Annotated in this window: 92 protein-coding genes, 1 tRNA gene, 1 pseudogene and 1 riboswitch (2 of these 95 only partly in view); of the genes and pseudogenes, 36 read left to right on the top strand and 58 right to left on the bottom strand. The window is 41.5% G+C overall.

All coding sequences use genetic code 11. The features are described from left to right. From ilvA to MURRU_RS16115, 10 genes are all read right to left on the bottom strand, one after another. A protein-coding gene (gene ilvA, locus MURRU_RS16070; RefSeq protein ID WP_014034545.1) for a threonine ammonia-lyase IlvA crosses the window boundary here: on the bottom strand, positions 1-1214 show its 5' portion. It extends 52 nt beyond the left edge of the window; only the first 1214 of its 1266 coding nucleotides appear in the window; the start codon lies at positions 1212-1214; the stop codon falls past the left edge of the window. 18 nt (positions 1215-1232) lie between these two features. After that, the gene (gene ilvC / locus MURRU_RS16075) at positions 1233-2708 is read right to left on the bottom strand and encodes a ketol-acid reductoisomerase (RefSeq protein ID WP_014034546.1); all 1476 of its coding nucleotides are present in this window, start codon (positions 2706-2708) and stop codon (positions 1233-1235) included. 24 nt (positions 2709-2732) lie between these two features. Next, complete coding sequence (gene ilvN / locus MURRU_RS16080; RefSeq protein ID WP_014034547.1) at positions 2733-3260, bottom strand: acetolactate synthase small subunit; 528 nt, start codon at positions 3258-3260, stop codon at positions 2733-2735. 78 nt (positions 3261-3338) lie between these two features. Next, positions 3339-5072: a biosynthetic-type acetolactate synthase large subunit gene (ilvB, locus tag MURRU_RS16085; RefSeq protein WP_014034548.1), complete on the bottom strand. Its 1734-nt coding sequence runs from the start codon at positions 5070-5072 to the stop codon at positions 3339-3341. A gap of 36 nt (positions 5073-5108) precedes the next feature. After that, entirely contained in the window at positions 5109-6785 is a 1677-nt protein-coding gene (ilvD, locus tag MURRU_RS16090) for a dihydroxy-acid dehydratase (protein WP_014034549.1), read from the bottom strand. Positions 6786-7270: 485 nt separating this feature from the next. Then, positions 7271-8224 (bottom strand): hypothetical protein, encoded by a 954-nt coding sequence (locus tag MURRU_RS16095; RefSeq protein ID WP_148261529.1) that lies wholly within the window; start codon positions 8222-8224, stop codon positions 7271-7273. A gap of 190 nt (positions 8225-8414) precedes the next feature. Next, positions 8415-9254: a 5-oxoprolinase subunit C family protein gene (locus MURRU_RS16100; RefSeq protein WP_014034551.1), complete on the bottom strand. Its 840-nt coding sequence runs from the start codon at positions 9252-9254 to the stop codon at positions 8415-8417. Further along, positions 9247-9981: a 5-oxoprolinase subunit PxpB gene (gene pxpB / locus MURRU_RS16105; RefSeq protein ID WP_014034552.1), complete on the bottom strand. Its 735-nt coding sequence runs from the start codon at positions 9979-9981 to the stop codon at positions 9247-9249. The genes MURRU_RS16100 and pxpB overlap by 8 nt, the downstream gene beginning before the upstream one ends. Then, positions 9978-10721, bottom strand: a complete 744-nt coding sequence (pxpA, locus tag MURRU_RS16110; protein ID WP_014034553.1) for a 5-oxoprolinase subunit PxpA — start codon at positions 10719-10721, stop codon at positions 9978-9980. Before pxpA ends, pxpB begins: the two co-directional genes overlap by 4 nt. Positions 10722-10934: 213 nt before the next feature. Next, on the bottom strand, positions 10935-12131 hold the full coding sequence (locus MURRU_RS16115; protein WP_014034554.1) for an Nramp family divalent metal transporter: 1197 nt from the start codon (positions 12129-12131) through the stop codon (positions 10935-10937). A gap of 181 nt (positions 12132-12312) precedes the next feature. Between MURRU_RS16115 and MURRU_RS16120 the strand changes: the two genes are divergently transcribed. Continuing rightward, the gene (locus MURRU_RS16120) at positions 12313-12756 is read left to right on the top strand and encodes a hypothetical protein (RefSeq protein WP_014034555.1); all 444 of its coding nucleotides are present in this window, start codon (positions 12313-12315) and stop codon (positions 12754-12756) included. On the opposite strand, the gene MURRU_RS16125 is transcribed toward MURRU_RS16120, so the two are convergent. The 5 genes from MURRU_RS16125 to tilS form a co-directional block, all read right to left on the bottom strand. Further along, positions 12753-13163: a hypothetical protein gene (locus tag MURRU_RS16125; RefSeq protein WP_014034556.1), complete on the bottom strand. Its 411-nt coding sequence runs from the start codon at positions 13161-13163 to the stop codon at positions 12753-12755. The genes MURRU_RS16120 and MURRU_RS16125 overlap by 4 nt on opposite strands. Before the next feature lie 181 nt (positions 13164-13344). Beyond that, the gene (locus MURRU_RS16130) at positions 13345-14880 is read right to left on the bottom strand and encodes a YifB family Mg chelatase-like AAA ATPase (protein WP_014034557.1); all 1536 of its coding nucleotides are present in this window, start codon (positions 14878-14880) and stop codon (positions 13345-13347) included. 107 nt (positions 14881-14987) lie between these two features. Then, a complete protein-coding gene (locus MURRU_RS16135; RefSeq protein WP_014034558.1) occupies positions 14988-17375 on the bottom strand; it encodes a penicillin acylase family protein in 2388 nt (795 codons plus the stop codon). 82 nt (positions 17376-17457) lie between these two features. Next, complete coding sequence (locus tag MURRU_RS16140) at positions 17458-19437, bottom strand: protein-disulfide reductase DsbD family protein (RefSeq protein ID WP_014034559.1); 1980 nt, start codon at positions 19435-19437, stop codon at positions 17458-17460. Then, a complete protein-coding gene (gene tilS / locus MURRU_RS16145) occupies positions 19434-20708 on the bottom strand; it encodes a tRNA lysidine(34) synthetase TilS (RefSeq protein WP_245545044.1) in 1275 nt (424 codons plus the stop codon). The genes MURRU_RS16140 and tilS overlap by 4 nt, the downstream gene beginning before the upstream one ends. A gap of 616 nt (positions 20709-21324) precedes the next feature. Between tilS and MURRU_RS17490 the strand changes: the two genes are divergently transcribed. After that, the gene (locus tag MURRU_RS17490) at positions 21325-23211 is read left to right on the top strand and encodes a BspA family leucine-rich repeat surface protein (protein WP_014034562.1); all 1887 of its coding nucleotides are present in this window, start codon (positions 21325-21327) and stop codon (positions 23209-23211) included. 449 nt (positions 23212-23660) lie between these two features. On the opposite strand, the gene MURRU_RS16160 is transcribed toward MURRU_RS17490, so the two are convergent. Beyond that, positions 23661-24947: an anthranilate synthase component I family protein gene (locus MURRU_RS16160; RefSeq protein ID WP_014034563.1), complete on the bottom strand. Its 1287-nt coding sequence runs from the start codon at positions 24945-24947 to the stop codon at positions 23661-23663. A gap of 3 nt (positions 24948-24950) precedes the next feature. Then, entirely contained in the window at positions 24951-25487 is a 537-nt protein-coding gene (locus MURRU_RS16165) for an NADPH-dependent FMN reductase (RefSeq protein ID WP_014034564.1), read from the bottom strand. 49 nt (positions 25488-25536) lie between these two features. On the opposite strand from MURRU_RS16165, the gene MURRU_RS16170 reads away from it, so the two are divergent. Continuing rightward, positions 25537-26814: a heparan-alpha-glucosaminide N-acetyltransferase domain-containing protein gene (locus MURRU_RS16170; RefSeq protein ID WP_313777676.1), complete on the top strand. Its 1278-nt coding sequence runs from the start codon at positions 25537-25539 to the stop codon at positions 26812-26814. A 134-nt stretch (positions 26815-26948) separates the two neighbouring features. Here the strand turns inward: MURRU_RS16170 and lpdA are convergent, their stop codons facing one another. The 3 genes from lpdA to MURRU_RS16190 all read right to left on the bottom strand — a co-directional run bounded on the left by lpdA (position 26949) and on the right by MURRU_RS16190 (position 31962). Beyond that, the gene (gene lpdA, locus MURRU_RS16175) at positions 26949-28352 is read right to left on the bottom strand and encodes a dihydrolipoyl dehydrogenase (protein ID WP_014034566.1); all 1404 of its coding nucleotides are present in this window, start codon (positions 28350-28352) and stop codon (positions 26949-26951) included. A gap of 1088 nt (positions 28353-29440) precedes the next feature. Next, positions 29441-31099, bottom strand: a complete 1659-nt coding sequence (locus MURRU_RS16185; protein ID WP_014034568.1) for a BspA family leucine-rich repeat surface protein — start codon at positions 31097-31099, stop codon at positions 29441-29443. A gap of 398 nt (positions 31100-31497) precedes the next feature. Next, positions 31498-31962: an Lrp/AsnC family transcriptional regulator gene (locus MURRU_RS16190; RefSeq protein WP_014034569.1), complete on the bottom strand. Its 465-nt coding sequence runs from the start codon at positions 31960-31962 to the stop codon at positions 31498-31500. Between the two features lie 150 nt (positions 31963-32112). On the opposite strand from MURRU_RS16190, the gene MURRU_RS16195 reads away from it, so the two are divergent. The 10 genes from MURRU_RS16195 (at position 32113) to ribB (ending at position 42556) form a co-directional block, all read left to right on the top strand. Further along, on the top strand, positions 32113-33333 hold the full coding sequence (locus MURRU_RS16195) for an aminotransferase class I/II-fold pyridoxal phosphate-dependent enzyme (RefSeq protein WP_041802134.1): 1221 nt from the start codon (positions 32113-32115) through the stop codon (positions 33331-33333). Between the two features lie 71 nt (positions 33334-33404). After that, positions 33405-34895 carry a Na+/H+ antiporter NhaC gene (gene nhaC / locus MURRU_RS16200; protein WP_014034571.1) on the top strand — a complete coding sequence of 497 codons (1491 nt, stop codon included), beginning with the start codon at positions 33405-33407 and terminating at the stop codon, positions 34893-34895. A 210-nt stretch (positions 34896-35105) separates the two neighbouring features. Next, positions 35106-35750: a peroxiredoxin gene (locus tag MURRU_RS16205; protein WP_014034572.1), complete on the top strand. Its 645-nt coding sequence runs from the start codon at positions 35106-35108 to the stop codon at positions 35748-35750. Positions 35751-35755: 5 nt separating this feature from the next. After that, entirely contained in the window at positions 35756-36070 is a 315-nt protein-coding gene (locus MURRU_RS16210) for a thioredoxin family protein (RefSeq protein WP_014034573.1), read from the top strand. Continuing rightward, positions 36051-36308 carry a DUF6952 family protein gene (locus MURRU_RS16215; protein ID WP_014034574.1) on the top strand — a complete coding sequence of 86 codons (258 nt, stop codon included), beginning with the start codon at positions 36051-36053 and terminating at the stop codon, positions 36306-36308. Before MURRU_RS16210 ends, MURRU_RS16215 begins: the two co-directional genes overlap by 20 nt. A gap of 138 nt (positions 36309-36446) precedes the next feature. Continuing rightward, positions 36447-36812, top strand: a complete 366-nt coding sequence (locus MURRU_RS16220) for a diacylglycerol kinase family protein (RefSeq protein WP_014034575.1) — start codon at positions 36447-36449, stop codon at positions 36810-36812. 62 nt (positions 36813-36874) lie between these two features. Next, positions 36875-39262 carry a DNA translocase FtsK gene (locus tag MURRU_RS16225; RefSeq protein WP_014034576.1) on the top strand — a complete coding sequence of 796 codons (2388 nt, stop codon included), beginning with the start codon at positions 36875-36877 and terminating at the stop codon, positions 39260-39262. Beyond that, positions 39249-39914, top strand: coding sequence for an outer membrane lipoprotein periplasmic chaperone LolA1 (gene lolA1 / locus MURRU_RS16230; protein WP_245545045.1), 666 nt, complete (start codon positions 39249-39251; stop codon positions 39912-39914). The genes MURRU_RS16225 and lolA1 overlap by 14 nt, the downstream gene beginning before the upstream one ends. A 3-nt stretch (positions 39915-39917) precedes the next feature. Then, positions 39918-41420 carry an LptF/LptG family permease gene (locus tag MURRU_RS16235; RefSeq protein WP_014034578.1) on the top strand — a complete coding sequence of 501 codons (1503 nt, stop codon included), beginning with the start codon at positions 39918-39920 and terminating at the stop codon, positions 41418-41420. Beyond that, complete coding sequence (gene ribB / locus MURRU_RS16240; RefSeq protein WP_014034579.1) at positions 41417-42556, top strand: 3,4-dihydroxy-2-butanone-4-phosphate synthase; 1140 nt, start codon at positions 41417-41419, stop codon at positions 42554-42556. Before MURRU_RS16235 ends, ribB begins: the two co-directional genes overlap by 4 nt. A 238-nt stretch (positions 42557-42794) precedes the next feature. On the opposite strand, the gene MURRU_RS16245 is transcribed toward ribB, so the two are convergent. Then, complete coding sequence (locus tag MURRU_RS16245; protein ID WP_014034581.1) at positions 42795-44657, bottom strand: TonB-dependent receptor plug domain-containing protein; 1863 nt, start codon at positions 44655-44657, stop codon at positions 42795-42797. 69 nt (positions 44658-44726) lie between these two features. Continuing rightward, a riboswitch (cobalamin riboswitch) is annotated at positions 44727-44959 on the bottom strand. 379 nt (positions 44960-45338) lie between these two features. Between MURRU_RS16245 and MURRU_RS16260 the strand changes: the two genes are divergently transcribed. The 5 genes from MURRU_RS16260 (at position 45339) to MURRU_RS16280 (ending at position 50341) form a co-directional block, all read left to right on the top strand. Next, on the top strand, positions 45339-46490 hold the full coding sequence (locus MURRU_RS16260; RefSeq protein ID WP_014034582.1) for an ABC transporter substrate-binding protein: 1152 nt from the start codon (positions 45339-45341) through the stop codon (positions 46488-46490). Next, complete coding sequence (locus MURRU_RS16265; protein ID WP_014034583.1) at positions 46491-47522, top strand: FecCD family ABC transporter permease; 1032 nt, start codon at positions 46491-46493, stop codon at positions 47520-47522. Next, positions 47522-48301 carry an ABC transporter ATP-binding protein gene (locus MURRU_RS16270; RefSeq protein WP_014034584.1) on the top strand — a complete coding sequence of 260 codons (780 nt, stop codon included), beginning with the start codon at positions 47522-47524 and terminating at the stop codon, positions 48299-48301. Before MURRU_RS16265 ends, MURRU_RS16270 begins: the two co-directional genes overlap by 1 nt. Positions 48302-48628: 327 nt before the next feature. Beyond that, complete coding sequence (locus MURRU_RS16275) at positions 48629-49963, top strand: DNA recombination protein RmuC (protein ID WP_014034585.1); 1335 nt, start codon at positions 48629-48631, stop codon at positions 49961-49963. A 12-nt stretch (positions 49964-49975) separates the two neighbouring features. Further along, on the top strand, positions 49976-50341 hold the full coding sequence (locus MURRU_RS16280; protein WP_014034586.1) for a hypothetical protein: 366 nt from the start codon (positions 49976-49978) through the stop codon (positions 50339-50341). A 283-nt stretch (positions 50342-50624) separates the two neighbouring features. Here MURRU_RS16280 and MURRU_RS16285 read toward each other — a convergent pair whose 3' ends face one another. After that, complete coding sequence (locus tag MURRU_RS16285; RefSeq protein WP_014034587.1) at positions 50625-51023, bottom strand: endonuclease domain-containing protein; 399 nt, start codon at positions 51021-51023, stop codon at positions 50625-50627. A 60-nt stretch (positions 51024-51083) separates the two neighbouring features. On the opposite strand from MURRU_RS16285, the gene MURRU_RS16290 reads away from it, so the two are divergent. Then, positions 51084-51629, top strand: coding sequence for an acyl-CoA thioesterase (locus MURRU_RS16290; RefSeq protein WP_014034588.1), 546 nt, complete (start codon positions 51084-51086; stop codon positions 51627-51629). On the opposite strand, the gene pgl is transcribed toward MURRU_RS16290, so the two are convergent. After that, positions 51610-52335, bottom strand: coding sequence for a 6-phosphogluconolactonase (gene pgl, locus MURRU_RS16295; protein ID WP_014034589.1), 726 nt, complete (start codon positions 52333-52335; stop codon positions 51610-51612). The two genes, MURRU_RS16290 and pgl, sit on opposite strands and share 20 nt — an antisense overlap. A 105-nt stretch (positions 52336-52440) precedes the next feature. After that, positions 52441-53973, bottom strand: coding sequence for a glucose-6-phosphate dehydrogenase (zwf, locus tag MURRU_RS16300; RefSeq protein ID WP_041801637.1), 1533 nt, complete (start codon positions 53971-53973; stop codon positions 52441-52443). Positions 53974-54138: 165 nt separating this feature from the next. On the opposite strand from zwf, the gene gndA reads away from it, so the two are divergent. The 4 genes from gndA (at position 54139) to MURRU_RS16320 (ending at position 60503) form a co-directional block, all read left to right on the top strand. Beyond that, positions 54139-55548, top strand: a complete 1410-nt coding sequence (gene gndA / locus MURRU_RS16305; protein ID WP_014034591.1) for an NADP-dependent phosphogluconate dehydrogenase — start codon at positions 54139-54141, stop codon at positions 55546-55548. A 10-nt stretch (positions 55549-55558) separates the two neighbouring features. Continuing rightward, complete coding sequence (locus tag MURRU_RS16310) at positions 55559-56410, top strand: ChaN family lipoprotein (RefSeq protein WP_014034592.1); 852 nt, start codon at positions 55559-55561, stop codon at positions 56408-56410. 91 nt (positions 56411-56501) lie between these two features. Then, a complete protein-coding gene (locus MURRU_RS16315; protein ID WP_014034593.1) occupies positions 56502-58529 on the top strand; it encodes a S9 family peptidase in 2028 nt (675 codons plus the stop codon). 297 nt (positions 58530-58826) lie between these two features. Beyond that, a complete protein-coding gene (locus tag MURRU_RS16320) occupies positions 58827-60503 on the top strand; it encodes a DUF885 domain-containing protein (protein WP_014034594.1) in 1677 nt (558 codons plus the stop codon). Between the two features lie 80 nt (positions 60504-60583). Here the strand turns inward: MURRU_RS16320 and MURRU_RS16325 are convergent, their stop codons facing one another. The 3 genes from MURRU_RS16325 to MURRU_RS16335 form a co-directional block, all read right to left on the bottom strand. Next, on the bottom strand, positions 60584-61339 hold the full coding sequence (locus MURRU_RS16325; RefSeq protein ID WP_014034595.1) for a DUF1828 domain-containing protein: 756 nt from the start codon (positions 61337-61339) through the stop codon (positions 60584-60586). Next, positions 61339-61836, bottom strand: coding sequence for a hypothetical protein (locus MURRU_RS16330; protein WP_014034596.1), 498 nt, complete (start codon positions 61834-61836; stop codon positions 61339-61341). The genes MURRU_RS16325 and MURRU_RS16330 overlap by 1 nt, the downstream gene beginning before the upstream one ends. 385 nt (positions 61837-62221) lie before the next feature. Further along, positions 62222-62545, bottom strand: coding sequence for a hypothetical protein (locus tag MURRU_RS16335; RefSeq protein ID WP_014034597.1), 324 nt, complete (start codon positions 62543-62545; stop codon positions 62222-62224). 147 nt (positions 62546-62692) lie between these two features. On the opposite strand from MURRU_RS16335, the gene MURRU_RS16340 reads away from it, so the two are divergent. The 4 genes from MURRU_RS16340 (at position 62693) to MURRU_RS16360 (ending at position 68699) form a co-directional block, all read left to right on the top strand. Further along, positions 62693-63316, top strand: coding sequence for a class I SAM-dependent methyltransferase (locus tag MURRU_RS16340; protein ID WP_014034598.1), 624 nt, complete (start codon positions 62693-62695; stop codon positions 63314-63316). 185 nt (positions 63317-63501) lie between these two features. Continuing rightward, on the top strand, positions 63502-65253 hold the full coding sequence (locus MURRU_RS17495; protein WP_148261530.1) for a serine hydrolase: 1752 nt from the start codon (positions 63502-63504) through the stop codon (positions 65251-65253). 136 nt (positions 65254-65389) lie between these two features. Then, positions 65390-67072 carry an N-acyl-D-amino-acid deacylase family protein gene (locus tag MURRU_RS16355; protein WP_014034600.1) on the top strand — a complete coding sequence of 561 codons (1683 nt, stop codon included), beginning with the start codon at positions 65390-65392 and terminating at the stop codon, positions 67070-67072. A 181-nt stretch (positions 67073-67253) separates the two neighbouring features. Next, complete coding sequence (locus MURRU_RS16360) at positions 67254-68699, top strand: serine hydrolase domain-containing protein (RefSeq protein WP_014034601.1); 1446 nt, start codon at positions 67254-67256, stop codon at positions 68697-68699. Between the two features lie 19 nt (positions 68700-68718). Here the strand turns inward: MURRU_RS16360 and MURRU_RS16365 are convergent, their stop codons facing one another. Then, a complete protein-coding gene (locus MURRU_RS16365; RefSeq protein WP_014034602.1) occupies positions 68719-68964 on the bottom strand; it encodes a MoaD/ThiS family protein in 246 nt (81 codons plus the stop codon). A 214-nt stretch (positions 68965-69178) separates the two neighbouring features. On the opposite strand from MURRU_RS16365, the gene MURRU_RS16370 reads away from it, so the two are divergent. Together MURRU_RS16370 and MURRU_RS16375 are read left to right on the top strand one after the other, a co-directional pair. After that, a complete protein-coding gene (locus tag MURRU_RS16370) occupies positions 69179-70261 on the top strand; it encodes a vWA domain-containing protein (RefSeq protein WP_014034603.1) in 1083 nt (360 codons plus the stop codon). A 73-nt stretch (positions 70262-70334) separates the two neighbouring features. Next, on the top strand, positions 70335-71282 hold the full coding sequence (locus MURRU_RS16375) for a 3-keto-disaccharide hydrolase (RefSeq protein ID WP_014034604.1): 948 nt from the start codon (positions 70335-70337) through the stop codon (positions 71280-71282). 308 nt (positions 71283-71590) lie between these two features. Here MURRU_RS16375 and MURRU_RS16380 read toward each other — a convergent pair whose 3' ends face one another. From MURRU_RS16380 to MURRU_RS16410, 7 genes are all read right to left on the bottom strand, one after another. Continuing rightward, on the bottom strand, positions 71591-72190 hold the full coding sequence (locus tag MURRU_RS16380) for a 3-keto-disaccharide hydrolase (RefSeq protein WP_014034605.1): 600 nt from the start codon (positions 72188-72190) through the stop codon (positions 71591-71593). Positions 72191-72228: 38 nt separating this feature from the next. Further along, positions 72229-73680 carry a M14 family zinc carboxypeptidase gene (locus MURRU_RS16385; RefSeq protein WP_041801639.1) on the bottom strand — a complete coding sequence of 484 codons (1452 nt, stop codon included), beginning with the start codon at positions 73678-73680 and terminating at the stop codon, positions 72229-72231. A gap of 2 nt (positions 73681-73682) precedes the next feature. Then, entirely contained in the window at positions 73683-74339 is a 657-nt protein-coding gene (locus MURRU_RS16390) for a peptidoglycan recognition protein family protein (protein WP_014034607.1), read from the bottom strand. Between the two features lie 65 nt (positions 74340-74404). Beyond that, positions 74405-75391, bottom strand: coding sequence for an IS110 family RNA-guided transposase (locus tag MURRU_RS16395; protein ID WP_014032626.1), 987 nt, complete (start codon positions 75389-75391; stop codon positions 74405-74407). Between the two features lie 323 nt (positions 75392-75714). Further along, positions 75715-76101 carry a 3D domain-containing protein gene (locus MURRU_RS16400; protein ID WP_014034608.1) on the bottom strand — a complete coding sequence of 129 codons (387 nt, stop codon included), beginning with the start codon at positions 76099-76101 and terminating at the stop codon, positions 75715-75717. Between the two features lie 32 nt (positions 76102-76133). Next, positions 76134-77621, bottom strand: coding sequence for an FG-GAP repeat domain-containing protein (locus MURRU_RS17500; RefSeq protein ID WP_014034609.1), 1488 nt, complete (start codon positions 77619-77621; stop codon positions 76134-76136). Between the two features lie 35 nt (positions 77622-77656). Next, positions 77657-78529, bottom strand: coding sequence for a pirin family protein (locus MURRU_RS16410; protein WP_014034610.1), 873 nt, complete (start codon positions 78527-78529; stop codon positions 77657-77659). A gap of 50 nt (positions 78530-78579) precedes the next feature. On the opposite strand from MURRU_RS16410, the gene MURRU_RS16415 reads away from it, so the two are divergent. Further along, on the top strand, positions 78580-79914 hold the full coding sequence (locus MURRU_RS16415) for a serine hydrolase domain-containing protein (RefSeq protein ID WP_041802141.1): 1335 nt from the start codon (positions 78580-78582) through the stop codon (positions 79912-79914). A gap of 708 nt (positions 79915-80622) precedes the next feature. On the opposite strand, the gene MURRU_RS16420 is transcribed toward MURRU_RS16415, so the two are convergent. Both MURRU_RS16420 and MURRU_RS16425 read right to left on the bottom strand, forming a co-directional pair. Beyond that, positions 80623-81816 carry a DegT/DnrJ/EryC1/StrS family aminotransferase gene (locus MURRU_RS16420; protein ID WP_014034612.1) on the bottom strand — a complete coding sequence of 398 codons (1194 nt, stop codon included), beginning with the start codon at positions 81814-81816 and terminating at the stop codon, positions 80623-80625. Between the two features lie 14 nt (positions 81817-81830). After that, positions 81831-82583: a sulfite exporter TauE/SafE family protein gene (locus MURRU_RS16425; RefSeq protein WP_014034613.1), complete on the bottom strand. Its 753-nt coding sequence runs from the start codon at positions 82581-82583 to the stop codon at positions 81831-81833. A 153-nt stretch (positions 82584-82736) separates the two neighbouring features. On the opposite strand from MURRU_RS16425, the gene MURRU_RS16430 reads away from it, so the two are divergent. The 4 genes from MURRU_RS16430 to MURRU_RS18250 all read left to right on the top strand — a co-directional run bounded on the left by MURRU_RS16430 (position 82737) and on the right by MURRU_RS18250 (position 85028). Beyond that, positions 82737-82821: transfer RNA gene (locus tag MURRU_RS16430), tRNA-Ser, on the top strand. 252 nt (positions 82822-83073) lie between these two features. Then, on the top strand, positions 83074-84303 hold the full coding sequence (locus MURRU_RS16435; protein WP_014034614.1) for a site-specific integrase: 1230 nt from the start codon (positions 83074-83076) through the stop codon (positions 84301-84303). Then, positions 84300-84851, top strand: coding sequence for a site-specific integrase (locus tag MURRU_RS16440; protein ID WP_187289864.1), 552 nt, complete (start codon positions 84300-84302; stop codon positions 84849-84851). Before MURRU_RS16435 ends, MURRU_RS16440 begins: the two co-directional genes overlap by 4 nt. 3 nt (positions 84852-84854) lie before the next feature. Further along, positions 84855-85028 (top strand): winged helix-turn-helix transcriptional regulator, encoded by a 174-nt coding sequence (locus MURRU_RS18250; protein WP_148261533.1) that lies wholly within the window; start codon positions 84855-84857, stop codon positions 85026-85028. A gap of 193 nt (positions 85029-85221) precedes the next feature. Here the strand turns inward: MURRU_RS18250 and MURRU_RS16445 are convergent, their stop codons facing one another. The 14 genes and pseudogenes from MURRU_RS16445 to MURRU_RS16515 form a co-directional block, all read right to left on the bottom strand. Next, positions 85222-86079 (bottom strand): HipA domain-containing protein, encoded by an 858-nt coding sequence (locus tag MURRU_RS16445; RefSeq protein WP_245545040.1) that lies wholly within the window; start codon positions 86077-86079, stop codon positions 85222-85224. Between the two features lie 58 nt (positions 86080-86137). Then, positions 86138-86455, bottom strand: a complete 318-nt coding sequence (locus MURRU_RS16450; RefSeq protein ID WP_014034004.1) for a HipA N-terminal domain-containing protein — start codon at positions 86453-86455, stop codon at positions 86138-86140. After that, positions 86452-86667, bottom strand: a complete 216-nt coding sequence (locus MURRU_RS16455) for a type II toxin-antitoxin system Y4mF family antitoxin (protein WP_014034003.1) — start codon at positions 86665-86667, stop codon at positions 86452-86454. The genes MURRU_RS16450 and MURRU_RS16455 overlap by 4 nt, the downstream gene beginning before the upstream one ends. A gap of 410 nt (positions 86668-87077) precedes the next feature. Then, complete coding sequence (locus tag MURRU_RS16460; protein ID WP_014034615.1) at positions 87078-87260, bottom strand: Arm DNA-binding domain-containing protein; 183 nt, start codon at positions 87258-87260, stop codon at positions 87078-87080. Positions 87261-87630: 370 nt separating this feature from the next. Next, positions 87631-89067 (bottom strand): SLC13 family permease, encoded by a 1437-nt coding sequence (locus tag MURRU_RS16465; protein ID WP_014034616.1) that lies wholly within the window; start codon positions 89065-89067, stop codon positions 87631-87633. Between the two features lie 79 nt (positions 89068-89146). Then, positions 89147-91801 (bottom strand): exo-rhamnogalacturonan lyase family protein, encoded by a 2655-nt coding sequence (locus tag MURRU_RS16470; protein WP_014034617.1) that lies wholly within the window; start codon positions 91799-91801, stop codon positions 89147-89149. A 22-nt stretch (positions 91802-91823) separates the two neighbouring features. Continuing rightward, positions 91824-92669 carry an ROK family protein gene (locus MURRU_RS16475; protein ID WP_014034618.1) on the bottom strand — a complete coding sequence of 282 codons (846 nt, stop codon included), beginning with the start codon at positions 92667-92669 and terminating at the stop codon, positions 91824-91826. Next, positions 92669-93925, bottom strand: coding sequence for an MFS transporter (locus MURRU_RS16480; RefSeq protein WP_014034619.1), 1257 nt, complete (start codon positions 93923-93925; stop codon positions 92669-92671). Before MURRU_RS16480 ends, MURRU_RS16475 begins: the two co-directional genes overlap by 1 nt. A gap of 51 nt (positions 93926-93976) precedes the next feature. Continuing rightward, complete coding sequence (locus MURRU_RS16485; RefSeq protein ID WP_014034620.1) at positions 93977-94864, bottom strand: PIG-L deacetylase family protein; 888 nt, start codon at positions 94862-94864, stop codon at positions 93977-93979. Between the two features lie 194 nt (positions 94865-95058). After that, positions 95059-96438, bottom strand: a complete 1380-nt coding sequence (locus tag MURRU_RS16490; RefSeq protein WP_014034621.1) for a RagB/SusD family nutrient uptake outer membrane protein — start codon at positions 96436-96438, stop codon at positions 95059-95061. Positions 96439-96455: 17 nt separating this feature from the next. Beyond that, the gene (locus MURRU_RS16495) at positions 96456-99980 is read right to left on the bottom strand and encodes a TonB-dependent receptor (RefSeq protein ID WP_014034622.1); all 3525 of its coding nucleotides are present in this window, start codon (positions 99978-99980) and stop codon (positions 96456-96458) included. 61 nt (positions 99981-100041) lie between these two features. After that, the gene (locus MURRU_RS17505) at positions 100042-101220 is read right to left on the bottom strand and encodes a FecR family protein (RefSeq protein WP_014034623.1); all 1179 of its coding nucleotides are present in this window, start codon (positions 101218-101220) and stop codon (positions 100042-100044) included. A gap of 149 nt (positions 101221-101369) precedes the next feature. After that, positions 101370-101924, bottom strand: coding sequence for an RNA polymerase sigma factor (locus MURRU_RS16505; RefSeq protein ID WP_014034624.1), 555 nt, complete (start codon positions 101922-101924; stop codon positions 101370-101372). A 585-nt stretch (positions 101925-102509) separates the two neighbouring features. Further along, positions 102510-103351, bottom strand: a pseudogene (locus MURRU_RS16515) (IS1595 family transposase). A 244-nt stretch (positions 103352-103595) separates the two neighbouring features. Between MURRU_RS16515 and MURRU_RS16520 the strand changes: the two are divergent. After that, entirely contained in the window at positions 103596-105980 is a 2385-nt protein-coding gene (locus MURRU_RS16520; RefSeq protein WP_014034625.1) for a TonB-dependent receptor, read from the top strand. A gap of 19 nt (positions 105981-105999) precedes the next feature. Next, a complete protein-coding gene (locus MURRU_RS16525; protein ID WP_014034626.1) occupies positions 106000-107139 on the top strand; it encodes a PepSY-associated TM helix domain-containing protein in 1140 nt (379 codons plus the stop codon). 97 nt (positions 107140-107236) lie between these two features. On the opposite strand, the gene MURRU_RS18120 is transcribed toward MURRU_RS16525, so the two are convergent. From MURRU_RS18120 to MURRU_RS16560, 7 genes are all read right to left on the bottom strand, one after another. Next, positions 107237-107443, bottom strand: coding sequence for a GDCCVxC domain-containing (seleno)protein (locus MURRU_RS18120; RefSeq protein WP_014034627.1), 207 nt, complete (start codon positions 107441-107443; stop codon positions 107237-107239). Between the two features lie 84 nt (positions 107444-107527). Continuing rightward, on the bottom strand, positions 107528-107950 hold the full coding sequence (locus MURRU_RS16535) for a cation transporter (RefSeq protein ID WP_049789131.1): 423 nt from the start codon (positions 107948-107950) through the stop codon (positions 107528-107530). A gap of 410 nt (positions 107951-108360) precedes the next feature. Next, entirely contained in the window at positions 108361-109179 is an 819-nt protein-coding gene (locus tag MURRU_RS16540) for a hypothetical protein (protein WP_014034628.1), read from the bottom strand. Between the two features lie 9 nt (positions 109180-109188). Beyond that, on the bottom strand, positions 109189-109476 hold the full coding sequence (locus tag MURRU_RS16545; protein ID WP_148261534.1) for a hypothetical protein: 288 nt from the start codon (positions 109474-109476) through the stop codon (positions 109189-109191). A gap of 29 nt (positions 109477-109505) precedes the next feature. Then, positions 109506-111317: a sodium:solute symporter family protein gene (locus tag MURRU_RS16550; RefSeq protein ID WP_014034629.1), complete on the bottom strand. Its 1812-nt coding sequence runs from the start codon at positions 111315-111317 to the stop codon at positions 109506-109508. 143 nt (positions 111318-111460) lie between these two features. Next, positions 111461-112243 (bottom strand): endonuclease/exonuclease/phosphatase family protein, encoded by a 783-nt coding sequence (locus MURRU_RS16555; protein WP_041802151.1) that lies wholly within the window; start codon positions 112241-112243, stop codon positions 111461-111463. A gap of 27 nt (positions 112244-112270) precedes the next feature. Beyond that, positions 112271-115343: the 3' portion of a 3-keto-alpha-glucoside-1,2-lyase-like domain-containing protein gene (locus MURRU_RS16560; RefSeq protein WP_014034631.1), read on the bottom strand. Its footprint extends 320 nt past the window's final position; the window shows 3073 of its 3393 coding nt (coding positions 321-3393); its start codon lies off the right edge, out of view; it ends in the stop codon at positions 112271-112273.

The raw sequence follows: 115343 nt of genomic DNA on the forward strand, positions 1-115343 counted from the left end.
AAGTTGTTTTCCTTCATTCGTTGAATCAAGGGTTGTAAATCGTCAGGGGATTTAAGTTCCACGCCAACAATGGCCGGTGCGTTCTCCCTACTTGATTTCTTCGAGTATTCAAAATGTGTGATATCGTCAGTAGGCCCAAGGATATCCACCACAAATTCCTTTAATGCGCCGGGACGCTGGGGAAACCTCACGATAAAATAATGCTTCAACTGGGCATAGAGCAAGGCCCTTTCCTTGATTTCGGCAGTACGGGTAATGTCGTTATTACTTCCACTGACCACACATACCACATTTTTGCCCTTTATTTCTTCCTTAAAATAGTCCAAGGCAGCAATAGTCAAAGCGCCTGCGGGTTCCACCACAATCGCATCCCTATTGTATAAATCCAAGATGGTTTGGCAGACCTTCCCTTCGGGAACGGTAATCATTTTAAACAAGTACTCCCTGCAAATGGGATAAGTTAATCCTCCTACTTTTTGAACAGCAGCTCCATCAATAAACTTATCAATGTTTTCCAACTCCACCAGTTCACCCCGCTCAATGGATTTCAACATAGACGGAGCGCCTTCGGGCTCCACACCAATGATTTTGGTGTTGGGCGACAGCGCTTGAAACGTACCGCAAAGTCCTGATGCCAATCCTCCTCCGCCAACAGCAACAAAAACATAGTCGATTGGTTCGCTGGATTGTTGTAAAATCTCCAACCCAACGGTGGCTTGGCCTTCTATGGTTTTTTCATCATCAAATGGATGCACAAAGGTTTTGCCTTCTTGCTCACAGAACAATTGGGCCGCTTTTTTGGAATCGTCAAAGGTGTCTCCCTCCAAAACTACATCAACCCAATCGCCACCAAACATTTTGGTCTGGTCTATTTTCTGCTTTGGAGTCACCACGGGCATGTAAATGGTTCCATTTACCTGTAAATGACTACAAGCAAAGGCAACACCTTGGGCATGATTTCCAGCGCTGGCACAAACCACGCCACTATCCAATTGCTTTTGGCTGAGTGAACTTATTTTGTTGTACGCACCACGGATTTTGTAACTACGTACTCTATGAAGATCTTCTCTTTTTAGAAGAATATTGGCCCCATGAGTTTTGGAATAGCGGATACTTTGCTGCAACGGTGTTACCTCCGCCACTTGGGCAATGGTTTTTGCTGCTTGATAAATATCCGCTATTTGCGGAAAATAAGTTTCCACAGTTTCACTCATAGGGCCAATGGTTTTGTATTATCCGATTGGCTTCATTGCCGTCATGGATGCACGTAATCTGGCACCAACAACTTCTACATCGTGCTCACGGATAGCTTTGTTTACGGCAATCAACCTTACGTTGTCCACTCCGGTATCTTTACCTTTACCAAAGTGCTTGCCAATAATATCGGTATCCACTTTCTTCATAAAATCGGTCAAAAGTGGTTTACACGCATGGTCGAACAAGTAACATCCGTACTCTGCAGTATCTGAAATGACGCGGTTCATCTCAAACAATTTCTTTCTCGCGATGGTATTTGCGATCAATGGAGTCTCATGCAATGATTCGTAGTAAGCCGAATCCCCAATAATTCCGGACTCGGTCATGGTTTCATAGGCCAATTCCACTCCTGATTTAACAAAAGCGACCATCAATACACCATTATCGTAGTATTCTTGCTCCGAGATTTCCATATCTCCTGCGGGCGTTTTTTCAAAAGCGGTTTCTCCTGTAGCAGCTCTCCAGTCCAATAGGTTTTTATCCCCATTGTCCCAATCCTCCATCATGGTTTTGGAGAAATGTCCGCTCATAATGTCGTCCATGTGTTTTTGGAACAAAGGACGCATGATTACTTTCAACTCTTCGGCCAAATCAAATGCCTTGATTTTGGCTGGGTTGGACAAACGGTCCATCATATTGGTAATACCTCCCTGCTTTAACCCTTCAGTGATGGTTTCCCATCCGTATTGAATCAATTTGGAAGCGTAAGCGGCATCAACACCTTTTTCAATCATTTTATTGAAAGAAAGAATGGAACCTGTCTGCAACAATCCACAAAGAATGGTCTGCTCTCCCATCAAATCTGACTTTACTTCCGCCACAAATGATGATTCCAGAACGCCTGCTTTATCACCACCTGTTCCCGCAGCATAAGCCTTGGCTTGCTCCAATCCTTTTCCTTCCGGGTCGTTCTCCGGGTGTACGGCAATCAAAGTAGGCACACCGAAACCTCTTTTGTACTCTTCGCGTACCTCGGAACCTGGGCTTTTGGGCGCCACCATGATCACGGTAAGGTCCTCTCGCACCTGCATCCCCTCTTCCACAATGTTGAAACCGTGGGAGTAAGACAAGGTTGCCCCTTTTTTCATCAAAGGCATTACGGTACTTACCACATTGGTGTGCTGCTTGTCCGGTGTAAGGTTAATGACCAAATCGGCCGTTGGAATCAATTCTTCGTAGGTTCCAACAACAAAGTTATTCTCCTTGGCGTTTTTAAAGGATTGTCTCTCCTCTTTTATAGCCGCTGGACGAAGTGCATAAGAGATATCCAATCCAGAGTCACGCATGTTCAACCCTTGGTTCAATCCTTGGGCACCACACCCAACTATTACTATTTTCTTTCCTTTTAGTGCGGTAACACCATCAGCAAACTCGCTGGAATCCATAAATCTACATTTTCCCAATTGGGTCAGTTGTTCGCGAAGTGATAGTGTGTTAAAGTAATTTGCCATTTTTAATATTTGATTTTACGCTATTTAGTTTTCTTGAAATTCCTGTAATATTTCGCTTATCGGCATTGCTGCCTTGGTTACCGTAATTCTCCCAGAACGCACAAACTGCATAATACCATAAGGTAAAAGTGCGTCGTGCATTTCGTCTATTTCATGTCTACGCCCTGTTTTTGCCAGGGCAAAGAACTCACGGTTAACGGTAACGATCTGTGCATTGCTTTCTTTGATGATGTTTTGAATCTGACGTTCATCAAACAACAAGTGCGAAGCAATTTTAAACAAAGCCGATTCCTGATAGATGGTTTCATCATCAGTGTGATAGTATGCTTTGATGACCTCTATTTGTTTTTCTATCTGACCAACAATCTTGCGCGTCCAGTCTTCGGTGGTAAAAACTACAATCGTGAATTTAGAAACACCTTCTATCTCTGATTTTGAAACATTTAAACTCTCTATATTAATGTGTCGCTTCAAGAATATCCCAGATATTCTGTTGAGCAGTCCTACATGATTTTCGGAATACACCGATATGGTATACCATTGTTTTTCCATAGTGTTTTATATGCTTGTACCTTGATAAAGATGAAGGAGAAAACAACCTTGCATTTCATTAAGGTTTCGATCTATATTTTATTTTAATCTGATGTCTGAAACGGAAGCACCTGATGGAATCATTGGGAAAACGTTGTCCTCTTTCTCCACTTTCACTTCCAAAAAGTAGGGGTCGTTGGATGCCATCATTTCCTGTACTGCCTCTTGAAGGTCTTTACGTTCTGACACTCTTCTTGATTTAATATGATAACCCTCAGCGATTTTTACAAAATCTGGATTTGTCATTACGGTGGATGCATATCGCCTATCAAAGAACAGTTCTTGCCATTGGCGCACCATGCCCAAGTGGTCATTGTTCAACACCACAATCTTGACGGGTACATTGTGCTGGAAAATAACGCCCAACTCCTGAATGGTCATTTGATAACCGCCATCTCCTATGATTGCCACCACCTCGCGGTCCATAGCGCCCATTTTGGCTCCAATAGCGGCTGGAAGCCCAAACCCCATGGTTCCCAAACCTCCAGAGGTTATATTACTCTTGGATTGTTTGAACTTAGCATAACGGCAAGCTATCATTTGGTGTTGACCCACATCCGAAACAATTACTGCTTCATGACCAGAAGCCATATTGATTTGCTCGATTACCTCGCCCATAGTCAATCCTTCCTTGGTAGGATGAATATCATTATTGATCAAGGTATCGTATTCGATTTGATACATCTTATCGAACTCGGCCTTCCATTCTTTGTGCTCATTTTTATTTACCAAAGGTAAAATCCCACTCAAAGTTTCCTTGGCATTGCCCAAAACAGCAACATCCACTTTTACATTTTTGTTGACTTCCGCAGGATCTATCTCAAAATGAATGACCTTGGCCTGCTTGGCATAGGTGTCCAAGTTTCCGGTTACACGATCATCAAAACGCATCCCGATAGCGATAAGCACATCGCACTCGTTGGTCAACATGTTTGGACCATAGTTCCCGTGCATGCCCACCATACCAACGTTCAAAGGATGGTCGGTATCCATCGCGGATAGTCCTAAAATGGTCCAAGCGGCAGGAATTCCCGTTTTTTCAACAAAGGCTTTAAGCTCAGCTTCAGCTTCACCCAAAATTACTCCTTGACCAAATACAATAAAAGGTTTTTTAGCATTGTTGATGAGTTCCGCTGCCTTTTCAAGGCTACTAGGTTCTGGTGTTGGAACGGGCTTATAACTACGAACCGCCGTACATTTTTCATACACAAAATCAAGCTCATCAAACTGTGCGTTTTTCGTAATGTCCACCAACACAGGCCCCGGTCTTCCTGATCTAGCAATATAAAATGCCTTCGCCATAATCTCTGGAATCTCTTCCACCTTGGTAATCTGATAATTCCATTTGGTCACTGGCGTAGAAATACCTACGATATCCGTTTCTTGGAACGCATCCGACCCCAAAAGACTTCTGGTTACCTGGCCCGTGATACACACCATAGGTGTAGAATCTATCTGTGCATCTGCAATTCCAGTCACCAAATTGGTCGCACCTGGCCCTGAAGTTGCCATGGCAACCCCTACCCTACCTGTAACCCTGGCGTAGCCTTGGGCAGCGTGTGTAGCGCCTTGCTCGTGACGCGTCAGAATATGGGTTAATTTATCTTGAAACTTGTATAGTTCATCGTAGACGGGCATAATGGCACCTCCGGGGTAACCATAAATCAAATCAACCCCTTCTGCAAGCAAACAATGGATAATGGCTTCTGCACCAGAAATCCTAATTGCTTTTTGCTTTTTACTATCTTTTTTTTGTGCTTTTAATGTCTCCATAAGCCTATATTTAGGGAGATACCCCTACAATTATTGTTAGAACAAGTCGGTAACACAGCCTTTTGATGCAGATGATACCGTTTTGGCATATTTATATAAGCTTCCTGATTTTATTTTGAGTTCAGGTTGCTTCCATTCTTTCATTCTTTCTTCAAACTCTTCGTCCGATATATTGATGTTGATGGTATTATTTACGGCATCAATGGTGATTTCATCTCCATCTTTCACCAAGGCAATCCCGCCACCTACCTGGGCTTCTGGAGAGACGTGACCGACCACGAACCCGTGGGAACCACCGGAAAATCTTCCATCGGTTATCAGTGCAACATCTTTTCCGAGTCCAGCACCCATAATGGCAGATGTAGGCTTTAACATTTCGGGCATTCCCGGAGCTCCTTTTGGACCTTCGTAACGAATGACCACCACATCGCCTTTTTGCACTTTTCCGGTATGGATTCCATGATTCACCGCAGTTTCGCTATCAAAAACACGAGCTGTTCCGGTAAATTCAAGTCCTTCTTTACCTGTGATTTTGGCTACGGCACCTTCAGAAGCGAGGTTTCCATATAATATACGAATATGGCCGGTTTCTTTAATGGGTTGTTCCTTCTTTCTGATGATATCCTGACCTTCGGCCAAATCAGGGGCATCCAATAGGTTTTCTGCCAATGTTTTTCCTGTGACCGTCATACAATCGCCATGAAGCATCCCTTCCTTCAGCATATATTTTAATACCGCTGGAACGCCACCTACTTTATGGAGGTCTTCCATCAAGTATTTTCCACTTGGCTTTAAATCGGCCAATAAGGGCGTGGATTCACTGATTCTTGTGATATCCTCCAAGGTAAAATCAACCTCAGCAGCGTGTGCAATGGCCATAAAGTGAAGCACGGCATTGGTAGAGCCACCAAGTACGGTGACTAACCTAAATGCGTTTTCCAATGATTTTTTAGTGACAATATCCCTTGGTTTGATGTCTTCCTTCAACAAATGCAACAAAGCGGCACCTGATGCTTCACAGTCCGCCTGTTTTTTATCGTTTACTGCCGGAATGGATGAGTTGAACGGTATGGACATTCCCATGGCCTCAATGGCAGAAGCCATGGTGTTGGCGGTGTACATCCCTCCACAAGCTCCAGCTCCCGGGCATGCTTTATGGATGACTTCCTTGTATTCCGTTTCATCTATAGCGCCAGCGACTTTTTGTCCGTAAGCCTCAAAAGCTGAGATGATATCCAATTTTTTATTGTTGTGACACCCCGGAGCAATGGTTCCGCCATATACCAAGATGGATGGGCGGTTGAGTCGCAATTGCGCCATTAGGGCACCAGGCATGTTTTTATCGCATCCAACCACGGTGACCAATCCGTCGTAGCTCATGGCATGGATTACGGTTTCAATGGAATCGGCTATTATGTCCCTAGATGGCAAGGAGTATCGCATTCCTGGGGTTCCGTTGGATATTCCATCACTCACCCCTATAGTGTTAAAGATAAGTCCGACCAAATTGGAGGACTCCACTCCCTTTTTTACATCGAGGGCCAGATCATTCAAGTGCATATTACAGGGGTTACCCTCGTAGCCTGTACTTGCAATCCCTATTAAAGGTTTTTGTAAATCTTCATCTGTTAATCCAATCGCGTGCAACATTGCTTGTGCAGCTGGCAGCGTTGGGTCTTGTGTAACTTTTTTACTAAACTTGTTCAATTCCATTATCAAATTTCATTCAAATACAGTATTCTTCTGAATTTATACCGCAATTCAAAGATAAATGTTTAAAAAGCCCTAGATTTTTAACAGTTACTTGCTGTTTAAATCCACTGGAAACATAATAAACATAAATATCTGTATTTCAGTTTTTTATATTGATTAAAATTCCAATATTCAATTAATTTTATTGCAATAAAAAAGGCCTGTATCGTATGGGATACAGGCCTTTTTTAGTCAATAGCAAGTCTGTATCATTCCTTTTCTGGAATAATGATGACTTCGATAATGACTAGATTATTTCTTTTCATACATCAATGGTACGAAAAAATGGGTTGGATTCTATAATCTCAACAGAAAAATTTTGGTTTGATTTTATATCAGCTTAAAACTTAGCTTATCCCAAAGACCGTAAATCCTTAGACCAAGTCCGGTTCACTTGCTTAAGATTCACACTAAATATTTTTTAAAAATTTAGATAATTTCCTACTCTATTCTGGCTTTTCGGAATCCGCCATGAAATCAGTTTTTTTCTTTAATATCCAGTTATAAAATTCTTTCTCATCTAAAATGGACCAAGAATGTGGGTGTCTAGTTCCATCAGCTTTGAAACCTTTTCCCAATGCATTGACTAGACGCACATTTTTGTTTATTTCAGATAAAGCGTGTACCATGCTTTTGATTTGTTGGGAGTTAGTGGAGTTTAATTCTAATCCCATGTTTTCCATATACCAAGACTCATCTGGGTCTACGTAAAAACTTATTTTATAATCTCGTAGATACTCTAGTTGATTATTTTCCTTAGCATCAATCAAATAAGGAGAATAATTTTTAAAGTCATTCAATGTTAATTCATGTTTACCTAGCTCGTATTCTAAATAATCAATAATGAAAACTGCTTCTTCAAAAGTTTGAGGATTATGATTTGCACGTTTAGCAATAAGCTGATTCCTATACAAAACAAATAAGTCTACCGGTGAATCTATCACGAATAGATGAGTAGGTATAGGTTCAATGTTATTTTTTTTCGCAAAAATACCATAGTTTAAAGCTATGTTTCCACCTACAGATAGTCCACCCATAGTAATATTATGAGGAATTGAGTTATTCTCCAAAACCCTGGAAATTAAGCCAGAAAGTTCTTTAAATTTAGATTCATTAAGAGAGAAACTTTGGTTGAATCCAATAATCAAAATTGCAAAACCAGTTTCATCGCCAAACTCATCCAACTCGGTTTCAATTAAAGTAGATTGATTGGAATTACCGAAGGAGGGGAATAGAACGACTAATCCCTTAACGGAATTTTTTGGCATGCACAACAAGTATTCAAACTTAGAATCAGTTTTTATACTATCTGTTTTCATATCTGGTATGCTCTCCATGCATCCAAATAGGGAGAATGTTGCTAAAAGAAAGAGATACATTGAAAAGTCCTTTCTTCTCACTTTAACTAGCTTTGTCAGTGGCTTATTTATGATTAGTGTTTTTTATATATCCCGAGACAAGATAGAAAACACAAAAAAAATCTAGGGCACAATCTGACGGATGCTCTGTTTGAGTTGATGAATACCACAAACAAATTGACGGATGCAATAAAGAAAAACTAAAAAGATATAAAACAAGCCCGTAATCGAGTTAGAAAAGCTTAAAACTAAGCTCATCCCCATACTTTTTCTGGGCCAAAATGGAGATGGATTCTTCCGAAAGTTGCAAGATTCGAGGATAGCCTCCTGTGGTCTGTCCGTCCTTCATTAAAATGATCATGCGACCTGCCGGGGTAAGCTGAATGGTGCCCGGTAAAGTCCCAGAGGTCAACATGGAATGTGAATGTCCCGCTATCAATTCCGAAAGCTGGTATGCCATTCGGTTATTCTCCTTGGATATGGTAAATGGTTTGGCAAAAATCTCGGTGAGTTGGGCATCGGATAACAATGAAAACTCTGGGCCTTTGTAGACCTTTAGTTTATTTATTTCGAAATGTTCCTCAATCTTTACTTCCGATATTTTGGGCTCATAGTCCACGGTTTCCCGGTATGGTATCTCTTGGCCATCTTTTACCCTGGCCGTTTTGGTAACGGGGAAAAACTGTGAACGGCTATTGAGCAGTTTTTCTGATTGAAGACCGCCTTTTACGGCCAAATACCCCCTGAATCCTTTCTCCAGCCTGCCATAAGATAAAATATCGCCCTTTTTCACCTTGATCACCGTGTAATTATCAATAGGTTCATTGTTCAGGGTGGCAACAATATGTGCTCCGGACAAACTTATATACGTATCGGTATCAAACTGTAGCGTGGGGCCCGTCATGGTAATTTCCAAAACGGCATCATTCTCATCATTCTCCAGTAAAAGATTGGCCTTTTTTACAGATTCCACATCCATCGCTCCAGAAATTGGAACACCAATATCCCTGTACCCATACCTACCAAGGTCTTGGATAGTTAAATAAAGGCCTGGTTTCAATACTTTAAGCATCCAAAACAACTTTTTCGGGTTCGTAAATGCCTACTTCGCCTTCAATTTTATGAAGTTCATACTCTGCTTTGGATATGCTCTCGAACTGTATCTTATCCCCTACTTTTACAAAACACGGTTCCTTTTTACTTGGGTCGAACAAGTTTACGGGACAATTCCCTATAATGTTCCAGCCCCCTGGTGAATCTTGCGGATAAATACCAGTTTGCTTGCTAGCCAATCCCACTGAACCCTTTTGGACCTTTAATCTAGGTTCTGCTCTACGCGGAATCTCCAAAGATGTTGGAAGTCCGCCCAAGTACATAAAACCTGGTAAAAAACCGATTCCATACACCACATATTGGTGCGAGGTATGTTGCTTTATAAGTTCTTCTATTGAAAGATTGAGAGTTTTGGCCGTTTCTTCCATATCCACTCCAAACTCAAGGTCGTAGCACACAGGAAGGGTCCATAAATGCTGCACCCGTTCTGTTTTTGATTTGGCTTGTTCTTCATGACATTCCAAAATCATGTTTTTGGTCTCCTCAAAATCTATATGGTCTTGGTTATAGACCATGGTCAAAGAATTATAGGCAACGGACATTTCCCAGCCAGAAATTTTCAGCTCTTTAAAAGCGTCCATAAAATCGAGGATATCTGCCAAAATGGATTCACTTACCTCTCCGGGCCATTCCACTAAAACAGCTCGTTCTCCGAAGGGCTTGATGCTAATGGGGTAACTTTTCATTTTTGTATCTGCACCTGGTTCTTGGCTAATTCTTTTGAAAGATACATTAATATTTTTAAGGCAGAAACCGTATCGCCATGAATACAAAGGGTGTTGGCTTTGATTTCCATGGATTCACCATCAACCGACAAAACTTTACTTTTTTTAATAATGGGTAAAATATGTTGCAACACCGCTTCGGGCTCTTCAATTAGTGCATTTTCTTGTTTTCTGGAGACGAGCGACATATTGGAATTGTAGTTTCTGTCCGCAAACGCTTCAAACCAAACCTTAAAACCCTTTTCCATTGCCATTTTTGCTATTACCGAACCGAAAGGGACATAAAGGATGGCCTTATCCTTATAATCAATAATGGCCTCCAAATACACCTTTGCCAAATTCTTATCGTTTGCTGTTTGATTGTATAATGCGCCATGTGCCTTAATATGGTGCAATGTGATTTGTTTCTGTTCCAACACCTCATCAAAGTCTGCCAATTGCTTTCTAATACTTTGTATTAGGTCTTGGTTTGAAATATCCATCACTTCCCTGCCAAAATTGGCTTTGTCCGGATATGATGGGTGCGAACCCACTTTAAGATGATGTTCTTTGGCCTGTGAAGCAACCTTCAACATGGTTTCTTGATTCCCTGCGTGACCTCCGCAAGCAATGTTGCAGGAACTTATGTAAGGAAATATATCGGCTTCGTTCCCAACTCCTTCGCCTACATCACAATTAATATCTATTTTCCATTTTTTCATTGGGTTATTTTGTTAATGCGTTAAAAGTCTGAAACCTGATGTCCAAAGCGGGTGTTCTGTTTTGGAATTTGATGCTTGCCACTCGGTGTCCGAAGTATCACGTTGAACGCCCTCCCACCTGTAGATACGAATTTCACGAACCATCACGAATACTTTTGCACTTGAACTTGACACTTGAGTTTTTTGACTGCACACTGCACACTGCTTACTGAATTAAAAAAGCCCTATTACTTTAAATATACTTTTTGCTCCAAGGAATATAGCAAATATCACAATGGTAATTCCCAGTACATTTTGCAGCAGTGAGTTCTTGTTTTCTCCCATTACGGATTTCTTGTTCACCACCCACAACAGCAACAATGCCATCACGGGAAGCAATATTCCGTTGGCGACCTGGGCAAATTGAATCACTTCGATTGGTTTTATATCAAAAGAAAGGAAAACCACACCACATAAAAGCACAATGCCCCACACTATTTTGAATTTTCTGTTCTGCATCCCGCCTTGCCAACCAAAACAACTACTTGCCACATAGGCCGCAGCCAAAGGCGCTGTAATGGCAGAGGTAATGCCCGCTGCCAATAGCCCTGTTGCCATAAAGTAAACCGCCATTTTTCCGAATAGGGGTTCCAAGGACTTGGCCATGTCCAATGCATGGTTGATATCCGAAATTGGCGCTGCAGAAGCTGTAATAAGAATGGCCATGGATACCAATCCTCCCAAGCCTATGGAAATGATGGTGTCCCAATTCACAGTCTTTAAATCGTTTATGGAATTCCATTTTTCCTTTACCAACGATGCATGCAAAAAGAGATTGTAAGGAACCACTGTAGTGCCCACCAAAGCTATAACCGTTAGCAAACCTCCTTCGGGCAATTGTGGCACAAACATTCCTTTTAATATTCCTGCAATTGATGGTTGGGTGATGATGGCAGAAATCACAAAACTCAATCCCATAATACCGACCAACCCAACAAATATCTTTTCCAAAATCTTATAACTGCTAAACCAGAGCAACAGAAATATAACAGTACCGATGATCGCTGGCAAAAAGGGTTTTATTTGTTGTTGTGGCAAAAGCTGTTCAAGTCCAAGAGTGGCACCGCCAATATTACCTGCTTCGTAAGCTGCATTTCCCACTAAAATAGCTCCCAAAACTATCGCGATTACAACGTTTCGGATCCATGGTGTTTTAAGTTCGGTTCTAACTACATCCACGAGACCGTTTTGGGTCACCAAGCCGATTCTACCGGCCATGCCCTGCAATACAATGGTTGCGATAATGGACACCAATAATGCCCAAATTAAAGCGTAGCCAAAGTGAGCTCCGGCCAAGGTGCACATAGTTATGGTTCCCGGGCCCACAAATGCGGCTGCGACTAGCACACCCGGCCCTATTTTTTTAAACATCGGTTCTTTGGTTTAGGAGCGATTAAATTAACAGGATATCTGGACAAAATATGCATTTCATCCAAAAAAGTGTATTTCATCTAAAAGTGGGTTGTCGTACATCGATTTTTTATACTATTTCAAAAATCTCAAAGTTATAATAACACCAAATCATACTTAGACTAAAACTTGACAAAAACTTATGACATGTAAGGATTGCGGCAAAGATGTTAACCCCCAACAGTTTAAAGCTTCAAAAGAAGCTTTAGGCGTAGCGCTTTGCGAACGACATACAAAACTGATCAAAAAAGTAATACTCGACAATGACACCCCAATTGACGCCATACATTTGTTTTACGCCTTAAAAGATGCTGGAGTCCACCCTATGCTGGAGTGGTGGGATGGTAAAAGATCGGTTGATATTGCGATTTCCCGTGTTAAACTCAACATTGAGATTGACAAGAATTACAATATGATTACCCACGAACAGGCAATAAACGATCTGGAAGATGCCATGCATTCTTTTAAGAATGGGTTTACCACCATAAGAATTCCACATTTGGCCATTAAATACTACTTGGATGAAACCGTGGAAAACATTTTGGGCATTATTGCAGGCTTAAAGGCTAATATTAAGGCGGTTTAATTGCAGAACTGCATACTGTCCTCCCTTTTGGTTTGCTTGTATTCCAAAATATTGATGACTATGGTATGCTCTCCAATATTCTCCAAGTCGTTGATGTAGTCTTTGCCCCTATTTTCAAAGAAATCGGTATCACCAGAGTTTAATTTGATCATATCTATTTTTCCGTTGCCATAACGGGTGATCACCAAACCTCCGGTGGTACAGACCCAACCATAATTGGTATTGTGTCTTCTAAAAGAAAGCCGATCCCCAGAAGCCAAGTGCAAATCCCATAGTTTTATGCTCTCGTCTTCAAAAACCAACCTATTGCTCAACGACTCTTTAATTTCTTGATGTAGTAATTCATCAATCTTTTCCTGCTCCCAAGGGTCAAAGTTCCCTACTGGGTTCAATTCCACACATTGCATATTCTCTGAATTTTCTAAAATCGCGCAAAACTACGAGTTAAAACATTTATAAGCAGACGTTTAATCAACATTTAACTATTTCCTTGAATATCTTTCCAATTAAGGTTATGCTATTGCGAATATGTTGAAGAACAGCCCTTTAAGCTAAATTTTATCCAATACAATTTTCCTTGGGTTCAATTTAACCCAACCAACCTTCTCTATCTAAACTTCTGTACTGTATGGCCTCAGAAATGTGATTTTCCACTACATCTTCGGATTGTTCCAAATCGGCTATGGTTCGGGATACCTTCAAAATTCGGTCATAGGCCCTAGCAGAAAGGTTTAAACGCTGCATGGCATCTTTTAAAAGGTTTTTGGAAGACTCATTCAACTTACAGAACTTTCTAATATGCTTTGTGCCCATTTGGGCGTTGTAATGTATGCCTTCAACATCTTTAAATCTTTGGGTTTGGATCTCTCGTGCGGCTTCCACCCTTTTTCTTATTACAACACTACTCTCCCCTTTTCGCTCTTCGGACAATTTGTCAAAAGGAACAGGGGTTACTTCAATATGGATGTCTATTCTATCCAACAACGGACCTGATATTTTCCCCAAATAACGTTGCATTTCTGCGGGAGAGGAAGTGACGGGTGCATCAGGATCGTTAAAATATCCTCCGGGACTCGGGTTCATACTTGCAACCAACATAAAACTACTGGGGTAGGTTACCGTAAACTGTGCACGGGCAATGGTCACTTCCCTATCTTCCATGGGCTGTCGCATCACTTCCAGAACACGGCGCTCAAATTCCGGTAGTTCATCCAAAAACAGCACTCCATTGTGCGATAAAGAGATTTCCCCGGGTTGCGGGTAACTACCGCCTCCCACCAACGCAGCAGAACTAATGGTATGGTGTGGGTTTCTGAACGGCCTTTGACTCATCAACCCCTTATTTTTAACTTTCCCCACAACGCTATGTATTTTGGTGGTTTCCAAAGCTTCGTGAAGTGTCATCGGGGGCAAAATGGAAGGTAATCGCTTCGCCAACATGGTCTTCCCTGCCCCGGGCGGACCGATCAAAATAATATTGTGTCCACCTGCAGCGGCAATTTCCATACATCGCTTTATGCTTTCTTGCCCTTTTACATCAGCAAAATCAAACTCTGGAAGGTGCAAGTGCTCGTAAAACTCCTGCCGGGTATCCACATGGGTCTGTTCCAAAGGAACATTGGCATCAAAAAAATCAATGACCTCTCTAATATTTTCAACGCCATATACTTTTAGTCCATCTACAACAGCAGCTTCGTTCGCATTTTCTTTGGGTAAAATAAATCCTTCAAACCCCTCCTCCTTGGCTTTTATGGCAATGGGCAGAGCACCTTTTATGGGCTGTAGACTTCCATCCAAAGAAAGTTCTCCCATAATCAAGTACTTATCAATGTTTTCTGAACGGATTTGGTCCGATGCCGCCAAAATACCAATGGCCAAAGTAAGATCGTAAGCCGATCCTTCTTTTCTTAAATCGGCAGGGGCCATGTTGATGGTGATTTTTTTGCCGGGAATTCGGTAACCATTATTTTGTAGAGCAGCCGCAATCCGGTAGTTACTTTCCTTTATGGCATTATCGGGCAATCCTACCAAGTGGTAGCCGATGCCTTTATCTATGTTGACTTCCACGACAATGGTAGTTGCCTCAATGCCAAATACGGCACTCCCGTAAACTTTTATGAGCATGATGGAATTTCTAATTGAAAAAAGACTGAAAAATAACCAATCTCTTTACAAAAAGACTTTCCTTTTGACGAATACCCCAATTTGAATTGATGAATGCCCCTTCTGAATTAACGGAAGATTAAAATAGACTCAGCAGTTTCTTGAATTTCATGCTTGTTCATCATCATTTTACGGAACTTCCCGTCGACATACATTTCGGCTTGATCCTCATAATGTTTGCTGAACGGGTTTCCAGATTGTCCCGTTGGCAATATGCTGATACTGTTCTCCACATCCGAAAAATCAATGACACGTCTTGTGGACGGACCAGAACTTACTTTGTAAAATCCTGTACTGTCATAAGGGAAAGATAGGTTATTGATAACCTCACGAGTTCCTGTAACCGGAAACGGCCCCACATTAAAATATTTACGGAGCGAAGCTACTTGCCCAAACGGATGTTGGTGCTCCAGAGTGTGTACTTTATCCCAAGTCCATTGGCTGGGATCGGGCCCAAAATCCTTAACAAGGGAACTCCAAGCATCGACAAATGATTTCATGATTATATCCTGTCTTGTTTCAGTAACCTCCTTAGTGTTTATGTTGTCCCACCATTTCCCATTTTCCATTTTGGCTCCCCAAGCAATCTGTCTTTTGAACAAATGGGTTTTTAAAAACTGTTTGAACATTTCTGGCCCAAGCTCGTCCTCCATGGTATTCTTTATCATAAAATAGAGTGATCTATGGTAAAGTGTTGGACTAGTGCTCGTTAAAGAGTATTTTCCGTTCCAATTCTTTAAAGAATCTACCATTACCAACTGTTCGTTGGTTAAATGAGTTACATCGAATAGTTTGATCAATTCTGTAATCAATTCCGTGTTTACTGGCGAAGTAACATCCAGCATCATTTTTGAAATGGACTCCTTGTCCCAATCGTCTTTTACTTCGAGTAGTTGAACTATTCGCTTGGCACGGTTCTCGGGCAAATAATAGCCCGGATACAACATTCCTGCAATAGAATCTGGTTGATTGTTCGCAGAATATACATAATTCCATGGTGGGTTTTCGGCCATGGGATTTTCTGAAAAGTCCAAATAACGTAGCGGCTCCTCTTTCCCTGTGGTTCCATCCAAAATAAACTTGGTAGATAAGCTATCGGGCATTTCGTAAAGTTTTGCCGTAGCCCACCAGGCCACATTGCCTTCGGCATCGCCATACATTACATTAAGCCCTGGTGCATGGATGTTGGGCAAGGCACTTTTAAACTCCTTTATATTGGTAGCATGACTCAAACCATATAAGGCATGTACCACTCTATTTTGTGGCTTGGTATAAATCCAAGACATAGAAATAGGGCGTTTTCCCGAAATTTGGTCGGCAATGTTATTCAGAACAGGGCCATGATGTGTTTTCTTATAGCTAAAGGCCACATCATCCCCATCCTTTACTTTGATGGTTTTATTGATAAATTCATAATCCTTCCAACCCTCTACGGTTTTGTATTTAGTACTGTCGGATGGATGGGTTTCTTCGTAATAAAAATCAATATCATCATTCTCGAACATGGTGAGGCCATAAGCTAGTTTTCTATCATGTCCTAGCAGCGGAAAAGGAACTCCTGCCAAATGATATCCATATTTTTCATAGGTCGGGGTACTTACATGGGCCTCGTACCAAACAGAAGGTTGGGCAAAACCTATATGTGGGTCGTTGGCCAAAATTACTTTACCGTTTTTGGTCTTCTGTGGGGCTACCACCCAGCTATTGCTCCCTTCGAACTGCGGAATGGGAAGTTTATCCAAAGCTGCCGTTACACTTGCGGTAATATTTGTCCCCAAAGTATCTGTTTCGACTCCGTTATAGTTTTTAATCCAAACCGTGGAAGTATCCGAACTTATGGCCAAGTCATTAATATACTCCTCACCAAGTTTATTGCGCATACTTGTCAATAACGGGTCCGTTTTGTGCGCCATGGCAAAACTAAACGCCATATATCCAACGGCATTGTAGACATCTTCAATGGTGAATGGCTCCTTTTCAATCCCTGTCAAATAGAACTCAATAGGTGTTGGTCCATTTTTTATAAACTCATTAATACCATCCAAATAAGCTTGGGAAAGCACTATGGCCTCACTCTGCATGTCCAATGCTGCTATTGTTTCTTTGGTATGGTCGGCGATACCCAAAGACAGGAAAAACTTGTCGGTTTTGATCATGTCCTCACCAAAAACTTCGGAAAGTCGTCCTTTGGCCACCCTTCGCAACAATTCCATTTGCCATAATCTATCCTGGGCATGTACGTAGCCCAATGCCCTTAGGGCATCTGTTTCGTTGTCTGCATAAATATGGGGGATTCCGTAGGGGTCAAAATAAGTTGTTACCTCATTGGAGAGTCCTGGCAAAGATTTTTCTCCACCATAATCTGGTTTAAGGCTGTTAATAAATATAGCTATGCCAATAATTACAAGTAGAAGAAATCCTGCAAGAACAAGAAGAATCTTTTTGTACTTTTTCACGAAGATGGGTTAAGTCAATTAATCTACCCCAAGGTATAATTAATTTCTCAAATGGCTGAAAAAAAATATTGACAAATATCAATTATTTATTCATGGAAAGATGGTGTTTTTCCAAACCAGATTTCAACCATTTCTCATAAGTTTCAATATCCACATACTGTACCGCTTCGTTCAAAATCTCCAAATTTGGGGAAAGCAGCACATAATACGGCTGCGATGCCGCATTAAAATTGATCGTCTGGAATGTTCCCCATTTTTGACCAATGGTTTCAATGGCTTTTACCCTTCCTGAATCATATTTAAAGTCGAATTGTTGTGCTTCTGGAAGTTCCTTTCTATCATCTACATAAAGGGAAATCAACACGTAATCCTCTTTGATGATGGGGTAAATATCAGGGTCGCTCCACACATTTTCTTCCATCTTTCTGCAATTAACGCAGGCCCAGCCCGTAAAGTCGAGCAAAATGGGTTTATTTACCTCTTGCGCATAAGCCACGCCTTCCTCAAAATCCTTGAAGCAATCCAATCCTAACGGACAATCGCTTTCTGTTTCCACAACGCTGTAAAAACTTGGTGGAGGAAAACCACTCAGCAATTTTAATTGGGTGAAATTGAAAAGACCAAGAATCAAGTAAACGCTAAAAGCAAAGCTTAACAAGCCTACTATTTTTCTGGCTGGTGACAAATTTTTCCTGGGTCCATCGTGCGGAAATCTAAAGATTCCGAAGAGGTATAATGTCATCAAAACAAAGAGCACTACCCATATCACCACAAATATTTCTCGTTTAAAAATGCCCCAGTTTCCTACTAAATCAGCATTTGATAGGAATTTGAAAGCCAAGGCCAGCTCCAAAAAGCCAAGCACTACTTTAACGGTGGTCATCCAACCGCCAGATTTTGGCAAGGAATTCAACCAAGCCGGGAACATAGCGAACAAAGCAAATGGCAAGGCCAAAGCCAAACCAAAACCAACCATTCCCGATGTTAAGTTTGTAGCCACATTGCCTTCGGCAAGGGTTGTACTACCTAAAAGCCCGCCCAAAATGGGTCCTGTACACGAAAAAGATACAATCGCCAAGGTCAATGCCATAAAAAAGACGCCCAGTCCCCCTCCTACTTTGGATGATGCGGAATCCATTTTATTGGCCCATGAGCTGGGCAAGGTTAATTCGTAATACCCAAAAAACGAAAAGGCAAAGAATACAAAAATGACAAAGAAGAATACGTTGAGCCAAATATTGGTGGCTATGGTATTCAATATCTGTGAATCCACCGAATTAAACAAGTGGAACGGCAAACTCAACAAGAAATAAATTAAAACGATAAAGAATCCGTACAATAAAGCATTGCCTATTCCCTTAGACTTGTTCTGGGTTTGTTTGGTGAAAAAGGAAACCGTTAATGGAATCATGGGAAACACACAGGGTGTCAACAATGCAATAAGTCCTCCAATGAATCCCAATCCAAAAATTACCCATAAGTTGGACTTTCCTTCGGAATCGGATACTCCATTTTGATTCAAGAGGTTTTTGTTCTTTAAATCCAATTTGAGGGACTCCCCCAAAGCCACACTTCGTTCATCCAAGGATGTTTCTTCGGCAACAAAACCACTCCCATCCAACGAAATCTGAAAAAGTTCGTCTGCAGGAATGCAAACCTCCTTACAAATTTGATAAAAGAGGTTTACTGAAATCTGATTGACCTCTGGGTCGAGTAATTTTATTTTCTGGGTGAATATGGCCTCTTTCTTAAAAAATGTCTCTTCTACCTCAAAAATATCGCTGTACTCTTTTATGGTCTCACTTTCTTCGGTTTTACCAATAAGTTCATAGTCCTCGCCTACTTCTTCAAAAGAAAATTCGCTGGGTAAGGAACCTCCTTCGGCGGTGTATTGTGAATACACGTGCCACCCGTCCATAATCTTGCCCTTGAACACCAGCTCGTATTCGGTATCGGACAGTTTATGTACTTCGTGGGTCCAAACTGCTGGATTCTCATTCGTTTGGGCGAATGTGGTTAAATTGATGAAGAATAATCCTAAAAAGAGTACTAATAGTCTCATGTAAGCTGCGTAATCTTTATTATTTGTCGGGTTGAATCCTCAACCTTAAATCGTTCGTCGGCCCTTTTGCCTACAACCCAAACAATTTCATTATCCGAGGAACAAAGTAGCCATTGCTTTTCTTTGGAAATCACATCCAGTTTTTCATCCTTAAAAAACTTGGACAGTTTTTTCTTGCCCTGCATCCCGAAGGGATAAAAATAGTCGCCTTTTTCCCAATTTCTTAACACTAACGGAAAGTTTAACTTTTCCTTATCCAAAAATACGACATTTCGCCCCTGTTTTTCTAGGGTCTCAACATTTTCCAGCTTTAGTTTGATGGGCAACTCGGATGGAGTTCCATCTACATGGACAAGGTATGTCCCGTTTACCGTGTTCTTTATTTCAGAGAGAATCAGAAAATCCCTATCCTTCAACAATCGGTGTGTTTTGGAAACTACTTGTTTTCCACTCATGGCGGACAAAAGGTCTTTTACATCGTTCCATTCTGTAAACCCATAATCTTTGAACAGTCCATACAGGTAAGCATCCAACGGTTGTAGCTTTTCCAGTGCTGTAATGCTAATTTTAATATCACCATCTCGCTGCTCAAACAACTTGGACTTTAATTCATTTAAATGATTAGAGGCCAAACTATTGGTTTGCTGCAAATGATTCTGGGTGTTCAGAAAATTTTGTAAAAAAGTGGGATGCAATTCTTTTAAAACGGGCACAATTTGATGACGAATCTTGTTCCGAAGGTATTTGGTACTGGCATTGCTGCTGTCCTCTCGCCAAGCAATCTTTTCCGACTTGGCATAGGCCAAAATTTCTTGTTGGGAAAAGGGCAATAAGGGACGAACCACTTGTTCGTTCACTTCAGGAATACCGGAAAGGCCTTCGATTCCCGTACCGCGCGATAGGTTGATCAAAAAGGTCTCCAAACTATCGTTCGCATGGTGAGCCGTTAAAATATAGTCGAAACCTTTGGTTTCCAACAACTCGGAAAACCATTGGTAACGTAGTTCGCGAGCGGCCATTTGAACGGACAATCGGTGGGTTTGGGCATATTGTTCAGTCTCAAATTGCTTAACAAAAACCTCAATTCCCAATGTAGTTGCCAATTGTCGCACAAAAACTTCATCTCCATCACTCTCATCGCTGCGTAAAGTAAAATTGCAATGCGCCAAGCCAATATCCAAATCAGCAGCAACACACAAATGTGCCAACGTAACACTATCTACGCCTCCACTACAGGCCAATAGGAGCTTTTTCCCCTTTAGAAAGGGCATCTCGCTGTTTATGTGCTGTTTGAACTTTGGGAACATATTGCGAATTTACGAATAAACCTCAGCCTTGCAGCTGTGTTATTACGTTACTAAGTTATTTTGTTGTTGGATGCTCGGTGTTGGATGTTCGGTGTCAGAAGTCGGGAGCACGAAGTTAGTTAGCAGTAATCCCTACCTTTGATGTTTGATCTTGACGCTTGGGTTTGATATTTGAACTTGGATTTGAGTCGGGAGTCAGTTGGCAGTAGGCAGTTCGCAGTAGGCAGTAAGCAGTAACTTAATAACCCAATAACTTAGTCTAGAGATCGGAAGCACGATGCACGAAGTCGGTTTGCAGTAACCCAATAACTTCTTAACTCTGAACTCCTAACTCTAAACTCCTAACTTCAGAAGTCTTGTCTCTTGTCTCTTTGCTCTCTTCTCTCTGTTCTTGAACTTGAAACCTGAGTTTGAACTTTTTGACTGCCTACTGCGGACTGCCCACTGCATACTGAAAACTTTCCCATCAACCCAACCCGTGCATCCATCAATCCAAACGGGGCATTGGTAAGATCGTGTCCAAAACTCTCCCGCGAACATTGCATCTTGTCCCAATTTATAATCAAAAACTAAATATGTTATGAAACACATTGCAAAGAAATTAGGTGTTGCACTGATGGCCACCATCATGATCTGGAGCTGCGGCAAGGACGACGGCCCAACACCGCCCAAGAACACCGCCCCTGTGGTCAAGGCCCACACCTTTACGGTAGCGGAGACCATTGCGGACACCGAGACCATTGGCACGGTAACCGCCACCGATGCGGAGGGCGACGCCCTTGCCTTTAGCATTAAAACGAACGACGGCAACCTTTTTGAGATCACCAAGGAAGGCAAACTGAGCCTGGCCACGGGCAAGGCACTGGACGCAGCGAGCAGCGACAAGCACAGCATAACGGTGAGCGTAACCGACGGAACGGCCAAGGCCGATGCCACAGTGACCATAAAAGTGACCGCTGTTGACCCAGATAATCAGTCCCCCGTGATCGAGGCACAGGAATTTACAGTCTCCGAAGCGATTACCGATACCGATGAGATCGGGCAGGTAGCGGCCACCGACCCAGAGGATGACGAGCTTACCTTTGAGATGATCGCGAACGACAACGACCTCTTTCTACTGACCACGGCAGGGGTCCTGACCTTGGCCGAGGGCAAGACATTGGACTTTGGGACCGCCACCGAGCACAGCATAACGGTAAGGGTGAGCGATGGCAACACCACGGCCAATGCCGAGATTACCATAAAAGTGACCGAAGGCACCACCAACTCCGCCCCGGTGATCGAGGCACAGGAGTTCACCGCCAAGGAGGACATTACGGATGCCGATGTAATAGGCACGGTAACCGCCACCGATGCCGACGAGGACGAGCTCACTTTTGAGCTAAAGGAGAACGACAACGACCTCTTTTTGTTGAACGAAGCAGGGGAACTTACCTTGGCCGAGGGTAAGACTTTGGACTACGAGACCGCTACGGAGCACAGCATTACCGTGAGCGTAACCGATGGAGAGGACACCGCCGAGGCCACAATAACGATTACCGTGGAAAACGTAATAGAGAGCATGGCCGAGGACCCAGCCTCCTTTATCACCACTTGGAAGACCGAGACCGATGGGGAGGAGATAGAGATTGGAATACTTGGCAACTATACCTATAACTATACCATAGACTGGGGCGATGGCACGGTGGAAGAGCTTACCGAAGCGGATGGATATCCGAACCACACCTATACTGCGGCGGGCACCTATACCGTGGCCATACAGGGGGAGTTTCCTTCTTTCACCTTCCTTGGGGGTGTTGGAACAGCAGAAAAACTCATGAGCTTGGAGCAGTGGGGCAACATTCAATGGAAATCTTTTTATTACGCTTTTGCAGACTGTGAAAACATGGTGTACAATGCCACGGATGCCCCCGACCTTTTCAACGTAACTGATATGTCTTTCATGTTCGATGATGCTACGTCCTTTAATGGGGACATCAGTGACTGGGACGTGAGCAATGTGACTGATATGAGGTATATGTTCCAAGGAGCTACCTCCTTTAACGGGGACATCAGCGGATGGGATGTAAGCAATGTGACTAGTATGTATGCTATGTTCTATGAAGCCACTTCCTTTAACGGGGATTTAAGTGCTTGGGGTGCTAAGTTGGGCAATGTGACCAGTATGAGATATATGTTCAAAGGAGCCACTTCTTTTGATCAAGACCTTGGCGGTTGGGATATTGGCAGTGTTGAAGACATGACGGGTATGCTGGACAACTCTGGGATGTCCAAGGCCAATCTGGGCAGTACATTTATAGGATGGAACAATTATGTGGAGCAGAACGGAGGTCCCGAGGGCATCACATTGGGATTGGAGAATCTGGCCATCTGTTTGGAAAGCGAAGGGTTCAATGCTTTTCAGAACCTGTACGACAACCATTCATGGGATTATACGGGCCAATATACATTTGAGGAATGTAATTGATAGTAAAAATAGGTTATAAAACATGCCACCGGGAGGCCTTCGGGTTTCTCGGTGGTTTTGTTTTTTGTTGTTGGAAGTCAGTAGACAGCAGGCAGTTAGCAGTCAGCAGTTTACAGTTGTCAGTAGGCAGTTAGCAATTCGCAGTAACTCAATAGCCCAATAACTTAGTCTAGAGGTCGGAAGCACGAAGTCTTAGCTCTCTTTTCATTGCTCTTGAACCTGGACTTGGATTTGAACTTGTCCGAAGTCGGGAGTCAGTAGTCAGTAGCTCAATAACCCAATAACTCTGAACTCCTAACTCAAAACTCCTAACTTCAGAAGTCTTGGTTCTTTTTTCTTTGCCCTTGAACCTGGACTTGAATTTGAACTTGTCCGAAGTCGGGAGTCAGTAGCTCAATAACCCAATAACTGAATAACTCCTAACTTGAAACTTGAACTCACTATCAACCTCATCCCCTTTCCTCCAAAACTGTTCGCATAGCTTTGGCTTTAAGCAGGCATTCTTCATATTCCTTTTCTGGGTCAGATTTTGCGGTGATGGCACTTCCAACAGAAAAGGACACATACTTTTTTGTTGCATTGTACAGAATACTCCGAATTACTACGTTAAAATCAAAATCTCCGTTTGGATCAAAATAACCGACAGCTGCGCTGTACAAACCTCGTTTGGTTTCCTCCAAATCTTCAATGATTTTCATTGCTGAAATCTTCGGAGCACCCGTCATACTGCCCATGGGGAAAGTTTCTTTAATCAGTTCTATGGAATTCTTATCCTTTGGAACCGTTGAAACTACGGTGGAGATCAATTGATGTACTTGCTTAAAAGTGTATGGCTTACAGAGTTCTTCGACTTGCACAGAACCCTTTAAAGCGCTTTTGGACAAATCGTTGCGGACCAAATCCGTAATCATGATGTTTTCTGAGCGCTCTTTTTCATCTTGGGATAATTCTTTTTTGATTCTTTGATCATCCTCTTCATCATTTCCACGTGGCGCAGTTCCTTTTATGGGTTGTGAAATCACTTTTTGCCCCATTTTTTTAATGTACCGTTCGGGTGAAGCACATATCAAATACTTATCCCTTAACCTAACAAATGCTGCAAACGGCGGTTCGGAAATACTGTTCAATTTATGATGGGTATACCAAGGGTCAATGGAAATATCTTCTGCATAAAATTCCTGACAAAAATTAGCTTCATAAATGTCGCCACGGTGGATATGCTCCAAAAAACGGTTGGCTTTTTCAAAATAGGCATCCTTGTGGATCCGCATTTTAATTTTGATGGGGTCGTTCAGCTGTTTCGAGAAATCCATTTGCTGAAAATTGATGATTTCAGTATAATCAGCTTCAATTTCGTGGGCATAAGCGTTCAAATACTTAAAATGAAGCTGGCCTTCATCAATAATTATAATTTTTTTGGGTTGATAAAATTGCAGCATTGGAAATCCAAGAACATCTAAATTTTCGGAAATCAAATCTTCCAATTCATTTTTAAAATCATAGGAAAAATACCCAAAAACCCAATCCTTTTGCTGATCCACAAAGGTTTGAAGCTCATCAACACCCATCAATACTTGAGATGCACCAACAGCTAGGCAGGCTTCGAAACTGGAATATTTATCTCGGTGCGAGTTGCTATCCAACCAAATTACGCTCTGATAAGCCCTAGACCATTGGAGCAGCGCCTTTTTACTTTGTAAAAGGGAATTTATCTTAAAGGAACGGTGTGTTCGCAATACCTATTGTTTTAACGAATCCAAAAAAGTGCTCAATGCATTTTGGTGTTCATTTTTTAAGGTTTCGTCCAAAATGCCCTCTTCACTAAAATTATCATAAAAAGATGGCAAGGAAAAGGTCGCTACGATTTCCGCACCAAACCTCGGCAACATATTTTCAACAACCGCCAAGGAACCTTTGCCTCCCCGCTTTCCTCCTGAAGTGGACATCAATAATACTTTGGTGCCCTCCAAGAACTTACGATCTATTCGCGAAAGCCAATCCAATACATTTTTAAAATAGGCCGAAGGGTTTCCGTTGTGTTCGTTAACCGATAATATAAGACTATTTGAACTTTTGATACGCTCCTTCAATTCTACCACAGCATCCGGGAACCCTTTTTCCTTTTCATGGTCTTCGCTATACATGGGAAAAGGGTGCTCTGCCATGTTGAGGATCTGAATATCATTATTTTGCACTAGGGAAGTGGTGTGTTGGACTAATTTAAAATTAATAGAAGTTGAAGAATTGCTTCCGGCGAATGCCAAAATTGCAGCCATAGTATAAAATCATTGATTGTTTCGCTAAAATACCGCAATTGAGACAGAGATGCGACTATTTTGTATATTTTTGGCACGAAGAACATCCAAACTGCCTGCTAAACAAGTATATAGGTTGAATGTAAACCAAATGACAGCCAAGAACAACAGGTTATTTTTTATAGACGCCATGCGTGCATGGGCCATTTTGATGATGCTGCAAGGGCACTTCATCGATGGTTTGTTGGATCCTGTTTTTAGGGACTCAAGCAATTCTGTTTACAATGTTTGGCTTTATTTTAGAGGAATTACCGCTCCTGTTTTCTTTACCGTTTCTGGCTTTATATTTACGTATTTATTGATTCGGGTTCCACAAAACGGAATGGAAAACCCTAGGGTTTCCAAAGGTATTCGTCGTGGACTACAGCTATTGGCCATTGGTTACTTACTACGCTTGAATCTTGGAGGTCTCTTTAAAGGTGAAATTTACAATTCGTTTTATTTGGTAGATGTGCTCCATTGCATCGGGCTCTCCATTCTAGGTCTTATTGGCATATATTTGCTCACCGCCAATAGGAAAAAATATGTGCTTCCTGCTGTTCTGATCAGCATCACCTTGTTGCTTTTTCTGTTCGAACGGGTTTACAAGGATTGGACTTTCGCTTTTTTACCTGATTTTATCGCCAATTATTTCACCAAGGCCAATGGTTCTGTGTTTACCATCATTCCTTGGTTTGGATATACTACTTTGGGTGCCTTTATCTCGGTGCTTTTTACGCGATTTAAAAACTATAAATATTTATACCCTGCAGCGATTGCCATAGCGTTGGCGGTTGGCTATTTTTTAATATACCAATCTTCCAATGTTTTTAAAGGACTTTATGAATGGACCGGGTTGGAATTATTCAACTTAATACTCTCCAATAACTATTTATTTATCCGTTTGGGCAATGTGCTCGTTGTTTTTGCCGTATTTATGATCCTTCGCCGATTTATGACGAACAAAACAGTTCTGAAAATTGGTGCAAGTACACTTTCCATCTACGTGATTCACTTTGTTATACTTTATGGAAGCTTAACGGGATTGGGGCTGTACCGTTTCTTTAACCATTCACTTTCGCCTGAAATAGTGGTTGCAGGCGCTTTCGCTTTTATAATCGTTTGTACATTTTTATCATTACAATACAACCGATACGAAGCAAATATCAAATCACAGCTTGCTTGGGGCATTTCTTATGCCAAAATCCAGATTACCGACTTGAAAGAGGCCTCCACCCCTGTGCTACGAGAGCTTTTTATTAGAGTTAGACTATTCCTCAGAAGAGTTTTCCGCACGGTAAGAAGCTAAAAAAGCATTCAATCCTAAGACTGAATGCTTTAAAGTTATCCAAAATATGTGTTTTCGTCAACCTGAGTTCTCGATACTTTTCCTCAAGGAAAAACTCGAACTGACGGATTTTTATGTACGTACCAAAAAGTTAATTAAACATGCAAAGCCCTATCATCGGTTGCGGCCAATGCAGCTTCCTTAACGGCTTCGGCAAAGGTTGGGTGGGCATGGCTCATTCGGGAAATATCCTCGGCCGACGCCCTGAATTCCATCGCGGTAACACCTTCCGTAATCAAATCTGCACAACGTGCCCCAATCATATGAACGCCCAGTACTTCATCAGTGTTCTTATCTGCAAGAATCTTCACAAAACCATCAATATCCATGCTGGCACGGGCTCTTCCCAAGGCACGCATCGGAAACTGACCTGATTTATATGCTACGCCTTCTTCTTTCAATTGCTCTTCTGTTTTTCCAACAGCGGCAACTTCTGGCCAAGTATAAACAACACCTGGTATAAGGTTATAATCTATATGTGGTTTTTGGCCTGCCAACAATTCGGCGACCATGGTACCTTCTTCTTCGGCCTTATGGGCCAACATGGCACCTTTTACCACATCGCCAATGGCATAAATATTGGAAACGTTGGTCTGCAAGTGTTCGTTTACTTCTACTCTGCCCTTATCATCCAATTTTACGCCTGCAGCTTCGGCGTTCAATCCATCGGTATACGGTTTACGGCCAACACTTACCAAGCAATAGTCTCCTTTTATGGTAACCTCTTTGCCTTTTTTGTCATCGGCTTTCACAATTATCTCGTCACCTTTGCGCTCTACGGATTTTACTTTGTGGGACAGGTTGAACTTCACCTTTTGTTTTTTCATCACTTTGGTGAGCTCTTTGGACAAAGCGCCATCCATGCCGGGGATAATGCGGTCCATAAATTCCACTACGGTTACTTCGGCGCCCAAGCGCTTGTATACCTGACCCAATTCCAAACCTATCACTCCTCCCCCAATCACAATCAAATGTTTTGGAATCTCCTTTAGCTTTAGGGCTTCGGTTGAGGTAATCACTCTTTCTTTATCAATTTCAATAAAAGGTAAGGATGATGGTTTAGACCCCGTAGCAATGATGCTGTTCTTAGCTTCGATGGTTTCTGTTTTTCCATCTTTTTTAATATTGATGTGCGTAGCGTCCTTGAAACTTCCTACGCCATGGTAAACATCAATCTTGTTTTTGCTCATCAAAAACTCGACTCCCTTAGTGGTTTGGTCCACTACAGCTTGTTTACGAGCAATCATTTGCTTCAAGTTCACTTTTACCTCCCCTGGAATATCGATACCGTGCTCCTCGAAGTGCTTAACTGCATCTTCATAATGGTGCGATGAGTCCAAAAGCGCTTTGGAAGGAATACATCCTACGTTTAAGCATGTACCGCCAAGTACAGCATACTTTTCTATTATTGCAGTTTTCATTCCCAATTGGGCACATCGAATGGCCGCTACATAGCCTCCAGGTCCAGAGCCGATGATAGCTACATCATATTGATTCATATTGTATTATTTGTAAGGATGATTCTTAAAAGATATGTTCTTTAAAAACAACCGTAAAAATACAAATGTTTTTCGGGACAGTCCCAATCAATTCTGTGGGAAAAAGGTTTTGAGTTCGGAGTTTAGTATACAGTTGTCAGTTCTCAGTGGGCAGTCAAAAAGTTCAAACTCAAGTTTCAGGGTCAAGAACAGAGAGCAAAGGAGCAAGAAGCAAAGAACCAAGACCGCTGCGCTGTTAGGCACAAGAACCAAGACTTCTGAAGTTAGAAGTTTAGAGTTAGGAGTTCAGAGTTGCAAAGTGGGTTATTCAGTTATTGGGTTACTGCAGACTGCGAACTGCTTACTGCCAACTGACTTCCAACTTCCGACATCAAGTATCAAGTTCAAGAACAGAAAATTCGTGATGATTTGTGGAATTTGCGTCAAAAAGGTCAAAGGGAGGAGGGTAAAAGTTGAATGGTTACTCATTGTTTATTGGCTTGACATGAATTTCACTTATTGCTCGAATCAAGTTCAAACTCAAGTTTCAGGGTCAAGAACAAAGAGCAAAGGAGCAAGAAGAAAGAACCAAGGCCGCTGCGCTGTCAGACACAAGGACAAAGACCTTTGGCAACCTAAAACTTGAAACCAAGAACGGACTTCCGGCTTCGGGCATCATGCTTCAAGCTCAAACATCAAACTCCAATAACCCCTGCCTACGGCTGACACGAATTACACAAATGGCCACGAATTATTTCATTGTCATTTCGAACCGACCAGCGGGAGCGTGAGAAATCTAGATTCCTCAGTCGCTACGCTCCTTCAGAATGACAGGCATCAGGTGCCAAGTGCAAACATCAAACTCAAATTAATAACACAACAACAAAATAACCAAACAACTCAGTATGCAGTTGGCAGAAAGCAGTAAAATGACTAATACCAAATTCCAATAACAAAATAACTCAATAACCCAATAACGCAGTAACTTCTAACTTGGAACGCCGAGCATCAAACTCCTCCCTTTGGGGAGGCCGGGAGGGGGCAACAAAAAACCACCGAGAAACCCGAAAGCCTCCCGATGGCATGTTTTAAAACCTATTTTTTAACAATCAGTTACATTCTTGCTCAAAAACTTGATCTCCTGTAAAATTCCAATTGTAGTTATTCTGTAGCTTGAGTCCTGCTTCAAGAGCTTCTGTACCGCAAAAGGTAAGTCCATCAGCTCCAAAATTTATATCATAAGGTCCGTTGTTCTGCTCCACAAAACTGCTCCAACCCATCAACAGGGCATTAAAGTTTTCTTTGGACATTCCCGAATTATCCAACATACCGTCCATTAATTCTACCTTACCAATATTCCAATTGCTCAAGTCCCCGTCAAAGGAAGTTGCTCCATTGAACATATTTTCCATAGTATTCACATTATTAACATCCCAACTGCTGACATCACCATTAAAAGAGGTGGCATCTCTGAACATTGACCCCATACCGGTCACATGGCTCACGTCCCAATTACTAATATCCCCGTTAAAGGAAGTGGCACCATAGAACATTGCTGTCATAGAGGTCACATGACTCACGTCCCAGTCGCTAAGATTCCCGTTAAAGGAAGTGGCACCGGCGAACATACCCGTCATAGTGGTCACATGGCTCACATCCCAGTCACTGACATCCCCATTAAAGGAGGTGGCTTCATAAAACATACCGCTGGTGCTGGTTGCCTTGGATAAATCCGGTACGTCCGTCGCATTATATACCATATTTTCGCAATTGCCAAAAGTATAGCTTAAATATTCCCATTGTATAATGCCCCATTGTTCCAAGCTTTCAAGTTTCGAAGAATATTGTGGGTTGTTAAAAAGAACAGTTGGAAATTCACCATATATAGCCACGGTATAAGTGCCAGCAGAAGCATAGATATGAGAAGGATGTCCATCAGCCTCAGTAAGCTCCTCTATTGTTCCATCTCCCCAATCTATGGTATAGTTGTAAGAGTAATAGTTATTTATTATTTCAAACATAATCTCTTCTCCATCGGTCTCGGTCTTCCATGTGGTCACAAAAGACTTAGGGTCTTCGGCCAAGGTATCTCCATCATTTATAACTATAATTTTCACTGCTACTTCCACAGTTGCATTATCATCTTCAACACTTACGGTAATATTGTGCTCTTTGCTAGTCTCATAATCGAGTTGCTGTCCTGCGGCCAAGCTTAGTTCACCTGCTTCGTTGATCGTAAACAGGCCGTTGTCGTTAGTGGGAATGTTAAAAACAAGATCCGCTATATCCGTGTCGGCATCTTCGACCTCAAAGGTGTGGATCAATTCTTCTGTAGATAAGTCTTCGCTTACTTCAAACTCATAGGCTTCCTGCGCAAATACGGGTACACAATCGCAAATGGTGATTAGACCAGTATCCTCCCTTTCTCCATCAGTAACCGTAACGGTAATCTTGTGAGATTGAGGAGCCTCAAGGTCAAGTTCTTTGCCCGCTTTTAAGCTTAACAACCCTGTTTTAGGGCTTATCTCGAACATATCACTATCATCAGCAGTGATACTATAAGTAAGCTTGGTGCCCATATTGGAATCGTATGCCTTTACTTCGGCTACCGTTTGGCCATCGGTTAGGGCTTCGGGAACATGAAAGGACTGGTCGTATATAACCGGGGGCTGATTGGCGAATGACTTTGGACCGTCATCTTTTTCGCAGGACCAGAGCATTACCAAGGCCATTATTGTTATTCCAAATTTGTTCAATGTGTTTTTCATGACTAAAGTTTTATAGGGTAATTGGAGCAAGATGCAGAGTTTACGCGAACTTTTTAGGCATGATCTTATGAACACCTTATTTGGATTGATAAACCCTAGTTTTGGATTGATGAGGTTCGGGGCAGTAGGCAGTTTTCAGAGGGCAATAGGCAGGTAAGTTTAAGCTCAAGTCTCAACCTCAAGTACAAAAACATTCGTGGCCATTCGTGAAATTTGTGTCAAAAAGGAAAAAGAATCATGAGACAAGAGACAAGAATCGACTATCGACATCAAGCAACCAATAGCCCAGTTTGCAGTGGGCAGTTTGCAGGCGAACATCAAACTAAAGTTTCAAGTTCAAGCGACAAACTCAAGTTCAATAACTTAATAACAGAGTAACCCAATAATAGAACAATAAATCAACCACCAATATGTACCGATGGTGTATTTTTCACCTCATTGATGACAAATGAACTTTGTGTATTGCCAATATTGGCTATGGCAGTCAATTTAGTGACCATAAACTCCCGATAACTTTTCATGTCCTTTACAAAAATCTTTAAAATATAGTCGTAATCGCCACCTACATGAAAGCACTCGGAAACCTCTTGAAGCTGCAATACCTCACGCTCAAACTTTAAGACATTCTCCTTGGTATGTTGCACCAAGCGAATTTGACAAAGTACCATAAAATCGCGCCCAACTTTCTCTTTGTCCACCATGGCGGTATATTGCGTAATTACCCCATTGCGCTCCAATCGACGAATTCGCTCATAAACTGCAGTTTTGGACAAATGCAAAGCATCTGCATATTGTTTTGTTGTCTTTTTACAGTCCTCTTGGAGCAGTCTTACCAATTCAATATCCACTTTATCCAGTTTCATTCTGACGATTTTTCTATTGGGAACAGCTAAATTCTTATTTTATAGAACAATATCCTAATTATTCTTTATTTAATGACTGTTTATCACCATTTAAATACATCTATTGATTTTAGGTCTACATATACCTATTTTTATCAAAAACAACACATTATGGACTACAAAGCATCGGAACACATACAAGATCTTCAATATTTTGGCGAATTTGGAGGTGTAAATCCTTCTATATCAGACTCATCAACCTACACTTTTCTGTCAGCAAAAACCATGTTCGACACCTTTGAGGGGAATACCGAAGGCTGCTACTTGTACAGTCGCCACTCCTCCCCTTCCAACTTATACTTGGGCGAGGCCATGGCGCAATTGGAGGGAACGGAATCTGCCAATGTATATGCCAGTGGAATGGGCGCCATCACTGCCGTTATTCTTCAATTATGTGATTCCGGAGACCATATTGTTTGTAGCCGAACCATTTACGGAGGTACATACGCCTTCCTAAAAAACTTTGTGAAAAAGTTCCATATTGATGTCTCTTTTGTGGACATCACTAATTTGGGAACGGTCGAAAAATCCATCACCCCAAAAACCAAAATGATTTACTGCGAGGCTGTCAGTAACCCGCTGTTGGAAATTGCCGACATTCCTTCGCTTTCCAAAATTGCCAAAAAGAACGAAATGCCTTTAGTGGTGGACAATACCTTTTCCCCACTGACCATTAATGCAGCACAATTGGGGGCCGATATTGTAGTACACAGCCTTACCAAGTTCATCAATGGGAGCAGCGATTGCGTTGCTGGAGCCGTTTGCGGAACAACTGATTTTTGTCTCAGTCTAAAAGATGTAAACAACGGAGCTGGAATGCTCTTGGGCAGTACTTTGGACAGTTTACGTGCCGCTTCCATCTTGAAGAATATGCGAACGCTTCATATAAGAATCAAAAAGCATAGCGAAAATGCCCATTATTTGGCCAAGCAATTTGAAAAAGATGGTTTAAAAGTGGTGTATCCTGGTTTGGAAAGTCATTCAGGGCATAGTTTAATGAAATCCCAGATGAACCACGAATACGGATTTGGCGGTATGCTTACCCTGGATGTTGGTTCCGTGAAAAGAGCCAATGCATTGATGGAGCTCATGCAAAAAGAAAAACTGGGTTATTTAGCAGTAAGCCTTGGTTTCTACAAAACCTTGTTCAGCGCTTCAGGCACTTCAACCTCCTCTGAAATTCCAGAGGAAGAACAAAAAGAACTTGGTCTCTCCGAAGGACTTATCCGTTTTTCCATTGGACTGGACAACGATATCCACAAAACGTACATTACCATGCGCAACTGTATGGAAAAACTGGATATTTTGTCTCCTGACTCTAGTTTAGCCTAAAGGGGCGACATAAGGGGGTTGCACAGCATAGTGCAAAATCGTAATATTACCTCTTAACAAACTCAGACCAAATGCCGAAAAAAGAAGGAAAACCAAAGTTTAGGGAAGATGAACACATTGTAGAAAATAAAGATTTGACCATTGCCGAAGCATTGATACCAGTTTTTGCCCTGGTAACAATGTTGGCCTACAATGTTTATGTTTTTGGAGATGATGCCCTAAGCGGTTCCAACCAATTTATTTTATTAATGGGCGGTGCGGTTGCTGCAATCGTCGGTATTTTCAATAAGGTTTCCTATAAGAAAATGATTGCCGAAGTAGCCGAAAATGTTAAGTCTACTACAGGTGCCTTATTGATTCTTTTAATGGTCGGTGCACTTTCGGGTACTTGGCTGGTCAGCGGTATTATTCCCGCTATGATCTATTACGGGCTTCAAATTTTGAATCCCACCATATTTTTGGCTGCCAGTGTTATTATTTGTGCCATTATTTCCATTGCCACGGGAAGTAGTTGGACCACGGCCGCGACCGTAGGTATTGCATTGATCGGTATTGGAGATGCTTTGGGCATATCGTTGGGTATGACGGCAGGCGCTGTGCTTTCTGGTGCTTATTTTGGGGATAAAATGTCTCCTTTGAGCGACACCACCAATTTGGCTCCTGCCATGGCGGGAGGAGATTTGTTCTCGCACATTCGCTATATGACGTACACCACGGTTCCAACCATTGTTGTAACCCTGATTGTTTTCATCATTTTAGGGTTCACCATCGACACTTCCGGTGATGCGGACACAAGTTCCATACTAACAAACATCAGTTCTACTTTCAATATAAATGGATGGTTGTTTTTGGTTCCATTGGCTGTTATTGGCTTAATCGTAAAAAAAGCACCTCCATTAATGGCTCTACTTGTAGGAACATTGTTAGGTGGAGTTTTTGCACTTGTTTTTCAGCCAGATATTGTCGCGAACATCGGTGGAGGTGCAGCCTTAAACTTTGAAACAGGTTACAAAGGCATTTTAAATGCCATCACCGTTGATACAGCCATAGCAACAGATGACCCTGCACTTAACGATCTATTTTCCTCCGGAGGAATGTCGGGTATGCTCGGCACCATTTGGTTGATAGTCTGTGCGATGGTTTTTGGCGGCATTATGGATGGTATTGGAGCTTTGGAACGCATCACAGAATCCCTCCTGAAAATGGCCAAGACCACTTTTGGATTGTTCGCCAGTACTGTAGGAAGCTGTTTGGCATTGAACGTAACCGCATCCGACCAATACTTGGCCATTGTGGTGCCTGGCAAAATGTTTTCCAAAGCTTACGAAGAGCGTGGACTGGCCCCGGAAAATTTGAGTAGAACACTCGAAGATTCAGGAACGGTAACCTCTGTATTGGTACCTTGGAACACCTGCGGAGCGTATCACAGTAGTGTTTTGGGTGTTGGTGTTGGTGAATATGCACTCTATGCTATTTTTAACTGGCTCAGTCCGTTTATGACATTGTTGTTTGCTGCGTTCAGAATCAAGATCGAGCAATTGGTTGAAACGACTGCTGAATAAAATTGTCATCCTACTTTTTTCGATACATGCGATTTATTGAGAAGTTGTTAAATTTTTGCAACAAATTTTGATATAAACTCAACTATAGCAACGGTTTTTTATTGCATAGTCACGACTTATCCAGTTATAAGAAATACAAATTTTTAAGTTGGTAAAAGCCATAAAACCGCCCTATTTTTGCTATTCGAAATTTATAAAAACATCCAATAAATGACTTTAGTAGGAAGAAAGTTTCCAAACATTGAAGTAAACGCCATCGACGAATTGGGCGACACATTCAAAATCAACATTTTAGAGAAAGCCAAAGCAGAAAACAAGAAGGTTTTGTTATTCTGGTATCCAAAAGATTTCACTTTTGTTTGTCCGACCGAGCTTTTTGCCTTTCAACAAAACCTAAGTGAGTTTGAAAAGAGAAATACCATTGTTTTCGGAGCTTCTTGCGATACTGCCGAAGTACATTTTGCTTGGTTGAACACAGAAAAGGACAACGGAGGAATAGAAGGTGTAACCTACCCTATCGTTTCTGACAGCAATAGAAACTTGGCAACTGCCTTGGGCATCTTGGACATTATGAAAGAAGACTATAACGAGGAGACCAATTCTGTTGTAGTGGAAGGCGACAACGTAACCTACAGAGCTACGTACTTGATCGATGAAGAAGGGACTGTATTCCACGAAAGCATCAACCACATGCCTTTGGGAAGAAACGTAAAAGAATTTTTGCGCTTGATAGATGCTTACACGCACGTTCAGGAAAAAGGTGAGGTCTGTCCTGCAAACTGGGAAGAAGGAAAACAAGCCATGAATGCCGATAGAGCCGGTGTTTCCGATTACTTGGCCAATCACGTAAACTAAGCACTATGGTTGTAGAATTGGACAAAGACAATTTAAGCGAGGTCATTGCCAACAATGACAACGTAGTGGTGCAGTATAGCGCATCTTGGTGCGGCAACTGCAGGATCATGAAGCCAAAGTTCAAAAAGGAAGCCTCTTTGAACGAAGATATAAAGTTTGTAATGGTCGATGCCGAGAAATTCCCGGAATCCAGAAAGCTGGCCAACGTGGACAATTTGCCCACTTTTGCCGCTTTTTCAAAAGGGGCATTAAAGAATCAGGTACAGACCAATAAATATGATGTTTTAAAAGACTTGATCAATGAAGTTGCCCATAATTAAACAATTGGTCAATTTTGCCGAAGAGCACGACGAAGATTATCTTCAGGAAACTGCAGATACCCTAGAAAGTGTTTGCGAAGTCTCTAGCCTCAAAGATGAGGAACTGGATATGATCGGGGAATTGATCTCCAATATTTATGGTGCTTTGGAAGTATCCAACGAAATCAAGAACGGTACTCCTAAAAAAGAAGCGCTTAACGGTTTTATGTCCAGAGTACTCGGCTCAATAGACAAGTAACATACATTGTATAAAACAGTAAATAAGAACCTTCCCGTAACAGACTTCGGGAAGGTTTTTTTAGTATTTTTGACACCGTGCCGCATCAAGCTTTCGGCTAGTAGATTAATATCAAAACAAATATTTGAAGCATTCTAAATGCCCAAAGAATCTTTTCTTCAGAATAGGATAAAAAGTGTAGGATATGCCCTAAAGGGCATGTTCCTTTTGTTGCGCACCGAGCCTAGCATTAAAATTCAGTTCGTTATAACATTGGTGGTCACAGCTTTTGGCTTTTATTTTCAAATATCGAACACCGAATGGATTCTCCAACTGTTGGCCATTGGTTTAGTAATGGGCGTGGAAGGAGTAAACACCGCCATTGAAAAAATCTGCGACTATGTTCAGCCCAAATTGGATCCAAAAATTGGTTTGATAAAAGATATTTCCGCAGGAGCCGTTATGATAGTATCGGTCATAGCAAGTATCATCGGTCTGATCATCTATGTACCCAAAATCTTTTAGCAAAATCCAAGACCCCGAGTAGCAACGTAAATTTGTAACTTAGCCCCGCTTAAAAACAATCGATGGCCAAAAAAAGAACAAAATCAAAATCAAAAAAAACTACAACTGCCGAAAAGAAGGTATCCTTTAAGCCTTCCAAGCAGAACAAGATTATTTTTGGTAGCCTTTTGATCGTTCTCAGCATTGCGCTCTTCTTCTCTTTCATGTCGTTTTATTTTACATGGCAAGAGGACCAGAGCATGCTATCCCAATTTGCGGACCGTAATGCCCAAGCAAGCAACCTGCTCAATAAATTTGGGGCCGGTGTAAGTCACTTTTTTATGTACAAAGGCTTTGGTTTGGCCTCTTTTGTGTTTCCGTTCTTATTGGCCGTCACCGGGCTCTATCTCTTTTTGGGATTGAATGGAAAACGATTGATCTCCAAATGGATTTGGGGGCTGGTCGGAGTCATCTGGGGATCCATTGCACTTGGTTTTTTTGCTGCGGATTTCCCATTGTTGGGAGGCCTTATCGGTTATGAAATGAATGACTTCCTTCAGGATTACACGGGGAAAATCGGTGTATTCTTGATTCTGATATTTGTTTTGATGGTAATCTTGGTCCGACTGTTCAATTTTACACCCGAAGGGTTCGCCAACTTCTTCCGCAGACAGAAACAAAAAATCAAATCTGATTTTAATGAAGAACCTTCAATCCACAACACCCAAACTATTAATGAAGATGGGGAAGGTAGCATTGAGTTGAGTACAGATGATAAGGTTCCTGAAAAAATAGACACCTACACCCATAAAGAAAACATTCCACCGTTAAATGAGGAAGCCGGACTCGATGTAAATCTTCCGCAAGAGGAAGAATCCGACATTGATTTAAAAGTTGAAGAAACACCCGTTGAAGAGGAAGAAACCGATGTAACAGCTGCCAGATTGGTAAAGGATTTTGGGGAATTCGACCCAAAACTGGAATTGGGCAACTACAAATTCCCCACATTGGACCTATTGGAGGCCCATGGTGCCTCGGGAGGAATCACCATCAACCAAGAAGAGCTTGAGGAAAACAAAAACCGAATTGTCAGCACTCTCAAAAATTATAAAATAGGGATTGCCCAAATCAAAGCCACCATTGGTCCTACGGTAACACTTTACGAAATTGTTCCTGAAGCGGGAATCCGTATTTCCAAAATAAAAAATCTAGAAGACGACATTGCGCTTTCGTTGGCCGCGTTGGGAATTCGAATCATTGCCCCTATTCCCGGCAAAGGAACCGTGGGTATCGAGGTGCCCAACAAAAACGCCACCATTGTTTCCATGCGGTCCGTTATAGCATCGAATAAATTCCAGAAAGCGGAAATGGAATTGCCCATTGCCTTTGGAAAAACCATTAGCAACGAGACTTTTGTGGTTGACCTCGCCAAAATGCCCCACATGCTTATGGCAGGTGCTACGGGTCAGGGTAAATCCGTAGGGTTGAATGCCGTCATCACCTCCCTACTCTACAAAAAGCATCCCGCAGAAGTTAAATTTATTTTGGTAGACCCCAAAAAGGTGGAATTGACCCTTTACAACAAAATTGAACGTCACTTTTTGGCAAAACTGCCCGATTCCGAAGAAGCCATCATTACAGATAATACCAAGGTAATCAACACCTTGAACTCCCTTTGTATTGAAATGGACAACCGCTACGAGTTGCTCAAATCAGCTATGGTAAGAAACGTTAAGGAATATAATGTCAAGTTCAAGGCCAGAAAATTGAATCCGAACGACGGACATAAGTTTTTGCCATACATTGTTTTGGTGATAGATGAGTTTGCGGATTTGATCATGACAGCGGGCAAGGAAGTGGAAACACCAATTGCCAGATTGGCACAATTGGCACGCGCCATTGGTATTCACTTGATTATTGCCACACAAAGACCATCGGTTAACGTAATTACCGGTATCATCAAGGCCAACTTCCCTGCTAGGATAGCGTTTAGGGTAACCTCAAAAATTGACTCCAGAACCATTTTGGATGCGCAAGGCGCCGACCAGCTTATCGGTCGCGGAGATATGCTCTACACTCAAGGAAATGACGTTACAAGGTTGCAATGTGCTTTTGTGGACACACCAGAAGTGGCAAAAATTACCGAGTACATTGGTTCGCAACGTGCATACCCCGAAGCGCACTTACTGCCAGAGTATGTAGGCGAGGAATCTGGCACAAGTCTTGATAATGATATCGCGGACAGGGATGCGATGTTCAAAGAAGCCGCCGAAGTTATTGTAACGGCCCAGCAAGGTTCCGCTTCCCTTATCCAACGTAAATTAAAACTGGGGTACAACAGGGCCGGTAGAATTATAGACCAATTGGAAGCTGCCGGAATTGTAGGGCCATTTGAGGGAAGTAAGGCCCGACAAGTTTTGGTGCCCGACATGTATTCTTTGGAACAACTATTAGAAAATGAAGCAAAATAAGACCATGATCAAGAAAAGTATTCTTTTTATAACATTGTTTACCGTAGGACTTTTTTCTTACGGACAGAACTCCGATAAGGCCAAAGCACTTTTGGACGAAGTATACAACAAAGTGCAGAGCTACGATAATATTTATATTGATTTCCAGTCCACTTTGGAAAACACCGAGGCCGACCTAAAACAGGAAACCAATGGCAACGTAACCTTGGATGGTGAAAAATATCTGCTCAACTATTTTGGAGCCAAACAAATGTACGATGGCAACAAAGTCTACACTGTGGTTCCCGAGAACGAAGAAGTAACCATTGAAGATGTAAATGAGGATAACGATAACGTAAGCCCCTCCAAAATGTTGACATTCTATAAAACGGGACATAACTATCAGTGGGATATCCTTCAAAATGTAGGGGGCAGAAAAATCCAGTATGTAAAGTTGATTCCCATTGACTCCAATACCGAGATAAAATCCGTGCTTTTGGGAGTGGATACACAGACCAAGCACATCTATAAACTGATTCAAACGGGAAACAATGGTACCAAAACCACCATTACCGTTAATTCTTTCAAAACCAATCAGCCCATATCAAGTACTCTGTTTACCTTTGACGAGAAAAAATACGAGGACAAAGGATATTATATTATAAGAAACTAGGCATTGAAAATACTTGATCAGTATATACTAAGAAGATTTCTTTACAACTTCTTCAGTTCTTTTTTCATTCTCATCGTCATATTCATTTTTCAGGGAATATGGCTGTTCATTGATGATTTGGCGGGAAAAGGACTGGGCATGGTAATTATTGGCAAGTTTATTTTCTACTTTATCCCAACTTTGGTGGACAAGGTATTGCCGCTTACGGTACTCCTATCCTCCATTCTTACCTTTGGTACTTTTGCGGAAAATTATGAGTTTGCCGCCATGAAAGCTTCCGGCATATCATTGCAACGTGGCATGCGAAGCCTTATCGTATTTGTACTGTTCTTAGGTGTGGTCACTTTCTTTTTTGCCAATGATGTGATTCCAATATCAGAACAAAAAATGTTCAACCTAAGGCGAAACATTGCCAAAGTAAAACCAGCAGCCGCCATTACCGAAGGTGTTTTTAGTGATTTTGAAGGAACTGGCGAGGGCATGAACATTAAAGTGGACAAAAAACATGGGGAGCAAGATCGCTTTTTGGATAATGTCATCATCCACAAAAAAACAGATCAGAACATTAACAATACCGTCATCAAGGCAAAATCCGGTGAGTTGATCAGTAGTGAAAAATCAGACATTATTCAATTGGTATTGAAAGATGGAAACTACTACGAAGAGGTCATGCCCAAAGATGCCAAAGAACGGCGAAAGCACCCGTTCGCCAAGTCAAATTTTGAGACCTACACCATCAATATCGATATTTCGGAACTCAATGACCAGGATTTGGAAGAAGATCAGAATATCACTACAAACAAGATGAAAAATGTGGGGCGGCTCATCAAGGACATTGATTCCCTTCGCGAAAACAACCTTGAAAAAGTAACTGCATTTTCCAAAAACGTTGTTAATCGTATGGGGGCATTTCCGCCCAAAGTGCCAAAAGATACTACCAAGCAAAACTTGGAGCTTGTTCAACCCCAAAAAAAGGTGGAGAAGTCCGAACAGGATTCCATTAAAACTATCGACGAATTTATAGAAAGTCTGGTACAGTGGGAACAAATTCAAGTAATGAAAAAAGCCCAGAACGAGGTTTCCAGTATATTGAACACGGTGACTTCCAAAAAGAACGAGCTGCAAAGCAGATACAAGTTCTATAACAGCCACATTCTATCGCTGCATCAAAAATATGCACTGGCACTTTCGTGCATTATTTTGTTTTTTGTAGGCGCACCTTTAGGAGCTATAATTCGCAAAGGAGGATTGGGATTGCCCATGGTAGTTGCTATCATCTTATTTTTGACCTATTATTTTCTCGGTGTATTTGCCGGCAACTATGCCAAAGAAGGAAACATTCACCCTGCTATCGGAGCCTGGCTCCCAACAATGATCATGTTGCCCTTGGGCATATCGCTCACCAGACGCGCAACTGCGGATAAAGGGTTAGTAGGATTTGGTCATTTTATAGACCGTATCAAATCAATATTTAAAAAGAAAGATAAAGAAGCTGAAGATCAATGATCGCCAAGAACAAAAAAATACAACTGAACGCCATAGAAGAAGCCATTGCCGATGTTAGAGACGGTAAGGTAATTATTGTAGTGGATGATGAAAACAGGGAAAACGAAGGCGATTTTATTGCTGCTGCCGAAAAAGTTACCCCCGAAATGATAAATTTTATGGCCATGCACGGCCGAGGACTTATCTGTGCCCCCTTAACTGAAGATAGGTGCGAGGAACTAGAGTTAAATATGATGGTGCAAAACAACACCGTATTGCACCAAACCCAGTTTACTGTTTCCGTGGATTTATTGGGGTATGGATGCACAACGGGCATCTCGGTTCATGACAGGGCCAAAACCATTAGTGCCCTTGTAAACAAAGACACCAAACCTCACGAACTGGGAAAACCTGGACATATTTTCCCGCTTAGGGCAAAAAATGGAGGCGTATTAAGGCGTACTGGACACACAGAGGCTGCAATAGACTTTGCAAGATTGGCCGGTTTAGAGCCTGCAGGTATTTTGGTGGAAATTTTGAACGAGGATGGAACCATGGCACGATTGCCCCAATTGCTGGAGGTAGCCAAAAAATTTGACCTTAAAATTGTTTCCATTGAGGATTTGATCGCTTACCGCATGGAACACGATAGCCTTATAGAACTTAAAGAGGCATTTACCATAAACACCAGATTCGGAGAATTTAGACTGCGTGCATACAAACAGACGACGAACGATCAAGTTCACATTGCGTTGCTAAAAGGAAATTGGAAAAGTGGAGAACCTGTACTTACCCGTATTAATTCCACGCTAGTGAACAATGATATGCTGGGCACTTTGACCAACAATCCCGATGAAGGTTTACAGCGCATGTTCGATGCATTGAATACAGAAGAAAATAGTGCCATGATTTTTATAAATCAAGAAAATCAATCCATGAACCTATTGGGGAGATTGTCCGAATTCAAAAAGCTTCAGGAAGAGGGAATCAACAAGGCTCCAAAGATTGAAATGGACAACAAGGACTTTGGCATTGGTGCACAAATACTTCACGACATCAATATTTCCAAGATTCGGTTATTGACGAATTCTGGCCAAACCAAGCGTGTGGGCATGGTTGGTTATGGTCTTGAGATAGTGGAATATGTGAATTACTAAAAATAAGTTCAAGTAAACTACCTCGGGACAAGCCCACTCTACGAGGCATTGGCAGGAAAAAATGTTTTGATTTCGAGACAAGCCTCGGAACATTTAAATCTCGATTATCGAGTAAAAAATCAAGATTAATAAAACTAGTTCTTCTAAAATAATGATCAAAAGGATAACCCTAATCCTGCCCGCCCGGTAGACGGGCAAGTTCAGGTTCACAAAAATTGATATTATAGATGGACTTTTTTTAAAGGTTCAGGTTGAGACCAACCCTAAAATTTCGTCCTCGGGTGGTGAACCCTAATAATTCTCTGTAATCCTCATTCAACAAGTTATCTGCATTTACAAACACGTTGAGTTTGTTCTTAATCAGTTCGTGTCCAATGGAAAAATTGAGCAAGGAAAATGGTTCTAAAGCAATATCGGAGAAGGTAGCAAAATCCGTATCAAAACGTTCGCCCGTGTAAGCATAGCTTAATGAAGCGTTTGTGGTTTCACAAAACTGATACCACAGGAATACGTTGGCCTTATGTTTTGGAATACGAATGGCATTGTCCCCTTTCCTTTCCGTGAACGTATAATTGGCATTAACACTAAACTTGCTCCAAGGCAACCACGTAGCTTCCACCTCCACTCCGTTGGCATCAATTTCATCCGCAATGTTGATACTCATAAAATTGGCATCGTACCCAATGGCATTGGTTTCATTTCTATCAAAATACACCGTGCTAATTCTCAACTTTTCATTGAGCTTGAATTCAATACCCCCTTCAATCGTCGTGTTTTCCTCGGGTTCCAACTCAGAGTTACCTCCAAAAGCACCGAACAACTGTGTCAAATTAGGTGTGATGTAAGATGTGGCATAAGACCCCATCAGCTTCACATATCCATTTTCGGTATCAAACACGTAGGATGGATTCACATTGTACACAAAATGGTTTCCATATTCGGAATGATTATTCAATCTAGCACCAGCATTTAAGTTCAGTCCAAAATCTGAAACATACACCACATTGGCATAAGGGTCCACAATGGTAAAATCAACATCTTCAGTAAAAACAGCTTCATCTTTGATGTAATTTACCCCTAGAATGGTATGGAACTGCTCACCAAAAACGTATTTATTGTACAGATCCAACACCCAATTGCTTCCCTCGGTGATGCTTTCACCAAAGGTATCATTGGCCACGGATTCATAATCGGTAAACGCTGTATTTAGGTGAACCGAACCACCGCCATAATCCAACGTAGAAGATAAACCGACCCTTTGCTGTTCGTTCTCGCCCAGATTAGGTGCTTCTGCCAATGTAGCATCATACTCATTTTTAAATTTGGTCTGGTTCCCATAAACCTGGACTCCAATAGCATCAGAGAATTGATACCCAAGCTTCAAATTGGTACTGTAGTGTGAAAAAATATCTTCCTCATTCTCTGGCGTTACTGCTGCTGACAATCCACTTTTGTATCTATTGGAAAAATCCACCCCGTAGGTAAACTTGCCCAAAGTACCGTTCACATTTGCGGAATTTTGAATGCTCCCTAGATTATAATTTTGGTCATCTGCCGTTTGATTGGTACCCACGCTTGTTTCAAAATTACCTGCAATCTTCTTTTTGGAGCTCTTTTTGGTGGTGATATTGATAACCGCCGTAACCGCATTGGTACCGTAAAGCGTACTAGCAGCACCTTTAATGATCTCAATGGATTCGATGGTGTTTGGAGAAAGTAATCGAAGGTCGTACTCCGCCGAAAAAGTGGACGGATCCGATACACGAACACCATCGATAATGATCAAAACCTGACGCCCACGGCCACCACGGGCATAGACACCAAGAACATCACCGTCCCGGCCACGGCTTCCAGCAATTTCGATACCACTTTTGGTGTTGATGATTTCCGCAACCGTTCTGCCTTGGTTGCGTTGCATTTCCTCTGCAGTGATCTTGATTACCGTTTTTCCGGAGTTTTCTCTTTTCAACTCAAATTTTGAATCGCTTACAACAACCTCGTCCAGTTGCTGCACTTTAAGTGAATCTTGCTGTGCATTTTGCGCAAAAATCCCCTTACCCGCCAAAAGGGCGGTAATTAACCATAAATGATTTTTTTTCATTTCGTTTAATTGAATAAACGGGAGAATAGTATGATGTTCATACGTAAACTTTTATCCCGAAAGTTTAACATTCTTTGTTTGAATCTGGCAGGTCTCCTGGCTTGTGTTTTGTCTCCTACCTTCCCACCCATTGGGCAGTGGCTTTGAAGCAGAGACAATCGCCTACTACGTACTGACGCTCAAAAAAAACATCAGTGCCAATTCGGCACATACTTACAGTTGCGGGAACAGCTCCAGCTTTTCACTGGATTCCCTTTTAATCCCACTAAAACTTCGTGGGAACCAAAATTCGAGGCCAAAGCTAATCAATCTGTTTAATCTTTTATGCAAAAGTTTAAAATGATTTCTTCTGTCAATCTGAGCTGTCATCCTAGCACAGCCGAAGTATTCGTTTAGCATCCCAACCCACCTTTCCTTCGAGGAAATTCGTGTCATTGTGTTATTGAAAAAATAAATGAGATGTCTTCCCGAAAACTTTCGGAACGCTCGACATGACAATTTTATTATTAAAAACCGTCAGTTCGAGTTTTTTCAGAAGGAAAAAGTATCGAGAACAAGGTTAATTCATATAAAAATTCTTTTCTCGATACAATTTTTTGACCTTTGGTTCAAAAAACCACTCGAAATGACAAATTTTTCATCAAAATGTACTGCAGATTTAAATAATCTTACTTTTGACTTATGACAAAAAAACAGACGTCAATTCTTTTCTTTGGATACCTTTTGGTGGTGTTGATGGGTTGCAAGCAAGCAAAAAAATCGCAACCCGTTCAAAAACAAGAATCAACATCCTCCATAACCCATGCAACGGGCTTTACTGTAAAAAAAGAAGCCGATTTAACCATAATTGAAGTCACGGCAGCTTGGCCCGGGGCAGATAACTTTAAATATGCCTTGGTACCAAAAGAAAAATTACCATCGATTACTTTCCCGCAAGATGAATATGATGCCATTGTGGGTACTCCAGTAGAAAAAGTAGTGCTCACTTCAACCACTCACATAGAGCCTTTAAAGCAGCTCGGAGAACTCAAAACTATAGTCGGATTTCCCAACACCGACTACATTTCTTCCCCAGAAGCAAGAAAATTGATAGACAGCAAACAAATCAAAGACCTTGGGATGAATGATATCCTCAATACGGAAATGGTACTCGAACTGAACCCTGAACTCATTATTGGATTCAGTATTAATGAAGAAAACAAGGCGTACCATATTATAGAACGAGCAGGAATACCCTTGGTTTATAATGGCGATTGGGTAGAACAGACACCATTGGGGAAGGCAGAATGGGTCAAGTTCTTTGCACCCTTCTTTCAAAAAGAAAAATTGGGCGATAGCATTTTTGTGGAAGTTGAATCATCCTATAAACAAGCTGCTGCATTGGCCAAAAAAGCAAAATCTAGGCCAACCGTGTTAACTGGTGGATTGTACAAAGATGTCTGGTATGTGGCAGGAGGTAACAGTTGGATGGCCCAGTTCCTGAAAGATGCCAATGCCGATTATCTTTGGTCCAACACGGAAGAAACCGGAAGCATTGGCCTTAGTTTGGAATCGGTTTTGGAAAATGCACAAGATGCTGAATATTGGTTCAATCCATCTGCAGAAACCAAGTATTCCGAATTGACCGAAGCAAATCCCCATTATCAACAATTTTCCGCCTTCACCAATAAAAAAGTGTATTCCAACGCCATTGAAAAAGGTGAGACAGGTGGGCTTATTTTTTACGAGTTGGCACCACACCGCCCAGATATTGTTTTGATGGATTTCATCAAAATAGTACACCCGGAATTATTGCCAGAGCATCAATTGCAATTCATCAAACCAATAAAATAAATGCAAGGTCCAAGGACATACCGGTTTTCCTTCCTGCTGTTGATACTGGCATTGATACTATCCTGTCTCCTCAACATTAGTTCGGGCTCGGTTTCCATTCCATTTGCAGATGTGTTGTCCACTTTGTTTGGCGAAACCCCTGAAGTTGCATCTTGGGAATACATTATCTGGGATTATCGGGTTCCCAAGGCGTTTACCTCCATTTTGGTAGGCGGTGGGCTTTCCTCAAGTGGGCTTTTAATGCAAACCTTGTTCAGGAATCCATTGGCTGGTCCGTTTGTGCTGGGAATTAGTTCTGGAGCCAGTCTGGGTGCCGCTTTACTTTTGATGGGCGCCTCGTTGTTGGCAGGCTACACTTCCTTTTCTTTTTTGGGTGATGTTTCCCTGGCCATTGCTGCAAGTATTGGTAGTTTTTTGGTGCTCTTGGTTGTTATGGTTGTCGCTCAACGTGTAAAAGATACCATGGCTTTGTTGATCATTGGACTGATGTTCGGAAGCATCACCTCCGCCATTGTAAGTGTATTGGCTTATTTTTCAAGTGCCGAAAACCTGCAACGTTTTATCTTTTGGTCCTTTGGAAGTGTGGGCAACCTTTCAACAGGGCAGTTACTTTTATTGCTTGTAATCGTTGCCTTGGGAATTTTGCTCAGCATACTTTCCATAAAATCGTTGAACGCCTTTCTTTTAGGGGAACACTATGCACAAAGTTTGGGAGTTTCCTTAAAAAAATCCAGATTGACCATAATTATCGCTACGGGACTGTTAGCAGGAGGTATAACCGCATTTGCAGGGCCCATTGCTTTTGTTGGACTGGCCGTACCACACCTAACCCGCCAGATTTTTGATACAATGGAACACAAGGTTCTGATTCCCGCCGTAATGCTCTATGGCGCCATTTTAATGCTCCTTTGCGATACTTTGGCGCAGTTGCCCAATTCAGCTAGCGTGTTGCCGATTAATGCCATCACATCCTTGGTTGGGGCCCCTGTAGTGATATGGCTCTTGGTGCGTAAACGAAAAATGATGTTCTAATGGCCAGTAACAACACAAACATACTGTCTGTTAAAAATTTGGCCATTGGGTACGAGTCAAAAAATGTTGCGGAGCATATTAATTTTGATTTGGATACCGGAATGTTGTGCGGGGTCGTGGGTATCAACGGGATAGGAAAATCGACTTTGTTGCGCACTTTGGGAGGATTTCAACCCAAATTGTCTGGAAACATCCTGTTGAACGGACAGAACATTGAAAAATATACCTCATCCACCCTATCCAAGGAGCTTAGTGTGGTCTTGACCGAGCAACCTGCCTCCAAAAACCTGACCGTACAAGAGTTAATTGCCTTGGGAAGACAACCCTATACCAATTGGTTGGGAACCTTGACGAAAAAAGACAAACAACAGATTGAAGATAGTTTGGATGCCTTTTTATTGAAGGAACTTCGTAACCGTAAATGTCACGAACTCAGCGACGGACAATTACAACGGGTTCTCGTAGCGCGGGCCATGGCACAGGACACCGCTTTGATTTTGTTGGATGAACCAACCACCCATTTGGACCTCTATCACAAAGTGCAAATCCTGAAAATGCTTCAAGAATTGGCACACGATAAACAGAAAACCATCCTGTTCACCACCCACGAAATTGAACTGGCCATTCAGTTATGTGACCGCATATTGATTCTGGACGGAAAAGACCATCCTTTCGGAGACCCTTGTCAATTGATTGAGCAAAAACATTTTGACCGTTTGTTTCCATCGGAAATGGTACAGTTTGATGCCAAAACAGGTTCGTTTAAGGTGAATAAGTAAATTTAGAACCGATAGAAATCCCGTCAGCTCAAGTTCAAGTGTAAAGGGAAGAGAACCAAGACCCAAGAGACAAAACTCCATGCATCGTGCTTCGGACATCCGACCTATGGACTAAGTTATTGGGTTATTCATTTGTTCAGTTATTCAGTTACTGCGGACTGTCAACTGCTACTGCTTACTGCGAACTGACATCGGACATCTGACATCGGACAAGCTCAGCATTCATCTGCATTCCAAATTTCAACATTTATTTTGTGGATCTCTGCTTTCGCAGAAATGACATTTTATCTTTGTAATCCTTTATCTTTATCCTTCAGAAACTTTTTCATGAGCACGGAACTTATCTATGTTATTATTGGCATCATCACATTGGTCGTTGGGCTTTTTGCGGGCATGTACATTCAAAAACTAAAAACCAAATCCACCGAAAGTGTTTGGGGCGAGAGGGAACAACAATTTAACGCTACCATCAAATCCTTGAACGATAAATTATTGCAAAGCGACGAGGAGCAAAAACAACTCCAGCACGAAAAAGAACAACAAAGCAATCAATTGGTTCGCTACCAAGCAGACTTGGAAAACCTTCAGCTCAAAAACAAAGAGCAAAAGGAAGAGGTTGAAAAGCTACAGGAAAAGTTCACCAAGGAATTTGAAAACTTGGCCAATAAGATTTTGGACGAAAAAAGCGAAAAATTCACCAAAAGCAACAAAGAGAACATTGAAAATATCCTGACTCCCCTCAACAAAAAAATAAAAGAGTTTGAGGAGAAAGTAGAGAAATCACAAAAGGAAAACATTAGTATTCACTCTGCTTTAAAAGAGCAATTGCTCACCTTACAGACCCAAAACCTTAAAATAACCCAAGAGGCCGAAAACCTAACAAAAGCCCTAAAAGGAGATAGTAAAATGCAGGGAAATTGGGGGGAATTGGTTTTGGAACGCGTTTTGGAAAAATCTGGTTTGGAGAAAGATAGAGAATACAGCGTACAACAAAGCTTTAAGCGCACGGATGGCACAAGAGTTTTGCCCGATGTTATTATTCACTTACCCGACGGCAAAAAAATGGTGGTGGATTCCAAGGTTTCCTTAACCGATTATGAACGCTACACCAATGCCGAAGAAGAGGATAGACCCAAATTCCTAAAGGACCATATCAACTCCTTGCGCAGACACGTGGAACAGCTTTCGGCTAAAAAATACGAAGACCTCTACGAAATGGAAAGTCCTGATTTTGTTTTGATGTTCGTACCGATTGAACCTGCATTTGCAGTTGCCATAAATGAAGATGTATCACTGTACAATAAAGCTTTTGAGCAAAATATCGTTATTGTTACACCTTCTACCCTATTGGCCACGCTACGCACCATTGATTCTATGTGGAGTAACGAAAAACAGCAAAGAAACGCCATGGAAATTGCAAGACAAGCTGGAGGCTTATACGACAAATTTGTTGGTTTGATAAATGACTTGGATTCGGTTGGAAAAAGCATTAAAAAGTCTCAAGATTTTTATGTTGGAGCCATGAAAAAGCTTTCTGAAGGAGATGGAAATTTGGTTAGAAGAGTTGAAAAGCTAAAGAAAATGGGAGCCAAGGCCAAAAAGGATATGCCTGAGAATTATTTAAAGCGTGCCCAAAAAGACGATTTTGAAGAACTAAATTAGAGAACACTAGCTATGAAAAAATTCCTGACCATTTTCACCACTGCCATTATAGTTGGCGTTGTGGGCTATTTTGCTTTTATCTATTACGTGCCCTACAGTGAGGGTTATCGTTCAGGGGAACTCATCAAATTCAGCAGAAAAGGGGTTTTGGTCAAAACTTGGGAAGGGCAAATTAGCCAAGGTTTGTCTGGCACAAACGTATTTTCGTTTTCGGTGGAAGATGGCGAAAAGGAAATCATTGAAAAAATGAAAGAGTTCCAAGGGCAGTACATCAAGGTCACCTACAAGGAACGCTACGCCACCTTTTTCTGGCTGGGCGACACCAAATATTTTATCACAGAAGTCAAATCTGAAAAATCACCGATTTTCAGAAATTAATCCACACACCCCTAGCCCCTCTTTTTAGAGGGGAAAATAAACTCGTCTTGAATTGCTAGATCCAAGCGGAAATTTAAGATTTTGTGCCCAGTTGAAGACTTTTTTGAGTTAGGGCCGAGCGTATAAAAAGGTTTTGCAAACCTTTTTAGCGAAGGAGCCAGCTTGTCGCGTTGGGAGCTACGGAAGGATAACCCGCCTGCCGGCAGGAAAGCTAAAAAATGGGTGTAAAAGATAAATTTGCAACGGATTTGGACAACTCAAGATGAGTTCAATAACTTCCCTCCTAAGAAGGAGGGATTGAGGGAGGTGTATTTCCGTTCGCTTCAAACTGAAAAATATAATCCTCTATCGCTCGTAAAACATTATCCATATCGTTTAAAACTTGAGCATCCGAAAATCGAAGTACGTGAATACCTAGTTCGTTTAACCGTTGCGTTTTTTTAACATCTTTCTCCCAAACCTCAAGAATTTCATGGGAATACCCATTCACTTCAATGGCGAGTTGTAACTTATTGCAAAAGAAATCCACTATGTATTCATCAATAGGTTTTTGTCTGTGAAAATCGTATCCATGCATTTGGTCACGCTTTAGTTTCTGCCACAGAGTAACTTCAGCTTTTGTAGCATTATTTCGTAATTGCCTGGCCAACTCTTTTAGCTTTGGATTATATTTGATAATCATTTTGTACGTCTGTTATTCCTTTTTGGTAAGGGATTTATTTTATAAAAACCCCAACAAAATATGAAGAAATTCAAATCATCCAGAGAAAGTAGAGTTTCCATCACCGAACTTATGCTCCCATCCCATTCCAATTTTGGCGGCAAGGTACATGGGGGGCATATTCTCAACCTAATGGACCAAATTGCTTTTGCCTGCGCGTCCAAACATTCACAAAGTTACTGCGTGACCGCTTCGGTGAATCGAGTGGATTTCCTAAATCCAATTGAGGTTGGAGAACTGGCTACACTAAAAGCATCCATCAACTACACAGGAAAAACTTCCATGGTGGTCGGGGTACGGGTAGAATCGGAAAATGTGACCACGGGAGAAGTAAAGCATTGCAATTCATCCTATTTTACCATGGTGGCCAAGGGCAAGGACGGTAAAAACAAGTTAGTTCCCGGCCTTATTTTGAAAACCAAACAGGATATTCGCCGATTTGCACGCAGCAAGGAACGCAAACAATCTGCTTTTAAACGAGATAGCAAGTACGAATCCAACAACTTTAAAGTGAACGAATACCTGGAGTTTCTAAAGGGTGAGAATGTTAAGATGGATTTTGATTAAGTTTTGAAGCTGCCTCCTCATCCAAAAACCACACCAGATTGCCTGAGGCTGGGTTGACCAAAGATGCTGGGTACGCCTCGGAACCTTCGGTTCTTTCTACCACGGCCTCCACCTTTTCGGCTTTGGATGCGCCGGTGACCAAAAACGCAACTTCTTTGGCCGCATTGATAACTTTTCCGTTGATGGAAACTCGTTTCTGGCCCGAGTCGGGATGGGTCGCCACCACACAATGGTCTTCCGAATCCCACAATTCAATCTCATGAGGGAAAATGGATGCGGTGTGCCCATCATCACCCATACCCAAAATTACCAAATCGAACTGGGGCACCTCCTCTACCCTATCCAAATCAATTTCTAAGAGATTCGCATAGCGCAATGCTTCTCCTTCAGGGTCCTTTTCGCCCAATATCCGGTTGATGTTTTCTTTGGGTACCTTTATTTTGGAAAAAAGGTGTTCCACCGTCATTTTATAGTTGCTTTCATCATCGGTCGGGGGCACACAACGTTCATCTCCCCAATAAAAATGCACTTTGTTCCAATCTACTTTGTCGGTAAAGTTTTCGGCCAATACATCAAAAACTATTTTTGGAGTACTCCCTCCCGACAACGCGACGTGAAAAGTATCTTTATTTTTCAACTGATCTACAAAATAGCCGGAGAATTGCTCAGCTACCTCTTGTTTATCTTTATATATTTTTAAATCCATATAATTAATTTTTTCTTCTCAACTGCTCTTTCTACTGTCCTCAAGATGACACTCGAAAGAAGAATTGTTCATTGTCAATTGTTTATTGTTAATTGTTAATTGAAACTAGCAAATCACACAATACCCAGGGTCGTCTGCCAAGTTTTCTGTTGGGTTGCGCCAGTAGCCATCATCATCAATCAAGTTATCCGCATTTTGTGGTCCCCATGCACCTGCCGCGTAACCATACATGCGAACATCCTCACCACTTTTCCAGTAGTTCAAAATAGGGTCCACGAACTCCCAAGCCGCTTCAACCTCATCGGCACGGGCATATAGTGTGGCATCTCCTTGCATGGCGTCCAATAACAAGCGTTCGTAGGCCTCCATCACATAAGTTTCGGCCAAGTTGGCATAGTAAAAATCCAAATTGGCCCGCTCAACTTTAAAGCCCTGCCCAGGCACTTTTACCCCAAACTTGATCAAGATTCCTTCATCAGGCTGTATGCGGATAATCAATTTATTGTCCATTTCCTGCATTTCGGAACCCTTAAAAATTTGGTGGTGCGGCTTTTTAAAGTGAATCACAATTTCTGTCACTTTGGTCGGCATGCGTTTCGCGGTCCTCACATAAAAAGGAACGCCGTGCCAACGCCAGTTGTCCACATAAAATTTTACCGCCGCATAGGTTTCTGTAGTGGAATTCGGGTCAACCCCATCTTCCTCACGATAACCTTTCACTTTATTGCCCCCAACATTAGATGACACATACTGGGCGCGGATGGTATTTTCAAACAGTTCCTTTTCGTCCGTCATTATCCGTAAAGACTTTAATGCTTTCACCTTCTCGTTTCGGATTTCCTCTGCATCTGCTCCAATCGGTGGCTCCATTACTACCAACGAAACAATTTGCAGCAAGTGGTTTTGGAACATATCCCGCAAAGCACCGGACTTGTCATAATACCCTCCACGTTTTTCAACACCTACACTTTCTGCATTGGTAATCTCTACATGTTGAATGTAATTACGGTTCCAAAGGGGTTCAAAAATACTGTTGGAGAAACGGGTCACCAAAAGGTTTTGAACGGTTTCCTTGCCCAAATAATGGTCGATTCGGTATATCTGATGCTCCTTAAAATACTTGTGAAGCCCTTTGTTCAACTCTTGGGCGGTCTCCAAACTGTAACCGAAAGGTTTTTCCACAATCAAGCGTTTCCAACCGTTGTTTTGGGTGTTCATACCTGCGTTGGACAGGTTTTGCGATATTGTTTCGTAAAGCGTGGGTGGTGTGGATAGGTAATAAATAATATTTCCAGAAGTGTTGTACTCTTCTTTTAGCGTTTCCACCCGCTTACGCAGGCCGCTATAATCGGTATCGTAGCTATCGCCCAAATCCTCGTAATAAAGCATGTTAGCAAAGCTTTTTACCTTGCTTGCTTTCAAGTCCTTCGTTTTTTCTTTTAAATAATCACTTTCATACACCACACGGTCCCGAAATGCCTCATCGGTCAGATTGCTACGGCTCACCCCTAGCACCACAAAATTTTCGGGCAACTGGGCGGCCAAATATAGATTGAACAAGGATGGCATTAGTTTTCTTGCTGTCAAATCACCCGATGCCCCAAAAATCACGAGCATCTGATTATCTGTCTTTTTCATAGTATTTTCGGTTTCTGGCAGATTGTGCTCTTCTTGACACCATTCATTTTTAATAAGGAGTCATTATCTTTGAGCATCACGAATATAAGGTTTATTTTAGGTTCGTAATTCAATAAATCACAACCTCAAGGTTGTATCAACACCAAAGAAGAAGAAAAATATATAATGGCAGATACGTATGATTTTGGCCTTGTGGGCCTTGGAGTAATGGGACGTAATTTTATTTTAAATGTAGCTGATAATGGTTTTACTGCATTTGGGAATGATTTGGATAAAGAAAAAGTGAATGCTTTGATCAACGAAGGTGGTGATACCGCAAAAGTGAATGCCTCCACCGATGTAAAAACCTTTGTACAGTCGCTGACCACTCCTCGAAAAATTATGTTGTTGGTACCCGCAGGAAAAATTGTGGATAGCGTAATCGATGGTTTACTGCCCTATTTGGATAAAGGTGATATTATTATTGATGGAGGGAACTCCTTTTATACCGATACTGACCGTCGCGAGGCTTATTTAAAAGAAAAAGGCATCAACTTTTTTGGCGCCGGAGTTTCAGGTGGTGCCGAGGGTGCCAGAAAGGGACCGAGTATTATGCCCGGTGGCTCCAAAGAAGCTTATCAACACGTAAAACCTATTTTTGAAGCTGTATCCGCAAAATACAAAGGTGAGCCCTGTGTGGCTTATTTGGGTCCAAAATCTGCAGGGAACTACGTAAAAATGGTACACAACGGTATCGAATACGGTTTGATGCAGTTGACTTCCGAAATTTACGATCTGCTCAAAAAAGCAGGTGGCCTTACCAACGATGAGCTCCATAAAACCTATGCTCGTTGGAATGATGGTCGTTTACAGTCCTTTTTGGTAGAAATCACTTCGGAAATCTTTGATCAAAAAGATGATTTGACCGATAACGACCTTGTGGACATGATTTTGGACAAGGCCAAACAAAAAGGAACTGGAAAATGGACTTCTCAAAATGCCATGGATTTGGGAATCCCCGTGCCTACCATTGATATTGCGGTGAGCATGCGTGAAATATCCGCTTTAAAATCCGAGCGCATTAAAGCCGATGGGGTGTATGACCGTCCCACACCAAAAGCGGTGGACAAAGATGACTTTACCACAAAAGCGGAACAAGCCCTATATTTTGCTTTCATTATTACATACGCGCAGGGTATGCACCAATTGGCAGATGCCTCCAAAGAATATGGTTACGAACTGGAACTGGGCGAAATTGCCAAAATATGGCGTGCCGGTTGTATAATCCGTGCTGCTTTGTTGGCCGATATTACCGAAGCCTACCAAGCCGATAAAGATTTACAAAACCTGCTACTCTCCCCTTCTTTTGTGGAGAAAGTACAAAGTACAGTGGATGCTGCAAGGGAATTGGTGAGTTATGGCGCCGCAAACGGTATTCCATTGCCAGGCCTTTCCAATGCACTCACTTATTTTGATGCCTACACGAGTAGTCGTTTGCCATTGAACCTGATACAAGCTCAACGGGATTATTTTGGCTCGCACACCTACGAGCGCTTGGATCGTGAGGGTATTTTCCATACGGAGTGGGAGGATTGAATCTAATCAAATGAAAAGCCTCCTCACTCTCCTAATCTTCACCCTACTCATAACCTTTGGTTATGGGCAGAAGGAACCCTACGTTATCTACAATGCCATGGGGAAAAAAGTCTCGTACAAAAAAATGCTCAAGACCTTGGAGAAAAAGGATATGGTGCTGTTCGGGGAGCTGCACAACAACCCTATTGCGCATTGGTTGCAGTATGAACTTACCGCCGACCTGCACAACAGGCGACCACTTATCCTCGGCGCGGAAATGATCGAAGCCGACAACCAAGATGAACTCAACGATTATTTATCGGGGAAAATAGACTACAAAACATTGGATTCCACCGCACGACTGTGGAACAACCATAAAACAGATTATGCCCCTTTGGTGGATTTTGCAAAGGACAGTAGTCTTGTTTTTGTCGCATCCAATGTGCCCAGACGTTACGCCAGTATGGTGTACAAAGGCGGTTTTGAAGCCCTGGACTCCCTCCCCGCCCAAGAAAAAGAATGGATTGCCCCCTTGCCCATTGCTTATGACCCTGAACTGCCTGAGTATCAAAATATCCTAAAAATGATGGGGGACCACGGTAGCCCTACCTTGGTTATGGCACAGGCTATCAAAGATGCGACCATGGCCCATTTTATTCTTCAAAATTACAAGGAGGGTACTTTGTTTTTGCATTACAACGGTGCCTACCACTCCAACAACTACGAGGGCATCCTGTGGTATTTGCAATTGGAGCGGCCTGATTTGGATTACGGTACCCTATCCACCGTAACACAGGAAAATGTGCATCAACTGGAAGAAGAGAATAAGAATTTGGCCGACTTTATTATCTGTGTGGATCAAAACATGACCACTACATATTAATCCATCCAACACCACTTTTATACGCTTGTACCAAAAAATAAGGAGATAAATTCCCTATTTTTAAGAATCGAAACTAACTAAACGCTTCCTCATGAAAAAATTACTAGTTGCCCTGTTACTTTTTGTGGCCATCATTCCTTTAGGTTTTAGCCAAGTACAATCCAATTTGGAGCTATTGGACATCTTCAACATGGAATATGTTTCCGACCCTCAAATTTCTCCAGATGGATCTAAAATCATCTACGTCCGGAATTTTAAGGATGTGATGACGGACCGCAATCTTTCCAATCTTTGGATCATCAATTTTGATGGCTCCAACAATCGTCCGTTAACCACAGGAAACCATAACGATTTTGCCCCAAAATGGTCGCACGATGGAACAAAAATTGTTTTCAAGTCCAATATGGCGGATGATAAAATGAAGCTCTACCTCATGTGGCTGGATACCAAGGAAACCATGGCCCTTACCAATACGCCACAATCACCAGGGACGGTTTCATGGTCCTATGATGACAAACACTTGGCATTTAACATGTTTGTTCCCGAAGCCAACAAATCCATCATAAAAATGCCGAGCAAGCCAGAAGGCGCCAAATGGAACGAACCACCCAAGTACATTGACAAAATGAATTATCGTGGCGATGGTGCAGGGTATTACAAAGGTGGTAATTCACAATTATTTTCTCTGCCCATTAGCGGAGGTACTCCAAAACAACTCACCTTCTCGGAATTTGATCATGGAAGCCCTATATGGAGTAAGGACGGCAAAAACCTATTTTTTAGCGCCAATTTCCATAAAGATGAGGAGTTTGAACCTGCAGACAGCGAAATTTATAGCATTAATGTAAATAATGGTGACATTAATCCATTAACCGACCGTTACGGTCCTGATGCCAACCCCGTATTGTCGCCAGATGGTTCCAAAATTGCTTATTTAGGGTACGATGACCGTTTGCAAGGATATCAGCTCACCCAATTGTATGTAATGAACACCGATGGGACAGGCTCCCAATTAATTTCTGGTGATTTTGACCGTGATGTGGAAGATATGGCATGGAACAGCAAGGGCAATGGACTGTATTTTAGCTACACCGATCAAGGAATGGGCAAATTGGCTTCTATGAGCCTATCGGGCAAGGTGGATGCTATTACCGATGGCTTAGGCGGTTTATCATTAGGCAGGCCTTATAACGCAGCTAGTTTTTCTGCTTCCGCCAACAACAAATTTGCCTACACCTTGGGAGACACAAGCCATCCATCGGACTTGGGCGTAGCTGATACTCGAAACACAGAGCGTTTGACCCAAGTTAATAATGACCTGTTTTCCTTTAAAAAGTTAGGTAATGTGGAAGAAATCTGGTGGAAGTCCTCCTATGACCAACGAAAAATTCAAGGTTGGGTCGTAACACCTCCCGATTTTGACCCATCAAAAAAATACCCAATGATTCTTGAGATTCATGGGGGACCTTTTACCAGCTACGGAGCGGTATATTCTGCGGAGATTCAAGCGTATGCCGCGGAAGGTTATGTTGTGCTCTATACCAATCCTCGAGGAAGTACCAGCTATGGTGAGGAATTTGGAAACTTGATTCACCACGATTATCCCAACCACGATTATGAGGATTTGATGTCCGGCGTAGATGCCGTTTTGGAAAAAGGCTACGTGGACGAAGAAAACCTATTTGTGACTGGAGGTTCTGGTGGTGGCGTTCTTACTGCTTGGATTGTTGGAAAAACAGACCGTTTTAAAGCAGCTGTAGTGGCTAAACCCGTAATCAACTGGACTAGTTTTGTGCTCTATGCCGATGGTGTACAGTTTTTCTCCAAATATTGGTTTGGAAAAAAACCTTGGGAAGATCCAGAAAACTATAGGAGACGCTCTCCCCTTACCTATGTGGGCAATGTAACCACACCAACAATGCTGCTCACCGGGGAAGAAGATTATCGCACCCCGATTGCAGAATCGGAGCAGTTTTATGCCGCTCTAAAATTGGAGAACGTGGAAACCGCTATGGTACGTATTCCCGGTGCTTCACATGGAATCGCTAACAAGCCCAGTAATTTGATTGCAAAAATCGCAGCTGTTCTTGCTTGGTTTGAGAAGTACAAAGATGAATAACCATTACTAGGCTCAATAAGCTTTATTTACTGTGAACACAAAACAAGAAAAGGACGTCCAAATAGTCAGTTGCAACAATCCGGAAGCATTAGAGAATAAGGTATATCAACTTGATAATCAATAGTTTTAAGCTTTAACTTATCTTGATTAGTCGTGGTGGAGGCATCGAATACAGCCCTATATCTTCCAACACTTTAGTGTTGATAATACCTTTGAACAATTGTTGTTTGTAAAAGAAAATTCAGCGAAATTGCCTGAATTGTTAAAATCTTTTCTGAATAAAAAAACCGTAGTCATTTGAAAACAACCAATTTCCTTCTTTCTTTTTTATTGATATTATGTATTAGTTGTCAAACTGAAAAGAAAGAAGCAACCGCTGCCAATCCAACCAAAGCTGAAAATTTTACGTCTAACGATTATCAAGATTTAGTTACCTTATTTAAGGAATGGAGAACATTCGAAAATCCACCGCTACGCGATGGTGCTCCAGATTACACGGCAGAAACTTTTGAAAAACGTTGGCCAAGGTTCAAAGAATTACAGTCAAAATTGCAATCTATTGACACTACAAATTGGTCCGTTGAAAACCAAGTGGATTGGATGATTGTTTGGGCCGAAATGAACGGCTATGATTTCAACCATCGCATTTTAAAACCTTGGGTTCGCGATCCTGCTTTTTACAAAACAATTTGGGCCAATAGAAGCGATGTGCCTGCGCATGAGGGACCAACCAATCATGGTACGGTAGATCTTTGGACCTATTCTTTTCCTTTATCAACCAAAGAAAGAACAAGACTCTTGACCGACCTAAAGGTAATTAGGCCGTTCAATACACAGGCCAAGAAGAATTTGACAGGAAATGCTCGCGATTTATGGGTAACCGGGATTAGGGACATTCAAAATCAGAGTAGCGTGCTAACCGAATTAAAAAACAGAACTTCCGTTAAAGATGACTCAGAATTGGTTTCCGTTATCGAAGATGCCATAGCTTCGACCGATGACCTTGTTTCTTGGTTGCAGACTGAATCGAAATCAAAAACCGGGCCTTCGGGCATTGGCAAAGACAATTATACCTGGTATTTGCAGAATGTACATTTGGTGCCACTAACTTGGGAGGATGAGGTGATGATTCTAAAACGTGAACTTGCCCGTGCTTGGACAGCATTAAAACTCGAAGAACACCGAAATCGAAATCTGCCAGAATTGGTTGCCGCGGATTCCCCGGAAGCCTACGACAAAATGGCCGACAAAGCTGCAAATAGTTTGATGGACTTTTTAGATGAGCAAGACATCGTTACCGTAAAACCCTATTTTGAACCCGCCCTACGCGAACATTTGGGCGAATATATACCCAAGGAGACCCGTAACTTTTTTGCGATTGGCGAGCATTACGACCCAAGACCCCTATACTCCCATTTTTACCATTGGTTTGAACTAGCACGCATGGACACGGAACCGCACAAAAGTGAAATACGAAAAGGCCCTTTGTTGTATAACATTTGGGATTCAAGGAATGAAGGAACGGCCACCGCTGTAGAGGAAATGTTTCTGCAAGCTGGATTGTATGATGATAGCCCAAGAACCAAGGAGATTGTGTATATCATGATCGCACAGCGTGCTGCACGGGGTTTAGGGTCCTTGTATGCCCATGCCAATGAAATGACCATGGAGGAAGCTGGAGGAATTCACAGCGAATACACTCCCCGTGGTTGGATGAAAACCGAAAAAGAGCTGCTCATTTTTGAACAACACCTGTATTTGCGCCAACCGGGCTATGGCACCAGTTATATTACCGGTAAATACCTGTTGGAAAACGCCTTGGCCGATTATGCGAAACTAAAGGAATCGCAAGGCGAGCCATTTGTGATCAAAGATTTTTTTGATACCCTAAATAGTATCGGAAGCATCCCAATTTCATTGGCGCATTGGCAAATGACTGGCAAAAACGATGATTTGGAAATGATTAAGTATTGAAAATATATCAATTTGATAAAAATCATTAAACAATGTTTCGATTAATAGTTAGCTGCAAGCGGTATCTAGATTTTATTAAATTAATATCTTTCCTTCTCTAAAAATTTTCTAGCATTTATCTTAAACTCATCTAAAGAAGTAAATTGCTTATCACAAGTATTGGTCAATCTGAGTTTATCCTTTCTTGGTAAGGCTTCAAAGTTCTCAGTTACAACCCAACCATGGTACTTAATATCATTTAATAAATATGCCTGATAACTTAAAGTGGCTAATCTAGCTTTAGCCACATCTTTAACACCAAATAAATAAACAGGTTTGCCATTTGGTTGAAACGAATAATCTGCTTCAAGATCATCTCTGTCAGGAATTGGTAAAACATTCTTCTTAGGTTCAAAATCATTCAATTTATCAAAAACAAAATCATCTAGCATCTCAAAAAATAAGTTTTCAATAACTTCTCTTTTGAAGTACCTCATACTCCCAATTTTCGCAAAAGCCTGGGTAATATGCATAATATCAGAATACAAATTTTCTGTTTTTGTTTTCAAGCATATATTACCCTCATGTTCCGATAGATTATTTTCAGAAAGAATTTTTAATAGTATTGATTCTTTATTCTCAGTATCAATGTCATAAGAATAGGCTAATCTCTGAAGTGTTAAACCGTAATCACATAATTCAAAACTATCATTATCAGTTTGTTTAATAAACAAATCAACCATATCTCCATCTTCATGATAAATTGGAAGATACAACTGATAGATATCCGGTCTTTTCTTCTTTACTGAAAATTTACCGTTAAAATCCTTTTTAATATTTTGGATAATAGTTTCCATTAATTTAAATCGTCTTCGTCAAATATAAAATCTAATTGATTATTTGGCGGAGGAAAATATTTAAGAGCATCTTCTCGAACAACATTTATCCTCTTTACAAAGTATTGCACAGCTTCTTCTATAGTTTCATAAGGGACATCTGTTTCAATATGGCCTTCTGGTTTCAATCCGACGTTAATTCTCTCTGCAGTAGCCAAATGAACATGTGGACCATCATGATGGGGTGCATTCTCATTTAATCCATGAGGTCCATTAACACGTAAAAGAACAATTTTTCCTTTTTCATCTCTTGGATTATAAACCAATCCAATTGAAAAATTCTCTTGAAAAGTTTGATTTCTAGAGATAAAACCTATGAATGAATGTTGACCATCAAGAGACTCCAAAAGAAACTTTTTCTTTTCACTCCCACGCATGGGTGGCGATTTCTTTGGAGAATCAGTAATTATTTTATCACAAGAAATTAATTCTAAGATAAGTTCATCTGTAAAGATCATACCCGACAAATTAACAAAAAAAACGGTGTTCTAAATATACATTTTAAATTAACTTACACCCTCATCAGCTAACATCGGTTATTGCAAATAGGGAGGTTTATCGAAAAAGTGTAATTTAGAAAGCCAAGAAACAACAAGTTTAGCCGACAAAGCCACGTACCAAACCCCGCTATTTGCTATAACCGTAACCGATAACCAAACATTCCCCCAAACCCCTAACTTTACACCAACAAAACAACACCTTATGGCATCCGATTGGCATAAAAAGTGGAATACCAAGTTTGGACTGGCGGGGTATGCCTAAGACATACAACCCAAAAAATACGTAAAAGAAAAAATGGAATCGATAGTCAAGTATAATCCAATTCCAATTTTTCCCAATTGATTATATGGCCAAGCACTCTGCAAATCTTGGACATAACAGTGGCAACAATACCCAGACATGGATAAAGAACAGTACAATAAATAGTAGACCAATGATCAAGGCATGGCTTATATACACTTCATCGCCTTCTGGTTTTATTTTGGGCCATAACAAGCCAAAAGCTCCTGCCGTAAACAATAAGAAAGGTACACCAGAGAAAAAAACCAGAAAACTTAAACCAAACTGCTCCCTCATAGCACCATAGATTATAAAACCAATTACTATCGATACTATTATCAATATCCCAAAAATCCTTTTTCTTGGGCTTTTATTACCTTTTTCCATGACGAATATATTTTAAAATTAATACTGATTGAAGTTATTTGATTCATCATGAATATTCTATGACTAGTATCAGTTTGTGAATCATAATCATTAGGTATGTTACTTTGAACAATTACCCTAATTTTGCGACTATAATCTATTATTAAAATGGCAAGCGATTGGCTTAAAAAGTGGAACACGAAGTTTGGGCAAACCGAATATGCCTACGGCACCCGACCCAACAACTATTTAAAAGAAAAACTGCAGCCCCTGCCAACAGGCTCCATTCTTTTTGGTGCAGAGGGAGAAGGACGCAATGCCGTATTTGCTGCCCAATTGGGATGGGAAGTCTCCGCTTTTGATATTAGCGAAGTAGGACAACAAAAAGCATTGAAACTGGCAGAAAACAAACAAGTGACCATTGATTATAAAATCGGAGAATTGCCCAAATTGGGTTATAAACTCGAACAGTTCGATGTCATCGCCTTGATCTATGCCCACTTCCCTCCCAACATCCGTTCGGGCTACCATAAATTGCTGCACAACTACTTAAAAAAAGGCGGAACCATCATTTTTGAAGCATTCAGCAAGGCACATTTGGAATACAAAAAGAAAAACCCAAGCGTAGGCGGTCCCAGTAATCTGGATTCTTTATTTTCCATAGAAGAACTGCAATCCGATTTTCCCGATTACGAAATCCTAGAACTTAAAAAAACCACAGTGGAACTCAACGAGGGCCATGGCCATGTGGGAACTGGCTCCGTAATCCGATTTTTGGGCAGAAAGAAATAGTTGGTGCTGCTTTTCCATAGGATTTACCCAAACTTGGGTCCAGTTGGGTTTTTTGGACACCAAAATCCTTATTTTTATCGCAAAAGTGGCGATTTTACTGTGTTTGACATAAAGGTGACATATAAATGTCGTGGTGCTGTCAAGACCCCAAGGATACCTTTGTTCATGAATCAAAATCAAAAATTATGAGCAATACATCAATCGGAGAACGACTCAAGTATCAACGTAAAATGAAAGGGTATTCCCAAGAGGAACTCGCCCACAGAACCAATGTTACGGTGCGTACCATTCAACGCATCGAAAAAGAAGAAGTCTCTCCGCACCTAAATACCGTTAAACTCTTGGCAGTAGCCTTGGAGATAGAAGTAGATGAGCTTGTTCCTTTGGAAAATCCGAAAGAAGAAACCATTAAAAAGAAATGGTTGCTATTAATGCACGCTACTCCCCTAGCCGGAATATTTCTTCCTTTGCTCAATGTACTGATCCCACTTTTTCTGTGGATTCATAAGCGGGAGGACAACCCGATGTATAACGAGCATGGCATTAAGGTGATCAACTTTCAAATCACCGTACTGATTTTGGCGGTGTTGTCGTTTGTTGGTTTACTGACCATCGAGAAATGGGGATTTATCATTTTTATTTCCGTGGTTCCCATTTGCATCGGTATTATCATTTTCAACATCATTTACGTGGTACAAAAAAACAAATGCTACTACCCCTTTTCCATTCCTTTTTTAAGGTTGAAAAAGAATAAAACGCTTGGTCTGTTGCTAATAATAGGTTTATCCATTTTAAGTAGTTGTTCAAATCCAAAACAGGAAACTATTGAACGATTGGATGGTTCGTTAATCACTAAAGATTCCATTACCAAAAAGATTGACCAGTTAATGGCAGATGCCCAAATATACGGCATGGCTATATCTATTTTTGATGATAACCAACCCGTGTATCAAAAGGTTTTTGGTTATAAGGATTATCCCAATAAAATAGTGTTGACAGATTCAACGAACATCTACGGAGCATCGTTCAGTAAAGCCGTGTTTGGGATTTTGACAATGAAATTGGTCGAAGATGGTGTGATTGATCTGGACACGCCCTTGGAGTCATACTTGCCCAAGAAAATATACGAGTACGAACCACAGACCCGTTGGCACGATGACTTTTCCAGTTTGAAGGAAGATTCGTTATACCATAAAATTACGGCAAGGATGTGCCTCGACCATACTACTGGGTTCAAAAATTACAGATGGGTTGAGGAAGACTACAAATTAAGGGTGCACCATACTCCAGGAACAAAATATGGCTACAGTGGTGAAGGTTTTATCTATTTGCAAGTGGTTCTTGAAAAATTGACAGGCAAAGGATTGGAACAGCTTGCCCAAGAAAACATTTTTGAACCCTTGGGCATGGAAAACTCTGCCTACGAATGGAAAACGAGATTTGACAAGGATTTTGCGCTTGGACACAACGAAAAGGGGGAATCCCTCAAAAAAGATAAGGACAACGAGCCAAGAGGTGGCGGAACTTTGGAAACTACGGCAAAAGATTATACCAAATTCTTGACTGCGGTGCTCAATCAAAAATTGATCAGCAAGGAATCTTACGATGAGATTTTTAGTCCGCACATCAGAATTCGCTCTGAAAAACAATTTGGTGAGGGGGCCAATACCATCACAGATAAATATGATTCAATACACTTGGGTTATGGCCTGGGCTGGGGCTACTTTGAAACACCTTATGGCAAAGCTGTTTTTAAAGAGGGACATGGGAGCGGATTTGTACACCATTCCGTGCTTTTTCCAAAATCAGGAAAAGGAATCATGATCATGACCAATTTTGAACGAGGTAACAGTATTTTCAAGGAGTTGCTCGAAGTCACCTTGAAAGATGTGTACACACCATGGGAATGGGAAAACTATGTTCCGTATGATAAATAAATTTAAAATGATTTAACACAATCAATCGGTTGGGGATTGGTTTTGAAGAAAGGTGAGGCTAAATTTTCATTCTTTGTTAATTTGAAAGTGCCCAAAAATCACCTAACTTGTTTTGTCATAACCAAATAACCAGACTATGAAACCAATCTCTTTTCTCATCTCCCTATTCGCCCTGATTATTCTAGCCAGTTGTTCACAACCCAAAAACTTTGATGTCCTTATTAAAAACGGACAAATCGTGGATGGCTCTGGGAGTCCTTCGTACATAGGTGATTTGGGAATCAATGCCGATACCATTGCAGCTGTCGGGAATCTTGAAAAAGCTACAGGAACTATGGAGATAGATGCCACAGGATTGGCAGTTTCCCCTGGATTTATAAACATGCTCAGCTGGGCCACGGAATCCTTGATCGAGGATGGTAGATCTATGGCCGACATAAAACAAGGCGTGACTTTGGAGGTGTTTGGCGAAGGTTGGTCCATGGGACCTCTTAACGAATCCATGAAAAAAGAGGAACGGGAAAGCCAAGGGGACATAAAGTATGATATTGAGTGGAACAGCTTGAACGAGTATTTGGAATATCTCACGACCAAGGGGGTTTCACCGAATGTGGCCTCTTTTGTGGGAGCGACCACCTTGCGGATAAACACCGTAGGCTATGAGAACCGTGCCCCTACTCCACAGGAATTGGATTCCATGAAATTGATGGTAAAGCAAGCCATGGAAGAAGGTGCTCTGGGTGTAGGCTCCTCTTTGATCTATGCCCCTGCATTTTATTCCAGCACCGAGGAATTGATTGAACTCTGCAAAGTGGCCGCCGAGTATGATGGCATGTACATCAGCCACATGCGTAGCGAAGGTTCTCGTTTATTGGAGAGTTTGGATGAGTTGATTCAGATTGCAAATAAAGCTGGCATTAGAGCAGAAATTTATCACCTAAAACAAAGTGGTAAAGAAAATTGGCACAAGTTTGATGATGTAGTGGCCAAAGTGGACTCTGCCAACGCTGCTGGACTCCATATTACGGCCGATATGTACAATTATGTGGCTGGGGCCACTGGTTTGGATGCTTCCATGCCACCATGGGTGCAAGAAGGTGGATACGATAAATGGGCAGAACGTTTGCAGGACCCCGCCATTCGTGAAAAAGTGAAAAAAGAAATGATTACACCTACGGATGAATGGGAAAGTTTGATGCAAGCCGCAGGCGACCCCAGTAAAATCCTGTTAGTAGGTTTTAAGGCAGACTCTTTAAAATATCTTACGGGAAAAACATTAAAAGAGGTGGCGGAAATGCGTGGCACTTCGCCCGAGGAAACTGCCATGGACTTGGTAGTGCAAGATGGAAGCCGTGTAGGAACCATTTATTTTTTAATGTCCGAAGACAATGTGAAAAAACAAATAGCACTGCCTTGGATGAGTTTTGGTTCCGATGCAGGCTCTCCTGCCACAGAAGGTGTCTTCTTAAAATCGAGCACTCACCCCAGAGCTTACGGAAACGTGGCTCGTTTGTTGGGCAAATATGTGCGGGATGAAAAGGTGATTTCCTTGGAAGAAGCTGTGCATAAATTATCACAATTGCCCGCAACCAATCTTAAAATACAAAAACGGGGTAGCCTTACCGAAGGTAATTATGCCGATGTGGTTTTGTTTGACCCTGCCACCATTATTGATAAGGCCACTTTTGAAGACCCCCACCAATATTCCGAAGGGGTAAAACATGTTTTTGTGAACGGCACCCAAGTACTAAAGGATGGCGAACATACCGGAGAAACACCAGGGCGTGTTGTTCGTGGGCCTGGATATAAAAAAGAGTGACCGGATGCTTCTTGTGGATGACCGAAGGAATTTTCAGCGAGCTTCATTACCTGTGCCGAACATTGTTCAGAATCGATGGCTTAAACATAATTAAAACGATGTTTAGCTTAATCGTTGGGAGTAAAGGATTTGCCACATTCAAGCATAAGTATCGTCTTTATTGAAACCAATATTCAATACAATGAAGACATTCAAAATCTTATTTATCCTATTATTTCTTTTCTCTACTTCTTGTACCAACCAAAAGAAAAAAACTGCTTCAACTGAATTAAAAACCGAAATCGACAATTACCTTTCCAAAACAATGCGACTGCACAACATTCCCGGATTGGCTTTAGCTGTTGTTGAGGGCGATAGCATCATTTATGAAAATTACTTTGGGAAAGCCTCTTTGGAGAACAATGTTCAAGTTGATAAAAATACATTGTTCAGAATTTTTTCGGCAACAAAACTTATCACTTCTACGGGAGTATTTCAGCTTATCCAAGACGGAAAACTAAATTTAGATGATGCAATTTCAAAGTATCTGGATGGTTTGCCACTGCAATGGCAAGAAATTAAGATTAAAAACCTTTTAAGTCATTCTTCCGGTTTACCGGATATCATAAAATACGAAAGCACTTTATCTGATAAGGAGTTAATGGAAAAGCTTGCAAAAGATAAAATGGACTTTGTAACGGGGAATCAATTCAGGTATAACCAAACGAATTATTGGTTGCTTGCTCAAATTATTGAGGTAATAACAGGATTGCCGTTTGATGAATATGTGCTTGACAATCAATTTAAGAACTCGAAAATTGGGGTTTTATTTTCTTCTAACTCGCAAGAAAGCATCCCAAATCGTGCTACTAGATATTTTTATAGTGGCGAAACAAAAGCATTTGAAAAAGACAATAATAACAATGGTATAAGAGGACATTCCGGCAATGGACTAAATATCACACTTGAAAGATTCATTGAATGGAACAAAAGATTGGATGAAAATTTACTTCTGGACAAACAAACCAAATCTAAAATGTGGACACCATTCAATTTTGCAAATCAAAAGGACAATTTTTTATATGGTTGGGGCAATTACCCAGTGAACGGATTTAAATCTTATGGATTTTCAGGTGGAAATTTAGCTGCTTTCAGAAAATTTGTGGACAATAAAACAACAATTATTTTATTATCGAATGGATATGAAATTCCTGCCTATGACATCATTGTCAATGATATTGCAAGAATTGTAATTCCAAAAATAAAAGGTTCGACCCTAGAAGAAGATGTTATGAACCTTACCTTAAAAGGTGAATTTGATAAGGCTGCACAATCATTCAAAAAACTTAAGGAAGAAAGCCCGTATTCCAATTTTGATAATTTAAAATGGAATATTAACAGCATAGGGAATTCGTACTTATTCAGTGAGAATGATAATAAAAAAGCACTTGAAGTATTCAAATTTAATGCGGAGGCCAACCCAAAATGGTGGGTGGCTTTGGCTGGTTTAGCGGAAATCTATGAAAAGCGAAAAGATACTTTAAACGCACTTGCAAACTATCAAAAAGCAATTTCGTTAAATAAAAACAATGAATGGAATTATAATGAACAGATGAAGAATAAAATTCACGAACTGAAAAATAACTAACGTAAAATTAATTGCCGGATCAGGGCGGCGGAATCAGGGCTATTTCATCATAAGAATTTATTTTCTCATTATCCGAAGCATAATTCTGGTTCACTGCAACGGTCACTTTGGAGATGGATTTAAGTTCTGGATATGTGTTTTCAAGAAATTTTTTGAGTTCCCCTACGGTATTTGGAATTTTTCTGCCACTTAAACTTGCCGTTGGAACAGATAGTGTGGGCGTTCCAATAATATCTTTAGTGGCGCCGAACAAAAGTATAGTCATAATATCAACCTATTAGCGTTATTGTTTGTTGCTGGTTTTTGGTTAGATAGGTTGGTAGGTTTTATTGGCGTGAAAATATTAAAAATAGCTTGTATCCTTATTATTTTAACAAGCTCATGTTTCTTTTAACTTTTCTTTAGTTTAATTCTTGCAGTTACAAATACTTTTCGGTCAAATTCAACGTTGTGCATGCAGAACCTTAACTTTTATGAAAATGAAAAACATACCTCAATTTATATTCCTAATAGCGTTTAGCCTTATTATATTCTCCTGCGGAAATGCAGATGATGATGTCAGTTTTGATATTAACGACAAGGAACTGGGACTTGGTGAAGAACCGGATGATTGCCTCGGTTTTGGGGAAAACGAGCTTTTGTTGTCCATACAAGATGAATTCACCACTTTGCCCGGAAAAATTTCCGTGCTATTTAGAGTTTCAGATTTGATGGGGAATCCTATCTCAGGGTTATCTGCCGAACAGTTCTCCATATACGAACAAGGACGAAATGATGATTGTTTTGAACCCATATCCCCTTCGGAATCCTTTGCGCGAATTTCGCCAAACTCACAAGTATTTAACAACAACACTCTTTTAGTACTGGATTTGAGCAATAGCGTATTGGAAAGTAGTTTGGACGAATTAAAGGCGGCCACCACCAGCTTCATCAACAATGTAATGCCAACCCCGGCTACGGAGTCCTTTAAAATGGCCATTTATTGGTTTGATGGAGAAGACGAACTTCATTTATTAAACCCCTTAACATCATCCGCTACCGAATTGACAGCTTCCGTAGATGGCATCACGGCAGATATCAGCAACGACCCATCTACTGATTTGTACGGGGCCGTGATTAAATCAACAGACATTGCAGAAAACCTTTTAAGTGAAAACTCAGAAGTAATCAACGCAGCATCCGTGGTATTGTTCACCGATGGAACCGATCAAGCTTCGAGATACAAAGAATCCGATGCTTTACGTGCAGTTGAGGAAGCCGATAACAATATTTCCTACTTCACCATTGGACTAGGAGCCGAAATAGATACCGAAGTTTTGGAGCAAATCGGGAAAACAGCCAGTGTTTTTGCCAGTAATTCAGAAGAATTGGAGAATACCTTCAACAATATTTCACAACGCGTAGAGGAACAAGCGGGAAGCTACTACCTTTTTGAATACTGCACCCCAAAACGTGATGGAAGTGGCGAAAGTAACTTGGTAATCCAGTTGACGCACAACAGCCTAAAAGGAGCTGTCCAGACCAAGTTTAGCGCCAATGGTTTTACCGGTGGTTGCGAATAGATTCAAATACTATGACGGCTAGTTAATTTTTGGATTAATCGTATCTTGTTCAGCAATTAAACTAAACATACGTATGATAACCCAAAGAAAAACGATTTACACTTTTATTTGCACCTTACTTTTTGGTTTTACAAGCAGTATTTACGCCCAGCACATCAGTCCATTAGAGGGTAGATGGGACTTGGAAATGGATTTTATGGGCAAGACCTCCCCTTCTTGGCTGGAAATTAAACATTCGGGAACTGCGACACTTTTGGGCCGTTTTGTCTTCGCTTTTGGTAGCGCAAGACCCATTGCAGAAATAGAAACTTATGGAGACAACAAATTTACCTTTAGTATTCCCAACCAATGGGAGCCCAAGGGAAGCGACATGATCTTTCATGGTGAATTGGACGGAGAAGAATTAAAAGGTACTCTGATTTATACAGATGGTTCCATAATTGATTGGACTGGCGTAAAAGCACCAGAATTGGAATACACCGAGAATCCAAAATGGGGAAAAACCATTGATGTGTTCAACGGAAAAGACCTTTCGGGTTGGCATGTAGATGGAAAAAAGAACCAATGGGTGGTAAAAGATGGTATTTTAACCAGTCCTGAGTCGGGCTCCAACCTGATTACGGATGAAAAATTCCAAGATTTTAAACTGCACGTGGAATTCCGTTACCCGGAAGGAAGTAATAGCGGTATCTATCTGCGCGGACGTTACGAAGTTCAAATTGTGGACAGTGAAGGTTACGAGCCTTCCGATATCTATTTAGGCGGTGTTTACGGCTTTTTGGAACCTAATGAGAACGCCTCAAAACCTGCGGGTGAATGGCAAACGTATGATATTACGCTGATTGGACGAAGGGTTACCATAACGCTAAACGGAAAAACGGTAATTTCAGATGTCACGATTCCCGGAATTACCGGAGGCGCATTGGATAGCAAAGAAGGAGAACCTGGACCATTTATGATTCAGGGCGATCACGGCCCTATTGAATATAGAAGTTTTGAAGTAACTCCGTTGAAGAATTAGGAGTTTGAAAATTATAGAAGAGGCTGTTTAAGATAGTCGTCATTCCGAACCCGTTTCGGAATCTCATATTTTTATGGGAACCTGAAATATAAGTTCAGGTTGACGTTGAAAATACCTTCAAACAGCCTCTTTTTTATTTAATAAAATTTTTTAGTGTCATTTCGAACGTCCCGATTGCTATCGGGATGAGAAATCTCTTTACAAATTCAAAGTTATGAGATTCCTCGTCGCTGCGCTCTGTCGGAATGTCAACTAGCAAAAAAAAATCCTTTAAAAAGCATGAATTTAAAAACCATAGTGGTTTATTCTTAATCCAAAGGAACAAGCTCAATGTTTCTCCATTTTACACGAATACCCCCACCATCATGGATCTGTAGTGCAATGGCACCTTCACCCTCGCCTATTTTTTCATCTTCCAGATGTACCATTTGCACTCCGTTGAGCCACGAAGTTACTTCTGGTCCGTCCACCCGGATTTTCATGGTGTTCCACTCCCCCATTTTTAGGGCTTTGTCCTTTTCTGGGTCGGGTTTGATCAACCAACCGCGACCGTAGGATTCATAAATGCCGCCCGTATCTTTTCCTGGAGGGGCAACTTCCACTTGCCAGCCTGTTACTTTGGTGCCTTCAAACGTGGAGCGAATAAAAACGCCACTGTTGCCATCTGCTTCTTGTTTAAATTCCAAAGTCAACTCAAAGTCCTTGTAGAATTTTTCGGTGGATAAATATCCATATTCACCTTTCGGTCCGCTTTCGCAAATCAATTCTCCATCTTCTACAAACCATTTTTCTTCTCCGTGATTAATCCAACCATCCAGATTTTCTCCATTAAATAGATTGATGGATTCTTGTGCAAATGTCAACTGTGCTGCCAAAAGGCATAATCCTACTAAAATTTGTTTCTTCATTGTTATGTGCTAAAGGGTTATTTACTTTTTATGATAATTTATTTGCCGTTGATCAATCCGTTCCCTGTATTCTGCTGCTCCAAAGGTTTGGAAAGATCAATCAAAAAACCATTGATTACGGCGTGCGTCAACTTGCCATCTTTCTTTAAAAAGAAGTTTGGATTAATACCAGGTTGCAAGCTAAAGCTTTTTAGCTTAAATGCATCGTCCACCAATATTAAGGGAAAGTGTACGAATGCGCTTTTATCTGGCTTTTCTGTTTTAACATAGGCTACTCCGTCCTTCAAAAAACTCATGGGGTTTTCAACACGGTCCACTTTCGCCACCTTTGGTGGCACTACGGTATACCCTTTGGCATCAAAGGTTTTGTAGGCATAATAAGTGGATAAATCACCTTGATCCCCAACAGAACTTTTATAATAAAATTGATTGTGGTCCTTTAAATCTATTTCTTGGTTATAAATGCCAAGGTCAATAATGTACGCATCGCCCAAAAGTTCGTAGGTCACGTTGTCTATCTTTAAATCGAACAGCATTCGATCGTTGCGCGGTATTTTCTCGTAATCTTCGGTGGGAATGCTTTTAAAAGATTCGTTCGCAATGGTGTATAATGCCGAAAGAATGGATACATAATTCAACTTGCGTATTTCTTGCTTCTCAGGGTCGCCCGGATATCCTCCAGATTCGATCAAAATTAAGCTGGTACCCCATTTGGCGATATTGTCCCCAAAAGCACGGGGTTCAAAATCATCGCTATAACGCCCTACTTGTCCAGGCGCGTAATTTTGTATGATGTTGTTCATAAACACAATCACCTTCATGGCATTGGAACGTACTTCGTTGATGTCCTTTTCGTAATTAAAAGCTGTAGCCAGATAGGAAATGGTCGCAGGCTTTTCGGTACGTTCTGCATTATAGTACTTGCTCTGATCGTGAAGGTTAAAGCCAAAATCGGCATCTAAACTATCTCTAAGCCTTTTTAATGTTTGACTTTCTGGGGATTGCAATCGTAAAGCATCTCTATTAATATCCACACCCAAGGCATTACGTCTTGTGAACACTTCTGCCCCATCTGGATTGAGCATGGGCAAAAAATGAAGCTTCAATTTGGAAAGAATCGCTTCTTTCTCCTCTTTGAACTCCGGGGCATCCAAAAAATTCAAGATATCAAAAATGGCTTGTGTGGCCGTTGGTTCATCCCCGTGCATTTGCGACCATAAAAATATATTACTGTCCCCTGAACCAATACTGATAAGGTGTAAATCCCGACCTTGAATGGACTCCCCTACTTTTTGTATTTCAAATTTTGGGTTGGCCTTAAATTTTTGAATCAACGGCTGAATATCTGCATGTTTTATTCTTCGTTTCCCTATGCTCGATTCTTTATAATCCTCATAGGTCTCGTATAATTGGGAAGTCAATTCATCTTGTGCCTGCACGGTAAATGCCAGTAAGATGATTACCAAAGAAGGGAATAGTCTTTTTATCATGATTATTTTGTTGGAACGGGCTTAAAGTTAAATTTTTTAGTGGCTTTTCGCACCTTTTGCACAAAATCCATTCCCGGGTCTGTTTTTTCGGTACGATAACCATCGTCCACTTCCAGCCAAAGCGAATGGTCTTCGAACAAGGTGTATTCTTGATGGCCTATGACATAGTCAATATCATATTTTGATGCTAAGTAGTTCACTAAAAAAATATTGGATTTTAATTGTTGCTTGGTCAAGGGCTTTCCATCGGTGCCTCCAACATTTTCAATGCCAATGGCACAATGGTTCAACCCAATGGTGTGGCGTGCCATGGTGGTTTCGGGCATCAAGCGGTAAATAGTTCCGTCTTGGTCTACCAAAAAGTGTGCAGAAACATTAAGACCACTTACGTTTTCTATGTCCGGACGCCAGTTGGGCAAGGTAGACCGGTTAAAGGCTTCAAAAGATTTTTTAAGAGATGGAATGGCGGTCCAATGCAGCACCACCATTTTTGGGGTTATTTCGGGGGTGTCTTGATCCAGTTCGTACCTGTTCAGCAGATATTCCTTGGTCAATTCAATACGTTGTTCATCAAAAATAATGGGGATGTCCACAATTTCTTTTTGAATTGAACACGCTCCTAGAGCTAATGCAAATACAATTAAGCTAATCTTCTTCATCAGGTAAATTTATTGAACTCGTAGTGCATTAAATAATTTTATTTTGAACACAGTCAATTCGATTTCTATGACGCAACCAAACGATTTTGATAAAAAGCTTGGTTTTTTATTAGTGCAAAAATAAGGTGGATGATTTTGTTCCTTACGGCGTTTAAGACACTCATTTTGTTTTTGCCCTCATTTACCTTTCTCTTGTAATAAAGGGCCAGGTCATTTTCTAACCTGATAGCGCTCATTGCACCAAGGTGCAATAATTTTTTCAACGATTTATCAGCTAAGTTCGACACCCTGTTCCGCCCAAATATAGATGTTCCGGAGGTGTTTTGAAAAGGTGCCACACCACAGTAACAAGCTAATTTCCTTGGTTGGGTTATGCTCTTAAATTCATTTGTCTTCACAAGAATGTTCCAGCACAGGACATCGCCAACACCGGGAATGGATTTTAATTGCCTGCTCAATGTATTTAGCTTGGTGTCCGATTTCAGAAGGGCCCTGACCTGCTGTTCAATGGCCTTTACTTGAACAGTCAATTCTTTGATCAATCTGTTGTTCTGTTCAATTATGTGCTTGGCCAATTTTTGATTCCCAAGAACCATTAATTCTTTGTTCTTGGTCTTTAGTTGTTTTCTTTGGTTGATTCTAAAACCTCTCTCGGACAAAAGGATCTGAAGGTCTTCGATAACGTTTCTCTTTTGGACATAGGTTTTGGTCTCAGTGTAGTTCTTCTTTATAAAATGTGCAATTCTAACAGCATCTACTTTATCGTTTTTGCCCCTGACAAGTCCAAGGCTCCGCTTTAAGTGCAACGGATTTACCACATAAAAATCACAATCCATATCAGCAAGGACACTCATTAACGACCAAGTATATTTCCCTGTGTTCTCAGCACAGATATGATAGCTTATGTTCTCTTCCAACAGGGCATTAAAGAACCGGGCTATATCCTTTTCCCTGTTTTTGACAATAAAAGATCTTGACCGCTCACTGAGCAGGCAAATGTCCAAAGTATCTTTACTCACATCGATACCTATAAAATTCAGTTCTGTTTCCATATCTTTGGTTTAAGTGAAAAAATGATAAGCTCAACTCCTTAATAATGGGATCTGGGTCCCGAATTTCTAATTTGAGTTTATTATCAAAGCGGAAGAAATCTAAATCGAATTATAAGCTCTAAAACTTGGAGTGAATTGATAGTGTATTTCTTCCGTTTTTAAATATAATATTTCAAAGCACCAATCTAAAGGAGTGAAATTTTGCAAAAAAAATTTTGTATCGAGAATTAAGTTTTCAAAGAAAAAGGGCTGTTCTCGATACTCATTTTCTACACTTTGTTTCGAAAATAAACTCGAACTGACGAGTTTTTCATAAAAATCTACTACTGTTTTATTGAGTCAATAGGAACGGCATAACAGATAATCATTTTTTTTCTGCCCCATTCCCGTGCTTTTTTCACATCTTTCCCCATGTAAATGTCTATTCGGTTGCGCCAGCGATAATGCATTTTGTCCTTTACATAAAAGGTGTCTGGAAAGGTATCTATTTTTACCATGGTGTTATGAGTGAGCCCCATCTTAATAAGGTCTCGCGAAACCGCTATGCTTTTCATCCCTGGTTTTAAGGTGTCTCCCCATGCCGCTACGGATGGATCAATGCTATCCGTTTGCCAAAACACAGAATTGTAGGCCGATGCGGTGACTTCATGGCCGTACCATTTATATTTTGCAGGTGGTTCCACAGGTGCTTTCCTTTGGGAACACCCCATCAAAATTAGAAATGCTATAAAGGGCCATCTTTTCAATACAATACATTTTCTAAGACCATAATATCCACATTATTGTTCTTCCAACGTTCGGTCAAAACTTTAGGAACTGGAGTAAAGCCTAAAGTTAAGGAGCTTAAAACAATATCCTCGTCGCCATCGTTATCAATATCCGAGGTATCCATTAAAAACCAGCGTGCCATAGAGGGATCTTGCAAAATGTTTGTGGTAAATTCAAAACTGTCGGAATCTTTATTTTCAAGATATACAAAAGTGAGTTCTGGAAATTCTTGATAGTTGGGAAATGTACTGATCAGGGCAAAATCAAGGTCTCCATCTTGATCAAAATCACGAGATAGTACCCGTGTTGCGCCGTGCATGGGGTAAAAGAAGGCTTCGGCGTAGGTATTATCACCATTGCTCAGGTAAATCCGCATGCCATGGTAGGGTTTGTGCACATAGGAAATGTCTGCATTATCGCCTTGTACTGTAATAATATCTTCCAGACCATCGCCATTGTAATCCACAAACTCAAACCAGCTGGTTCCAAAAACAGGACTAAACTCCAAAATATTTTCTGCTTCAAAAACTAGGTTTTCTGTTTGATAGAAAACGGTAATACTCTCTCTGCTTTGGGTCATTAATGCCACAATGTCTTTTTTGCCATCTTGGTTCATGTCCTTGATCACGGTTTTAATGGCTCCTGGAAGATTGAGCAATATTTTCTTGTCGTAACCACCAGAATCATTTACCATCATAAGCGATAATTGCCCCGACTCATTGCCAAACTCACTGACGATAAGTTCATTTGAACCATCATTATTAAGATCTTCCAAAAGTGTATGTACTGGTCTATGAAAATCATGGCCCATCGAGAGGGTATCTTTACCCACTTTTCTAATCATTTTTCCTCTTACCAATTCGGAAGGACGAATAATACCTACCTCACTGATAATTTCCATGGAATCTTTTTTGTTGTACCAAGTTATGGGGCTTTTTCCTTTATAAATTGGAGTGGATTCTTCTTCATCCAAGTTGAAGGTCCCCAAGTTTCCTGAAAGGTCACCATAATATATCTCGTTATCCTTGTCCAAAAATTCCAGATAAGTGACCATGGCCCCATTTTTATCATCCAAGGAATAGGTTTTGGTCTTAAATTGTGCGAGAGTGTCGGTTTGTGGCATGGGTATAGCTTCCAAATGTTCTGGGGCATTGGATACAATATAGGTTTCCAGTTGTGCCCACTCTTTGAGCGTGATTTTGGGTCGAAAACCATCTTCTACCACATTGTTGTCTTGGTACAAGCCTTCCACTTCCATACGCTCCACCATGGCGGGGAGTACATATTCTTTCCAAACATTCTTGGGCAATGCATCAATCTTGGGCGGTAGGTGACAATTGGCACAGTATTTAGAATAGAGTTGCGCTTCTTTTGGTTCTGGCTTTTCCTTTTTACAGGAACCCATCAAAATAAGGAACGCAAAAGAGAATAAGGGATAAAGAATTACCGGTTTGTTTGGCATTGGCTGGTTAGGGTCTCGGGGTTTTTGTGAACGTTTTAGTTGGGCAATGGGACATAGGTGTCGTCGTTCTCCATCATAACAAAAGTTTTATTGCCCCAAGCTTGCTTTGCTTGTTCCAATTTTTCTTTGCTGGAGGAAACAAAATTCCAATAAATATAACGTTCCTCGGGAAAAGGTTCACCTCCGAACAACAATAAATGCGTATTTGGTTTTAGTTTGATGTTGCAAGTGTCCTCGACTTTGGAGACCAAAATATTACCTTCTCCCACCGTTTCACCACAGGCTTCAATACTACCTTCTACAATGCAAATGCCGATTTCTCCTTTTAAACTGCCGTTGACATTGAGCGTGTAGGCTTCTTTGGCTTTTACCTCGACCATAAACAGATTGGAATGCACGGGCACAGGTGATTTTTTTCCGTAACTCTCACCGGCGACCAATTTAAATTTGGTATTGCCATCAGTCCATTTGGGAATATCTTTTTCATCAATATGGTGGAATTGGGGTTCCATATCCTCGAGTTCCTTCGGTAAGGCTACCCAAATCTGATAACCGTGAGCGGTAAAGGTGTTGCCATTGCGCATATCGGGTGGGGTTCTTTCGGTGTGCGTTACCCCCTTCCCGGCCGTCATCCAGTTCACGGAGCCAGGTCTTATCCGTTGATGGGTGCCAAGGCTGTCCTCGTGGATAATTTCCCCCTCCAACATAAATGTTAACGTGGACAAGCCCATGTGCGGATGCTGATTCACATCCATGTATTTTTCAGGCCCTAACTGCGTAGGACCCATATGGTCTATAAAAATAAAGGGGCCGATCATGCGCTTTTTACGGAAAGGAATCAGTCTTCCCACTAAAAAATCACCAATATCCCTACTCCGTTCCTCAATGATCAATCCGATGTTGGACATGTATAATTGTTTATATTTAGATGCAGAAAGTTACAAATACATCCTATACCATGAAACTACTTAAGCGTGTTTTGCTACTCCTTCTTGTTGTAATCGGAGTGGTTGTTTACCTGAATTACCCCAAATTGAACATTATTTCCGGATATGCTGCCAAAAATGTAGCATCTGGAGTTTATGTGGCCGATCGTTCAGCGGCCAGCATGAACCAATACGATAATAGTGCTCCCTTGATTGAAATTGCTTCGACAGAGGTAAATAAAAACGAGGAATCCGCCTCTTCAACCGTTTATGGTTTGATGAAGCGTACAGCGGTATATCGCGATGGATTGGGAGCCGTTTTGATCAATGATGACTATGACCCTCAAGCATTGACCATCCGACCAGAAAGAAACCAAACTCCTGATACCATTCCCTATCCCTACGGACAAGCAGCTCCGTTGGACACGATACTTCCAGAAGTGGATATGGACCAAATCAATAAGGCGATGGCCATGGCGTTCTCGGAACCCGAAACGCAAAAAACGCGTACGCTGCTAATTTTGTACAAGGGACAGTTGATTGCCGAAAGATATATTAATGGTTTTGATAAGGACACCCCTATTTTGGGTTGGTCCATGACCAAAAGTGTGTTGGCTACTTGCTACGGTATTTTGGAACATCAAGGTAAGTTGGAAATGGACTGGCCCGCGCCTATTCCTGAATGGAAAGATGATGAAAGAAAAAACATTACTTTGAACCATTTGTTACGTATGCAAAGTGGGTTGGAATGGGAAGAGGATTATTCGGGGATATCCGATGTTACCCGAATGCTTTTTTTGGACAGTGATATGACCCAAGCGCAACGAGACAAAAAAGCGATAGCCAAACCAACCGAGGTTTGGAACTATTCTTCTGGAACTACCAATTTGTTGTCTGGAATCTTAAGACAACAGTTTAGAAGTCATCAAGAATATTTGGACTTCCCCTACTCAGCCTTGATTGATAAAATCGGGATGTACTCTATGGTTTTGGAAGCAGATATTGCCGGGAACTACGTAGGGTCTTCCTATGCGTGGGCCAGTACAAGGGACTGGGCCCGTTTCGGACAGTTGCATTTAGATAAGGGCAATTGGAACGGAGAACAATTGTTTGATTCCACTTGGGTGGATTACATCACCAAGCCTACGATTAATTCTGATGGCACTTATGGCGCACACTTTTGGTTGAACGCCGAAGGAAAGTATCCCGATGTACCCCGAGATATGTTTTCTTGTAACGGTTTTGAAGGACAGCATGTATTTATGATTCCTTCCAAAGACTTGGTCGTTGTACGAACCGGTTTGGCCGAGGAACCGTATTTCGACGTCAATGGGGTGCTGTCAAACATCGTAAAAGCAGTACCTTAAATCGATGAGACATACTAAAATTCCAAAAAAACCACAGGATTAGGACACTTCACAACAATAATTTCGTTTACGGGAATGCTCGTGGTAGTTTTACCATGTAATAAAAAACGAAAGTAATTTTTTCATTTTCATATAGTGTTCTCGTAAAAGAGTCTTGACCATAACGGCAGGGCTCTTTTCTATTTGGGGCTACCCTGAACTTTCAGCCTGACACAAAATTCACTAATTCAGTGCTATGTCATTCTGAGCTTGGCGAAGAATCTCAATCTTGAATCAAGAATCAGGAGCCAGGACAAGGCAAAAGGTTCTTATTGTCATTTCGAGCGCAGTCGAGAAATCTAGATTTTTCAGGGGTTACAAGCCTAAAGAATGACGATTGCCAAGGCAATAACTAACCAAAAAAACAAGAAACACCCAGCTGACAACACTATCTCTTCACTTCACAACAATAATTTCACTGGTGTGGAGTTGCGGGGTACTTTTACATTGTAATTAATCAGAAAGTAATTTTTTCATTTTCATATAGTGTTCTCGTAAAAGAGTCTTGACCATAACGGCAGGACTCTTTTCTATTTGGGGCTGTTCTTCAAATTTGTTTCAGGATTTCATTATAAATGGATTCCAACGTAATAAAAACTATTCATTGTTCCTTGTCGTCTGATACTGATTTCAAAAATCACACAAATATTATAGCAGATAATCTTATGTTTATATAGAAGACTTTATGGCCGTCACCATTTTTTTGGCACGTTCGGCCACTTCTTTTTCCGACCATCCCAATTTGATCAGGCAGGATATATTTCTGGACATCCATTTATCGGATTCAGAAAAATCAGTTTTGCCGTAATCGGGTAGTGACTCAATGACGTCCTTTGGGAGTTTGCCCAAGGATTTCATTTGGGTCAAATGTTCCCATTTTTTGTAGTAATGCCAGTTATTGTCGTACCAATAAAAACATCCATCTACCCCAGCTTCAATCAATTCCTGATGAGCCGTTTGTGCCAATTCCTCAGTGGGCATAAAGAAGCTCAGAAACGAATAGTTCTCTTCTCCTCCATCTGGAACAGTTCTAAAAACCACTTCAGGAATATGTGACAATGCTTCTCGCAAAATCGTGTAATTTCTTTTTTGAATGGCTATAAACTCATCCAAACGGGCAAGCTGAGCTACTCCTACGGCAGCATTCATCTCGGAGATTCGAAAATTATATCCTAAAATCGGATGATCTTCTGCTCCCCTATTGTTTCCGATATGGTCGTGACCGTGATCGGAATATTTGTGGGCATTTTCGTAATAACCTTCATTATTGGTGATAACGGCGCCACCTTCTCCACAGGTGATGGTTTTTACATAATCAAAAGAAAAACATCCCAAATCCCCGATACTGCCCAAAGGTTTTCCGTTATAAGTTCCACCTATGGCTTGACAGGCATCTTCCAACAATAATAAACCGTGTTTAGCGCAAATAGCTTTCAAGGCATCTAAATTGGCCATGGAACCACACATGTGCACGGGCATTACCACTTTTGTTTTTGAAGTGATGGCCTTTTCCACCGCTTCGGGCTTTAAGGTGAGGGTATCATCAATGTCAACTAAAATGGGAACGGCACCCAAAGCCAGAATGGATTCAAAACTGGCCACAAAGGTAAAGGTGGGCATAATTACCTCTTCTCCTGCTCCAACGCCTGCACTGGCCAAAGCAACTGTCAGTGCGGCAGTACCGCTACTTACGGCATGCGCATGTTTGGACTGCATTTTTTCTGCCAAACCAGTTTCCAACTCCTTTGTTTTCCAATGTCCGTTTCGCATGGCATCGAATCCGTAGCGCATCAACACTCCAGAGTCCATAACGTCCTGTACTTCCTTTCTTTCCTTGTCTCCAAAAAGTTCAAATCCTGGCATACTTGTATTATGTTTTAAAAAAACCATAGTTTGATGGCCATCAAAACTACGGCTATCACTAAAAATGTTTTTATAAATCCGTCTCCCTTTTTTACAGAGAACCTACTGGCGAACCATGCCCCTGAACCATTTCCTATGGCCAGCACAAATCCCAGTTTCCAATCTACTTTATCGTTAAACGCAAAAACAGCCAAGGCTGCGAGCATGTAAATAAACACCACGGCGACCTTGGTGGCGTTGGACCTTACAAGGTTCATCTGATTAAAATAATGTAAAAATAGCAGCATTAAAAACCCAAGTCCGGCATTGATAAAACCACCGTAAATCCCAAAAAAGAAAAATACGATCATACTCACCCATAAATATTTACCTGTGAGACGTTCCTGCATTTCTCCTATTCTCATTTTTGGCTTAAAAATGATGATGAGCACTACGGCCAACATCACAATGGCCAAAATCCTATTAAAGGTTTCTCCATCTATGTCCACAGCAATATAGGCACCTATAATGGAACCTAAAAAGGCAGCGATGCCCAAATACAGGTTAAAGGGAAAGGTTGAAACTCCCTTGCTTCGAAAGCCAGCCGTTCCAAGCGCGGTCTGTACCACTATGGCCACTCTGTTGGTACCATTGGCAACGGCGGGAGGCAATCCCAAAAAAATGAGAGTCGGCAAGGAAAGTAACGAACCACCTCCTGCCACGGTGTTTATAAATCCTACTGCAAAACCTACAGCCACCAAGAGCAAATAGTGGTACCATTCTAGCATAACACAAAGGTATGACCATTGTTTTGAAAGACATACTGATTTTTACAAACTTTGAATCCAGTTGGTGGTAAAATGATTTATGCCACGATTTAAACAATAATGCAAAAAGGTCTTTTGGGATAACAAAAAGCTTTATATATTTGCACCCGCTTAGGAGGAATGGCAGAGTGGTCGAATGCGGCAGTCTTGAAAACTGTTGAGGGTCACACCTCCGGGGGTTCGAATCCCTCTTCCTCCGCTGAGAGACATCATCTCAAAACAAAAAACCCTGTAAATTATTGATTTACAGGGTTTTTCATTTTTTATGATATCAAATAATATCATTTGAAACTATATTAAAAAGTGCCACTTTCGGTGCCCCCTCCAATCTTTGCAAAAAGGGGCACCTAATAACAATTAAAATGCTGTTAATCAGGTGTTTGTAATGTAAATTGTTTAATGTTTTTTTCCTAATTTCAAGGCAAATAATGTTAAATTAGGTGTCTCTTTTATGGTATCTCTTCTATTCTATCTCAGAAAATACAAAAAAGACCGCGTTGGCAGGTCAACTATTTATATCAGAATCACGGTAAATGGAAGGCGTTCGGAATTCAGCACAGGTCGCAAAATTTATCCCAACACTTGGGATGCCACCAATGGAAAGGTATTGGGGTTCTCTCAAAAAGTTCGTCAACTGAATTCGCAATTAATGAAAATACGTACCGACCTATTTCGGCATGCGGACAAATTGAAAGACAAGGGCCGACCATTGACCGCTGTTTCCCTTAAGAACTCTTACCTAGGTGTGGATAAACCCTCAAAAATGTTATTGGAAATCTTTCAAGAGCACAATGAAAGGGTTGAAAAATTAGTTGGAAAAGATTTTGCTCCTGGTACAGCAGAACGATACAAAACTGCAAAAAGCCATTTGGCCGAATATTTACAGAACGAGCTTCGAAAGAAAGATATTCCTGTCGTAGATGTGGATCATTCCTTTATTTCAGGTTTCGAATATTATCTAAAGACAAAAAGAAAGTGCAGCCATAACACGGCAATCAAATATGTGGTGAACTTTAAAAAGATTATAAGGATTGCTTATGCGAATGGTTGGATCAAAACAGACCCCTTTGCCAATTGGAAAGCCCGATTAAAAACTGTAGAACGGGAATTCCTGACTGATGAAGAGCTTCAACGACTAATGGATCATCCTTTTACAAATGAACGGTTGGAGCATGTAAGGGATTGTTTTGTTTTCTGTTGCTTTACCGGATTGGCCTATGCGGATGTAAAAAAACTGACACATGATGATTTTGTCATTGGAATTGATGGAGATCTTTGGATAAATACCAAACGTACCAAGACAAAGACCAAAAGCAACATTCCCGTACTTCCTACTGCATTGATGATTCTCGAAAAATACGAGCACAGTCCCTTACTTGCAGATAAAAAGGTGCTACCGGTATTGACCAATCAAAAAATGAATGCCTATTTAAAGGAAATAGCGGACCTTAGTGGAATCAATAAACACCTGACCACTCATTTGGCCAGACACACCTTTGCCACCACTGTAACACTTTCAAATGGAGTCTCTATCGAATCGGTAAGTAAAATGCTGGGGCATAAATCATTGCGCACCACTCAACATTACGCCAAGATTTTGAACAGAAAAGTCAGTGAGGACATGCAACTATTGAAAAAGAAGTTGAGCTTCCAAGAAAAAGTCAAGTCAAAAAATGCTTGAATTATAGTAAGGGACATGTTCTTGTTCTGCTGTTATACGGATTGGCCTTTGCGGATATTGAAAAGTTGATCGAAGATGATCTGGTCAAGGACATCAAGGGAAATAAATGGATCAAGACCAAAAGGAAAAAAACCAAGGTTTTGAGCAGCATTCCACTATTGAGCATTCCAGAGGCCATTATCGACAAGTATAAGGAACATCCTAGGGTAGTAGCAAAAGGGACCCTGCTCCCTGTTTACACCAATCAACGTACCAACTTTTATTTGAAAGAAATTGCTGCTGGCTGTAAGATCAATAAAGCACTGACAACACACTTGGCCAAACATACATTTGCAACAACCGTCACGCTGTCAAATTGGGTACCCATTGAGACGGTCAGTAAAATGCTTGGGCATACTTCTTTGAAAACAACCCAAATCTATGCCAAGGTCTTGGACAGTAAAATTTCGGATGATATGGAAAAATTGAAAAATGACCCCGCTCTGTTGGAGTTTGCCAAATCCATTTTATACAATTCTTGGGTTGTCCCTGACCCGTTCATTGGATAATCGGTGCATATTTCGGAACTGAAATCACTTGAGGTTAATGGTCTGGTCAGCCACAATGTCCTGGTCGATGAATTCCCCGTGGTTGTGGAGTATGTCCTGACGAACTATAGCGACTCGTTGTTGGAAATATTGGACACCAGAAAAGGATTATTAAAAAAGTCGAGGTGGCAGACTTAGCCACACACTTATAACACTTTGTTAATCATTAATTTATGACAATTTCAAAAATCATGCACACCTGATTGCACAACAAAATCAAAAAAAGAGCTTTTGAAATAAGATTTGCCCTCATTTCATGATATAAAATTATAGAAAGAATCAATAGGAATTAACTATCCTCCCAAAAAACTGCTGAGCCTTAACATCGGCATCAAAACAATTTCAATCTCGACTCCAATAGATTTAGATATTTCTCTTTCATTTCATCCGAAAGAAAAGAAACTGCTATCAACTCCTTCCATTTTGGAGTTGCCTGATACATGTCCCCAAGAATCACTTCAATTATTCTATCATTCAATTGTAATCGCTCTTTCGCATAATAACCAATAAAATCCGATGCTATGAAATTGCTTTTTTTTCCTTTTAAGGTCAATGCGATTTCTTCTTCTGGATTTTTAATGGAAATTGTGGAATTCAATAGATCATAGGCTGGTGCCAAGGTGGTTTTTCCGTTTTTTGTAATCAAGGAAAAGTTTTTTAAATGCATATCCTCATTTCCAGTTACATAACAGAAAATTATCCTTTTAAAAAAATCAGCCTTTTCAACAACGGGAAATGAACAAAACTCATCAACAACGGGAACTACTCTTTCCATGGTAAAGCGGTATTTGGTATCCCTCGTATTTCCCGTTAATTGTGCAAAATCCTCCACAGCGTATTTCTTTCCCTTGCCATAACGATCGAAACGTTTTATAAAATACGAGAGACTGCCATCCTTGGCATATACCATCCCATGAAATGGAACATTCAAGCCATAGGCTTTAGCCATGCGCATGGTCAGGTCCTCATTTTCGGGCAACTGGGGAAATAAATCATTTTGCGGTTTTATGATGTAGGTTCCGAATTGATCTACAATTTTAAATTCCTGGTCAACCACGGAAACAGTTGCACTTAATTTAGGTTGTACCCCTTGGATGGATAGTTTCTTGGCCCTATTTGCTGATTCCCGTCTCAATTCGGCTGCTGAATAGGGTAAATCCTTCAGATCGGTTAATTTGGGTGCAATCATTTTTAGTCCTCTCCCACTGTATTTCGCCGTACCGCACAGTTCGTATGTGATTGGGCACCTATTCATCCTCCATTGGTTTTACGGTTATTGCACCAACCAGATCAGCACCTGTCGCCATTAATTGTGAGAAATAATCCTTTTGATCAATTTTTACAATCCTCAATAGCCCCTGCAACATTACACCCTCAGGCAACAAACCTTCAAAAAAGGGGGGGAATGATTTAAAACTGTATTTTTTCTGGCTTACTGGCATGGTCAATGAGATAGAATCTCCATCATAATCTTCATCATAATCAAAATGATATTCATTTGGAGAAACTTCGGTAAGTACTCCTGCTCTTTTGCCATGGGTATATACAACTGCCTTTCTCATCATTGTTCAGTTGTCAATGGACTTGTAAATTCCACTTTTATATTTAAAACCTCGAGCACTGCTAAAAGATTGTTCCAACGAACAGTCTCTTTATCTTTTTCAATATCAAAAACGGTGGTTTTCCCAACTCCAGCCAAATTGGCCAATTCAAGCTGTGTAAGCCCTGCTTTCTTACGATGGTCCTTTACCATAGAACCTAAACTAAAATTATTCATTTTTACCGTTTTAGCAGTAAATATAGGTTATTTACTATTACAGGGCGCATAAAAAAATGTAAAAACTCCAATTTTACCGCCATAACAGTAAAATATATCATTCACACTTGAAAAATTGAATGATAATCAAAAAGGCGTATTGAATTACCGTTATAACGATAAAATTATGAATCTGAACTGGACCGGTCCAAAGTTAGGTCATAGTTTCAACTTTTGAATTTGATGCTCTTTCCTTCTTTTGAGTGCAAAAAACGGGCATGGTATACCACTTTCGCCGGAAAAAGTGAGCATAGTTAAATTACCAATAAGTCATTGACTCACATTCATTTACAGTAGAATAAAAAGTGGCTCAAACTTTCCGTTTTAGTGGTTCTCATAATCCGTCCCATCCAGTTCAATGCCCTAATCCTCTATGAACCTCCCCTGCCCCGGTTCCGTGAATTGTCCCACACTTTGGAGGGAAAGCTTCTTTTAAGGCTGATCTCGGCCCGTTTTCCGTTGACGGTGATTTGAGCATAAATGCTCAATTTTTCAAGGTTGTTGGAAGTATCTCTTGTGAAGAGAACGACCTTTAAAATGTTGGAATTTAACATGATACTTAAACAAAACAGGTTTGCAAACCACCTATTAACAGCGTCAAACTGTAGCTAAATTATGTACAAGGAACGTACCGAACCATTCATCGAACTCTACACCTTTTATATGGTTTTATTTAATATCAGATGAATGCATAAAAAACAAGAAGCGCTGTAAATCAGTCAGTTGACAGTGCTTTGATACCACCTATTTAGTGGTTCGTCGGGTTGATAGGTTGTGCCGCCCAATTTTAATTGATTGTTATCCAGTATTTTATACTTTTAGTTCTAAAACAGGGCATCCCATGGAACATCTTCGTGTAAATTTTGAAATTTCCTAGTATAAATACAACAAATCGAAGTTGCTAATTATCAACTGTATTCCAATTTAGACAAAATCCATAATTATCGGTAGAAAAAAATAAACAGCTGAGGCCATTAATACAATCGATAAAATATTCATTAAAAAACCGGTGCGAACCATATCCGGTATACGTAGATATCCAGACCCAAAAACCACGGCATTGGGCGGTGTGGCCACCGGCAGCATAAAAGCACACGAAGCTGCCGAGGTACATGCCACCATCAATAAATATGGATTAATGCTCAAGGTAAGTGCCAATGGTGCCAACACAGGAAGCATCATTGCGGTTGTGGCCAAATTGGATGTTACCTCAGTTAAAAAATTGACGCAGGTAATGACCAGCAACAACAATACAAAAAGGGGCAGTCCATCAAAAAATGTCATTTGCCCTCCGAGATAGGTTGCCAGACCAGTGTCTTGAAAACCTTTGGCTATGGCTATTCCGCCTCCAAACAAGAGGATAATCCCCCAAGGTATCCGAACTGCTTCGTTCCATTTTATAAGTGGTTCACCAGACCTGTTCGCAGGAATGATAAAAAGAACAATGGCCGATGCAATCGCAATTATGGTGTCATCAATATTTGGAATGAACTTCTGCAGCAAAAAAGATCGGGTTATCCAGCAAAAAGCTGTTAGTACGAAAACAAATAGCACCGTTTTTTCTTCCCTACCCATGGGTCCCAATTCCTTTAATAATCTATCTATTTCTTGTTTCCCTCCAGGAAAACGTCCCTTCTCCATCGGATATGCGAGCCTTGTCAGGTACAACCATGCCAACACCAATAATACCGATGCAACTGGAAAACCAAATTTCATCCATTGCCAAAAGCTTATGTCCACACCATATGTTTTTTGAACGAATCCGGCAAATACCAAATTTGGAGGCGTTCCAATCAATGTGGCAATACCTCCAATAGATGCGGCATAGGCAATGGCCAACATCAATAATTTACTGAAAACTTTGTTTTCATCTTCTGGTGTATCCGGATTATCCTTGAGTTGTTTGACTATGGAAATTGCCATGGGCAATACCATTACTGTAGTTGCGGTATTGGAGATCCACATGGAAAGAAAGGCAGTGGCCACCATAAACCCCAGGACTATCGTATACATATTTGTGCCTATGGTCTTAATGATCTGAAGGGCTATTCTTTTGTGGAGGTTCCATTTTTCTATGGCCATGGCCAACATAAAGCCCCCCATGTACAGAAATACATACTTATGACCATAACTTGCCGTGGTGTCTCCCAAGGGTATCGTGTCCATTAATGGAAAAATAATTATGGGAAGCAGTGCGGTCACCGCTATGGGAAGCACCTCGAACACCCACCAAACACCAATCCATACAGTGGCTGCCAATATGTCCCTTCCTTCCTCGGACAGGTCTTCCCCATTAAAAAAGAAATGAATCAAAACAAATAGAAGAGGGCCCAATACAGCACCAAATCGCTTGTACGACATGTTTTAGTTATTTAGTTATGTACTAGAAAAAAGGGCGGTGGCCAAAGGCTACCCCCCCCCTTTGGTAAGTGACCTAGATTTAGTCCATGTTTTCCCTATCCATCCAGTAAAGCAAATAAGGAATGTTGTATGCGTGCGTCCATCCAAATACACGAAGTCCTTGGTTTGTTTGCCAATTGGTAAAACGGCCCTTGCTCATGGGCAGGTTTGATATTTTCAAAAGGTCTTCACTATATTCATTGGTCGATTCATAGGCTTCGGGTTTTTGGGGGAGCACACCGATTTTAAGTATTTCAGCTCTTGACATGGCTTCATCCAAGTAGCTTCTTTCCCCACTTATTTCAAATCCTAGCAACAAGGGATATATGGTCGCTAAATAGGATTCCATTTCGTGGTTCAAGGGAGGTACGTCACGAACCCATCTGGCATGTTTTAACAATGCTTTTTTCACTTTCTCCTTTCCTGTTATTTGTTGATATTTATATAAACCCTGTGCTACATAGGTTTGGCTATACCCATATCGATCAAGCAGTAGGTTGCCACCTTGACGTTCTTGTAGTTCCAGCATCAGCCCTACCCTTTCGTCCAGTTCGTCCTTGTATTTCCGGAGCTTGGTCGCATCATAGAGTTCGACCAGGTTTAAAACCGACAAATACAGACGTCTTCCCCTAAGGTCGTGTTCACCCCAAATCCTTTTTATATAGGTATCACCTGTCATTTTTGCGACCTCCAAAGCTCGATGGTCTGCTGACAAATAATAATCTGCGATCCAACCTTGTATCCATACGTGGGCACTTAGCAATGCGTACCAATGTTCATTGGCGTGCCTTCGGCCAATACCTAAATACGGGGTTGATTCCGGTTCGTCCTCAAAGTTCCAAAAATCAATGGCATCGTTGACCTCACCATAATAGGTTCGCTTTTTCGGCCAATGGACATTGTCAACATCCATAGTGTGCCGACTCATGGCCTGAGCCAATTTGAAATATTTGGGGTCACCGGTCCTCATAAAATTGGTCCACAACATAAAATCGACCATCGGTTCATTATTGGTCCATTGCACCCATTTCCCGTTAAAAAAATAACTTTTGCCATCTCCATAGTTGAATATCCCGTACCATGGTTCATGTTTTTGGTTATAGGCCCACCATTGGTATCTGTATTGCAATGCATTTTCAAACTCCGGGTAGGTTACGGAGGCCGGTGCCATGTTCCCATAAACTTTTGAGTCGGTATACCACTGGGGAGTGGCGTGTGCGACGGGACTTTCAATAACATATTCCATTTTTTTCCCTACGGATTCCGTAGCATCATCATCGTGGAAATAATAAACAAACTCCGTGGTCTTTGTGATACCTTGCGCAAAATTGTCCAGCATACCTCCATCAGGTTCCGTATTGTGCCTAGCAAAGTTCATTGGGCCATTTTCTTTGGGCCAAATACTTCCCAAAAGAGTATTGTTGGCGGGGTCAACCTCTATCCCTTTTGGGTGCTCTTTCATAAAATTCTTTATACCAAGACCCACGCCTCTTTTTCCATCGGTCACATTGACCCAACCTTTGGCTTTTTGTGCCTGGGCCACATTAGCTTCGCCTTTAGAGACGGTTGCCTTAAATTCCAAATCTTTTTCTGACTCGTCATTCCCACCTTTCTTATTGAAGTTGTTAAGGTAAAGGCTTCTTAAACTGGTGGTTTTGCGCCTATCCGGTCCCTTTTGCAATAATTGAATCGGTGTTTCCCCATTTGCGGTAACTTCCTCCATTACTGTTTTTGCCTCATCGTTTTTCCAAGACCCTTCATAAAGGGGCATTGAAACGTTCACATTATCGTCCAAATGATATTTAAACTGAAGTCCAATGGCAGCTATCTGGTCGTTCGGTTGGGTCCAGCCCATATCATCTTCCGTATGCTCTGTAATGATTTTTTTGTTCTGGGTTGCAATATTGGCATGTTGGCCTTCTAGTTTTTTGTGTTTGTCTGGAATACCAGTATAGGTCATGGTGTGCAACACTTTTATATAGCTCTTACCTGCATAGGCATGTAACCAAATCGTAAATGGTGATAAATTATTATCCTCCCTGCTGTAGGTATAGGTGCCCTCTATTCGGAAAATAGTATGCATGGGGCCAGAACCCTTTTCCCTGAACACTTCATTGATCACTGCTTTTGAGGCATCTATTCCCGAATCATCCAATAAATCCAAAAATGACCCCCTATGTCTTTCCGGTGAGGATGCTATTAATTCTTCGGTGTCAAACTTTCCGTCATTATTGGAATCCAAAAAAACCTCATCTAAAAAGCCATTGCCCTTTTTATGAATTGAAAAAGATATCGGGCCAGTGTTTACATCAATCCCGCCTTGAGGCCTCATATTGTTGGTTGAGATGATTTTCTCTTTGGGCAACATAGGAACAACACCGTCCCCATATTCCAAAACATAGTCTTGGGTATCCTCCGAAAAAAAGAACACCCACACCCATTTAACACTATCGTCAACAGGTCCCCAATTACTGACTTCTGTAGTCTGGCATGGAATTTCTGTTCCATCGGAAGTTAGCAAACGTAGATGATCTACCGAATTCAACTCTCCTTTTGGGAAAGGTATCCCAAGAGTTATGGGGGCTCCCTTTTTATTGTCCTCCACGGTAATACTCACCTGTTTCCCTGTTACTGCGGGCTGTGAACAAGATTTGAGTAGAAAACTTGCTAGCAACACTGTTATTATTATTCTCATTTGTGTAGAAAGGTTATTCATTTTACAGACCTAGTGCGGCTGCACCCAAAATGGGTGAATCCACCAAATCTGATGTTTCGATTTTAAAATTTTCCAATTGTTTTTGATAGGCAAACGAATCGATAGCCTCTTGCAACGAAGTTTTAAAAAATGGATAGGCACTGCTTATGGACCCACCAAGTATTATAGATTCAGGAGCAAATAAATAGAGAATGGCCTTTAAGGCTTCCCCCAAATGCACCCCGTATTCCCTAAAGGCGGTCAAGGCAATTTCATTTTTATCCAATGCTTTTTGATAAAGGACTTTGGCAGACTCTCCATATTCCCTTTCAAAAAAGAAGCTTCCTGCATATTGTTCCATAATGCCATTTTTGTAAGGAAGCATGCCCACTTCACCAGCACCGCACAAAACGCCGTTGTATAACTTATTGTCTATTAAAATTCCCATACCGAGTCCGGTACCTAAAGAAAGTGCCACACAATTGGTATATTGCTTCGCCTTCCCAAAATGTTTTTCGCCAAGCGCAAAACAATTGGCATCATTATTTAAATGCACCGGAACATTAAATTGCTTTTGTACAAGCGCTTTTAAAGGGACTTTTTTCCATGCTGGAATGTTCTGCACATCATATACAACACCAGAATCTGGGTCAACAACTGCAGGAACCCCAATCCCAATAGCTTCAACATCGTCGGTCAGGACCGCATCAATGGTATTAAATAATTTTGAGAGGGAAGTCTCCTCTGAATCATCCCGATTTACTTTGGAAAGACTGCTTTGTACCACATCCTTTCCCAAAACTCTTCCCGCTTTGATTTTAGTACCTCCTACATCAACCCCTAAAACTGTCCTATTTTCTTTTTCCACTAGTCCTTTTTTAAGCTTATAGTCTTATTGTTCACCAAAGGTTTGGCCCAAAATCCTATGGATAGGATGAAAATCAAGGGTATAATCAAAAAGAACATCCCTGATTTCAATGACATCAATTCACCCAAACCTCCCACTATAAATGGAATTACAGCACCCCCGGCAATGCCGGTACAAAGTATACCTGATAATGATCCATGATGTTCTTTAACAGAGTTAAGTGCGAGAGAAAATATGATGGAGTACATCACGGAAATAAAGAATCCTACCATCGGGAAACCTATCAACGCCATTTGTGCTGAACCGGTAAGCGCCAAAACGAGGCTAACAATTGTTATGGATGTGGCCAAAATCAGTAATTTTCGACTATCCATAAATTTCAAGAGCAATAGACCCAATAAGCATCCCACGGTCAACATGGCCCAGAAATAAGAAACTGTATTTGCACCCACTGTCTGTGGGTCCAATCCGTGATATTGGCTCAAAAACTGTGAAATCCAGTTTCCGACACCTTGCTCCGTACCTACATAGCAAAAAATTCCCAAGAAATAGAGAATGGTCCACTTGTTCTTTATTAAATCCCAATACGAACTGGTATCACCGGCTTTTTCTTCCTCGGTTTTCTCAAACTTGGGATACCTGGTCAAAAAGACATAGAAAAACAATACCAAACAAATTACTGCGAACACAATGTATAGCGATGCCCAAGGCAAATCTTGCGGCACCCATCCGCGTAACATTTCGGCTAAAGTATCCCTTCGGTTATCCTTACTTACCAAATATTTATACAAATAAGGACTAAGGAACGAGGCGGCCCCAAAAACCAGTTGCGCCAGTACGGAGTTGAAAGCGAAATGTTCCTCTCCCCCTGCTACTCGCAACATTGGGTTAATAATTACCTGAAGTACGGCCATACAGCAACCCAATACGAAAAGGGTGATGCTAAAAACACCGTATTGCGGAAATAGAGCAAAACCCAGGGAAGCAAGCGCCATGACCAAAAATGAAACCGATAGCAATGTCCTTTCACTATACTTTTCGGATAAGAAGCCTGCCGGTATGGACATAATGCCATATGCTATAAAGAAAGTGAACGGCAATAGGCCTGTTAAAGTAAGACTCAGGTCAAAGCTATCCTTAACATCCACTATAATGGAATTAAGGATATTGGTAATGAAGGATATCACAAAAAATACGATCATTACCAAACCGATAATGTGGATGTATCTTTTGGTCGTGGGCTTGCTGGTCTCCATAGTTAATTGGTTGGTTATTTAATTTTGGTTACTCTCTGGGGGTTTATTTTCTTATTTGGCACCCAACATGGGGAACATTTCCTTAATTTCCTCATCGGTGGGTTGCTTACCGTATTCACATATCTCAAAGTATTCCACGTGTTTTACTTTTGAAACATCGAGGTTTGGATACCATCTTTTGACAGCTTCCAAGGTATTGGCATCAGCAGTTCGGTTCATCCACTTATCCTTAAGCCAAGCCAATCGTTCCTGTTCCCCCTTAGGTATGGTCGAAACATCCACCCCATTGGTCCATGGCAACCATTCGAACATCTGTGAATCGTGAGCGGCCAATCCCTTTACCTTGATATCGATTACATCGTCAATCACAACGGCGATATCTTTCTGAAACGGATATGGTTTTTTAAAATGATCGCTCATATACAGAAAGACAGGATTCTTTTTTAAAGGTGGGGTATCGGGAGCTACGTTGGGTACAATGTTCATGTAGGCTGCATCCTGTACTACGGATCCGGCATTTCTATGGTCTGGGTGATAATCATTTGGACGAAGGCCCAAAACAATATCAGCGTCCCAGTCCCTGATCCGACGGATTACTTCCAGTCTAACATTCAAGGTAGGGAAGAGTTCTCCATCATGATTGTCCAATACTTCATATTCGGCGATTCCCAATGCTTTGGCTGCATCTTTCGCCTCTTGTCTACGTTTTTTTGCCAAAACTCCTCCTCCCATGGCATAATGACCGGCATCACCATTGGTAAGGGCCAAGAATTTTACCTTGTGTCCCATTTGGGCAAATAGTGCGGCCGTACCACCAAATTTCGAATCGCAATCATCGGGATGTGCCCCAATGGCCAAAATGTTCAAGACTTTTTTTTGTTGGGCCTGAAGGGTTGTAAATGCAAAGCATAAACAAAGGGCCATAATTAATTTTCTCATTATTTTATTGGGTATTTGATTTGTTAAAATTTTACAATTGTAGTGCCGGTCATCACGAGGACAACCTTTTAATCCATTATTTAAAAACAAGAATCAGATCGATTGGCGCATAGTAATAAGTAGGTAATCCATGGTATGGGGTTCAATCAAACTAACTTAATGAAAACATGCACTTTCTTTCAGATATAACGCTTTTAGTTTTGTACAAAATTTGGATTGATATCCATTTCTCGTTGTGGAATAAAGAAATACGGTCGGGTACTTGTAATGAAGGTTTCGGCATCAGGGACCAGGCCTGTGGCACCAAATCGTTTTAAGTCGGGCCATCTATGGTTTTCAAAGGCCAGCTCCACTCTTCGTTCATGCAACAATTTTTGTTCAAACGTGCCCGGTGTCGACGCATCGATATCCGCAAGACCAGCCCTATTCCTAACTGTATTGATCAAATCATAACTCTCAGGTGTTTCTCCGAGGGCTTCTGCCAACATCAACAATACATCGGCATACCTAAAGACCACAAAATTGGTATCGGAGTCGTTCTCTACGGCCAAATCGGATTGGTACTTTCTGATATGCCTTGCCTCCACGGTTTCCCCTTCCAAATTCACATAGGTAGCCCCCATGGAGACTTCGTACCTCAAATCTCCCTCTTCATAAGCTTCCTGAATGGAAACAGTTGGTCGGTTTCGTCCAAACCCGGAACCAGTTTGCAAATCGGTACTAGGAGAAAAGTCATTGGTAAAAAGACTGCCCTGTCCGATACCCCCACTGATATACTGTACTTCGAAAATCGATTCTGGATTGTTTTCATTGGCAACTCCCCATAAATCGGCATAATCAGGCAATAACTCATACCCATAATCTGCAATGATGCGTCGCAAGACCGTTTCCGCTGCTGTATTATTCCCCAAGGTCAAATGAACCTTGGCCAACAGGCTGGCCGCTGCTCCCTTGGTCGCTTTGCCTACTTCACTTCCTGAATAGGAAACGGGCAGGTTTTCTTCGGCTGTGGCCAAATCTGTCACCAACTGTTCCAAAACGGTAATTTCATCGACCTGCACCAGTGCATCCCCACTGGTATATGGCGTAAGTTGCAATGGGATATTTCCAAAGCCGATGGCCAAATGATAATAAATCAAAGAACGAATGAATAAAGCTTCCCCAGTAATCCTGTTTTGGAGTGGTGCATCCATTTCTATGGAGGGGATACGATCCAAAATTACATTACAATTGGCGATTACCCTATAGGACTCGCTCCAGGCAGAAGTAATCTGTTCGTTGAGTGCATCTTCGGTAAAGGAATTGATCTCGGTATATTGCCGAGCAAGTCCAGTGGCATCTGGGCCCTGGTCAGTATTGTCGCTACGCATCTCGAACATGGTCCAATAACCACGACCATAAACCCCAGTGCTCTGTAGTCCGGCATAGCTGGCATTGATGGCTACCTCGAAGTCTTCGGGGGCATTGTAAAAATCAGCCTCGTTTCTATTGGATATGGGTGCGAGATCGGTAAAGTCTTCACTACATCCGGCAAAAAGAGCCGTACATAGCATGATATATAGAATTCGTTTCATTTTTTCCGTGTTTTAGATTAAAACTTTAGGTTTACACCCATGGTAAATGACTTGGTCAAAGGGAATGCTCCGTAGTCTTCTCCCGGTGTCAAACTATTCGTCGTAATACTACTGACCTCAGGGTTATAACCGAGATAATCGGTAATGGTAAAGAGGTTGGTAGCGGTAACATAAAACCTAAGTTTTTGAATCTTGCTTCCAAAAAACTTTTCGGTCGGCAATGTATAGCCCAAGGTCACATTTCTCAAACGTACATAAGAACCATCCTCTACCTGAAATGAAGAGGGCCGATTATTGTTCCCGTGGTTACCGGACTCCCTGTCCGCTCGTGGAATGGATCCATTGCCGGGATCGGATGAAGATCTCCATCGCTCATTGAATATGGCATAGGAGTTAAAATTGGCCTCTCCATTCTTCATATGCCTAGAAGTTAGGTTCAATATTTCATTTCCTTCTACTCCTTGGACCAAAAAACTAAAGTCGATATTTTTAAAGGTCAATCGGTTATTGATACCCCAAGTAAAATCCGGAAAATAACTTCCGGTCACCGTTCTATCGTCAGGGGTTATCTCCCCATCACCATCAATGTCCTTGAACTTAAAATCGCCCGGTGCTGGATCTGGTGCCTGTGTATCAAAAGGTGCATTATCGATTTCCCCTTGGGATTGATAAATGCCGTCCACCACATAACCATAGTAGCTACCAATGGGGTCACCGACACGGGTAACATGCCTCACACCAGCACTTCCGGAAGAATAGATGGGTTCGTTGCCCTCATTCAAAGCCAGTACCTCATTCGTATTGGCAGCAAAATTAATATCGGTATTCCATGTAAAGTCGCCTACAAAGTTTTTAGTGCTCAAAGCAACTTCAAAACCCCTATTCTGCACTTCTCCAAGATTTCTCAAAGTGGTCTCAAAACCTGAAACCGAGGATATGGCCACATTCAATAGAAGATCTCTTGTTTTGGTATCATAATAATCCGCCAATAGAAAAACCCTATTATTGAACAATCCCAATTCAATACCTACATCAATTTGTTCGGATTTCTCCCAAGTCAGGTTCGGGTTGGGAATGGTGCTTTGCACCAATCCGTTGATCTCATTTCCTCCAAGGTTGTAGTTTTGAGGGGACAATAAACCAACGGCCCCATAGTTAGGAATCTCAAAGTTTCCCGTTTGACCCCAGCTTGCCCTTAGTTTTAATTCAGAAATGGTTTCAGAACCCTTCAGAAACGATTCCTCATTCAACCTCCAACCCATTGAAAAGGATGGGAAGTAGCCCGTTTGGTTGTTTTTGCCAAACCTTGAGGATTTATCGGAACGAAATGTTCCGGTAAATAGGTATTTGTCCTTGTAACTATAATTTACCCTAAAGAGGGAGGACAACAAAGACCACTGTTCTTTTACCGACGTCCCTCCGAAAACCTGACCTCCACTTACCGTTGGTACCAAGTCATCTGGATGGTTATTGGCCAGCACTTGTTTCAAGGTCAAATTATCCTTTTGTGCGGTATATCCCAAAACCGCATCAAAATAATGGTTTCCAAATTCCTTTTTCCAATTAAGGGTATTCTCCCACAACCAGTTGGTTTCCGTAGAGGAAGATGCCTGTCCGTAAGGATTACCGTCTGCTGAATTTCGATATAATAGTGTGTTGGCACGATAAAAGTCTTGGTTGAACAAGTTGATATAGACTCCTCCGAAGGTTTTAAAGCTAAGTTCAGGAAGAATATCATAGGTAAGTCCAAGGGTTCCCCGGGTCTGGAATTGGAAAATTTGATCGTCCACTGCCTCAATTATGGCCAAAGGATTACTTGCTGTGGTAGTTCCACTGCCCAAATAAGATTGGTTGTTCAACTGGTTAATGGTACCATTGGGGTTATAGGGACTCACCGTAGGTGAGTGCACAATTCCGGAATAAACAATACCGGGAGGTGTAGCAAAATAGGGGGATGATGCAGGAACCCTTTGGTTTTCGGTCACTGTTGGTGCCAATCTCAAATCCAAATTTAACTTTTCCGATAGTTGGGAATTCAAATTAAGTAAGACGGAATAACGCTCAAATTTTGCCTTTTCAATAATACCGGTCTGGGAAAAGTATCCCGTGGAAGCATAAAAGCTGGTCTTGTTTTTAACTGGTGAAGCATATGAAAAATTATAGCTTTGGACTACCCCTGTTTTAAATAAAAGATCTTGCCAATCCGTATCGGTTCCATCCCAGCTCAAAAAGGATTCGGGCATCTCATAATTTCCATTGCCTCTTTCCCCTGGGCCTATCGGGTCGTCGATTGAGGCTCCTTCAACCGATTGTAGATATGCATTGTTTCTTGCATCCCTGGTAAAATCGATCAATTCCTCTGCATTCATCAAATCCAGTTTGTTGGCAACGGACTGCATGCTTACATAAGAATCAAACGAATAGACTCCCTCGTCCCCATTCGATCCTTTTTTTGTTGTAATGAGCAACACTCCATTGCCACCACGGGAGCCATAAATAGCAGCGGCACTAGCATCCTTCAATACTTGGATCGATTCAATGTCGTTGGGATTTAAGGTAGCCAAGGGATTGATGGTAGGTGGCTGAAAAGTGGACCGTCTATTGGCAACACCTCCTAGTTGGCTGGAAGAGGTCAGGTTGCGCGAAATGGGTATTCCATCCACAACAAACAAGGGATCATTTCCAGCCGAAATAGACCCTGAACCTCTTACCCTAATATTAGGGGCCGCCCCGGGCTCACCGGAAACTTCTTGAACCTGCACTCCCGATACTTGGCCGATAAGCGCTGCTTCAGGTGTAAGTGCAGGTACTTCTGTAATGGTTTCCGTAGATACGGACACCACGGAACCTGTCACCTTCTTTTTGGCCAAGGTACCGTAGCCAACCACGACCACCTCTTCCAAAGCGGCCGCATCCTCTTCCATGGTCACTGTTACGGAAGTTTGTCCCGACACATTCACTTCTTTTGATCTGTACCCTATGTAGGACACTTGAATGATGGTGGTCCCTATGGGCATGGTAATCTCAAAGTTACCGTCAAAATCCGTGGTAGTTCCTACACTCGTTCCCTTTGCGATAACACTGGCACCGGCAAGGGGAATGCCGGATTCGTCCAACACAAGACCTTTAAGATTGGTTTGAGGTTTTCTACTTTCAACCTTTTGTTGAGGAACCGAATTCTTAAGGGTAGTATTGTTTCTTTTCTTAATGACAATTTGCCTTGCAATAATTTCGAAGGTCAAATCGGTATCTTTAAAGACTTCCTTAAAAAAATCTTCCACACATAGGTTTCCACCAACTATGGAAATTTTTTTGTCAAGGTCAACTTCGGAAGCTTCGAAAAAAAACTTATACCCGGTGGTTTCGGTAATGGTTTCGAAAACATCACCCAATTTGGTGTCATCAAAACTTTTGGCAACCTTATCGTACTGTGCACAGGAAGCTGCACTCACCTGTCCAAACATGAACAGTAGGAAAAAGCAGTACATCAGGTTTTTGCCCAAATTGGGCACCAACGCACGTATTGTTTTGGTTTTTTTCATAATTAAATTTGTAGTTAGTTAGTAATTGTTTTTTGGACTATTGGTTTTCACTTCATAGGCACTATTGTTTATTAGGTTTTTCAATAATTATTAAATCATCTTTTTTCTTGTAACTAAAATGGGTGTGGGCCTGAATTGTCCTTAGGACATGATCAATTTTTTCCTCATCGAACATACCGGTAAACCGTCTTTCATCAAGCTCCTTATAGGTGTTGTCAATTTTGACATTGTATTGGCGTTCCAATCTTTTAATGATATTGTCCATAGCTTCATTTTGAAAGGTCAAAATCCCTTTGGTCCAGGAGATATAGGAGGATACGTCAACATCCTCAACTGTAAATTGCCCCGTTTCCTTCAAACTTGAAGCTTTTTGTGAAGGTTCGAGCATCTGAAGTACCTCATGCCCTTCTTTGAGATGCTTTCCAACACCTACGGAACCTTCTACCAGTACCACTTCATTCCGTTCATCATCTTCATATGCAGAAACATTGAACACCGTCCCATAAACCCGAGTGTACATTTTTGAGGTCTTTACGATAAAGGGGTGGTTCGGGTTTTTGGCAATTTCAAAATAAGCCTCACCACTAAGTGCAACCTCTCTGTTCTCCATTCCTTCAAAACTGGAAGGATATATCAAACTTGAACCGGAGTTGAGCATAACCCTTGACCCATCCTGAAGCGTGATGGTTAGCGTTTTGCCAAAGGGTACCCTTATGGTATTCTTCTTGCTTTTTCCAATGGATTTTTCATCTTTTTGGGTCACCCCTCCTTTCACCAGCCACTTCAAGCTACTTCCATTATGGATTTGTAGGCTTTTATCAGATTCCGGGTCTATTGTAAATACTTTCCCGTTGTCCAATTGCAAGGTAATTTGGTTGGGATCCAGTTGTAGGTCATCAGAAACAGGGTTCAGAGATGCCTGGGTCAATAGAAAAAACAAGGAGGAACCTACCATAATGGTGATGATGGCGGCATATTTCCAAAGTTCTTGTGGTAGATTTAAAGTCCATACTCCCTTATGTTCTTTCTCTTGTATAGCACCTAGGAAATGCTCAAAAGCATCCTCGGTCTCCCACGATTTATCCTCATAATTGACCAGAAAATCAGCTTGCACCAACTTTTTAAATACCTCCTTATTGTTTCCTTTTTGGACCCATTCGTACAAAATGGCCAATTCTTCCTGAGAAGCTTCTTGGTTGATATATCTTGTAATTATCCTTCTAATATCAAGTTTGGTCATCTGAAATATTTTGTCACTTTATTAAGAGACGTGATATTTTTAAAAAACCCTTACAAGAATTTATTTTTTTAACACTTTTATTGAGAAGTAAACAGCAATTCACCTTAGATGTTACATAGAAGAATTGTGAAAGAGATATTGAACGAATTTTAAAGGAAGCTGGTAAGTTGTGCCCTAAGACGTTTCATGGCCCTTGCCATGTGCACTTCAACAGTTTTGATGGATATGTGCAGCTGTTCGGAAATTTCCTTGTATTTCAATCCTTCCTTTTTACTCAGGATAAAAACCCTTTTACATTGTTCGGGGAGATTGTCTATTTCTTTTTCCACCCGTTTAAGTCGTTCCTCAAAAAGGGAACTGTCCACTTCGGCAATTTCCAAATAGGCTTGTTGCCTTAGGCTTTCCAATAATTGGAGCTCCTTCTTCTTTCTACGTTGCGTATCTATGAACACATTATAGGCGATCTTAAAAACGTATCTTTTCAATTTGCCCTTCCCTACTTGGAGTTTGGAGCGATTTTCCCATATTTTTATGAAGGCTTGTTGGGCAATTTCTTCAGACGCCTTGGAATCTCCTGAAATTGCAGTAAGATAATTGCAGAGTTCCTTGTGGTACAACAGGAAAAGGTGGCCGTAAGCTTCTTTGTGGCCTTTTTTTAACTGCTCAACAAGATACGGTTCGTGTTTAAAGCTATTTCGATCCATTTTTTCGCCATTATTTTAAAGGATTTGATATTCGTAAAAGCAATAAACCCTGGTTTGTTCAATACTTTTAAAGACCAAATCCTATCATTCCTAATACAAAGCCGCTACAATTATAAATACTGAGCGAAATCTGTATAAACGAAAAAAGTGCCCTAAGCGGGAAAATTGAACCAAGGAGTTGGATAATTTTCCCAAAAGAAAAGTAATCATTGATTCTTTTACCTTAAAAACCAATAGTAATATTTTCCAAAAAACGTTAACAAATTATAAAAAAATCTTTAAACCCTCCCATTTTTTTATTTTTTCTACACTTATTTCCTAAAAAGTAGAAAGTTTCGATTGATTCCTTGGAGTTCCGAGGAGGGTTTGGTAGTTGCCATCCAATGCTAGGCAACTTTAAAACCTTATTTTTAAAAATATTTTGCATTCCAAATATCATTCAATTGAGGCATAGTAATCAAACAGGCTAACCCTTATACTGTTTTGTACACTGGATAAAGGTGTGTTATTGTCTGTGTTTATTGGTATGTGTATTAAATTGTCAACCAAAGTGGAATTTTTGAATGACTTTATAGAGGTCAGTAGTTAGTTACTTATTAATTGTGGTTGATATATTTTGACCCCTTGGACCATCTTGGTGATAAGGTTGTTGAATATCGTATCCTTGCTTTGGGAACGGTTGATCCGGAAGCAGAATTCATTGAAGTACCTGTTCAGGTTATCACCGCTGACCCAGGAATAGGTCGTCCTTATCCAGGATTTCACTTGGTGGATCATTGTGTGGAGCGTTTTGAAGTTCATTCCCTTTTTGCTCTCTATCTAGGCAATGTCGTAAGCTTTTGCTATGGGCCTGTAGCCCTCCACTTGTCGGTCGTTACCCGTGCTTGTCGACTGATGTGGTTTATGAAGATGTATTGTAGGGACCGTGCGGAAAAATCATCGATCTTCATCGCATACATTCTCTTTACCCTGCCGTCCCGGGTAAGTTGGACGGCCGTCACCGCCTTCTTTTTCCTGCCATCATAGCTCCTTCCCGTTTTTCCCTCGTCCTTTCCCCCAAGGACAAATTCGTCAACGTGCACTTCCCCGTCCATGGGATTGTTGCCGCTTGATGCCATTGCTTCCCTGACCTTGTGCATGAAAAGCCTGGCGGTCTTTTCCGTGACACCGTAGCGCACCGCCACATAACTTGCCGATAGGCTCTTGCTCGTTGTGGCCATCTCGAAACAGATGAAAAACGCCTTTCTGACCCCGAACTTCACTTTATGGAAAAGTGTATCGGCAGTAGCGGATTCTATATGCCCACAGATATTGCACTGCCTGGCGAAGTCCTTGCGGATCTGGCAGGCAGTATGGTTGCAACGGGTGCATTTATATTCACTTTTGGCCTTTATCGATGCCAAATATTGGTGGATTTTCAGTTTAATATGTACTTATATAGATTCTTGTCAACTCACACAACCATTGATAACCGAGACCGTTACCAAAGTTCAAATAAACGATGAATCACCAAACTCAAATCTTACAACAATCTCCAATTTTAAATTCCTGATCAACCAGATTACCACGCAAACCATTTCTTGATTTTTATTTGTATTAAATCTAAATAAGATTTGTTCTCATATAGTTAATGTTTTATTTTCGCTCCTTATTTTAAATAAATCCAAATTAATGAAACTCATAACTCTTGCTACGGCACTACTATTCACCTTTAGCGCATTTTCCCAATCCAATCTAAAGGGGAAAGTTACGGATGAACAAAATCAGCCCCTAATGGGAGCCACAGTCTTTATTCCGGCTTTGCAAATAGGGGCCACGACAGATCTTGATGGCAACTTTGAACTCACCTCCATAGAGGAAGGCACCTGGGAGGTCACCTTCAGGATGTTGGGCTATCGGACACGCGTAGAGAAACTGACCTTTCCACAAAATGGAACCGTCCCGTTCACGGCGGTATTGACCGAAGACCTGAGCAGTCTGGACGAGGTCGTGATATCGGCCAGTAGGAACTCGGAATACCTTTCCGAGATCCCGGCCTCTGTGACCGTGGTGGGAGAGGTCAAACTACAGGAATTCTCCAACTCCACCTCGAACATCAGTGAAATATTGGAGTTTACGGTACCCGGTCTGGCAGTGTCCACAGGAACCTTTTCCAATTGGGGGCAGACCCTGCGGGGACGTTCTCTCTTGGTAATGGTCGATGGGATTCCCCAGTCCACTCCACTACGAAATGGGCAGTTGGGCATAAAATCGATAAGCCCCAATGATATCAGCCGGGTCGAGGTGATCAAAGGAGCCACCTCCATTTTTGGCAATGGGGGCAATGGGGGCTTCATCAACTATATCACCAAAAAACCGAACGCCACCGAAAAAATAGAGGGCTCCACCAATGTTTGGGGCACCTCCAACTTGGCGGCCACCGATGACGCCCTTGGTTTTGGGGTGTACCAATCCCTCAAGGGCAAATTTGATAGGTTCAATTACTACATCAGCGCTAGCTACGAAAAGACCGGCACCAAATATGATGCGGACGGAACCGTGATCTTGCCCACCTATGGTCTGGACAACACAACCATCTACAGTACCCTGGCCAAGTTGGAATACCAGATTTCCGATAACCAAAACATCACTTTGGGCGGTAACCTGTACAAATCCGCCCAGGATACCCCTTTCATACCGGTTCCGGCCGAGTTCGAGGTCTTTAATGAAGAAGGGGATTATTCCCTCAGAGCTGGATATGGGGTCGAGGGTTCTGTAGAGGGACAGGAAGCCACGGGATCCACCTTGGTGAACGGGCAGCTGAAATATAACTTGACCGAAATTTTTTCTGGGACCACCGATTTCACAACAGATCTATATTACCAGAACACGGAAAACATCTTCTTTTATTCCGATAAATTTGAAAATGGCGGTCAATCTGTCATCAATGCCGAGAAATATGGGCTGAGACCCAATTTCAATACAAGCCTCGCTGTCAATTCTATAACGGACATCTCCCTGACCTATGGCCTGGACCTGCTCCGTGACAAGACCAATCAAGGCCTTTTGGACGGCAGGTTATGGGTGCCGAACATCAAAATGTTCAGTTGGGCACCATACCTTCAGTCCACTGCAAAGTTCAATGGGACATGGGTGATGAAGGCCGGTCTTCGTTTCGATGACATGAACTTGGACATTGAGGACTACAATACGCTCCCCTATTCTCCCTTGGGGGATGGCAATTTCAATCCATCGGTGGCCGTAGAGGGTGGTAAGATAGGCTTTGACAACTTGGCCTTCAATGTTGGGCTCCGTTACATCAAACACCAAGAGTTCATTCCCTACGTGAGCTATTCCCAAGGATTCTCCATTGCCGATTTGGGTTCGGTGCTACGGTCCGCGACCGCGGACAATATCAATGACATCCAACTGGAACCAGCGGTGACCAAAAATTATGAGTTCGGCTTCCTGTCCAAGTTTCAAAACTTAAAATTTGAAGCTGTGGGATACTACAGCACCTCCAATTTGGGCACGGGCGTTGTATTCGATGAGAACATCAACTCCTTTGTCCCTTCAAAACAGCCCCAGGATATCTATGGTGGGGAAGTTTCCCTGGATTATTTTTCCATTGACAACAAATGGCAACTGGGCACCTCCTATACCTATGTGGAAGGAGTGACCCACAATACGGGCAATGAAAACAATCTGGTCTATTTGGGAGGTGATGTCATTGCTGCCCCAAAATGGACGGCCTATGTCAATTGGGCTCCATCGGAAAAAGTGGGCACCTCCCTTCGGTTGACCCATTTGGGGGACAGGGACAGGTTTGATCCCTATCTTGATGCCAATGACAATTATACCTATAGGCACACCCAATTTCCCGTGGAAGGCTATACCTTGCTCAATTGGTCCGCGACCTATCGTTTGCAGTCCAATATATCCGTCTCTTTGGCCATCAATAACCTATTGAACGAATATTACCTGCCCGCCAGGTCACAATGGGCAGCGCCCTTGCGCACCTTTACGGGAGCCGGGGAAGGTATCAATACAAAGTTGAGCCTTTTGTACAGTTTCTAAACTAGAGAAAACGGTGCCGATGGGAACATCGGTACCGTTTTCAAATAATTTAGGTACCCTACCGACTACCATGAACAAAACGATACGGAAAATACACCTTTGGTTGGGCCTCACCTGTGGGCTCATCGTTTCATTTTCCGGTCTCAGCGGCTCCCTTTATGTCTGGCAGCCCGAAATATCGGCACTTATCAATCCCGATCTGCTCCAAGTTGAGGATATCGGGGACCTGGACGAAAGGGCCATCATGGAAACCACAGCAAGTTTGTTGGCCACCCATGGGGATAGTATCAACAGTATCTTCCTCCCCTATCGTGAGCAACAGACCATATCTGTTCAATTCAATAATGGAAAAACCTGTTATTACCACCCTGAGACCCATGTCTATCTGGGCGGGAAATCGGTTTCCATCCTCTTTTTTGAAAACCTGTTGGTCCTTCACAGGACCTTGGGCATTCCAACATATGGCAAATATATCGTTAGGACGAGTGCCATCCTGTTCTTCCTGTTCCTGTTGACCTCGGGCATCTATATTTGGACAACATCCTATCGAAACAACTTGAAGGAGGGTTTTACCATAAAATGGAAGGGAAAAAGAAAGAAAGTCAATTTCGACCTTCACAAGGTCTTTGGGGCCTATTTTATGGTACCCTTGCTCATCATGGCTCTCAGTGGTTCCTACTTTACCTATAACTACTACTACAAATCGGCACTTAGCCTATTTGATGACAATCGCGACAGTACGGAAATAAACGTACAACAATCATTTAGGCGCGGGGATTCTTTGCGGCTTGAAGATCATCTGTTAAGCGGAAATGAGGCCTACGCCCTTCGGGCCATCCACTTTCCCAAGGACACAGCGGATCCTTATAGGTTTCGGTACATCAAGGAACGGTTCATAACATCCGGGCTTCGAAAGACCAAAGAAGTGGAACTCGATGCCAAGGGCCGAGTTACAGTGGTGAGTGATTTTAGGACGGACCCCAACAGCAACCGAATGGCAACACAGTTCTACCCTATCCATATAGGAGAAATGGCCGGTACCATCGGCAGGATCTTGGTCTTTGTTTCTGGCTTGGTCCCATTACTGTTGTTCATAACCGGGCTCAACATATACCGGAACAAAAAAAGAAGGAAGACTCGAAAAAAGGACAGGATGTAGGGTCGATGACCTATCCCTGTTTTTTCCCTCTGTTGCCTTGGCCAATCGAGAATGGCAGCGGCTCCATGTTGACCATCCGTACCAAACAGATGAAACATCAGCAGGCACAACTCCCCTGCTGGACCGGGGGGCATGGGACCGAACCGTAACTGCAAAAAACACAACAGTCCCCGGCTTTGGGCCTCAGGAGCATGCCACAGCTTTCACAATAATAAAAAAACTGGCAAGCATTGGTCGGCATTTCTTCTTCCTTTTGGTGGCCACATTCAGAACAGGTAATCTTGGAGCGCAATAAAACTTTCATTCTTCTACCTCGTTTTTATCGATTACGGTATAGCCGGCCGCCATAATGGTCCTTTCTATTTGCGGTATATCGGTCATTGACCCATCAAATTCGATCCACCCAAGTACTGCCACTTTTGTAGGAAGCTGTGGATGTGACGACCCCGGGAAGCTTGTCCACCTCATGTTCGATATGCGCCTCACAGCCCGTACAGGTCATTCCCTCAATGGGTATTGACACGGTCTTGAGATGAACATTCCCGCCACTTGTCATTTGTTTTTCCGCTTTTGGATAGAACAGGTGCACATAGTTGGGAAAGAGCAACATCGTACCTGCAAAAACGGTGACGATGCCCAAAAAGAGCTTACTCTGGACAAACTTTGGTTTTTGCTCTGGTTTGCATTGGCATTGGGCCTCTTTTCCCCGTCTTAGTTTTTGGAACCAGGCAAGACCAAGGACCAATACGGTGGTACCGATCAAAAAAGGGTGTATGGGTTCGAGCCATGTAATCGTCGTGGCAGAAACCACATCCGATTTATAAATATTTAAAAATCAATGTTTTGACACCTTAATCTTAAAGGCATTCCCGTTTAGAACACGGAAAGCAAAAAAAACTTTTGAACACAAATTTAATGTGTTTCACGTTAGGTAAAAATACTTATAATTTTTTGTTTTTGGATTATAAAATCTTAAGCTTTTACTCAATCATTTTCGAGTCTAGGACAGTTCTGAACCCTAAATGTTCCATTCCAGAGTCAGGACTGGTGGCCAAGTCAAGTTTCGAGCAAGGATTCAGCGCGTATGGGTTTGAAATAATCATCTTCATTAAACCAAACTCCGCTCCTAATGTACCGGAAGCTACATTTCAATCGTAAAAATGATTAGTTAAAATTATAAGCTATCAAAAAATAACATTCTTATTAAATCTGTAATGCTATTTATAAGTAATTAATCGGTTTATCCATAAAATGAATTGTTTCATACCCCTTCACTTTTGCTTTCTCCCTTAAGAAGTCTTGTAAATGAAAAGCAATAGAACCAATAAAATACATGGGGTGTCGCTTCATTTCATACTGATGAGGTCCCAATACACACTCAAAGACCTTTTCCAACCCATCCTCGATAATCGACCGAAAGAATGGGTGGTTATGGTTCTCGATCATGAACTTGGCAAAATTGGCCAGATAGGAGCTCGGGTTCTCACCGTGGTAAAGTTCCTGTAGCACAACCTTATCTTTGAGGTCATACCTGTTTCCAAACTCTTCCATCAAATCACTCGGCATATATCCATAAGCATAACTTCGCAACAACTCCCTTCCAAAATAATTCCCACTGCCCAAATCCATGACCTGGTATCCCAGATCGGGCAATCGTTTGTGAATCTTTGTTCCATCAAAAAAACAACTGTTGGAGCCCGTACCCAAAACACATACCACTCCCGGCTTTCCATTGGTACACTTAACAGCCATTCCCAGATCATCCGCAATTTGCACTTGGGCATAGTTGAAATATTTCCGAAACATTCGGCTCAACCTTTGTTGTGAGCTGTCATCTTTTCCTCCAGCGCAGTAAAACTCCACTAGGGAAATCTCATCTTCGATATCTTCTTTCACCCCTCGTAATATCTTCTCTATATCATCATCCGAGTGAATCATGGGATTGATTCCCTTTGTACTTCTTTTTAATAACCTTACCCCAGATGTATTGTACACATGCCAATCACATTTGGTGGATCCACTATCCGCAATCAATACCATCAGCGTATCCTATACTTTAAGAAAATCATATCTCACAAAGGCTTCCATGGCAGCATAGCTGGCCAGATCAAGGGACTGGTATCTTTTTGCGGTTTCCTTGTTCCGATCTTCCGCTCGCACCCAGAACAAATTTTTGACCCTTACCGGTTTTACCCGAATTAAGTCCGATATTTCCTTGGCAACCTTCAATAATCCCTGTTTGGAACCTTGGATGATGACATTATCGACCTTTTCATATCTGGTTGCCTCAAACCTTCCGGTCGGTTCATATCGTATCGATTGTAACGCTGCTCCCATTTTGTATAATTTAAAATTGTTTTTCCAGTTTATTTTATGATTTTTTCTATTTTTTTCCAAGTCAGTATAAGACATATGGCCGAAACTATCGCAAGGACAGTCAAGGCTCCTGCCAACAACCACTCACCATAAATCCAATGTCCTATGGCAAAAAGGCATAAGTAAATCAGTACCGTTCCCAAAAGCATCGCCAATATCCCACTTGGAACGCTCCATTCCTCACCATTTTCCAATGCAACCCCTTCTGATTTGCCTTTACGGACTATTTTACTCCATCCCGGACCACCTGGGCGGATTTTTTCACAGAATCCCAAAAGTACCTCATCATGCTCGGGTCGGGTAAGGTAGGTTGCTGCCAACCATACGAATGTGGTGGTAAAGACAACTAGGGGATACTCCGACCAACTTGGTAACAGCCCGCCATAGCCAGCGAACAAATAATCGCCCAAAGGGGTCAGCTTCAAAACCAATGAAAGTATCCCAGAGACGAACATTGCCATGATTTCGCTCCATGCGTTGATTCTCCACCAAAACCATCTCAGGATAAATATCAACCCTGTGCCTGCACCAAACACGAGCAGTATCTCAAAAAGCTGAAGTGCATTTTGAAGCAAAAGGGCCAATGCGGCACTGAGCACCATCAATACCACCGTGGATATCCTTCCAACTGCCACCAATCGTTTTTCCGATGCCTTTGGATTAACCCTTTCCTTATAAAAATCATATACAATATACGAAGAACCCCAATTGAGCTGCGTGGATATGGTGGACATATAGGCCGCAACCAAGGAAGTGAGCACCAGCCCTAAAAGTCCTGTTGGTAATTTGGTTAGCATGGCCGAATAGGCAAGATCATGCCCAAGTTTATCATCGGATATGATTGGAAAGGCCTGTTGTAGGCTCTGAAGGTCTGGAAAAACAACGATAGAAGCCAGCGCCACCAATATCCAGGGCCATGGCCTGACGGCATAGTGCATGATATTGAAAAAGAACGTGGCCGCTATGGCATGCTTCCCATTTTTTGCGGAAAGCATTCTTTGGGCGATATATCCTCCACCCCCGGGTTCGGACCCTGGGTACCATGAACTCCACCATTGTACGGCCAAAGGAATAATAATCAGTGTAATCAATGCTTCGGTATCGTCCAGTTCAGGTATCATTCTCAATTTATCTTTGACATCTGGATTGGACAGGAGGTTTCCCAAGCCCCCAATTTCGGGGATGTTCACCAGATAATAGGCTGCTCCTATGGTTCCTCCCATTGCAACAAAAAAGAGGATGAAATCCGTGTACACAACTCCCTTGAACCCACCAATTGCACTGAAAATGACCGTTACCAGTCCTGCAATAAGAACTGTCTGCCACGGCTCGATACCGAGCATGATTCCGCCAATCTTTATAGCGGCAAGGGTCACCGCCGACATAGTTATCACATTAAAGATTACCCCAAGGTAAATGGCCCTGAATCCCCTTAAAAATCTAGCTGCTGCCCCACCGTATCTCAGCTCATAAAACTCAAGATCGGTATTGACATTGGATTTCCGCCACAACCTTGCATATATAAATACCGTTAGAAGACCCGTCAACAAAAAGGCCCACCAGACCCAATTGCCGGCCACTCCGTTGGTCCGCACAATATCAGTGACCAGATTAGGAGTATCTGTGGAAAAGGTAGTGGCGACCATCGATATACCCAAAAGCCACCACGGCATCGTTCTACCGGAAAGAAAAAACTCCGAACTGCTCTTGCCAGAGCTTTTGGATACATAGAACCCAATGCCGAGGGTAATAGCGAAAAATGTCAGGATTATGGCATAGTCCAATGGTTGTAATGTTATCATATTCATTTTTTGGCTAGGTTGATTGGAGTTGATCATTGTTCTTTTTCATAAGAAGAAAGGTCGGGAGCAGAGCCTGCTCATCTTCATCAACTAACTCAAAAAGGTCAACCTATTCGGTTCATAATGTTTTTTTATTTTTTTGCTCATAACAAGGAAAATGTTGCTATAATCGGCAAATGATCTGAAGCTCTCGAATCCTTCAGGACTTGAGCATTTTCCACCTTCCATTTATTCCGAGGATAGGCCATGAGATAATCAATTTTAATGTTTGGATTATTTGATGGATAAGTAAATGCATCATCAGTCATCGAAAGGTTCCAGACCTTGGTTAATTGTTGCATTCCTTTGTCATCCATTGTTTGATTGAAATCACCAGCCAATATGGTTGGAAACTCATCCCTGAATTTGCTGTCCAGACACCTTATTTGGGACCGGTTCACTTCCTTATTGGAATGATCAAGGTGCACGTTCACAATCCTTATTTTGTATATACCCTGTATGTGGATCATTACCTCCAAAGCTATCCTAGATTCCGCAATGCCATCACTGGGCAAGGAATGTACTTTTGCTTCGAGTATGGGATATTTGGACAAAATAGCCAAACCGTAGTCTCCCCCATCATGGGGAATAGCTTTTCCAAAGAAGGAGTGAAAACCTGTAATATTGGCCAATTCCAGAGTTAAATCTTTGCCCTGTGATCTCCGCGTCCTGCGATCCACCTCCTGTAAACAAACAATATCGGGTTGGGCTTCCCTGAATTGATTTCCGATTTTTAATAGATCAAAAGTACCATCAGTTCCATAGCCCGCATGGATATTAAAGGACATTACGGTAACAGGCCGCTTTGTTGAATTGCTTTGGGCCCGTAAATGGTTAGTTCCACTTAAAAACAAGCAAATTCCGATCAAGGCGATTTGTTTTATCATGCCATCAAACTTTTGGGAAGCCATTTCTTATTTTAAATCCTTGATTCTGATATTTCGAAACCAGAGTGTAGAGCCGTGCCCCAAAAACCCAATATGACCACTATCCCGTTTAAGTCCTGGATGATTCTGACCATCAGGAGTGCCATTTTCAGAAGCTTTTTTAATATCTGCATCAAGAATGACATAATCATTGAGTGTGATTTTGATCTGATTCCCCTTTACCATAACTTCTTGGGAATTCCATTCTCCAACAGGTTTTAAAAAGCCTCTTTTTGCAGCCGCAATTCCATATACCGAGCCATGATACTGATAAGGCTTTAAATTGGCATAGATCGGTGCCGTGTTATCCAGAATCTGTAATTCTTTCCCAACGTAAGCTGCGTCACCTTCCAATGGTGCATGAATACCTAGACCATTGTTAGCTCCTGGAGTCAATTTAAATTCAAATCGAAAAATGAAATCAGAATACTCGTTAGCGGTATATAAATTTCCGTGCCCCCCTTGCTCCGGTTGAACCACCAACTCATTGTTTTCAACCGAATAATCTGTCTTATTCCCAATCCAATGGTCAAGGTTCTTGCCGTTAAATAGAGATTGAAAGCCTTCTTTTTGCTCTTCAGGACTTAAAAGCTCGTTGCCAGACTGTATTTCACGAACGTAAACATTCCTGAACCCCAGATCTTCTCCATGGGCCTGAAGCTCTATCGCTTCTTTTGTGAAAATCGCTCTATCCCTATCCCAAAAATTTTCCAAAACAACATTATCGGTAACCAATTTTCCGTTCAAATGAACAGTTACACGCTCTCCGACCATCTTGATCCTGAATGTATTCCACTCATTTATGGGGTTGTCGGCCACTACTAAAGGCTTACTTGTGTTTTCTTGGTTGTTGTATAATCCTCCACTCCCCACTTCTGCCCCCACATCGGTAAGTGCCGTATCCCAAATTTGAACTTGTGGGGTCCCTCTCAAGTAAATGCCGCTGTCTCCACCATGCGTGATTTTCCAATCGACCAGCATTTCAAAATCCCCATAATCTTTAATGGTACAAATATTATTGTAGCCCTCTCCCTTAAAACCGATGACCCCATCTTTTACAAACCAATCCTTCAACATTTGGGCATTTGCCTTTTCCTGAGTCTTTTTCAGGGCACTTTTGGACATCTTTCGCCTTTTAATCGGGTTTTCCACTAAACCTTCCCATCCGGTCAGGTCCTTACCGTTGAATATGGATACAAATCCCTTTTCCTTGGGCATTTTATCCAAAAACTCTTTTACATCAATTTTTAAATATTGACTATCCGGGCCGGTTAAGTTTGCCATACTGTTTGATACGGCTTCTCGGACTACCTCACCACTTAGTCCATTGTTGGCACCAGGTGTTGGCAAGGCAATATTGATTACTGCATTGGATGCCACAGCACTTAGTTCTGCATCATCCAAATAATCCGAAACAAAAACCAGGGACAGGAATGTCTTTGCAGACTGAGCTGCCCGGATCACTTGCTTCTTCTCTGCTAAGGTTTTGCTGTGCGGCATTAATTTTCGTATCAACAATAATCTTTGATCGTCAGGTTGATCTGAAGTAGCAACTTTTTGCAAATATTTACCAAAAGCCAATTCCCTGATGTCTCCATTTGAATTGATTATGGCCTTGAACAAATAAGATAGGCTCTTATTACCTTTCCATGCCGAAAGTGCCTGTATTGCCGCCATTTTTTCCTTAATGCCTCCTGATTGCATTTGTTCCGATATCAGAGTCAATGCTTTTTGACCTCCTATCGCAGGAAGTATTGGAATCAATTTGGATTTATCTTCAAAATCTGCAAATACGCTATAAACATCCAAAGAACTATCCTTTTCAGTATTGTTAAGAACTTTGATAATGGCCTGCTGCACATAATTAATATTTGCTTCATCATCCACCTTAGAGAGCATTTCCATCAACTCCGATAGATTACTTTCCGTGGAAATGGATGGCATTGCCTTATAAATGTTCTTTTGTAAATCAGGGTTTGCTTTATCCAACAGCCTAGCAATCGCATCAAATTGATTTGTGGCATTTCGTTCAGCCAGTACATTTACCAATACGCCCTTGGCTTTTTGATTTTCAAAACGGAATAATTCTTCTGCAATCAAAGGTGCATCGTCAACATCTACAATTTTCAGCAACGTATTTTCAATGGTTGCAAAAGTTGCATTGGTATTATCCCCTTGTAAGGTTTTAAAAAGCAGTGGCAATGCCTTGCTCTTTTCTTGAAAATCCAAAGCTCGTATCCCTGCCAACTTTAAGCTTTCATTGTCAGATTCGATGGCCTTTGTGATGCACTTATCCAGCACCTTGGACTCTTGACGCTCTCGAAGTATTTCCAGAAGCTGTATTTTTCCAATATCCTCTATTTTCTTGTATTGTTTAACCCATTTTGATACTTCTGTAGGTCTCATGTTCTGGCCCGCTGCCTTTAACACGCTCCCCCTATAGGCATCATTGGGATACTTTGCTTCCTTTAAAAGCGTTTTTGTCGCATTCTTACCCATTGAGGCCGTTAGAAAGTCAATACCTGCTACTCTAAAATTTAATTGGTTATCCTCTGTACAATTTTTCAATAGCGACTTGGCTATAAGCTCTCCCAAGGAGAAATTTCCTTGTTCGATAAGTCTATTGCCATAATGGATATATGCAATAATGGCCCTAGTTTCACCCAATTGATACGCTTCGCTCTCAACTGCTTTAGAAAGAATGTCGTACGAGTCGGGTTGAGCTATCTCTGCCAATGCCATCAGCGCTTTCTGCTTTAAAAAAGCATCAGACATGGGATTGGATACCACTTCTACCAAGGTTTTTGATGCAGGGGTATAGCGTAAGCGCCCCAATGACTCAATAAATGCCGCTTTCCTTATTCCACTAACTGATTTGACTGCAGAATGAATCGCTTCTGCCGACCTCTGAGTGCCTAAAACGGTTAAAGTAGCCAATGCGGGTTCATATAGTTCTTTATCCGTTAGGTATTTGCCCAGTATTTTAACACTTGTGTCGGTTCCACAAAATGCCAAACGGTCTATAAAAAATGTTTTTACCTCTTTATGTTTCGCCTTCTCC

It is taken from the genome of Allomuricauda ruestringensis DSM 13258 (assembly GCF_000224085.1).
In the GTDB taxonomy this organism is placed as follows: Bacteria; Bacteroidota; Bacteroidia; order Flavobacteriales; family Flavobacteriaceae; genus Flagellimonas; species Flagellimonas ruestringensis.

Excerpts from the sequence above, each read along its gene's own strand:
- ilvC (WP_014034546.1), bottom strand. The coding sequence starts at position 2,708 with ATGGCAAATTACTTTAACACACTATCACTTCGCGAACAACTGACCCAA.
- ilvN (WP_014034547.1), bottom strand. The coding sequence starts at position 3,260 with ATGGAAAAACAATGGTATACCATATCGGTGTATTCCGAAAATCATGTA.
- ilvB (WP_014034548.1), bottom strand. The coding sequence starts at position 5,072 with ATGGAGACATTAAAAGCACAAAAAAAAGATAGTAAAAAGCAAAAAGCA.
- ilvD (WP_014034549.1), bottom strand. The coding sequence starts at position 6,785 with ATGGAATTGAACAAGTTTAGTAAAAAAGTTACACAAGACCCAACGCTG.
- MURRU_RS16100 (WP_014034551.1), bottom strand. The coding sequence starts at position 9,254 with ATGCTTAAAGTATTGAAACCAGGCCTTTATTTAACTATCCAAGACCTT.
- pxpB (WP_014034552.1), bottom strand. The coding sequence starts at position 9,981 with ATGAAAAGTTACCCCATTAGCATCAAGCCCTTCGGAGAACGAGCTGTT.
- pxpA (WP_014034553.1), bottom strand. The coding sequence starts at position 10,721 with ATGAAAAAATGGAAAATAGATATTAATTGTGATGTAGGCGAAGGAGTT.
- MURRU_RS16115 (WP_014034554.1), bottom strand. The coding sequence starts at position 12,131 with ATGTTTAAAAAAATAGGGCCGGGTGTGCTAGTCGCAGCCGCATTTGTG.
- MURRU_RS16120 (WP_014034555.1), top strand. The coding sequence starts at position 12,313 with ATGACATGTAAGGATTGCGGCAAAGATGTTAACCCCCAACAGTTTAAA.
- MURRU_RS16125 (WP_014034556.1), bottom strand. The coding sequence starts at position 13,163 with ATGCAATGTGTGGAATTGAACCCAGTAGGGAACTTTGACCCTTGGGAG.
- MURRU_RS16130 (WP_014034557.1), bottom strand. The coding sequence starts at position 14,880 with ATGCTCATAAAAGTTTACGGGAGTGCCGTATTTGGCATTGAGGCAACT.
- MURRU_RS16140 (WP_014034559.1), bottom strand. The coding sequence starts at position 19,437 with ATGAGACTATTAGTACTCTTTTTAGGATTATTCTTCATCAATTTAACC.
- tilS (WP_245545044.1), bottom strand. The coding sequence starts at position 20,708 with ATGCCCTTTCTAAAGGGGAAAAAGCTCCTATTGGCCTGTAGTGGAGGC.
- MURRU_RS17490 (WP_014034562.1), top strand. The coding sequence starts at position 21,325 with ATGAAACACATTGCAAAGAAATTAGGTGTTGCACTGATGGCCACCATC.
- MURRU_RS16165 (WP_014034564.1), bottom strand. The coding sequence starts at position 25,487 with ATGGCTGCAATTTTGGCATTCGCCGGAAGCAATTCTTCAACTTCTATT.
- MURRU_RS16170 (WP_313777676.1), top strand. The coding sequence starts at position 25,537 with ATGCGACTATTTTGTATATTTTTGGCACGAAGAACATCCAAACTGCCT.
- lpdA (WP_014034566.1), bottom strand. The coding sequence starts at position 28,352 with ATGAATCAATATGATGTAGCTATCATCGGCTCTGGACCTGGAGGCTAT.
- MURRU_RS16185 (WP_014034568.1), bottom strand. The coding sequence starts at position 31,099 with ATGAAAAACACATTGAACAAATTTGGAATAACAATAATGGCCTTGGTA.
- MURRU_RS16190 (WP_014034569.1), bottom strand. The coding sequence starts at position 31,962 with ATGAAACTGGATAAAGTGGATATTGAATTGGTAAGACTGCTCCAAGAG.
- MURRU_RS16195 (WP_041802134.1), top strand. The coding sequence starts at position 32,113 with ATGGACTACAAAGCATCGGAACACATACAAGATCTTCAATATTTTGGC.
- nhaC (WP_014034571.1), top strand. The coding sequence starts at position 33,405 with ATGCCGAAAAAAGAAGGAAAACCAAAGTTTAGGGAAGATGAACACATT.
- MURRU_RS16205 (WP_014034572.1), top strand. The coding sequence starts at position 35,106 with ATGACTTTAGTAGGAAGAAAGTTTCCAAACATTGAAGTAAACGCCATC.
- MURRU_RS16210 (WP_014034573.1), top strand. The coding sequence starts at position 35,756 with ATGGTTGTAGAATTGGACAAAGACAATTTAAGCGAGGTCATTGCCAAC.
- MURRU_RS16215 (WP_014034574.1), top strand. The coding sequence starts at position 36,051 with ATGAAGTTGCCCATAATTAAACAATTGGTCAATTTTGCCGAAGAGCAC.
- MURRU_RS16220 (WP_014034575.1), top strand. The coding sequence starts at position 36,447 with ATGCCCAAAGAATCTTTTCTTCAGAATAGGATAAAAAGTGTAGGATAT.
- MURRU_RS16225 (WP_014034576.1), top strand. The coding sequence starts at position 36,875 with ATGGCCAAAAAAAGAACAAAATCAAAATCAAAAAAAACTACAACTGCC.
- lolA1 (WP_245545045.1), top strand. The coding sequence starts at position 39,249 with ATGAAGCAAAATAAGACCATGATCAAGAAAAGTATTCTTTTTATAACA.
- ribB (WP_014034579.1), top strand. The coding sequence starts at position 41,417 with ATGATCGCCAAGAACAAAAAAATACAACTGAACGCCATAGAAGAAGCC.
- MURRU_RS16245 (WP_014034581.1), bottom strand. The coding sequence starts at position 44,657 with ATGAAAAAAAATCATTTATGGTTAATTACCGCCCTTTTGGCGGGTAAG.
- MURRU_RS16260 (WP_014034582.1), top strand. The coding sequence starts at position 45,339 with ATGACAAAAAAACAGACGTCAATTCTTTTCTTTGGATACCTTTTGGTG.
- MURRU_RS16265 (WP_014034583.1), top strand. The coding sequence starts at position 46,491 with ATGCAAGGTCCAAGGACATACCGGTTTTCCTTCCTGCTGTTGATACTG.
- MURRU_RS16270 (WP_014034584.1), top strand. The coding sequence starts at position 47,522 with ATGGCCAGTAACAACACAAACATACTGTCTGTTAAAAATTTGGCCATT.
- MURRU_RS16275 (WP_014034585.1), top strand. The coding sequence starts at position 48,629 with ATGAGCACGGAACTTATCTATGTTATTATTGGCATCATCACATTGGTC.
- MURRU_RS16280 (WP_014034586.1), top strand. The coding sequence starts at position 49,976 with ATGAAAAAATTCCTGACCATTTTCACCACTGCCATTATAGTTGGCGTT.
- MURRU_RS16285 (WP_014034587.1), bottom strand. The coding sequence starts at position 51,023 with ATGATTATCAAATATAATCCAAAGCTAAAAGAGTTGGCCAGGCAATTA.
- MURRU_RS16290 (WP_014034588.1), top strand. The coding sequence starts at position 51,084 with ATGAAGAAATTCAAATCATCCAGAGAAAGTAGAGTTTCCATCACCGAA.
- pgl (WP_014034589.1), bottom strand. The coding sequence starts at position 52,335 with ATGGATTTAAAAATATATAAAGATAAACAAGAGGTAGCTGAGCAATTC.
- zwf (WP_041801637.1), bottom strand. The coding sequence starts at position 53,973 with ATGAAAAAGACAGATAATCAGATGCTCGTGATTTTTGGGGCATCGGGT.
- gndA (WP_014034591.1), top strand. The coding sequence starts at position 54,139 with ATGGCAGATACGTATGATTTTGGCCTTGTGGGCCTTGGAGTAATGGGA.
- MURRU_RS16310 (WP_014034592.1), top strand. The coding sequence starts at position 55,559 with ATGAAAAGCCTCCTCACTCTCCTAATCTTCACCCTACTCATAACCTTT.
- MURRU_RS16315 (WP_014034593.1), top strand. The coding sequence starts at position 56,502 with ATGAAAAAATTACTAGTTGCCCTGTTACTTTTTGTGGCCATCATTCCT.
- MURRU_RS16325 (WP_014034595.1), bottom strand. The coding sequence starts at position 61,339 with ATGGAAACTATTATCCAAAATATTAAAAAGGATTTTAACGGTAAATTT.
- MURRU_RS16330 (WP_014034596.1), bottom strand. The coding sequence starts at position 61,836 with ATGATCTTTACAGATGAACTTATCTTAGAATTAATTTCTTGTGATAAA.
- MURRU_RS16335 (WP_014034597.1), bottom strand. The coding sequence starts at position 62,545 with ATGGAAAAAGGTAATAAAAGCCCAAGAAAAAGGATTTTTGGGATATTG.
- MURRU_RS16340 (WP_014034598.1), top strand. The coding sequence starts at position 62,693 with ATGGCAAGCGATTGGCTTAAAAAGTGGAACACGAAGTTTGGGCAAACC.
- MURRU_RS17495 (WP_148261530.1), top strand. The coding sequence starts at position 63,502 with ATGAGCAATACATCAATCGGAGAACGACTCAAGTATCAACGTAAAATG.
- MURRU_RS16355 (WP_014034600.1), top strand. The coding sequence starts at position 65,390 with ATGAAACCAATCTCTTTTCTCATCTCCCTATTCGCCCTGATTATTCTA.
- MURRU_RS16360 (WP_014034601.1), top strand. The coding sequence starts at position 67,254 with ATGAAGACATTCAAAATCTTATTTATCCTATTATTTCTTTTCTCTACT.
- MURRU_RS16365 (WP_014034602.1), bottom strand. The coding sequence starts at position 68,964 with ATGACTATACTTTTGTTCGGCGCCACTAAAGATATTATTGGAACGCCC.
- MURRU_RS16370 (WP_014034603.1), top strand. The coding sequence starts at position 69,179 with ATGAAAAACATACCTCAATTTATATTCCTAATAGCGTTTAGCCTTATT.
- MURRU_RS16375 (WP_014034604.1), top strand. The coding sequence starts at position 70,335 with ATGATAACCCAAAGAAAAACGATTTACACTTTTATTTGCACCTTACTT.
- MURRU_RS16380 (WP_014034605.1), bottom strand. The coding sequence starts at position 72,190 with ATGAAGAAACAAATTTTAGTAGGATTATGCCTTTTGGCAGCACAGTTG.
- MURRU_RS16385 (WP_041801639.1), bottom strand. The coding sequence starts at position 73,680 with ATGATAAAAAGACTATTCCCTTCTTTGGTAATCATCTTACTGGCATTT.
- MURRU_RS16390 (WP_014034607.1), bottom strand. The coding sequence starts at position 74,339 with ATGAAGAAGATTAGCTTAATTGTATTTGCATTAGCTCTAGGAGCGTGT.
- MURRU_RS16395 (WP_014032626.1), bottom strand. The coding sequence starts at position 75,391 with ATGGAAACAGAACTGAATTTTATAGGTATCGATGTGAGTAAAGATACT.
- MURRU_RS16400 (WP_014034608.1), bottom strand. The coding sequence starts at position 76,101 with ATGGGGTGTTCCCAAAGGAAAGCACCTGTGGAACCACCTGCAAAATAT.
- MURRU_RS17500 (WP_014034609.1), bottom strand. The coding sequence starts at position 77,621 with ATGCCAAACAAACCGGTAATTCTTTATCCCTTATTCTCTTTTGCGTTC.
- MURRU_RS16410 (WP_014034610.1), bottom strand. The coding sequence starts at position 78,529 with ATGTCCAACATCGGATTGATCATTGAGGAACGGAGTAGGGATATTGGT.
- MURRU_RS16415 (WP_041802141.1), top strand. The coding sequence starts at position 78,580 with ATGAAACTACTTAAGCGTGTTTTGCTACTCCTTCTTGTTGTAATCGGA.
- MURRU_RS16420 (WP_014034612.1), bottom strand. The coding sequence starts at position 81,816 with ATGCCAGGATTTGAACTTTTTGGAGACAAGGAAAGAAAGGAAGTACAG.
- MURRU_RS16425 (WP_014034613.1), bottom strand. The coding sequence starts at position 82,583 with ATGCTAGAATGGTACCACTATTTGCTCTTGGTGGCTGTAGGTTTTGCA.
- MURRU_RS16435 (WP_014034614.1), top strand. The coding sequence starts at position 83,074 with ATGGTATCTCTTCTATTCTATCTCAGAAAATACAAAAAAGACCGCGTT.
- MURRU_RS16445 (WP_245545040.1), bottom strand. The coding sequence starts at position 86,079 with ATGATTGCACCCAAATTAACCGATCTGAAGGATTTACCCTATTCAGCA.
- MURRU_RS16450 (WP_014034004.1), bottom strand. The coding sequence starts at position 86,455 with ATGATGAGAAAGGCAGTTGTATATACCCATGGCAAAAGAGCAGGAGTA.
- MURRU_RS16455 (WP_014034003.1), bottom strand. The coding sequence starts at position 86,667 with ATGAATAATTTTAGTTTAGGTTCTATGGTAAAGGACCATCGTAAGAAA.
- MURRU_RS16460 (WP_014034615.1), bottom strand. The coding sequence starts at position 87,260 with ATGTTAAATTCCAACATTTTAAAGGTCGTTCTCTTCACAAGAGATACT.
- MURRU_RS16465 (WP_014034616.1), bottom strand. The coding sequence starts at position 89,067 with ATGTCGTACAAGCGATTTGGTGCTGTATTGGGCCCTCTTCTATTTGTT.
- MURRU_RS16470 (WP_014034617.1), bottom strand. The coding sequence starts at position 91,801 with ATGAGAATAATAATAACAGTGTTGCTAGCAAGTTTTCTACTCAAATCT.
- MURRU_RS16480 (WP_014034619.1), bottom strand. The coding sequence starts at position 93,925 with ATGGAGACCAGCAAGCCCACGACCAAAAGATACATCCACATTATCGGT.
- MURRU_RS16485 (WP_014034620.1), bottom strand. The coding sequence starts at position 94,864 with ATGAGAAAATTAATTATGGCCCTTTGTTTATGCTTTGCATTTACAACC.
- MURRU_RS16490 (WP_014034621.1), bottom strand. The coding sequence starts at position 96,438 with ATGAAACGAATTCTATATATCATGCTATGTACGGCTCTTTTTGCCGGA.
- MURRU_RS16495 (WP_014034622.1), bottom strand. The coding sequence starts at position 99,980 with ATGAAAAAAACCAAAACAATACGTGCGTTGGTGCCCAATTTGGGCAAA.
- MURRU_RS17505 (WP_014034623.1), bottom strand. The coding sequence starts at position 101,220 with ATGACCAAACTTGATATTAGAAGGATAATTACAAGATATATCAACCAA.
- MURRU_RS16505 (WP_014034624.1), bottom strand. The coding sequence starts at position 101,924 with ATGGATCGAAATAGCTTTAAACACGAACCGTATCTTGTTGAGCAGTTA.
- MURRU_RS16520 (WP_014034625.1), top strand. The coding sequence starts at position 103,596 with ATGAAACTCATAACTCTTGCTACGGCACTACTATTCACCTTTAGCGCA.
- MURRU_RS16525 (WP_014034626.1), top strand. The coding sequence starts at position 106,000 with ATGGGAACATCGGTACCGTTTTCAAATAATTTAGGTACCCTACCGACT.
- MURRU_RS18120 (WP_014034627.1), bottom strand. The coding sequence starts at position 107,443 with ATGAAAGTTTTATTGCGCTCCAAGATTACCTGTTCTGAATGTGGCCAC.
- MURRU_RS16540 (WP_014034628.1), bottom strand. The coding sequence starts at position 109,179 with ATGGTATTGATTGCGGATAGTGGATCCACCAAATGTGATTGGCATGTG.
- MURRU_RS16545 (WP_148261534.1), bottom strand. The coding sequence starts at position 109,476 with ATGGGAGCAGCGTTACAATCGATACGATATGAACCGACCGGAAGGTTT.
- MURRU_RS16550 (WP_014034629.1), bottom strand. The coding sequence starts at position 111,317 with ATGATAACATTACAACCATTGGACTATGCCATAATCCTGACATTTTTC.
- MURRU_RS16555 (WP_041802151.1), bottom strand. The coding sequence starts at position 112,243 with ATGATAAAACAAATCGCCTTGATCGGAATTTGCTTGTTTTTAAGTGGA.